The sequence below is a fragment of the Ciceribacter thiooxidans genome (assembly GCF_014126615.1).
Lineage (GTDB): Bacteria > Pseudomonadota > Alphaproteobacteria > Rhizobiales > Rhizobiaceae > Allorhizobium > Allorhizobium thiooxidans.
Genome location: NZ_CP059897.1, coordinates 1,259,130 through 1,374,472, shown reverse-complemented (window position 1 = coordinate 1,374,472; position 115,343 = coordinate 1,259,130). Strand labels below are relative to the sequence as shown.

Below are 115,343 nucleotides of genomic sequence, written 5' to 3'. Positions count from 1 at the left end.
CGCGTGATCTCCGCCACCATCGACCACTTCCCGGATGGTGAGAAATCCTTCGTCGAAATTCCGTTCGAGGTCGGGTCGGACGTCGAACGGATCGAGGTGAGCTATCACTTTCCCTTCGGTGGTGGTGGCAGCGTCATCGACCTCGGTGTTGCCCGCAACGGCCTCATGCGCGGCTGGACGGGCGCCGAACGCGGCCACATCACGCTGGAGGAGGATCGGGCGACGCCGGGATACGAGCCGGGGCCGCTTGCGGGTGCCTGGCATGTCGTGCTGGGCATCGTGAAGATCGGACCGAACTGCAAGGTCGACGTGGAGATCCGCCTGGTCGGCCGCCGGCGGCGCTGGCTCGTCGGGGAATTGCATAGCCATTCGGAGCACTCCGACGGCGGCGTGACCGTGCTCGACGCGATCCACCGTGCACGCGCCTCCTCTCTCGACTTCCTGGCGATCACCGACCACAACACCGTCACACAGAATGATATCCGGCCGGACGATCCCGGCATTCTCGTCATTCCGGCGATGGAACTTACCTCCTACTGGGGTCACACGAACTTTCTCGGCCTTCCGCGTCCGGTCGTGGACTGGCGCTGCCGTTCGCCCCGTGACGTTGCCGAGAAGATGGTCGAGGCGCGCGCCAACGGAGCGACCATCGTCATCAACCACCCTTTCCAGAATTCGGCCGGTGGGCGCTGGCAATCGGGTTTCGACGTTGCCTTCGACGCGCTCGAAATCTGGAACGGCAACTGGTCGGTGATGAACGAACAGGGCCTCGCCTTCTGGCAGGAATTGCTAACCTCCGGCCGGCGCGTTCCGGCGACCGGCGGCAGCGACTTTCATCTGAAGAACCGCAGGCGTCACGGGCGGCCGGCCAACCGGCTCTGCGTGGAGGGGATGTCCGTGTCCGACATCCTCGCCGCCGTGCGGGCGGGCCGTAACGTGGTCGCCTTTGCGCCCGATGAGACGATGGCAAAACCTTCCACGGACGATATGCCGGACTTCGGTTCGCAGGTTGCTGCCGGGCGGGAGATTTCCGTGACCTTCACCGGCCTCTCGGTGGGCGACGAAATCCGTCGAGTGACCGAGGCCGGTGTCGTGGAGGTGGTGCCGGCCGGTGACGGTCCGACGCTCCGCCTCGACCAGCGGTTTTCCGGGCGCTTCGTGCGTTACGAGGTCTGGCATGATAAGGAACCGAGACTTTTCACCAATCCGTTCTATGGAGAATAATGCGTGCCCCTGGAAAGACGACCGGAACGCAAGATCGGCATCAAGGATGTGTCGCGGGAGGCCGGCGTCGCACTCAGCACGGTTTCCCATGTCCTGAACGGTACCGCACCGATTTCGCAGGAGGTGCGCGTGCGGGTGCTGGAAGTGGCGCGGAAGCTCGGCTACCTCGCGAAGCGCCAGCGCAAGGGCGCCATCGCCTCGCTCAGTTCGCTCTATCTCGCGGTTCCGCCCGGCAACCTGCCGCACAACGACATCAATCTCGTGTCATGGACGCTGCTGACGGCGCTTTCGCGGGAATGCGAGCGGCGCGGCATCCGTATCGTCGCTCATAATGGCGCGCCACAGCTCAACGCCGCCGAGATTCTTGCGGGCGCGCGCGCCGCGGAAGCGGAAGCGATTGCCGTCGTTTTCGACGACAATCCGAAACTGCTGAAGGGGCTTGCCGGCAGCGACATCGCCGTCGTTCTCCTGAACGGCGAGGATCCGACGATGAGCATCGACACGGTCGCTCCGGCCAACCGCTACGGTGCCCGGCTCGCGACGGAATGGCTGCTTTCAAAAGGCCACCGACGGATACTGCACCTGACCTGGCGCGGTCGCAGCACGATCATGCGCCGGCTCGACGGCTTTCATGACGCCTATCTCCAACATGAGTTGCCGGTCGATCTCGGAGAGGTTCTCTATGCGAAGGGCTATGAACCTGAGCATGCACGTGAGGCCCTGCGCACCTTCGTGGCCGAGCGGGGTGGTCTTGACGGATTTACCGCCGTCTTCTGTGCCGCCGACAATCTCGCGATCGGTGCGCTCACCGAACTTCAGGCGCTCGGCTTCCGCATCCCGGCCGAAATCGCCGTCGTCGGCTTCGACGGTGTGGCGCCGGGCGATCTTACGCAGCCATCGCTGACGACGGTCAGGGTGCCGCTCGACGCCCTGGCAGCAGCGACCGTCCAGACGCTAGAGCAGAGGCTGTCGGGCGCGGGGCGCGACCAGCCGGCGGCGAGGATCGAACTCGGCTGTCGCTTGATCGAGCGCGAGAGTGGCGGCTCGGCTTTATCGAGTCTGTGAAAATATTTTTAAGCTTGATTTTTGGATGTCGATACATGATCGTCCGAAATACGGCGATATCGCGAGGAAACAGAGGGATCGCGGCTCCGTTTGCTGAACTGGGAGGTTGGCATGTTTTTCAACGAAAATATTTTCGCGCCTTCTCTTGGCGTATTGATGGCAACGTGCCTCGCGGGGTCGGCCTTCGCATTCCAGGAGTCGCCAATGCTGGCCGAGCAGGTGAAGGCGGGCAAGCTGCCTCCGGTCGAGCAGCGTCTCCCGGAAAAGCCCACGGTTCTGCAGGCTGCAGAAGTCGGCAAGTACGGCGGTAACTGGCAGCGCGCCTACAAAGGGCCGGGCGACCGCTGGGGGCCGACGAAGCTGATGGAGGAGCGCGTCGTCAAGTGGTCGCAGAAGCCGGGCGGGCCGCTGGAACTCGTGCCGGGTTATATTTCATCCTATTCGGTCAGCGCGGATTCGCGCGAATTCACCTTCACCCTGCTCAAGGGTCTCAAGTGGTCAGACGGTGAGCCCGTCACCACCGAGGACGTCCGCTTCTGGTATGAAGACGTCTTCATGAACAAGGACCTTCTCGCTTCGATAGACCAGACGCTGGCGCCGGGCGGCAAGCCGATGCAGCTCGAGATCGTCGACGAGCAGACCTTCAAGGTGAAGTTCGAGGAACCCTATGTCTATTTTCTCGAGATTCTGGCGAAGGACTCCACCGGCGATCCGAGTCTCGACCGTCCGAGCTTCCTATTTCCGAAGCATTATCTGAAGCAATTCAACAACAAGTATGCCTCCGAGGACGAGCTGACGGCGGCAGCCTTGAAGTTCGGCGTCGAGAAATGGACGGATCTCTGGGGCTCGAAGGGCGCCGCGACGGCCTGGTGGCAAAACCCGGATCTGCCGGTGATCACCGCGTGGAAAATCGAGAAGCCCGCCCCAGGCGACGTCGTCACCATGGTGCGCAACCCCTACTACTATGCCGTCGACCAGGCCGGTAACCAGCTGCCCTATATCGATCGCATCTCGCACAAGCTGTTCAGCGATCAGGAAGCCTTCAACCTGATGATCGTCCAGGGGCAGATCGACATGCAGATGCGCTATGTCGAGCCGCAGGACTTCACCTTCTACAAGGAGAACGAGGCGAAGGGCGGCTACAAGGTCCACCGCTGGACGCAGGCGCAGACGTGGTCGCTCGTGCCGAACCTCAACGTCAAGGACGAGGTGTTGCGCGGCCTGTTCGAAACCTCCGATTTCCGCGAGGCGCTGAGCGTCGCAATCGACCGCGAGACAGTGAACGAACTGATCTTTTCGGGCCTTGCGGAAGCGCGCCAGGCCTCGCCCGTGTCCGGGTCGCCGAACTTCGATCCGGAACTGGAAACGCACTGGGCCGAATACGATCCGGACAAGGCGAACGCGCTTCTCGACGGGGTTGGCCTCGACAAGCGCGACGATGAAGGTTTCCGTCTCCGTCCCGACGGCAAACGTTTGTCGATCGTGGTGGAGATAGAGCATTCGAACGGCCCGAAGACCATGGAAGTCGTCGCGGCGAACTACAAGGATATCGGCGTCGAGCTGCTGCCGCGGATCATCGACCGTACCCAGTGGGACGCTGATCGCGACAACAACGAGTTCCAGATGCAATGGTATCCGTTCGATCGCCTGTCTGTCGTCGCGGCCGACCCGCGCATCATGATGGGCAACGATTCCTACGCCCACCAGTACTACATCTGGTACACGACCAAAGGGGCTTCCGGCATCGAGCCGCCGGCGGACCATCCGATCCGCACGCTCTTTGCCGATTGGGACAAGGCCGCCAAGGCTGCCGACCGCAAGGAGGCGGATGCAGCGCTGAACGATCTGATCAAGACCTTCGTCACACAAGGCTGGGTCATTGGTGTCGTCGGAGAATTGCCGGCCATCTCGGTGGTGAAGGACAACTTCAAGAACTTCCCCGACGACCTGATCGAGGATGACATCACCCGCGGCATCGGTCTCGGTGCCACGCAGCAGATGTGGATGGCGCAGTAGCCGTCCGGTCGCGGGAGATCATGGCAAGCCGCCGGCGTTGACACGCCGGCGGTCTCTCTCCCGCCGTTGAGAGGCCCGGTTTCCGCTCAACACCCGGAGAGTGGTCACGGGGCGGAGCTATCGGGAACAGGAGGTTGGCGTCGTGCTCAAATACATCGTCGCGCGCTCGATGTGGGCGATCCCCACATTGATCTTCGTCTCGTTCATCTCGTTCGTGATCATCCAGCTGCCGCCGGGTGACTTCGTGACGGCCTATGCCGCCCAGCTCCGAAACAGCGGCGACTTCATCAGTGAAACCGAAGAAGCGCTGATGCGGGCCCGGTACGGGCTTAACGACCCGCTGCTGGTCCAATACTGGCGATGGATTTCCAACATCGTCCTTCATGGCGACTTCGGACGTTCGCTCGAATGGAATGCGGCCGTCGGCGATCTCATCTGGGAACGCCTCGGTCTCACGCTGCTCATCTCCACGCTCAGCATGGTCTTCACCTGGCTGATCGCCATTCCCGTCGGCGTCTATTCCGCGACGCGTCAGTATTCGGTGTTCGACTACGTGTTCACCGTCTTCGGCTTTCTCGGCAAGGGCATTCCGGATTTCCTGTTGGCGCTGGTTCTCATGTGGATGACCTATATCTGGCTGAATCTCGACGTCGGCGGGCTCGTATCCCCGCAGTTCGAAGGACAGCCCTGGGACCTTCCTAAGATCGTCAACATGCTCTCGCATATCTGGATCCCGTTGCTCGTCCTGGCGACGGGCGGGGCGGCGGGGCTGATCCGCGTCATGCGGGCGAACATGCTGGACGAGCTGCGCAAGCCCTATGTGGAAACCGCCTATGCGCAGGGTTTCGGCGAGCGCACGGTCGTATGGCGCTACCCGGTCCGTATCGCCCTCAATCCGTTCATCTCCACCGTCGGCTGGGCACTGCCGGCCCTCTTTTCCGGCGACGTGATCACGGCTGTGGTGCTCAACCTGCCGACGACCGGTCCACTTCTCCTGCAGGCGCTCAAGATGCAGGACATGTATCTGGCCGGCAGTTTCATCCTGATCCTGAGCGTCTTTACAGTCATTGGCACGCTGCTCTCCGACATTCTGCTGGCGCTGTCCGATCCGCGCATCCGGTTCTCATGAGGCGCAAATGACCGATACCGGCACCTATCCCACGACAGACATACTCATCGAGTCTCCGCCCCTTGCGGCTGTGGACGAGGTCAAGGCCGACGCGAGCTATACCGCCAAGCCCTGGATGCTCGTCTGGTGGCGTTTCCGCCAGCACAGGCTCGCAGTCGTCTCGCTCGTCTTCATGCTCTGCCTCGGCTTTCTGGCAGTCTTTGCCGACTTCATGTCGCCTTACGTGCCGAACACGATCAATCGCATCAATACCTTCACGCCGCCGAGCGTGGTTCGCGTCCTGCATGAAGGGCGCTTGCAGCGCCCCTTCGTCTATGCGCTGAAACGGTCCCGCGACCCGGAGACGGCGCGGGTGATCTACGCGGAGGATCGAAGCAAGGTCCTGCCGATCCGCTTCTTCGTTGAAGGGGAGCCCTATCGGTTCCTCGGCCTCCTCGAGACGAAGCTGCATTTCTTTGGGATCGACGACCGTCGGCAGAAGATCAATCTGCTCGGAACGGATTCCCTCGGACGCGACCTCTTCAGTCGCCTTCTCTATGGTGCCCGCGTGACGCTTTCCGCCGGGCTGATCGGCGTCGCCTTCTCCTTTGTCCTCGGTCTCGCGCTCGGTGCCGTCTCCGGTTATTACGGCGGGTGGATCGATGCAGCGATCCAGCGGCTGATGGAATTCATCCGGTCGATCCCGACCATTCCGCTGTGGATGGGGCTCGCCGCCGCGCTGCCGATCAGCTGGGATCCTCTGTTCGTCTACGTGCTGATCACCATCATCCTGTCGCTGATCGGCTGGACACATCTCGCGAGGGTCGTGCGCGGCCGTTTCCTGTCGCTGAAATCAGAAGACTACGTCATGGCGGCCCGGCTCGCGGGCGCCTCGGAGTATCGCATCGTCACTCGGCACATGCTCCCGGCCATGACCAGCTACATCATCGCGGCCGTCACGCTCGCCATCCCGGAGATGATCCTCGGCGAGACGGCGCTCAGCTTTCTCGGCCTCGGACTTCGTCCACCGGTGGTCAGCTGGGGCGTGCTGCTGCAGGACGCCCAGAACCTGCGCACCATTTCGCTCGCGCCGTGGCTTCTCGCGCCGGGTGCAGCGGTCGTTCTCGTGGTGCTCGCCTTCAATTTCATCGGCGACGGCCTGCGTGACGCGGCCGATCCCTATGGTCATTGACGGAGGACGACGATGTCACAGCCTTCGAACACCCTTCAAAATGCGATGCCGCCGGGCCGCCTCCTTCAACTCGACGAGGTTGCGGTGCATTTCCCGACCCGGGACGGTGTCGTCAGGGCGGTCAACGGCGTTTCCTACCACGTCGACAAGGGTGAGGTGCTCGGCATCGTCGGAGAGAGCGGTTCCGGCAAGTCGGTGACTGCGCGTTCGATCATGCGGCTGACCGCGGCCAATGCGGTCGACGCCGGCGGCAGTGTCCGGTTCCGCCGCAAGGACGGCAGCGAGGTGCTGATTTCCGCCGAGCATCGCCAGAGCCGGACCATGCGCACCCTGCGTGGCGGCGAAATCGGCATGGTCTTCCAGGAGCCGATGACGGCGCTGTCGCCCGTGCACACGATCGGAACGCAGATCATGCGCACCGTCATGCTGCATCGCAAAGTATCGAAGGCGGAAGCCAGGGCACGGGCGATCGAGCTGCTCACAAAGGTGCAGATGCCGCGCCCGCACGACATCATCGATCGCTATCCGCACCATCTGTCGGGCGGCATGCGCCAGCGGGCGATGATCGCGCTGGCGCTTGCCTGCGATCCGACCCTGCTGATCGCCGACGAGCCGACCACGGCGCTCGATGTCACCACAGAAGCCCAGATCCTGCACCTACTGAAATCCCTCCAGCAGGAGCTCGGCATGGCGATCGTCTTCATCACCCACAATTTCGGCGTGGTGGCGGATATCGCCGACCGTGTCGCAGTGATGTATCTCGGCCGGGTGATCGAGACGGGCACCGTCGACGAGATCTTCTACGAGCCGAAGCATCCCTATACCCAGGCTCTGCTGCGTTCGATCCCGCGGCTCGGCGGGGAGAAGACGCGGCGCCTGCGCACGATCCGGGGTTCGGTTCCGGACCCCTACAGCGTGCCGCAGGGTTGCTCCTTCCATCCGCGTTGCGATCATGCGGTCGCGGGCCGCTGCGATGTCCTCGTGCCGGCCGAGGCAAGATTTCCGAGTGGGCAGGTGGCGCGCTGCCATCTTGCCGGCGAGGTTCTTCCGGAGGCCGCCGAATGACGTTCCAACCCACTCAAGCACTCTCGATGAATGACGAGGTCCTGATCTCCGTCCGCGGTGCGAAGAAGCACTTCCCGGTGTTCGGCGGCTGGCGGCATCGCGAGATCGCGACCGTCAAGGCGGTCGACGACATCTCCTTCGACATCCGCAAGGGCGAGACCTTCGGTCTGGTCGGGGAGAGCGGCTCCGGCAAGTCGTCGATCGCCCGGCTCATCCTCAGGGCCTATGATCTCACCGGCGGCGAGATCCTCTTCCGGCGCGAGAACGGGGAGGTCGTCGATATCACCAGCCTCTCCGATCGCGACCTGAGGCAGATCCGGCGCGAGATGCAGATGATCTTCCAGGACCCCTATTCCTCGCTCGATCCGCGAATGACGCTGCTCGATCTCGTCGGCGAGCCCCTTGTGATCCATGGCGTCGGCACGCGGGCGGAAATCGCCGACCGGGTTGCGGAACTGCTCCAACTCGTCGGCCTTCGTCCCGAATACGCCTCACGCTACCCGCACGCCTTTTCCGGCGGCCAGCGCCAGAGGATCGGGATTGCCCGGGCGCTCGCGCTGCAGCCGCGGTTCATCGCCGCGGACGAGGCCGTCTCGGCGCTCGACGTGTCGGTCGCGGCGCAGAACATCAACCTGATGCAGGACCTGCAGGAGCAGTTCGGTCTCACCTACCTGTTCATCACCCACGATCTCGGCATGGTCGAGCATATATCCGACCGTGTGGGCGTCATGTATCTCGGCCGCCTGATGGAGGTCGGCGAGACCGATGCCCTGTTCGCAAAGCCATTGCATCCCTATACCGAAGCCTTGCTTGCGGCCGTTCCGCAACCGGACCCACGCGGCAACCGCACGCGCAAGCGCGTGCCCCTTAAGGGCGAGATCGCCGATGCGATGAACGTTCCGTCCGGTTGCCCGTTCCACCCGCGATGTGCCTATGCCGATGAGCGTTGCCGCATGGAAATTCCCGAGCTCCGGACCGTGCTGCCGGGTCGGCAGGCGCGCTGCCACCACGCCGAAAACCTCGAACTCACCGGGGTGCCCGCGGCATGAATGTTCTCTCCACCATGCCTGTCGCGCTCACGGGATCGGCCGAGGACTCTGATCTCGCACTCGCCGAGCGACATTGCCCTCTCTTGAGGCTCGACGACCGAGAACCGTTCCGTCCACTCGCGGCCGGCTACGCCGTCTATCGGGGTGAGATGCAGTCCGTTTCCTCCAAATTCACGATCCGGCCGGTTGCGGACTGCGTGATCGAGTATGCGATCTGGTACGACTGGGATATCCAGCACCTTTACGATCTGGAGCATGTCTGGGTGCATGTCGATGCGGCCGGGCGGGCGGTGAAGGTGGAGGCCTCGCGCCACGGCGCCCGGCGCACGATGACGCGGCCGGACGGTTCATTGCCCGTCGAGGGGCCGCGGCCGGTCCTCTATCTCGAACCGGGAAAGCACGCGCATTGGGCGGACCCCGGCGAGATGCGGGCGAAAGCCGGCCTGCTGATCGAGGGTATGTGCGGCGCCTTTGTCGGCGCGCAGGGCGTCCATCGGTCGAACCGGTTCTCCGACCGCGGACTGATCGCCGCGTCTCCGTTCCAAAACCGGCTCGCTACGCTGAAGCTGAAGCGCATGCGGTTCACGCCCGCCTGGCAATTCGGCTGCGACAGCGATGCCGGCGAGGGGTTGGCACTGGTGCCCTGGTCGCGGCTGAAGGCGTGGATTCCCGGGAGGGTCTCGTCGCTTGTTACAGCGCTGCCGGCGACTGTCCCCCATCTTGCCGCCGTCTTCCTCGACTGCGGCGACACGCTGGTAGACGAGTCGACAGAGGAGAAAATACCGGGGACGGAAGTCGTGCTGAAGGCTGCGCTCATTCCGGGAGCCGGCGAGGTGGTCGAGCAGCTTTCTCGCAGCGGTTACCGGCTCGCTCTGGTCGCTGACGGGCCGCGTGCGACCTTCGAGAATGTTCTCGGTGCATACGGTCTGTGGGAGCGCTTCGAAGCCCACGTCATTTCCGGCGACGTTGGCGAATTGAAGCCCTCGGAGAAGATGTTCTCCGCGGCAATGACGGCACTCGGCCTTACCGACGCGGAGCGGGTACGCAGTGTCATGGTCGGCAACAATCTCGAACGGGACGTTCTCGGCGCCAACCGCTTCGGCATGATGAGTGTGTTTCTCTCCTGGTCGACACGGCGCAGTCACGTGCCGCGTCTGCGCCGCGAGCGCCCGCTCTTCACCATCTCGCACATCTGGAAGCTGCCGGAGCTGCTCGAACGGATCGAGCTCAGCTTGCCGGAGCTGGCGTCGTGCCCCGAGGTATCGTCATGACGGCGCCGCGATTTGCCGAAACCGCATCTGCTGCCACGGGCTTTGCCGTCGCTCCGGGTGAGACCGTCACGGCCTGGGCCATGTCGCCGGTCGAGGCTCGTCTCTATCCCGGCGAGCCGGCGCTTGCCGAGGATCGGGTCAGCTACCGTTTCGTCAACGGCTTCGTCGATGTCGGCGACCTGCCATGCCGGGTGGCGTTGTGGCGGGAGCTCAAGTCCCGCCGCGTAGCCTTCCGGCACCAATTCGAGATCGACGGGCTCTACCTACCCGGTTTCAACCGGCGGGTGGAGTTCTCCGGGTTCTGGCATCGCCCGACGCGGCTTGCGCGCTGGCTGAAGACTGAACTCGTGCCGGCACATGCCGGAGACTATGTATTCCGGCTTGCCACTTGCGGCGGCGTGCGGATCTGGGTGGACGGCGTCCAGTGCGCGGTGTTCGAACCCTTCCGCCGCAACAGAGAATCCGAAACCGAAATCCGGTTGCCGTTGAAGGCCGGCGGCTCGGAGGTGGTCGTGCTCACTGAGGAACTCGCCGAGCGCGACGCGCTCTGGTATTTCGAGCTGACCTCGCTTGGCCCCGACATGCTTACGGCACACCTTCCCGTCGCGATCTCCGGCGCGACGGTCGGGCTGTTGAAGGACCTCGCGGCGGAGGTGCGGCCGGAGCCGCTGCATGTACGCGACGGTCGGCTGCGGCTCAGGGTGGAGCGGCCGGCAATCGTTGACGTCACCGTGCGCGGCCGCATCCAGCCGAGCGTCCATATGAGCGACAAGCCGCCGCTTCTCGACGTTCAGGGTCTTCTGAAGGCGGGGTCGACCACCGTCGAGTTGCCCGGAGCCGATGGGCTTGCCGATGGATATCATCCGCTCGAACTCACCTTCTCCGTCGGGGACAACAGGGTCTCGCGACACATCGCGTTCGCGACCTTCACCGCGCCGTTCCGCGATCTTTCGGGCCGGCCGCTGGCAGAACGCAAGGCACTGGCGCTCGACTACGCCGCCGCCAAGGGCGAGATGCGGATAGGCCGTGCGATTGCCATCCTGGCGACCGGGCGGTCGACGGATGCCACGGTTCAGGCAATCATCGCCGACATGCTGGCCACCATCGACGAACGCCGGGACTGCTCCGATTTCGTGATGGTGCCGCTGCTCTGGCTCTATGCGGATTATCGTGACGATCTGCCCGAGGCGACGCGTCACGAGATCCGGCGGGCGGTTCTCGACTACCGCTACTGGGTCGACGAGCCGGGCAACGACGTCATGTGGTTCTGGAGCGAGAACCACGTCCTCTGCTTCCATGTCTCGCAATATCTGGCCGGCCGTCTGCTGCCGGAGGAGACCTTCAGCTGCTCCGGGCGCAGGGGCAGCGAACAGGCCCGCCTCGGCGAGGAACGGCTTTCGAAATGGTTCGATTCCGTCGAACGCCACGGGCTAGCGGAATGGAACTCCGCCGCCTATTACCCGATCGATTTCATCGGCCTGCTGGCGCTGGAGCACCTCGGGGAGGGTGCGATCAAGGCGCGTGCGCGGGCGTTGCTCGACCGGCTGATGCTGATGATCGGGCTGCACACGCTGGCCGGTGTGCCGGCCGGCACCATGGGGCGTGCCTACGACAAGGAACTGCGCGCCGGGCCGCTGACCGAACTCGCTCCTTTCGCCACCGTCGCCTTCGGGAAGGGTTGGCTGAACGACGGCGTGGCGGCGCTACCGATGTTCTGCTCCGGTGGCTACGAGCCGCCCGCAGCGGCCTGCGCGGTGGTCGAGCCAGAGCCCGACAAGGCGCTGACGGCGCATTACGTTCAGGGGCACGATGAGGCGGCGCGGCTGGCGCTGTACAAGACGGCCGCGGTGCAGTTGTCGTCGATGGTCGACGGCAAGCCCGGCGGTCGCGGACATCAGCAGCATGTCGTCGACCTGCGCTTCGCCGCCGACCCCTTTGCCCGTGCCTGGATCAACCATCCCGGCGAGGACGACCCTTGGGGCAGCCAGCGGCCGTCCTACTGGGCGGGCAACGGCTCGCTGCCGCGCGTGGCGCAGTACGAGAACGTCGCGATGCTCCTCTTCGACCTCGGCGAAAACGCCCGCCAGCCCTTCACCCATGCCTATGTTCAGACGGATGCCTTCGATGCGGTCGAGCGCTTCGGCAACTGGATCGTGCTCAGAGCCGGGCGGGGTTTTGCCGGGCTCTCGGCGACAAGGCCGATCGAGGCCGTCACTACGGGTCCCGGCGCCGGCATCGAGTTCCGCGCCGAAGGCCTCCATTGCGGCTGGGTGGCGCTGGTCGGGGAAGGCTCCAGCCCGGCGGACTTCGCCGCCTTCCAGGATCACCTTGCCGGCGTCTCCATGTCGCTCGACGCGACCGGGCAGCTTGTTTTCGATCGGCCGGGCAGCGCCACGCTCGCCCTTGATCGGGAGCACGGGCTGACCGTCGGCGGCAAGTCTTGCGACTTCCCCAACCGCAGCCTCGACCCCGCCATCCGGCATTTCGACGCCTATTCCTTCTGACCGTCTTCTCTTGTGACAGGATCGCCGATGTTGATCGAGCCCGAGCTACTTTCCGAGACACTCTCCCGCGTTGCACTGGGCCTTGCCCGCCTCAAGGGCATCAACGAGACCGTCGCCGCGCCCGATGGTGCTTACCAGTTGCAGTTCGATGAATGGGACTGGGAGGTTGGTGTCGGCATCTATGGGCTGATCCGCCATGCCGAGGCGGTTGGCGACCGCTCGCTGATCGAGGCGATCGCGCGGTGGTACGACTGGCAGATCGGCCGCGGGCTGCCGCCGCGCCAGGTCAATTCCTCTTCTCCGATGCTGCCGCTCAGCGTGCTGATCGACCATGTCGATCGTCCGGACTGGGAGGCGCTGGTCCGGGACTGGGCCGACTGGCTGATGACGAAGCTCGCGCGCACCGAGGACGACGGATTCCAGCACGTCGTGAAGGAGCGGATGAATGACGGCGAACTCTGGGACGACACGCTGTTCATGACGTGTCTCTTTCTCGCCCGCGCTGGTCAGCGTTTCGGCCGGCAGGACTGGATTGAGGAAGCCTTCTACCAGTTTCTCGTGCACGAGCGCTATCTCGCCGATCCGGTGACGGGTCTCTGGTATCATGGCTGGACCTTCAACGGCCGGCACAATTTCGCCAAGGCGTTCTGGGCGCGGGGCAATTCCTGGATCACCGTGGCGATCCCGGAACTCTTCAGTCTCGTCTCCCACGTGCCGGACCATTTGCGGCGGCACCTCACTTTCGTGCTGCGCTCGCAGGTGAGGACGCTTGCCGCCCACCAGCGCGACAACGGCATGTTCTGCACGCTGGTTTGCGATCCGGGTTCGCCGGAGGAGACGTCTGCAACGGCGGCGATCGCCTACGGCATCCTGCGCGGCATCGATCTCGGCCTGCTGGATGCAGGATTGAAGCCGGTCGCGGACAAGGCGCTCGAAGCGGTTCTGGCGCGGATCGACGACAGCGGGATTGTGCTTGAAGTCTCCGACGGTACGCCGATGGGTCATACGCTGGACTTCTACCGGCAGATCCCCAATGTCCCGGCGCCTTACGGCCAGGCGCTCGTCATGCTGCTTCTTGTTCGGGCGATTGCGGAACGGAGCGGGCCAGAAGTCTCGGGCGCGGAAAGCCGGCGCACCGCAAGGCGATAAGGCGGGGAGCGTGGTTGCCGCCGCCCATCGTCCGAGCAAGCGGCGTTGTCACTGGTGTTCATTCTCTACGGCCTGCGAGCCGGCTGAGCGATAACCTCTCGATCCAATCGGTACATCACAGCGTGATTTTCCTATTGACTCCATTTGGAACGTTCCATATACAAATTGGAACGATCCAATTTTGTTCGGGAGGACGGAGATGCGCTGGGCGCTGATCGGGGCGAGTACCATCGCTGCACAGTACATGATCCGGGCTTTGAGGGCCGAGGGCGGCGAGATTGTCCGCGTGGTGAGTTCCTCGGCAGAACGCGGCGCCGCCTTTGTCGCGGCCCATGATATTCCTCTCTCGGGTAGCAGCGTCGAGGAGGCGCTCGCCGATCCGGGTATCGAGGCCGTCTACATCTCCACGACGAATGAAAAGCACCTGCCTCAGGCCTTGGCTGCGATTGCGGCCGGCAAGCACGTCCTCTGCGAAAAGCCGCTGGCGATGTCCCTTGCCGATGCCGTCTCGATGGTGCGTGCGGCGGAGAAGCGGGGCGCGGTCTTCGCCACCAATCATCATCTTCGTTGCTCGGGCAGCCACCGCGCCGTCCAGTCCCTGATCCGGGACGGGCGCATCGGGCGGGTACTGTCGCTGCGACTCCATCACGCTGTGCATCTGCCGGAAAGCCTGCAGGGCTGGCGCATCAATTCTCCTGCCGCCGGCGGCGGCGTCATCCCGGACATCACCGTGCATGATGCGGATGTCGTCCGCTTCCTCACCGGCGAGGACCCGAAGACGGTGGTCGCGCAGATGGCCGCGTCCGGCCTCGGGCAGGGTGTCGAGGATTCGGTCATGTCCGTCTGGTCGATGCCGTCCGGCATCATGGTGATGAGCCATGAAAGCTTCACTCACCCGTTCGCCGGGACCGGCCTCGAGGTGCACGGCACCGAAGGTTCGATCTTCGCAAGAGGCGTGATGACGCAGAACCCGGTCGGCGCGATCGAACTCGTCACCGCGGCCGGCCGCGAGGCGGTCCCCTATGATTCCCACGATCTTTACGGCGAAGCGGTGCGGCGCTTCCATGCGGCTGCCGCAGGCCGTGGTGAACCCGCCGCGAACGGCTGGGACGGTGCCAAGTCGCTTGCGGTCGCGCTCGCCGTTCGCGAGGCCGCGCTGACCGGCGCCGCCGTCGATATCGACTATGGAGGTGCCAAGTGAGCAAGCTCGTTTCGGCATCCGAAGCCGTCGCACGCATTCCCGACGGCGCGGTGGTCACGGTCTCGTCCTCCTCCGCCCTAGGCTGCCCCGATCTCGTTCTGGAAGCGCTCGGAAAACGTTTCGACGACGAAGGCCATCCGCGCGGCCTGACCATGCTGCACCCGATCGCCGCCGGCGACATGTACGGGGTCAAGGGCATCGACCACATCGCCAAGGACGGCCTCATCAGCCGCGTTCTCGCCGGCTCCTATCCGTCCGGCCCTTCGAACCTGCCGATGCCCGAGATCTGGAAGATGATCGTTGAGGACCGCATCGAGGCCTACAATGTGCCTTCCGGCATCATGTTCGACATGCACCGCGAGGCAGCCGCTCGCCGACCGGGCGTCCTCACCCGCATCGGTCTCGATACCTTCGTCGATCCGCGGCGTGAAGGTTGTGCCATGAATGCGAAAGCCGCCGCCCGGCCGATCGTCACGCGGGTGGAGTTTGCCGGCGAGACCTGGCTGCATTTTCCGAACATCGTGCCGGACGTCTGCATCCTGCGGGCGACGACGGCAGACGAGCGCGGCAACCTCACCTATGAACACGAGGGGGCCTATCTCGGCGGACTGGAACAGGCGATTGCCGTGCGCAATCACGGTGGCGTCGTGATCGCGCAGGTGCAGCGCATGACGGCTGCCGGCAGCCTCAGGCCGCACGACGTGCGGGTGCCGGGTCACCTCGTCGACCTCGTGGTCATCGATCCGGACCAAAAGCAGACCTGCGAGACGCCCTACGATCCGGCGATCTCCGGCCAGATCATGCGGCCGTGGTCGAGCTTCAAGCTCGCCGGGCACGGCGTCGAGAAGGTGATTGCGCGCCGGGCCGCACTCGAGTTGAAACGCGGCATGACGGCCAATCTCGGCTTCGGCATTAGCGCGCAGGTGCCGCGTATCCTGCTTGAGGAAGGCCATCCCGATGCGGTCACCTGGGCAATCGAGCAGGGCGCCGTCGGAGGCATGCCGCTCACCGACTTCGCCTTCGGCTGCGCCTCCAACGCCGACGGTTTCGTGCCCTCGCCGCAGCAGTTCATCTATTTCCAGGGCGGCGGTTTCGACGTGTCCTTCCTCTCCTTCCTGGAAGTCGATGTCGAGGGCAATGTCAACGTCTCGAAGCTCGGCAAGAAGCCCTATCTCACGGCTGGTTGCGGCGGCTTCGTCGATATCACCGCGCAGGCGCGCAAGATCGTCTTCTCCGGCTGGTTCGAGGCGGGTGCGGAGGTGCAGCTCACCGGAGAGGGCATCCGCGTCGCCAAGCCGGGTAAGTTCACCAAGATGGTGGAGAAGGTCGAGCATGTGACCTTCTCCGGCCGTCGCGCGCGCGCCGAGGGACAGGACGTGCTCTATGTCACCGAGCGTTGCGTCATGCGGCTCACCGACCATGGCCTCGTCGCTACTGAAATCATGCCCGGCATCGAGCCGGAGCGGGACATTGTCACGGCCTCTCAAGGGCGGGTCAAGGTTGCAGCCGACGCGGCGACGATCGACCGGAGACTGCTGTCCGAGGCGCCGATGGGGTGGACGCCATGAGCAGGGTTCATCTCGAGATACACGACCGGCTCGCCGAGATCCGGATCGACAATCCGGCCAAGCTCAACGCGTTCACCCTCGCGATGTTGACGGAACTCGCAGAACATCTCGAAACCGTCGAGCGCCGGGCGGACATCGCCTGCCTGATGGTGACGGCGGAAGGCGAGCGGGCCTTCTGCGCCGGCGCCGACATCAATGCCTGGGGCGAGCTTTCGCCGGCGGAGTTCGCCCGTCACTGGGTTCGCGACGGACACCGGATCTTCGACCGGCTTGCCCGGTTCTCAAGACCCGTGATCGGCGTGATTTCCGGCCACGCCTTTGGCGGCGGGCTGGAGCTTGCGGCCGCATGCGACATCCGGGTCATGGCGCCGAAGGCAACGCTTGCGCTTCCCGAGGCCCATGTCGGCATCGTGCCCGGCTGGTCCGGTACGCAGCGGCTCGCGCGTCTCTTGCCGGAATCTGTCCTGAAGGAAATGGTCCTGTTTGGACGGCGCATCAGTGCCGAGCGCGCCTTGCAGCTCGGTTTCGTCGCGGAGATTGCGGATGATCCTCGCCATGCGGCCGTCGAGATCGCGGCAAAGGTCGCAGAGCTCTCGCCGCGGGCCGTCGAGGTCGCCAAGTTCATGATCCATGCCGGCTGCGGCGAGGATCAGGCGGCGATGATCGAGGCGCTCGGAAGCGCTGCGATTGCGGCCAGCGCCGACCGCAACGAAGGTGTTGCGGCCTTCCGCGACAAACGCAAACCGGCTTTTTCGGGACAGTGACCATGAGCGACATGACCATGACCGCCGCCGTCGAGGCAACCTTGCCGGAAGCCGCCTTCGAGGGCCGGCACCTGATCGACGGCATCTGGAAAGGGAGCCAAGACGGCGAGACCTTCGACCGGACCTCGCCCTCGCACGGAATTCTCGTCAGCCGCTCCGCCCGCGCCGGGCAAGCAGAAACGGAAGCCGCGATCGGCGCAGCGCGTAGGGCCTTCGACGACGGGCGGTGGAGCCGAGTTTCCGGCAAACAACGCGCGATGCTCCTCCTGAACGTCGCGGACCTGATCGAAGGCAATGTCGAGCGGATGGCGCTTCTCGAAACGCTCGAAAGCGGAAAGCCGATCAGTCAGGCGCGCGGCGAGATAGCCGGTGCGGCCGATCTCTGGCGCTATGCGGCGTCCCTTGCCCGCACGATGCATGGCGAGAGTCACAATTCGCTCGGCGAAGATATGCTTGCCATGGTGCTGAAGGAGCCGATTGGCGTCGTTTCGATCATCACGCCGTGGAACTTCCCCTTCTGGATCCTGAGCCAGAAGCTGCCGTTTGCGCTCGCGGCAGGCTGCACATGCGTCATCAAGCCGTCGGAGATGACGCCGTCGACGACGGTCATCCTCGGCGAACTTTTGCTAGAAGCCGGTTTGCCGGCGGGCGTCGTCAATATCGTGCTCGGCTTTGGGCAGCCCGTCGGCGCGTTGATGGCGGAGCATCCGGATGTTGACATGGTAAGCTTTACCGGCTCGACCGCGGTCGGCAAGGCGATTGCGGCGGCCGCCTCTGCGACACTCAAGAAGGTGGCGCTGGAGCTCGGCGGCAAGAACCCGCAGGTCGTGTTCCCGGATGCGGATCTCGAAAGCGCCGCCGATGCGATCACCTTCGGCGTCTATTTCAACGCCGGCGAGTGCTGCAATTCCGGCAGCCGCATCATCGTCCATGAGGACATCGCCGAGATGCTCGTCGAGAAGGTCGTGGCGCTTTCGAAGAAGGTCGCCTTCGGCGATCCGCTCAACCCCGAAACGCAGATTGGCGCCATCATCTCACAGGCGCACCAGGAAAAGATCGCCGGCTATGTGAAGGATGCCCTGGCGGCGGGAGCAAGGGTTGAGCTCGGAGGCGCGCCGGTTTCCCATCCCGGTCTGCCGGGCCGGTTCTTCGCGCCGACCGTGGTTACCGGCGTGACCGCGGATATGGCGATTGCGCGCGAGGAGGTGTTCGGGCCGGTGCTCTCAGTGCTCACCTTCAGCACGCTGGAGGACGCGATCGCGCTTACCAACGATGCCGCCTACGGGCTGTCCGCCGGCGTCTGGAGCGAGAATGTCCATACCTGCCTTGCCTTCGCGCGCCGCGCCGAGGCCGGCACGGTCTGGACCAACACCTGGATGGACGGTTTTCCCGAAGTTACCTTCGGCGGCTACAAGCAGAGTGGCCAGGGTCGCGAAAACGGCCGCTACGGTCTCGAGGAATTCCTCGAGATCAAGTCGGTCGTCATGCGGGTCGGGCGCACGCGGGCGAATTGGGTGAGGACGTAAGGACACTCCGATGACCGTCGAACGCGCCCGGAACCACCATCGAGTCGGAGATCTGCGGTCAGCTGAGGATCACCTGCAGGTTATCGATCTCCGCGCCATCGATCCGTTTGAGGAGCAGGCGCCCGAGGCATTCGCCCGCGGCGGTGAGGTCCTCATAGATCGCCTCGACGCCCGGCTGGATGTCGGAGAGGAGACGGGACGTCTGCTTGGCGACGATGTCGTATTCACCTCCGAGCGTCCAGCCGCCGTCGGAGAGCCCGGTGATCGCAGCCATGGCGGAGACTTCGCCGGGACAGATCAGGGCGTCGGGAGGATCGGGCTGTTGCAGCCGCGTCCGGAAATAGTCCCGCACCATGCCGGCGGTGGAATCGAGCGTGATGCCCTCGGCGAGTTCGTAGGCGATACCCGCCTCGCGCACCGCCGTCATGAAGCCGTGCAACATGTGCTGGCTGAAGGTGAGATGTTTCGGCGGCAGGATGATCGTCAGCTTGTGGCGACCCTTGGCGATCAGGCGGCGAGCGGCCTCGTAGGCGAAGGCGTAGTTGTCGTAGTCGACGAACGGGTGCGGGGTGGTGAATTCGGTCCTGCCGTGACTGACGAAGGGAAAGTCCTTTTCGATCAGCAGCCGTACGCGGGGATCGAGAACCTCGGTTCGGGTGAAGATGATGCCGTCTGCGAGATTGTTGCGCACGATGTGCTCGACGGCTTCTACATTGGAGCTATCGAGGAAGTTGGGCATCACGATCAGATGGTAGGGCGTGCCCTTCAGCGCCTTGGTCACACCGTAAAGCAGGGAAGTTCCAAAACCGAGGATTTCCTCATGCTGGTCGAGGAGGACGCCGATGACATTGGTCTTGCCGGTCTTCAGTCGCTGCGCCGCACGGTCCGGCATGTAGCCCATGCGGTCGGCGATCTCGCGCACGCGTTCTCGCGTCGTACTGCTGATCAGCGGGTCGTCGGCGAGCGCCCGCGACACGGTGGTGACTGCAAGGTTCGCCGCTTCGGCGATCGTCTTCAGCGTGGCTTTGCCGGTCGCAGCCCTGCGGGTCTGGCTTTTGGCGTTCTCGATCTTGATCTTGGGCACTCTGACTGTTCTTCGCACGATGAAAGACGAACGAGCGTAACCTCCGGAAGCCTCGCCGGCAAGAATTCGCAGGCGAAATTTAAAACGATTTCATTTTTGTCTGTGGACGACGGCGCCGTAAAGGCTGTCGCTGCTTCTACAGTAAGGAGCGCGCGGAGGAGCGGACGTGACGATGCGAAAGGGTTCTTGACTCTGTCGAAGTTGTAACGTTTCAAATTATTGCGCACCGACCGGTGCCTGAATATTCCCGATGTCACGAGCAGGGCTCGACGGCGCCGGGACCGCGGGAGGGAGACCCGCCAACTTGCCAAAGAGGAGGATCGAATGAGCAAGTTTCTGACGACGACCGCAATTGCACTGACGATGATGGCCGGTGTCGCTCGCGCCACCGATGTGGAGGTGTTGCACTGGTGGACCTCGGGTGGCGAGGCGGCCGCTCTCAACGTACTGAAGGAAGATCTCGCCAGCAAGGGCATCGGCTGGGTCGACATGCCGGTGGCCGGTGGCGGCGGTGAAGCGGCGATGACGGCGCTTCGTGCCCGCGTGACGGCCGGCGACCCGCCGACGGCCGTGCAGATGCTCGGCTTCGACATTCTCGACTGGGCCGAACAGGGCGCGCTCGGCAATCTCGACGAAGTGGCGAGCGCGGAAGGCTGGGACAAGGTCATCCCGGAAGCGCTGCAGAAGTTCTCGAAGTACGACGGACACTGGATCGCGGCCCCGGTCAACGTCCATTCGACCAACTGGGTCTGGATCAACAAGGCAGCGCTCGATGCCGCTGGCGGCAAGGCACCGGAAAGCTGGGATGAACTGGTCGCCGTGCTCGACAAGATGAAGGCGAACGGCATCACCCCGCTCGCCCATGGTGGACAGCCCTGGCAGGATGCGACCATCTTCGACGGCGTCGTGCTCTCGAAGGGCACCGATTTCTACAAGAAGGCCTTCGTCGACCTCGACGAGGGGACGCTCAGCGGCGCCGACATGGCGGATGCCTTCGACCGGCTGATGAAGCTCAGGACCTATGTCGACGACAACTTCTCCGGCCGCGACTGGAACCTCGCTTCCGCCATGGTGATCGACGGCAAGGCCGGCATGCAGATGATGGGCGACTGGGCCAAGGGCGAGTTCCTGAAGGCCGGCAAGAAGCCGGGTGCCGATTTTGTCTGCATCCGCTTCCCCGGGACGCAAGGGTCGGTCACCTTCAACTCCGACCAGTTCGCCATGTTCAACGTGTCGGGTGACGACAAGGTCAAGGCGCAGATGGAGATGGCTTCTTCGATCGAGAGCCCGAAATTCCAGTCCGCCTTCAATGTGGTCAAGGGATCCGTTCCGGCCCGTACCGACGTTCCGGACACCGATTTCGACGATTGCGGCAAGAAGGGCATGAAGGATCTGGCGGAGGCGAGCTCCGGCGGTACCCTGTTCGGCTCGATGGCGCACGGCCATGCCGCGCCCGCAGCGGTCAAGAACGCCGTCTACGACGTCGTCACCAAGGCCTTCAACGGTGGCTACAAGGACGGCGCGGAGGCCGCCAAGGCGCTCGCCGAGGCGGTTGCGGCGACGAAGTAACCGCAGATGCCGGGCGGCGACTTGCCGCCGCCCGGTCATTCGCCGGCGAGGCAGACAGGCCGCGCCCGGCACGATCGACAGGCACAGGGAGGAGATCCATGACAAGCTCAACGCGGGCCGATATGCGCACGCGCCTGCAGGACTGGCTGCCGAAGGTGGTGCTCGCACCCTCCCTCGCGGTGACGCTCGTCTTCGTCTACGGCTTCATCCTGTTCACCATCTTCCTATCCTTTACCGGATCGAAGATGCTGCCGCTCTATACCTTCGTGGGGCTCAGCAACTACACGCGGCTCTGGGCGCTCGAGAACTGGCACATCGCGATCGTCAATATCGCGATCTTCGCAAGCCTCTACATCGTCATCTGCACGGCACTCGGCCTCGGCCTCGCGATCTTCCTCGACCAGAAGATCCGCGGCGAGGGGTTCTTGAGGCCGATCTACCTCTATCCGATGGCACTCTCTTTCATCGTCACCGGCACGGCATGGAAATGGTTCCTCGATCCCGGCATCGGGCTGGAGCGGATCATGCGGCTCTGGGGCTGGGAGAGCTTCACCTTCACCTGGATCAAGGACAACGATATGGCGATCTACACGATCGTGATCGCAGCGGTCTGGCAGACCAGCGGATTCGTCATGGCGATGTTCCTCGCCGGGCTTCGCGGGATCGACAACGAGATCCTGAAGGCTGCCCAGATCGATGGCGCGTCCAGCCTGCAGCTCTATCGCCGCATCGTCATCCCGCTCCTGAGGCCCGCCTTCCTTTCGGCCTTCGTCATTTTGAGCCATCTGGCGATCAAGTCCTATGACCTCGTCATCGCGCTGACCGGGGGTGGCCCCGGTCGGGCGACCGAAATGCCGGCGACCTTCATGTATTCCTATACGTTCACCCGCAACCAGATGGGCGTCGGCGCGGCCTCCGCGGTTGTCATGCTGATGACGATCGCCGCGATCATGGTTCCCTATCTCTATGCCGAGCTGAAGGAGAAGAACTGATGTCTGCCGTCAGCCAGGACACTGCGGTCAGGACCGGCCGCGTCGCCCGCACCTTCATCTACCTCGTGTTGCTGCTCTTTGCGCTCTTCTACCTGTTGCCGCTCTACGTCATGGGCATCAACTCACTGAAGCCACTGCCGGAAATCACCGGCGGCAACATGATGGCGCTGCCGCAGACCTGGACGCTGGAGGCCTGGAAATCCGCGTGGTCGACCGCCCAGATCGGCGTGTCGCCGACCGGCCTCAGGCCCTATTTCCTGAATTCCATCCTGATGGTGGTCCCGGCGGTTGCGATCTCCACCATGGTCGGAGCGCTGAACGGCTACGTACTCACGAAATGGCGCTTCAGATACGACACGATCATCTTCGGACTGATGCTGTTCTCCTGCTTCATCCCGTTCCAGATCGTGCTGATCCCGATGGCACTCGTGCTCGGCAAGCTCGGCCTCGCCGGATCGGTGCCGGGTCTCGTCCTCGTCCACGTGGTCTACGGCATCGGGTTCACGACGCTCTACTACCGCAATTATTACGCCGCTTTCCCGACGGAACTCGTCAAGGCGGCCCAGATCGACGGGGCGGGCTTCTTCCGCATCTTCTGGCGCATCCTGCTTCCGGTTTCCGGGCCGATCACTGTGGTTTCCGTGATCTGGCAGTTTACCAACATCTGGAACGACTTCCTGTTCGGCGTTTCCTTCGGTGGCACCAGCCAGCCGATGACCGCGGCGCTCAACAACTTGGTGCAGTCGTCGACCGGCGTGAAGGAATACAACGTCCACTTCGCCGGTGCGATCATCGCCGCTCTTCCCACCCTCTTCGTCTACATCGTCGCCGGCCGATATTTCGTGCGCGGGCTGATGGCGGGCTCAGTCAAAGGATAAGAACATGGGCTTTCTCGACATCAACAACGTCACCAAGTCCTACGGACAGCTCGAGGTGCTCCATCGCGTCGACATCTCGGTCGAGGAGGGCGAGTTCCTCGTACTGGTCGGACCGTCCGGCTGCGGGAAGTCCACGCTCCTCGGCATGATCGCCGGCCTTGAAAACATCTCCTCCGGTGAAATCGCGATCAAAGGCCGTGTCGTCAACGGCGTGCATCCCTCAAAGCGCAACATCGCGATGGTATTCCAGTCCTACGCACTCTATCCCAACATGACAGTCGGGCAGAACATCACCTTCGGGCTGGAGATGCACGGCGTGCCGAAGCCCGAGCGGGAGAAGGCGCTCAGCGAAGTCGCCAAGCTTCTGCAGATCGACCATCTCGTCGACCGCAAGCCGGGGCAGCTCTCCGGCGGTCAGCGGCAGCGCGTCGCCATGGGTCGGGCGCTGGTACGTGACCCCGACGTCTTCCTGTTCGACGAGCCGCTCTCCAATCTCGACGCCAAGCTGCGCGTCGACATGCGCACCGAGATCAAGAAGCTGCACGAGAAACTGAAGACGACGATCGTCTACGTCACGCACGACCAGATCGAGGCGATGACGCTCTCGACGCGGATCGCGGTGATGAACAAGGGCTATATCCAGCAGCTCGGAACGCCGAAGGAGATCTACGACACACCCGCGAACGTCTTCGTCGCGACCTTCATGGGAAGCCCGGCAATGAACGTGCTTCCGGCCCGCGTCACCGTCCGTGACGGCCTGCCCCACGCGGCTGTGAAGGACGGCGAGGGCGGCGAGCAACATCTGCGTTTCAGCCAGCAGAACCTGGCCGCATGGGACGGCAGGGAAATCCTCCTCGGCATCCGGCCGGAAGCGATCACCGACCCGGAGGGTGCCGACCGCAAGTCGAAGAACATCGTAGGGCTCAAGAACCGGGTCGTCGTCACCGAGCCCGCCGGCTCCGACACCTTCGTCACCATGACCCTCGGGGCCAAGGACGTGATTGGCCGCATGCGCGCCGATACCGACGTTCATGCCGGCCAGGCCTTCGACTTTGCCGTCAACATGGAAAAGGCCGTCGCCTTCGACCCGAAGACGGAAGAACGCATCCGGCCATGAACGCTCGCAACGCTGTCCCCGACATCGCACCTGATATCGTCATCGTCGGCTCCGGCATGGGCGGCGCCAGTCTCGCGGCCGCCTTGGCAACAAGCGGCCGGCGGATCCTCATCATCGAAAAGGGGGAATGGCTGACACCGTCAACGGCCGACCGCGATCCGGAGGCAATCTTCGGCAAGGCGCGGTTCCGGCCGAAGGAAGAGTGGCTGGACGGGGAGGGGCGCCCCTTCAATCCGGGAAACTATTACTATGTCGGGGGCAATTCGAAGTTCTACGGCGCCGTTCTCATCCGCTATCGCCGTGAGGACTTCACGCCGCTCCGCCACATGGGCGGGACGACGCCGGGCTGGCCGATCGGCTACGACGAACTCGAACCCTTCTACCAGCAGGCGGAGACGATCTTTCAGGTGCGGGGCACGCTCGGTGAGGATCCGACGGAGCCCACCCATTCCGGCAGCTACGTCCATCCACCGGTTCCCGACGAACCGGCGATCGCCGATCTTCGCCGGCGGCTCGGCCGGGTTGGCATGCATCCGGCCTCGCTGCCGCTAGGGGTCGACATCGAGCGCTGGCTTGCGGGTGGGCGCACCACTTGGGACGCCTTCCCCGACACCTGCGGCGGCAAGATGGACGCCGAAACGGCCTGCCTGTCGAAGGCTCTAGCGCATCCGAACGTCACGCTGCTGACGGGGTGCGAGGCAAGGCGCCTGCTTGCGTCCGAAGATGGCCGTATCAGGGGAATCGAGGTCGAGGCGCGTGGCGAACGCAGAGTGATCACGGCGCCGCTCGTGGTGCTTGCGGCGGGCGCGGTCCGCTCAGCGGCGCTCCTTTTGGCATCCGCCGACCGCCGCCATCCGAACGGGCTTGCGAACTCTTCCGACCAGGTCGGGCGCAACTTCATGAACCATAATTGCTCGGCGGTGCTGGCGCTCAATCCGCTCCACCGCAATCCGTCGGTCTACCAGAAGACCCTGCTGGTCAACGATTTCTATCTCACCGGCGGTCCGAAGGGCGAGCCCCTCGGCAACATCCAGTTGCTCGGTAAGATCACCGGTCCGATTCTTGCGGCCAGTTCGTCCCTGCCGCGGCCGCTCGCGCACTGGATCGCTGCGCGGTCGATCGATCTCTATGCGATGTCGGAGGATCTGCCCAATCCCGAAAGCCGCGTGACGCTGAGGGACGGGCAAATCGTGCTCGACTGGAAACGCTCGAACTGGGACGCGCATCTGGCGCTCGTCGCACGTCTCAAGGCGCTCCTTCGCAAAGCCGGCTATCCGGTGGTTCTGTCGCGCGCCTTCGACCGGCGCACGCCGTCCCATCAGTGCGGCACGGTGCGCATGGGAGCCGATCCACGAACGAGTGTCGTCGACAGCTATGGCCGCAGCCACGATCACGGCAACCTCTTCGTCGTCGACGCCTCGATTCTGCCGACCTCGGCGGCCGTCAATCCGGCGCTGACGATCGCCGCCCTTGCGCTCAGGGCTGCAAGGCACATCACCGAAACGGAGTTCCATCAGTGACACGGCTCGCTCTCATCACCGGCGGACAGCAGGGCATCGGGCTCGGCATTGCCGAGGCGCTGGTCGGCGCCGGCTACCGCGTGGCCCTGGTATCGCGCTTGGAGCCGGAGGCCCCGCAGGTCGGGGCCGCGCTTGAGAAGCTCGGGGACAGGGCGTGCTATTTTCGTCACGACCTGCAGGAAATCGACGGCGTCCGCACCGTGCTCGACGCGGTCGAAGGGGAAATGGGACCGGTGACGACACTGGTCTCGAATGCCGGCGTGCCGGCGAAGGTGCGCGGCGATATGCTCCATCTTTCTCCAGAGAGCTTCGATTTTGTTCTCGGCGTCAATCTGCGTGGCGCCTTCTTCTTCGCCCAGGAGGTGGCTCGCCGCATGGTGGACAGGCCCTCCGACGTCTATCGCTCGCTGATCTTCGTTACCTCTGTCAGCGCGACGATGGCCTCGATCGAGCGGGCTGAGTACTGCATCTCGAAGGCCGGGGCGGCGATGATGGCGGAGCTCTTCGCCGTTCGACTGGCGCCGCACGGCATCGGCGTGTTCGAGCTTCGGCCCGGCATCATTGCAACCGAGATGACCGCCGGCGTGAAGGACAAGTACACCGCCCGGATCGAAGGGGGGCTCGTGCCGGCGCAGCGCTGGGGACAGCCGGAAGACATTGGTCGCGTGGTGGTTCCGATGGCCGAGGGAAACCTCGCCTTCGCCAGCGGCGCCGTCGTCCCCGTCGACGGCGGCCTTTCGATCCCGCGCCTTTAGGAGCATCGCATGAAGACGTCCTATGATTTCATCGTCGTCGGGGGAGGCTCGGCCGGTTCGGTGCTCGCCGCGCGGCTCTCGGAGAACCGGCATACACGTGTCCTCTTGCTCGAGGCCGGTGGGCGCGACTGGCATCCCTTCTATCACCTGCCGGCGGGCTTTGCCAAAATGACCAAGGGCATCGGCAGCTGGGGCTGGCAGACAGTACCGCAGCGGCACATGAAGGACATGGCGATCCGTTACACCCAGGCAAAAGTGCTCGGCGGCGGCTCGACCATTAACGCGCAGATCTATACCCGCGGCAATGCGCTCGACTATGACGGCTGGCGGCAGGCGGGCTGCGAGGGGTGGGCCTACGAGGACGTGCTTCCCTATTTCCGCAAGGCCGAGGACAACGATACCTACGACAACCGCTATCACGGCAAGGGCGGGCCATTGGGCGTGAGCAAACCGGCGGCGCCGTTGCCGATCTGCGAGGCCTATTTCAGAGCAGCCGGTGAGCTCGGCATTCCCTTCAACCCCGACATGACCGGGGAAAAGCAGGACGGCGTCGGCTACTACCAGCTCACCCAGCGCAACGTCCGCCGGTCCTCCGCCTCGATCGCCTATCTCAATCCGGTGCGGGGTCGCAAGAACCTGACGATCCGGACTGGAGCGCAGGTTCTGAGGATCGTCGTCCAGAACGGGCGCGCCGTCGGCGTGGAGCTCGCTGGCGAGGGTGTCGTTCGCGCTGAGCGCGATGTCATACTCTCGTCCGGTGCGATCGGCAGCCCGCGGCTGTTGATGCTCTCCGGCATCGGGCCAGCCGACCATCTGAAATCCATTGGCGTGCCCGTCGTCCTCGACCAGCCCGGCGTCGGCTCCAACCTCCAGGATCACCTCGACCTCTTCGTGATTGCCGAGTGCACTGGCCCGCACACCTACGATCGCTACGCCAAGCCGCATCTCTCGGTGCTGGCCGGGCTTCAGTACATCCTCTCGCGGACCGGGCCGGTGGCGTCCAGCCTCTTCGAGACCGGCGGTTTCTGGTATGCCGACCCTGAGGCGCGCTCGCCGGACATCCAGTTCCATCTCGGCCTCGGCTCCGGCATTGAGGCAGGTGTGGCGGTTATGGAAAACGGCGGCGTGACGCTCAACTCCGCCTATTTGCGGCCGCGCTCCCGCGGCACGGTGCGACTTGCCTCGGCCGATCCGCTCGCCGCGCCGCTCATCGATCCGAATTATTGGGAGGATCCTTACGACCGCGAAATGTCGATCCGCGGCCTGAAGCTCGCCCGTGAGATCATGCGGCAGGATGCCCTGAAGCCCTTCGTCAAGGCCGAGCGTCTGCCGGGCCCGGACGTCTCGACCGACGAGGACTATTTCAACTACGCTTGCGCGCACGCCAAGACCGATCATCATCCCGCCGGCACCTGCCGCATGGGCTCCGATCCCGCCGCCGTCGTCGATCCGCGCCTCAGGTTCAACGGTATCGACGGCCTGCGCGTGGTCGACGCCTCGATCATGCCCGCCGTCGTCTCGTCGAACACCAACGCGCCGACGATCATGATTGCCGAAAAGGCCGCCGACATGATCCGCGCCGACCATGGAGCGTAAGATGATCCGTCATATCGTGCTCGTCCGGTTCCGCGCGGATGTCGATGAACCAACGATCGACGCCCTCTTCGAGGAGCTTCACGCCATAGAAGGAAAGATCAACGGCCTACTTTCCATCACCTCCGGGCGCAGCGAAAGCCCGGAAAAGATCGAGCGGGGCTACAGGCACGGCTTCGTCGCCGATTTCGCCGACTGGCAGGCGCTTGAAGCCTATCAGGCCCATCCCGATCATCAGCGCCTCGGCGCCCGGCTGATTGCCCATGCGGAGGGCGGTCTCGACGGGATTCTCGTCTTCGACCTGCCGGTTCAAAACTGAAGGACATCGCCATGATACGTTTGCCCACCGAGGATTGCCGGATAGAGGACTACACGCTCACCGGCACGCCGCTCACGCCACGCGCGCCTTCCCGCCCGTTGACCCGCACCGCCTTCGCCGCGGCGCATGTCGTGTCGGACCCGCTTCGCGAGCGCAATCCCTGGGACACGCGGCCCGCGGTCGATTGGGAGGCGACGCTCGCCTTCCGCGAGGGCCTCTGGAACCAGGGGCTCGGGCTTGCCGAAGCCATGGATACCGCCCAGCGCGGCATGGGCGTCGACTGGCAGACGGCGCGAGAGCTGATCGAGCGTACCATGGCCTCGGCACGCTCGCATCCGATGAAGCCGCGGGTCGCTTGCGGCGCGGGCACCGATCACGCGGCCCGACAGGATCTGCGTGATGCGGGCGCAATCCTCGCGGCCTACGAACATCAGGTGGAGGCGATCGAAACCGCCGGCGGACAGTTGATCCTGATGGCCTCACGCGCCTTCCCGGCAATTGGGGCTGGACCCGAAATCTACCGCTCGGTCTATCGCAAGCTGATCGACGGGGCGGCAGCGCCCGTCATCCTGCACTGGCTGGGTGACATGTTCGATCCGGCGCTCAAGGGCTATTGGGGCAGCGAGGACGTCGCGGTTGCGAGCGACTCCGTCCTTGCGCTGATTGCCGAAAACCCGGCCAAGGTCGACGGCATCAAGATCTCCCTGCTCGACCGGGCGCACGAGGAGGCCTTCCGCACCCGACTGCCCGAGGGCGTCCGGCTCTATACCGGCGACGATTTCAACTATGCCGACCTGATTGCCGGCGACGGCAAGCATTACTCCCATGCGCTGCTTGGAATTTTCGCGGCGATCGCGCCGGCGGCCTCGCAGGCCCTCGATGCGCTGGCCGGCGGCGACCTTCAGACCTACCATCGCCTGCTGGCACCGACGGTGCCCTTGAGCCGCGAGATCTTTCGCGCACCGACGCGCTTCTACAAGGCGGGCATCGCCTTCCTCGCCTGGCTCAACGGCTACCAGAAGCACTTCATCATGCCGGCCGGTTTCCAGTCGAGCCGCGACATTGTCCACTACAGCGCGGTCTTCCGCCTCGCCGACCAGGCAAACCTGCTTGCCGACCCCGAGCTTGCCGTGAGAAGGATGCGTCTTCTGCTGGAGATCAACGGAGTCGAATGAGCGGCAATGGAGCGTAGGCCGACAATCGTGGATGTGGCGCGCGTTGCGGGCGTGTCGAAGTCGACCGTCAGCCTCGTGCTGCAGAACAGTTCGCTGGTCAAGGAGGAAACGCGTCGCACGGTTCGCGAGGCCATGGACCGGATCGGCTATGTCTACAATCGCGCCGCCGCCAACCTGCGCACCTCGAATGTCGGCCTGATCGGCCTCGTCATCAACGACCTTCGCAACCCGTTCTTCACCGAGTTCGCGACTTCCCTGCAGATGGCGCTGTCGGCCCGCGGTTATGCGACCGTGCTCGCCAACACCGACGAGGACCCGCGCATCCAGGCGCAGGTGGTCGCGGCGATGATCGAGCACGGCGTGTCGGCGCTCGTCGTCTCGCCGGCTTACGACGACGACGCTTCGACCTTCGAGGCGATCGCACGGGCCGGCATCCCGACCATGCAGGTGCTGCGCAAAGTCAATCCGCATGTCGACCGCTTTCCGTTTGCGGCGCCCGACTACAGGAACGGAAGCCTGCTCGCAACCCGGCACCTACTCGGCTTCTCGCCACGACGGATCGCCTTCATCGGCGGTCTTCCCGACCGGGCAGTGACACAGGAGCGGATGGCCGGCTATCTACAGGCGCTGGACGAGGCCGGCATGGAACCCTTCATCGTCTCGGGGCGCGCGAGCCGCGCCTTCGGGCGCGAGGCCGCCGGCTCGCTGACGCGCGACCACCCGGACGTCGATGCGGCGATCTGCTTCAACGACCTCGTCGCGCTCGGCATGATGTCGGGCTTCGCCCAGATCGGCAGGGCTGTCGGGCGTTCGTTTCGTATCGTCGGCTTCGACGATATCGAGGAGTCCAGCCAGGTCTATCCGACGCTGTCGACCGTCCGCTGCGGGATCGCCGACTTCGGCCGGCAGATCGCCGAAACGGTGCTCGCATGGCTGGAGGAGAACCGTCCCCCTCAGCCGGAGCGCCTGACCGCGGTCGATCTCGTCATCCGGGAAAGCAGCGGAAGGAAATGATGCCCTTCCGGTCTACTGGTTGATTTCGGGTTCGACGAGTTTCGCCAGCTTGCGCAGGCATTCCTGCCAGCCGAGATAGCAGGCTTCGGGCGGGATGACATCCGGGATGCCCTGTTGCTCGATATGCATCTCCGTTCCGACGGAGACGCTTCTGAGAGCGATCGTGGTGGTCATCTCGCCCGGCAGGTTGGGATCATCGAAGCTGTCGGTGTAGACGAGGCGTTCGCCCGGCACGACCTTCGTGTATGTGCCACCGAAGGAATGGCTGCCCCCGGTCGTGAAATTGCGGAAGGACATCCGGTGCTTGCCGCCTTCCCGCGCGTCGAGCTCGTGGACGGTGCAGGTGAACCCGTTGGGCGGGAGCCAGCTTGCCACTGCGTCGGGTTCGACGAAGGCCCTGAAGACCTTCTTTGGCGAGGCGGTGAGGACGCGGTGCAGATTGACGGTACCTGGCATGATTGTTTCCTTTCTGGTCGAACGGGTGGAAGCGGTTCGGCTCCGCCAGCGCGGTCGCCATTGACCTGGCGCATTTCGGGCGGGCTCAGGCTTGCAGCGGGCCAACCGGGCGATAGGTGTTGATGAGCACGCCCGAGGATGCGGGTTTCGAGCTGACGAGAGCAAGCGCACGCGCATCCGCCCCGTCTGGGACGATGCGCTTGCCGCGGCCGAGCAGGATGGGGAAAACGAACAGCAGGACCTCGTCGACCAGGTCGCTTTCCAGCAACACGGACGGCAGCGTCGAACTTCCCCAGAGGATCAGGTCGGGGCCGTCCTCCGATTTGGCTCGCCGAACACCTTCCGCGATATCCGCTCCGAGGTCCTCGACCGGTCCCCAGGTGAGGCTGTCCGGCCTGTGCGTCGCGACGTACTTGGTCGCGGCATTCAGGCCATCTGCCAATGGACCTGTCTGCTTCGGCCAGAATGGGGCCCAGATGTCATAGGTCCGGCGCCCGAGAAGCAGGTCGAAGGGGCGGCCGTGGAGAGCGGAAATGGTTTCCCTGACTTCCGGAGAGGAATGCAGCATAGCCCATCCACCATGGTCGAAATTGCCGTCCCGGTCTTCGCCGGGGCCTCCCGGGGCCTGCACGACCCCGTCGATCGAAATCTGTTCGAGGATTCTCAGTTTTCTCATGGACTTTCCTCCCTGTTTTTCGCCTCTATTGCCTGCACGCGAATGCTCGGCGGCATTTGTGAACGGCAAGGCCGGATGGAATCAGGAGTGCCGGAGGTGAAGGCGCCGGCCATCGAAGCGCCAGCCCAGCACGAACCTTGTTCCGGGCCCGTGAACGGCGGCGACAAGAAGGCCGGCGATGAACGTGAAATGGTTGACGAAGAAACCGAACTCCATTGGATTGCCTTCCCAGCGCGACGGTCCGTGGAAAGCAAAGGTCAGGAACAGCACGTAGATCACGGCCAGTGTGGCAGCTTCGGAATAGAAGGCACCGGTGAAGAAGGCCAGCGCGAGCCCCAGTTCGAAGAACGCAGCTACCCACGCGAAGAGGAGCGGGAGCGGAAAGCTGATCGACGCGATATAGCCTGCCGTTGCGCCCATGTCCGCGAACTTCATGGCGGTTGCGAGGAGGAAGGTGCCGCCGAAGAGCAGGCGAGCGACGAGAATTGCGAGTGTCTTTGTCATCTCATCCGATCCCTCTGTTGGTTGCAGGAATGCGTGGTAAACGTCATCTTGCTCGTGGATATTCGAGCTGCATCGCCACCACGTCGGTCGTGGGTTCGCCGTAGCGTGCTGCAATTGCCTCGAGCGACCGGTCCAACGCGGTGGCAGGTCGCTGGTCGGGGAACATTGTGACGTAACGCCCCTCCGGCCAATCTTTCGTTACCCGATCCGGCACGATGCGAATGCCGTTGGCAGTCAGCACGGAGGGCGCCGTGTCGGCCAAGGTCGTGACCATCGACCGATAGGTCCGGGACCAGGCATCTGCCACGAGCGCAAGTGAAACTTCGTCCATGCCGGACCTGAGGCGGATGCCGAGCTCCTCGTGATTCCATAAGGCGATGCGGTTGGTCAGTACCGTCGCCGCGAACGGACGTGTCACCTTGAAGGCGTCGCTCGCGTGTCGCAGGTCCCACTGGCCGAGTCCAAGGTCCTGCGCCACTGCATCGGCCTTGGGCCGTCCGGCGATCGCCTCGATTAGCGTCAGCGTCATCGGCATCGAGGCGCTGATGCCGGTCGTAGTCGCCACGTTTCCGTCCGCGACCACACGACGGTTCGCAACGTATCGTGTCGTCGGGCTGCGCTTCAGCAATTCGCGCAGGTAATACCAGTGGGTCGTGGCTCGCTTGCCGTCGAGCAGCCCGGCGGCAGCAACCACCTTGGCGCCGGCGCAGACGCCGATGATCCTTGAGCCCTTTTCGGCCTGGCTCCTGATCCACGCGAGAGCCGCAGGATCGTCGTCGCGGCTCATCGCCGGCACGATCACGTAGTCGGCTCCCTCGGAGTGCGCGGCATCGAATTCGGCAACGGTCATATCCGGTTCGACCTCGAGTGCCGGATAGAGCTGCACCGGACCGGGGCCGGTCGCCAGCATCACGACGTCGGCTACGTTGGCTCGACGCAGTATGCCCGCCGGCATGACATAGTCGGTGGTTTCCGTGGCGTCGTTGATGCCGATCACCGCAATGAGCGGGCGCTCGCGCCCGGACGGTCTCAGCGCCGCCGTCACGGCGTCGGTTTCCGCTTGCGGCACGGGGGGCGCCTTCGCCGCTGTCGCAGGGGGCAGGCTGAATATCCATCCGCCGAAACCCGCCGTGGCCAGAACGACAAGAACAACACCCCAAAGCAAGATGGTTCTAGACATCGCAGTCTGCTCCAACGCCAGAATGCACCGCCTCGACGCCGCCGGCAAGCGGGAGCTTCGATGACCTCCGAACGGTAGCAAGGAACGTCTGTGGCAGAAATGACAAAAGTCTGCTAATTTCTGCCAATGCATCACGTGGCCTTCATCGTGTATCCGGGCTTTGAACTGCTTGACGTCTCCGGACCGGCTTCGGCCTTGAACAGCGCCAATCGCGCCTTAGGGCAGCGGGGCAGATCGGCCTTCTACAAGATCTTACCGGTCTCGGCCGGGGGAGGTCCGGTCGAAAGCAGCAGTGGCATTGCCATGGATACCGTCGCGATCGGAAACCTCCAGTCTGGACATGTTCAGACGGTCCTTATCGCGGGTGCGGAGCGCGACCCGCTTCTCGAGGTCATGAGAGATCCCGTGTTGAGGGCGGCCATTCCCGATCTCGTCGCCAGCACCGAGCGCTTTGGTTCGGTCTGCACCGGGGGTTTCGTGCTGGCCGCGCTCGGTCTGCTCGATGGGCGAAGGGTTGCGACCCACTGGGATTCCTGCGAGCCGTTCGCCAAAATCTTCCCTGAGGTGATCGTCGACGCGGACGCCCTCTATGTCGTCGATGGCCGTCTCTGGACGTCGGCCGGGGTGACCACCGGCATCGACATGGCGCTGGCGATGATCGCGCACGACCTCGACGCGACGATTGCCGGGGAGGTGGCAAAGCGGCTGGTCCTCTACGCCCGTCGTCCCGGCTACCAGTCGCAGTTCAGTCCGGTACTGCAGGCGCAGGTAAAGGGCGATAGCCCCTTCGCCGACCTGATCGGATGGATGCAAGCAAATCTCGCCGAGCCGCTGGACGTCCCTTCTCTCGCCGCACGCGCCGGCCTCACCGAGCGCACCTTCCATCGCAAGTTCGTGGCCGCGACCGGCGAGACGCCTGCCCGGTTTGTCGAGACCGCGCGCCTCGACGCCGCACGCATGCTGCTGTCCCGCGGGCTTTCTCTAAAATCTGTTGCGGCGCAGGTTGGCCTCTTTCCGACCGCCCGGCTGACGGAAGCTTTCGAGCGGCGCTTCGGTATTGCGCCGCGGCTTTTTCGCGACATGCACGAAGAATGGTAGGCCGCGATCCGCGCTGCACCGCTGCGGCCGTTCCGACGGACGTTCTTATCGCCGGGTGTTGGCGAAGCCTGCGAGGCGCGCATATCCGCGAACGACGGCCTCCCGCTCATCATGGGATGCGACGTCGTCGATATCCTCGAACCCCTCAGGCGCACGTGCCTCGACCATGTCGATGACGCCTTCCGGGCCACCCTGGCGGTTGGCAAGAACGATCTCGGACGTCTTCGGCCTGCGTTCGGCGTCGTAGCCGGCGAGAGCCTCTTCCGCCGATGCCGCCGAGGAAAGGTGATCCGAGAGGCTGCGTGCGTCGAGGATTGCCTGGCTCGCGCCGTTGGAACCGACGGGATACATCGGATGGGCGGCGTCGCCCAGCAGCGTGACGAGTCCGAAGGACCATCGCTGCAGCGGTTCGCGGTCGCAGTTCGGATATTCGTAGAAGTTGCCGGTTGCCGGGATAATTGCGGCCGGATCGACGAAATCGAGATGAAACCGGTCGCGAACGAACGGAAGCACTTCGGCGAGAACACCGGGGCGGCTCCAGTCCTCGGCCCGTAGAGGGCGTGCTCCGCTGTCGCCGGTCTTGGCCATCACCGCCCAGTTGGTCAGGCGCAGGTCATCCCGGCCGGGAACCGTTGCGATCGGATAGAAGACGAACTTGGCCACGTTTCCGCCGGCGATCGCCATGGTCCGGCCGTTGCGCCAAGCCGGCCACAAGGTGCAGCCGCGCCAGAGCATGATGCCGCTCCAAACCGGCGAACCCTCCTCCGGATAGAGCTGGGATCGGACGGCTGAATGAAGGCCGTCGGCGCCCACCAAAACGTCCCCCGAAACGGACGACGAGGCACCGTCGTGGCCGCAGATCTGGACGGTTACCCCTCCGTGCGACTGCGTGAAGCCGGTTACGCGGCAGGCCGTGTGAACCGCCTCTCTTCCGAGCCGCACGACGACAGCCTTGTAGATCAAGCTCAGCAGCTTTCCACGATGAATGCTGATCTGAGGATAGTCATAACCTGCCTCCATCCCACGCAGTTCACGCCATATGACCTGGCCGAAACGGTTCGCATAGATCAGTTCATGCGTGCGGATACCTTGTGCGTCGAGGTCGGAGAGCAGGCCGAGCCCTGTCAGCTCCTTGACGGCGTGGGGTAGCATGTTGATCCCGACCCCGAGCTCGCGGATGCTTTCTGCGCGCTCGAAGATTTCGACCTCGATGCCGGCCTTGTGGAGGAAGAGGGCGGTCGTGAGGCCACCGATGCCGCCGCCCGCGATCAGAACCTTCATTGTCCAACTCGCTGCTTCTAACGGTTCGAAGCAGGGTATCGAGGGAGAAGCCGGCCGCAAATGACAGAAGGCGCCGGATTCCTGCCAACGGCGGCGGCGCTTCGACCGTCGCCGGAACTGAACCTCCGCCGCCGGAGTTTGGAAGAAGCGTCGACGATCCTGTGAACCGGACTCTTGTGATGCTCTCTGTTCTCTCCGTGCTGGTGCTGCTTCTGATGGCCGTAAACTTGGGCCTCGCCCTTGCCCATGCGCTCGAGTTTCCCGGAAAGCTCAGACTGGGTGAGCCGGCCTATCGCGCGGTACAGGCGATCTACTATCCCGGATTTACGATCGGCGGTCTGGTGGGAGAAGTCGGCGGCATGCTTCTCCTGATCGTCCTTCTGGTCATGACGCCGGCAGGCACCGTGCGCTTCTGGTGGGAGGGCGCCGCACTCGGTCTGCTGGTGGCGGGGCATTCCGTCTACTGGGTCGCCACGCACCCCGTGAACGCCTTCTGGCTGAAGGACTCCAAGCTTGCGACGCCGGGGCGACTGTTCTTCGGCCTTCTCTCCGCCCCCGGCGGAGACTGGCGGCGAAAGCGTAGCATCTGGGAATGGTCGCATGTCGTGCGGGCGGTATTCTTCGCGCTCGGCTTCCTGTCCATGGCGCTCGCCCTGATGCGCTAGCGTTTGAGCAGCTTGAAACTGTGATTTCTGTCCGGTCGCGGGCCGGCAGCACTTGTACGTATGCTTATTTTCATGGAGAAATTCAGACGCTTACCATCGAAACGACATCGTGTGGGGACTGACTGAATGTTCAACGATCCGGACCGCTTCCTGCGGCAGCTTTTCGACCGAGCGGTCGAGGTCGCAGACCCGATGCGTTCGCTCAAGGCATTTCTGCCGCCGAAACCCGAGGGGCGGGTGATCGTGGTCGGCGCCGGCAAGGCGAGCGCGCGGATGGCAGAGGCCGTCGAGGCGGAATGGGGCCCTTGCGAAGGCCTGGTCATTACCCGCTATGGTTATAGCAGACCCTGTCGTGGGATCGAGATCGTCGAGGCCGCCCATCCGGTGCCTGACGAAGCCGGACTCGTGGCGACGCGCCGCATGCTGGACCTGCTCGCGACGGCAAAGGAGGGCGATTTCGTCCTGGCGCTGATTTCCGGCGGTGCTTCCGCGCTGCTCGTACAGCCAGCCGAAGGCGTCTCGCTCGCCGACAAGCAGGCGGTGAATGCGGCGCTCCTCGCCTCTGGCGCGCCGATCGACCGGATGAACACCGTGCGCAAGCACCTGAGCCGGGTAAAGGGCGGCCAGCTCGCCGCCGCCGCCTATCCGGCGCGGATGCTGGCGCTCATGATCTCCGATGTGCCGGGCGACGATCCGGCGTTCATCGGCTCGGGTCCGACGGTCGGTGAACGCTCGACCCGTGAAGACGCGCTCGAGGTCCTTCGGCGATGGAAGATCGAGGTTCCGGCGAGCGTGCGGGAGGCCCTCGATCGTCCGAGCGGCGTCGTGCCGCCGGGGGACCAGAGGCTCTCCAGGGTGGAGAACATCATCTATGCGGCGCCGCGGCAGTCCCTGAATGCGGCGGCAGCGCTCGCCGAACAAGCCGGCTGCGTCGTCCGCATGCTGGGTGACAGTCTCGAAGGCGAGGCGCGCGAGGTGGCCGCTGCGCAGGCAGAACAGGCGCTTGCCATAAAGGCGGGGATGAAGCCCGGTGATCCTTCGGTACTGTTGCTTTCCGGGGGAGAACTCACTGTGACGCGGCGAGGCAAAGGAGTCGGCGGTCCGAACGCCGAGTTCTGCCTGGCGCTTGCGCTGGCGCTGCAAGGTGCCGAGGGGATCCACGCGATCGCCTGCGATACCGACGGCGTCGACGGCGCGGCAGAGGTGGCAGGCGCGGTCGTCTGTCCCGATACGCTTCAGCGCGCAACGAAGCTCGGCGTCGATGCTTCCGGGGCTCTTGCGGAGAACGACGCTCACGGCTTTTTCGGCGCTATCGGTCATCAGGTGGTGACCGGGCCGACACTGACCAATGTCAACGATTTCCGGGCGATCCTGATCCGCGGCTGATACGAGATATTAGCCGCGCATGGCCCTCGGCGGGACGCCGAATTCCCGCTTGAAGGCGGTCGAAAAATTCGCCGGGCTCGAATAACCGGCAAGATGGGCGGCGCGGGCGATCTGAATGCCTTCGCTCTCGATGGCGTGCCGCGCCTGCCTGAGCTTCGTCGTGCGCACGAAGCTGGCTGCGCCGACGGTGCGCCCCCGACGGATCAGGCGGTGCAGCGTGTTGATGCTGATCGATAGATGGGCGGCGATCTCCTCGGCGGACGGCAATCGGCCCGCGCAGTCGCGAATATAGTCTTCCGCTTCCGCGAGCTTTCTTTCTTCCGATGCTCTCAGCGCCGCGACCGGCGCTCCGGCGCTCGCCTTGCCGCCGGCGATGAGCTTGAAGCACTCGTGGATGACGGCGAGAGTCTGGGCTTCAAGGAAGAGATGGCGGAGGCACGCCTCTTCCTCGGGGGGCGACATGATCTGGTTTGCCAGCTTCAGGAGGGCGGGCGCCGGTTGCCATGACAACAGCTCGAACTCGGACTGGGCAAAGCGCTCGACCGCGCCGGCGGTACGGTCCGCAAACATGTCGCCGGACGCCAGCCATTCCGGTTCGATCCTGATCTTCAGCTTGCGGATGTGGTTGCCGGCGCTGGTATGATTGCGGAAGCGTTCCTCCCGGCGATTGGCGAGCATGCATGCTGCCGGGATCCAGCGCGAGGAGGGCGAGACCTGCTGCGGGGAGGGCAGGCGCCGGTTGCCGATCTCGGCATCGACCTTTCCCTCGAAGAAGAACTTGATCGACATGTGCGGCCCTATCTCGGTTTCGGCGGTCAAGTCGCAGAGACTGACGACGTCCGAGACGTGCACGCTCAGCCCTTGTCGGAGTTCGATGTCGCAGAACCGGCCGCGCATCAGAGAAGAATCGGTTCCGGGGTCGTTCTCGACCAGCGAGACGGTCCGGTTCTGCCGCCGCAGGCGATCGATGAAGTCGCCGGTCCGGATGATCTCGCCCATGGCGCCCTCCTGCGTGGATGCCCCTTCGAATTCGCAAAAGAAATTCCGCGGTGCGCAAAAGACCTCGGCATTGGTCGGCACAAGTCCTTGCTATATAGAAAACATGAGTAAAGCAATCATGTTAAATTGACATTCGCGGAGGCCTTGTGAGAGTTCGGGTTGTGCATTGGGGGTTCAGGGGATCGGTGAGCATGCTGGCGGTCCTGGCCGCGTTTTCCGCGGTGGCTCAGGATTCGACCGTTCTCGAGGAAATCGTGGTCACCCAGGAAGGCGACCAAGCCGACAGAAGGGGCAACACGTTCGTCGCCAAGAGCGCGCGCACGGCGACAAAGACGGGGACGCCCCTCATCAAGACGCCCCAGGCAGTCTCCGTGGTGACGAAGACGCAGTTCGAACAGCAGGGTGCTGCGACGGCGGCACAGGCGCTGCGCTACACGCCGGGCGTCACGCCCGACATCCGCAACAACGACCGCTACGACATCGTGCCCGTGCGCGGCATGGGCATGGCCAACTACCAGAACTTCATCGGCTATCTCGACGGCCTGCGCATGCAGCGCGGCATTTCATTCTCCCAGCCGACCGTCGATCTTTTCGATGTCGAGCGTATCGACGTCGTGCGGGGGCCGTCCTCGGTGCTCTACGGGCAGATGGCGCCGGGCGGCTTCGTCAATCTCGTGTCCAAGCATCCGACGGAGGAACCTTACCGCGAGGCCGGGATGACGGTCGGGACGGACCGATATGTCAAGGGAACAATCGACCTCGGCGGGCCGGTCGCCGGAAGCGATATCCTCTTTTACCGGCTGGCGGCCTCCGGCCGCTACAATGAGACCAATCTCGACGACGTGACCTCGAAGCGGTTCTCGGTGTCTCCCTCTCTGCTGATCAAGCCGGAGGAAGGCACCAGCCTCACTCTCCTGTTCAACTATACAGACGATCCGGCCAGCGCCTATCCGGCCGGCCTGCCGGCGGCCGGTACCGCCTATGCGAACGGCAGCTATCCGGACATTCCCTATGACTTCAACGTGGGCGATCCGGATTTCGACAGCTTCGAGCGCCGCACGACGCGCCTCGGCTACGAGTTCGAGCATGACCTCAACGACTATCTGACCTTCCGGCAGAACCTGCGCTACATGCATGTCGAGAGCGAACATATCGGTCTCAGCGGGCGCTCGATGACCGGAACGACGATCACCCGGCTCGCCTCGCATCTTCAGGAAGAGGTCGATGCCTTCGTCGTCGACAATCAGTTCCAGGCCGATTTCGACACCGGACCGCTGGCCCACACGCTGCTTTTCGGCCTCGACTATCAGTATGCCGACGCCGACCGCCTGATGGGGACCGGGCCGGCGCCGTCGATCGACTACCTCGACCCGGTCTATGGCGCGGCAATCGCCCTCCCGGCCTTGACCTCCGACACCCGTCAGCTGACGAGTCAGACCGGCCTCTACGCGCAGGACCAGATCGAGTTCGGCAAGCTCAACGTGACGTTCGGCGGACGCTACGACAGCTACGACATAGAGACCGACACGACCACACTCGCGACCGATGTCACCACCTCGACGGAGCAGGACGACCACGCCTTCACCGGCAGGGTCGGAGCGGCCTATCTCTTCGATTCCGGCATCGCACCCTATGTGAGCTACGCAACCTCGTTCGAACCGCCGACCGGGCTCGGCTACAGCGCAGCCGGCGGCGTCGCGCTCGATCCCGTCGAAGGCCGGCAGATCGAAGCCGGCGTCAAGTACCAACCGGAAGGCTCGGACAGCTATCTCGCCGCCTCGGTTTACCACCTTGTCCAGTCCAACATGACGACCTCGGATGCCGCCCATCCCGGCTATTACCTCCAGGTGGCCGAGGTGACGACGACGGGCGTGGAGCTCGAGGCCAAGCTGGCATTCGACGCCGGCTGGGATGTCACCGCAGCCTATACCCACATGGATGCCGAAATGACCGAAAATGCGACCGCGGCCTATGTCGGCAACCGGCCCTATGCGGTGCCGGAGGATGCTGCCGCGCTCTGGGTTCATTACAGCGTTCAGGACGGAGCGTTCGAAGGCCTCGGGCTCGGTGCAGGCGTGCGTTATGTCGGGTCGACTTACGGCGACGAGGCCAACAGCTTCAAGGTCTCGGCCTTTACGCTCTTCGACGCGGCGCTCGACTATGATTTCGGACGCCGCAATCCCGACCTTGCGGGGCTGAGCCTGAATGTCACTGCGAGCAACATCTTCAACAAGGAATACGTGTCGAGCTGCAGTTCGACCACCGCCTGCTTCTACGGCAGCACCCGCACCGTCTACGCCACGCTGAAATATAAGTGGTGAGCGGCGAGCAAGAACGAGAATGGAGAGCAGAATGCCGAAGATCTCGGACCAGCAGATCCGCCAGTACGTCATCGATTGCGGCACGCGCCAGACGCCGCTCCTCAGACGGTTGCGGGCGCAGACGCTCGCCCTTGCCGAAGGGCACATGATGACCACTCCCGCCGCCGGTCAGCTGCTCGCACTCCTGGCGCGAAGCATAGGAGCCCGACGCGTGCTCGAAATCGGTACCTTCACCGGCTACAGCGCCCTGTGTGTCGCGGACGTACTGCCGGAGGACGGCGTCCTCGTCGCCTGCGACGCCAGCGAGGAATGGACGGCGATCGCGAGATCCTACTGGGAAGAGGCCGGTCTCGCCGATCGGATCGACCTGCGTCTCGGGGATGCCACCCGCACCTTGGAGGGGATCCTGGCGGAGGAAGGTGGGGCCGGTTTCGACTTTGCCTTCATCGATGCCGACAAGGAAAGCTACGACACCTATTACGAGCTGTGCCTGAAGCTCGTGCGGCCGGGTGGCCTGATCTGCTTCGACAATATGTTCTGGGGGCGTTCCGTGGCCGACCCCGAGGACATGCGCCCGGAAACTGTAGCGCTGCGCAACCTCAACCTCAGAATTCAGTCCGACGACCGGGTGGACATGTCGCTCGTGCCGCTCGGCGACGGCATGACCTTCATCCGTCCGCGGGCGCGCGCCGGCGAACGGGTGACGGCCGCTGGCGTTGCTGCCTGAAGGGCGCCGAGATGACCGGACTGAGACATGCTGTCATACGGCTGGGGGCGGTCCACCACCTGGTCGGGATGCTGGCAGCCATGCTCTTCACGCTGTTGTCGGCTCTCGCCGCAGAGGCCGAGATCATCACGACCGACCTCAAGGGTCGCGAGGTCCATCTGCGGGAGCCCGCCCGCAGGCTGGCTGTCGACGATGCGCGCACCATCATCGCCCTCTCCTTCACGGGGACGGAGGCTCCGGCACTCGTCGCTGCCTGGCCGCACGACGTGGCTCGGATCGGCGAAGATCTCTACCAGGCCTATCGCGCGCGCTTTCCGCAGATCGACGGGCTGCCGCAGATTGCGAGCAACCAGCAGAACCTCTCCGTGGAGGAGATCGCCGCGGCGGAGCCGGATCTGGTGGTGCTCTCGCTCTATTCGCACGTGACGCCCGAGCAGGTCACGCAGATCGAAATGCTCGGCATTCCCGTCGCCTATGTCGACTTCACACTCGATCCGCTCGCCCATACCGGGGAGAGCATTCGACTGCTCGGGCGACTGACGGGAAACGAGGCGGCGGCCGACGCCTTTGCCGACTTCCGCGATGGGGAGATCGCCGGGCTGGTGGCGCGCGTAGACGAGGTCGCCGCGGCCGGATCGCCGACCGTCTTCATGGAGACGCATGCTTCGACGACCGAGGCCTGCTGCAATTCGCCGGGAACGGAAAACTTCGGCAGGATACTCGCCCTCCTCAAGGCGCGGAATATCGGCGATATCCTGAAGGGACGCCCGTTCGGGCAGGTGAGCACGGAACACGTGATCTCTTCCGGCCCGGAGGTCTACATCGCGACCGGTGGCCCCTACATGGAGAAACGCAACGGCCTGCTGATCGGCCCTTCCTATGACGCCGAAACGACCGAGGCCTCGCTTTTGCGGCTTCTCTCACGGCCCGGCTTTTCAAGCCTGCCGGCGGTCGCATCCGGCCGCGTCCACGGCATGTCGTCGCAACTGCTGGCGCCCGGCTTCGACCTCCTGGCGATGCAGCTGATGGCGGCGTGGTGTTACCCGCAGGCCTTCACAGATTTCGACGCGGGACAGGCTCTCGAAGAGCTGAATGCCCGCACCGCCGTGCCGCTCGAAGGCATCTACTGGACGAAGTGATCCGCCGGACGCCACCGCGTTCGTCGGCAGAAAACCGAGCTACAGGAGTCCACCATGGTCCATCCGTCGACCTTGAATGACATACTGCCCGAAGATCGGGCCTTCCCGGCGAACCGGCCGTCTTATGTGCTCCGGTCCGGCGACGAGACCCTGCTTGCCTATGGCGTCGCGCGGGAGCTGCCGGGCGGTACCATCTCCGATCTCGCCAGCCGCGTCCGGCGCCATTTCGAAGAGCACCCGACCGGTCCCGATATCCTGGTCGGCGCCATTCCCTATGCCCGCGAGGCCTCCGCCTATCTCCTCCGTCCGGAAAAAGCGCTCCGGGTCATGGGGCGCCACGAGCTCGGCGTGCCCGGTGGTTACGTCGCGTCGCAGGGTTTTGGCATGCAGGTCACGGCGGAACCGCCGGCAGAGGTCTTCTCGATGGCCGTCGGGCGCGGTCTGGAGCGGCTGTGCGAGGATGGCGGCAGCCTGCGCAAGATCGTCCTGTCACGCAGCGTCAGGCTCACCGTCGGCAGCGACATCTCCATTCCCGCCCTCATCGCGAGGCTCTCCGTGGACGATGCCGTCGTGACATTCGCGACGCCGTTGCCGCCGCGGGAGGCAAGCTCGCGCTTCCTCGTGGGCGCGACGCCGGAACTCCTGGTGGAACGACGGGGACCACGCGTCTTCTCCCATCCGCTCGCCGGTTCCGCGCGGCGCAGCCCCGACGGTGCGCGGGACCGGGAGGCGGCGGAGGCGCTCTTGCGTTCCGGGAAGGATCGCCGCGAGCATGCGCTGGTGGTCGAGCAGATCATGGATGTGCTGTCGCCGCTCTGCACAGACCTTGCCGCGCCGGACGGCGTAACGCTGAAGGCCACGCGCAGCATGTGGCATCTCGGCACACGGATCAAAGGAACACTCAAGGATATCGGAACGTCGAGCATCGAGCTTGCGGCGCTCCTGCACCCGACGCCGGCGGTTTGCGGCATGCCGCGTAGCGAGGCTGACGCGGCCATCCGCGACCTCGAGGGCTATGACCGCGGCTTCTATGCCGGTGCCGTCGGCTGGTGCGATTCCTCCGGCGACGGCCGTTGGTACGTTTCGATCCGCTGCGCCGAGATCGAGGGCCGGCACGCCCGCCTCTATGCCGGCGCGGGGATCGTGCCGGGCTCGACACCGGAGGGCGAGCTTGCCGAGACCGTACACAAGTTCTCCGCCATGCTGGAAGCGTTCGGCCTTTCCTCCGCGCAGATCGGAGAGGCCTGAGATGCAGCCGCTTCGACAGACCTGGCCGCAACACCTCGCCGACCTCTACCGGGAAAGGGGCTACTGGCGCGGCGAAACCCTGTTCGGCGTGCTCAGAAGGACAGCGACCGCCTATCCGGACAACTTCGCTGTCGTCGGTACCGATGGACGCTGGACCTACCGCGAACTGCATGAGCGAGCCGAACGGATTGCCCGCGGGCTGCTCTCTGTGGGCCTCACGCCCGGAGACCGCGTGGTGGTGCAGCTGCCGAACTGCACGGCCTTTCTTTCCGTCGTCTTCGGCCTCTTCCGCGCCGGCTTGATCCCGGTATTTTCGCTGCCGGCACACCGGGAGACGGAGATCGTTCACTTCCTCCACCGGGCCGAAGCGGTCGGCTACATCGTCGCAGACCGTCATGGCGGCTTTGACTACCGTGCGCTCGCCCGCAAGGTGAAGCAGGAGGTGCCGGTGCTCCGCCATGTCATTGTGGTCGGAGAAGCGGAGGAATTCCCGAGCCTCGATGACCTCCCGGCTGGCGACGCGCCACTTCCGGCGGACGCCGCGCCCGAAAGCGTAGCGTTCCTGCAGATTTCGGGCGGAAGCACCGGGCTCTCCAAGCTCATTCCGCGCACGCACGACGACTATGTCTACAGTTTCCGGGCGAGTGCCGAGATCTGCGGGATGACGCCCGACACCGTCTACATGGCCAGCCTGCCGGTCGCCCACAATTTCCCGATGAGTTCGCCGGGCGTCTTCGGCGCCCTCCATGCCGGTGCGCGCATCGTCATGTGCCCGTCGCCCAGTCCAGAGGCCGCCTTTGCGTGGATCGAGCGGGAGCGGGTGACAATGACCGGCCTGGTGCCGCCGCTGGCGTTGCTCTGGATGCAGGCGGCGGGGCGGACGACCTCGGACATCTCGAGCCTCGCCGTCCTGCAGGTCGGCGGCGCCAAATTCGCGCCCGAGGCCGCCCGGCGGGTTACTGCGACGCTTCGATGCAGGCTACAGCAGGTCTTCGGCATGGCAGAGGGTCTCGTCAATTATACCCGACTCGACGACCCGGAGGATCTGGTGACGGAAACCCAGGGGCGGCCGATCAGTCCGGACGACGAGATCCTGATCGTCGACGACATGGGACAACCGGTGCCTCCGGGCGAGCGGGGCCTGCTTCTCACCCGCGGACCCTATACGATCCGCGCCTACCACAATGACCCTGCCGCCAATCAACGGGCGTTCACCGAAGATGGTTACTACAGAACCGGCGACATCGTGCGTATGACGCCCGAGGGATACCTGGTCGTCGAAGGCCGCGCCGGCGACCACATCAACCGCGCCGGCGAGAAGATCTCCGCCGAGGAGATCGAGGATCATCTGCTTGCCCATCCGGGGGTGTTCGACGCGGCGGTGGTGGCAATCCCCGATCCCTATCTCGGCGAGCGCAGTTGCGCCTTCGTCATTCCGGACGGGCCGAAGCCCGGTATCGCCGAGCTCAAGGCCTTCGTACGGGGCCGCGGGCTCGCGGAATTCAAAGTGCCGGACCAGGTCGTCTTTGCCGAAAGTTTCGAGACAACGGCTGTCGGAAAAGTGAGCCGCAAGGTGCTGCGCCAGCAGCTGCGGGACGCACTTCTGCGGCGCGAGAAAGAGGAGGCGTAAAATGGGACTGCCGAGGATTGCGACCTACGACCTGCCCCGCGATGACGAGCTTCCGACCGCGCGCGCACCGTGGCGGCTCGAACCGAAGCGTGCCGCGCTGTTGATCCACGACATGCAGAACTACTTCATCAGCGCCTTTGCCGCCAATGCAGCGCCGATCGCGCCGGCGATCGAGAACATCCGGGCACTCGGGCGCGCCTGCCGTGCCAATGGCATTCCGGTCTTCTACACGGCGCAGAACGGCGATCAGGACCGGCGTGACCGAGGGCTTCAGGCCGATCTCTGGGGACCCGGCATGACCAGCGCGCCGGAGCATCAGCACATCGACGCGCGCCTGGCCCCCGAGGAGGGGGACGTGGTTCTGGTCAAGCACCGCTACAGCGCCTTCCAGCACAGCAATCTCGCCCATCTGATGCGCGTTCGGAGCAGGGACCAGTTGCTCATCTGCGGCGTCTACGCCCATATCGGCTGCACGCTGACCGCTGCCGATGCTTTCCAGCAGGACATAGAGCCCTTCCTCGTCGCCGATTGCCTCGCGGATTTCTCCCGCGAGAAGCACGACATGGCGCTCGCCTATGCCGCGGGCACGTTCGCGGTTCCTGTCGTTCTCTCCCATGTCCTTCAAGAGATCGGAGGAGCGTGAGCGATGACGGACTTCACGATCGAAATGCTTCGCCGGGAGATCGCGCGGATGATCCATGTCGACCCTTCCGAGATCGGCGACAGCGACAATCTCATGGATCTCGGCCTCGATTCCATGAGGGCGATGGCACTCGTCCTCTCCTGGGAACAGCAAGGCCTCAAGCTCGACTTCTCCGAGCTCGCGAGGGACGTCACGCTTGGCGCCTGGTGGGCCGTCGTCGCACGGCAGCAGAACATGGAAAGGACCTGAGCCATGGCTTCCTCCGCTGGAACGGCGCGCTCCGATTTCTCCGCCGCCGCGAGAATCCTCCCGCTCGGCGAGGCGCAGCGCGGACTGTGGTTCGCGCAGGCACTCGACCCGGAGAATCCCGTCTTCAACACCGGCCAGGTGATGGAGATCTGCGGTGCGCTCGATGTCGAGCGGTTTACCCGTGCTGTCGGGAAGGTCTTTGCGGAAGCCGACAGCCTGTCGCTTCGCATTCTCGACGACAACCGGCAGGTCCGCGATCCCGGCGCGGAGCCGCCGCTTTCGATCGTCGACCTGTCGCAAGACGACGATCCCGCCGCCGTCGCCCGCGCCGACATTCGGCGCGACATGGAAACGCCGCTTGATCTCGCCCAGCAGAGCCCGACCCTCTTCCGGCTCTACCGGCTCGGCGAAAACCGCTTCTGGTGGTACGTGCGGCTTCACCACGTGATCGCCGACGGCTTTGCGACCCACCTTATTCTGTCGCGGACGGGAGAACTCTATAATCGCGGCGCGGCGGACACCGGGCCGGCGCTGTCTCCACTCAAGATCGCGCTCGAACAGGACCAGCTCTACCGGAATTCGCAGCAGTATACTGAGGACCGCACCTTCTGGAACGATGCGCTGAAGGACATGCCGGCCGTGGCGGGGATCAAACCGAGGCCAGCCCTGACCGCCCGCAGCTATCATCATGAGGTCGAGGCTGTTCCGGTCGCGCTGGCCGAACGGCTTCGCGATCTCTCGATCGCATTGAAAACGGGCTGGAGCGACATCGTGGCCGCCCTGGTCGCAGCCTATTACGCCCGCTTCGTCGGGCAGCAGGACGTGACCGTCGGCGTGGCCTTCATGGGACGTTTCGGCTCGCCGGCGGCGCGCGTGCCGCTCATGCTGATGAACATCCTGCCGGTGCGCCTGAGGATCGACGAGGACCAGCGCTTCGGTGACTGGCTCGGCGCGGCAGCGGCAACGCTCGCGGTGGCGCGTCGCCACGGACGCTATCGCCATGAGCACATCCGTCGCGATCTCGATCTCGGCGGTGGTCAGCGGCGGCTGTTCGGGCCGCTGGTCAACGTCCTGCCCTACGAGGAGGATCTGAAACTGGAGGGCACCGCAGTCGCGACCGAGCGGCTCGGGACCGGTCCCGTCGACGACATCACCTTCTCGTTCCGCGGGGATCCGATGCGGGAGAACCTGACGGTCGAGATCGACGCCAATCCGGACCTCTACGGCCTGGCGGAGGTCCGTGCGCATGCGGAACGCTTCCTGCATTTTCTCGACCGGTCGGTCGCGGCGGCGCTCGCCGACGGCACGCTTGGCGATGTCCCGACGGTCACGGATTCCGAAGCCGCATGGCTGATCGGAACGCTCAACGACACCGCTCACGCGGTGACACCGGCGACGCTCGTGGAGGTGATCGAGAAGGCCTTCGCCGACCACGCCGGGCGCGAGGCCGTTCGCTTCGACGGCGAAAGCCTGAGCTACGCCGAGCTGGACCGCCGCTCGGCGGCGCTCGCCCGGCAGCTGATCGCGGCCGGCGCCGGTCGCGACCGACGCGTCGCCGTGGCGCTGCCGCGCTCGACGGAGCTTTTGATCGGACTTGTCGCCATCTTGCGGAGCGGTGCCGCCTACATGCCCGTCGATCTCTCCCATCCGGCCGAGCGGATCGAACGCATGCTTGCCCGCGGCACGCCGATTCTGGCACTCGCGCCCGACGGCATGCTGATCGGGGACCTGCCGGTGCTTGCCCCTTCCGCCTGGGAAACCGAAACATCGGCTGGCGCGCTTCCGACCGTCGCTCCCGGCGACGCGGCCTATGTGATCTTCACCTCTGGCTCGACCGGTGAGCCCAAGGGGGTGCTCGTCGAACACCGCGCCATCGTCAACCGGCTGGAATGGATGAAGACCCATTACGGCTTTTCGGCTGACGACATCATCCTGCAGAAGACCCCGATGACCTTCGACGTCTCGGTCTGGGAATTCTTCCTCTCCTTCTTTGCGGGCGGGACCCTGGTGATGGCGCCGCCGGAGGCGCAAAGGGATCCCGAATGGCTGGCGCGCCTCATCCGGGAGAACAGCGTGACGACTGCGCACTTCGTTCCGTCGATGCTCTCGGCCTTCGTGTCGGAGCCGAAGGCGCGGGGTCTTTCGCTGCGGCGCGTCTTTGCAAGCGGCGAGGAACTGACGGCCGATCTGCGGGACCGCTTCCATCGCGAGATCTCCGCCGAACTTCACAATCTCTACGGCCCGACCGAGGCCGCGGTCGACGTCAGCTACTGGACGGCGTCTCCTGACGATGGTTCCAATCCCGTTCCGATCGGCTTGCCCGTCTGGAACACTCGTCTTTACGTCCTCGACGGACGCCTGAGGCCGGTGCCGCCGGGGGTGGCAGGACGGCTCTATATCGCCGGCGTGCAGCTTGCCCGCGAATATGTCGGGCGGCACGATCTCACCGCCGAACGCTTTGTGGCGGACCCTTTCCACAAAGGCGAGCGTATGTACGACACGGGCGACCTTGCGCGGCTGCGGCCGGACGGCGCGATCGATTATCTCGGCAGGCTGGACAACCAGATCAAGCTGCGCGGTCTCAGGATCGAACTCGGCGAGATAGAGGCTGCTATCCTTTCCCATCCGCACGTTACCCAGTCCGTCGTGATCCTGCATCAGGCGGGGCCGGAGAAACGGATCGTTGGCTATTATGTCGCCTCAGCCGGCGTCGGTGAACCGGCGCTGCGACGGCATCTGGATGGCCTCCTTCCGGACTACATGATCCCCGCGCAGTTGATCCGGCTCGACGCCATGCCGCTGTCCTCGAACGGCAAGCTTGACCGCAAGGCCCTGCCGTCGCCGCGGTTTTCGACGGGGACGGGAGAGCCGCCCCTGCCGGGCACGGAACAGATCCTCGCTGATCTGTTCACCAGCCTCCTGGGACCCGTTGAACCGATCAGCCGCGACGACGACTTTTTTGCCGTCGGCGGCCATTCGCTGCTGGCGGTACGCCTCGTGCAACAGCTCGGCCGCCTCGTCGGTCGCGATATCGGGCTCGGGACCTTGTTTCGCCACCCGACGGTGAAGCGGCTTGCCGCCCATCTCGACGGCGAGGCGAGGGCGGAGGACAACGGCTTGCAGCCGATGATCAGGCTGAATGCCACTGACAATGATGCGCCGCCGCTCTTCATGATCCACCCGGCCGGCGGCATTGCCTGGTGCTACGGCGGCTATGCGCGCGCTCTCGCCGGCGAGCGTGCGGTCTGGGGCATCCAGGCCGACGCGATCGATTCCGGCCGTCCCGGCCCCGAGAGCCTGCAGACCATGGCGCTCCAATACGCCCGGCGCATAGGCGAGATAGCCGGCGCCCGGCCGGTGCATCTCTGCGGCTGGTCGGTGGGAGGCATCATCGCGCATGCGGTTGCAAATGCACTCTTCCGATCGGGCCACTCCGTCGGCTGCCTCGCCATGCTGGATTCCTATCCGGCCGACTGCTGGCGCAACGAGCCGGACCCCGGCCCGGACGCCGGACTGAAGGCACTTCTCGCTATTTCAGGCCATGATCCCGACCGGCTTCTCGACCTGCCGATGACGCGGGATGCGGTCAGGGATTTCCTCCGCCATGCGGAAAGCCCGTTCGCAGCGCTGCCGGAGGCGGCCTTCGAGGGCATCATGCGGGTGGTGGGCGGCAACAATCGCCTTGTACGCGAGCATGTCCACGAGACCTATCCCGGCACGATTCTGCATGTAGCCGCAGTGCCCTCCGCTACGAAGTTGTTGTCGCCGGCGGACTGGGGACCCTATGCGGAGGGCGTGAACGAATATCAGGTGCCGTTCATCCACGCCGAATTGACGGCGCCGCCGGCGGTGGACGTGATCGCACCGCTTCTCGCAGCGGAAATGGCGGCCCGGGAGGATCAAGGATGCAACTGACGGGTCTGGCAGGCAAGGCGGCTTTCGTCACGGGAGCGGCTGGCGGCATCGGTCGTGCCGTGGTCGACGGACTGGTGGCATCCGGAGTGCGGGTCTTTGCGACCGACAGGCAGGCGGAACCGGACTGGGGTGCCGCGGAAGGCCCGGTGCGGGGTACGGCGCTCGACGTCAGCGACGAGGTCGCCGTGCAGCGCGTCATTGCCGCGGCGGACGCGGACATGGGTGGCTTCGACTTCGGCGTAAACGTCGCCGGCATCCTGGATACGACGCCCATCGTGGATCTTCCAGGTGACGTCTGGCGCCGCGTCTTCGACGTCAATTGCCACGGCACCTTCTTCGTCTGCCGGACGCTTGCCGCCCGCATGGCGCGACGCGGGCACGGTGCCATCGTCATCGTCGGTTCGAATGCGGCCGGCATTCCACGGAAGAACATGGCGGCCTATGCCGCCTCGAAGGCGGCGGCGACCATGTTCGTGCGCTGCCTCGGTCTGGAGGTGGCCGGGCATGGCGTTCGCTGCAACATCGTTGCACCCGGCTCGACACTGACGCCGATGCAGACGGGCATGTGGACCATGCCTGCCGCAGAAGAACGGGTGATCGAGGGTGACCTTGCGAGTTACCGAACGGGCATTCCGCTGAAGAAACTCGCCATGCCGGAGGACATCGCTAACGCCGTGATCTTCCTTCTCTCGGACCAGGCGGGGCATATCACGATGGCCGATCTCTACGTGGACGGAGGCGCGACCCTGCGTGGCTGACAACAAGACAAGGCGTTTTCATGCGTTCGATCGTGCCCGGCCGCCCGGCGGCAGCCTGATGGTTCCGGATTGCGAGCGCTTCCCGCTGCCCGGCGCCGACGGTCGAAGGCACGAGATCTTCGTCCATGTGCCGGCGGTGGAGGTTCCGCCCGGCGGCTTTCCCGTCCTCTACCTGCTGGATGCGAATGCCGATTTCCTGCTCGTTGTGGAGACACTGCGGCGCCTCGCACGTCGACCGAACGCGAGCGGTATCCATCCGATGGTGGTGGTCGGCATCGGCTATCCGGATGGCCCGGGCTACGATCTCGACCGTCGCTACGAGGACTTCACCCGTGGCCCGCCCGAAATCTCCGATGCCGGATGGCAGGCGAGTACCTGTTATGGCGGCCAGGCGGCTTTCATCGATTTCGTCGAGAGCCGGTTGAAGCCCTTCATCAGAACGAGATTTCCGGTCCGCGCGGATTTCTCCGCGCTGCTCGGCCATTCGCTCGCCGGGTATCTCGTCCTCGACTGGCTCTGTCAGTGGCCGCAGGCGTTCCGGGCGTTCCTGGCGGTCAGTCCCTCCATCTGGTGGGGGCGTGAAGCGATGCTCCGGCGGCTCGCCGGACGGCGCGACACCTTCGACGGCTGCAGTCGCGCCTATCTGACAGTTGGCCAGTGGGAGGAAGAACCGGCTCCGTGGCAGGCAAATCTCGCCGCAAACGCGTCCTACGCTTCGCTCCGCCGTCGCCGCGCCATGATCGGCAATGTGAAGGCATTCTCGGAGCATTTCGCGGAAGCCTGTGGCGGCGGGGTGACTGTGCGCTGCGATATCGAGGCGGATGGCGAGCATTCGAGCTCACTCGTCACCTGCCTGCCGCGCGCCTTGCGCTTTGCCTTCTTCGACGGCGATTGAGGGGTTGTTCGCAAGGCAGTCTGGTGTCCGCCGAACCGGCGCGGGGAAGGGAGGGCAGGTGGCAGGAGCGTACGCCGAGGGAGACTGCGCCGTGCCGTCTGAGACCTCGCTTCGTCCGCGCAGCGTACAACTCCGATGGATGCGGATGGTTGACGTGGAAGCGCTGCGCCTGGAACAGTGGTTCGCTCTCCTCGACCCGTCGGAGCAAGCCCGGGCAATGCGCTTCCGTAATCGGGCGGACCAAGCCGCCTATGTCGCGGCCCATGCGCTGCTCCGCCATATGCTGAGCGAGGCGCTCGGCGGGGACCCGAGGGCCTGGGCATTCGAGACCGGCCCGTTCGGCAAACCTGCCCTTGCGGCCTCCCATCTCCGACTGCGACCTCACTTCAACATCTCGCACACCCGCCGTCTGGTCGCCTGCGCAATCGCGGGCGTTCCGGTCGGCGTCGACGTCGAGGCAGGCGACGGTGAGCCGTCATCGGCCATCGCCGAACGCTTTGCGCCGGGCGAACGGGCGATGCTTGGAAGGGCTGCGGGTGATGGATACCGTGCGATGTTTTTCCGGCTCTGGACGCTCAAGGAAGCCTATTTCAAGGCGACCGGCGAGGGATTGTCGGGACGGCTGGACAGGCCCGCATTTCAGATTGCCTCGCGGAAGGCTCTCTTCGAACGGCCGGAGGATGCCGGACCCTGGCAGATTTTCGAGTTCGCGCCTGGCGAGGCTCATCGGCTTGCGCTCGTGGTGCAGCGCCGGGGCAATACCCCCGTCAGCGTTGTCGCGGCGGCAACGGATCCCGCCGGCCTTTGCTGAGCCGGCGGGAACTCGAATGCAGTTCTCACGTTGCCTTGCGCCTGCGCTCAGGCAGGGACGGTCAACCCCTTCTGGCTTGCGGGCTTGGCCATGCAGCGCTCGAACCACGCCATCACCGCAGGAAAGCGATCGTATTCCAGCACCTCGCGGCCGCCGTAGTAGAAATCGGCGCACCAGATCCAGGGGAAGGTGGTGATATCGGCGATCGTGTAATCGTTGCCCATCAGATATTGCCGGTCCTTGAGGCGGCCCTCCAGGACGCCGAGCAGCCGCTTGCTTTCGTCGCGGTAGCGTTCGACAGGGTAGGAGTTGTTCGTGACCTTGTCGGCGGCGAACTTGTGGAAATGCCCGAACTGGCCGAACATCGGGCCGACGCCCCCCATCTGGAACATCACCCAGCAGAGCGTTTCGTAGCGCTCCCGCGCCGTCGCGGGGATCAGCCGGCCCGTCTTCTCGGCGAGGTAGATGAGGATTGCACCGGACTCGAAAAGGCCGATCGGCTGTCCGTCCGGACCATTGGGATCGATCATCGCCGGAATGCGCCCGTTCGGGTTCAGCGAGGTAAATTCCGGGCTCTTCTGCTCGTTCTCGGAAAAGCTCACCTTGTGCGCCTCGTAAGGAAGACCGAGCTCTTCGAGAGCAATCGAGACCTTCACGCCGTTCGGCGTCGCAACCGAATAGAGCTGGATGATGTCCGGCTCGGCCGGCGGCCATTTCTGCGTGATGGGGAAGCTGGAGAGATCTGCCATGGAATGCGCCTCTTTCTTCGAATTCTTGGAAGGGCCCGAATGCCGGGCGAGCGATGATCCCCTTGGAAGACCGGAGTGCGAATGGCCGCCCCGGGGGATGCATGCACTCGTCTAGCAGAGGGATCGGTCCGCAAGATAGAGCAGCGGGGACACAGCGCGAGGAGAACTTCTCCTCGCAACACGAGGCGAGATTTCTATCAGGCCGAGATCTCGGCTTCGACCTCGATTACGTTTTTTGCTCGCCCTTTAGGACGGACTGTGCAAGGCTATGATGGAATTCTATCATTCTTCGGGGGTGCCGATGAAGCGGCCGACGATTGCGGATGTCGCTCAGGCGGCGGGGGTCAGCGTCGCGACCGTCGACCGCGTACTCAATGCCCGGCTGCCGGTTCGGGAAGAAACGTCACGACGGGTTTATGCCGCCGCCGAAAAGATAGGGTTTCACGCGACCAACGTCATCCGGCAGCGCATGCTGGCGGATCTTCCCGTTTATAATCTCGGCTTCATCCTTCGGAAGGAGCGGCACGCCTTCTACCAGGTTTTCGCAGAGAAGCTGGAGGGCGCAGCGCTTGCCATGAAGGACCGACGGCTCAACGTTCAGGTACAGTATGCACGGTCGGGGGAGCCGGCCGAGCTTGCCGACCTGCTGCTCGGCATGAAGGGTAAGGTGCACGCCGTCGGCGCCACGGGGCCGGACCACCATGACGTCACGTCGGCCGTCACCCTCTTGCGAACGAGCGGAATTCCGACCTTTTCCCTGCTTTCGGATTTCGCCCCGGGCGTGCGGGAGGCTTATCTCGGTGCAAACAACATGAAGGTCGGCCGGACCGCGGCCTGGATGATCTCCAAGCTGTCGCACACGCCCGGCAAGGTGCTGCTGCTCCTCGGCGGCCATCGCTTCCATGGCCACTCGCTGCGCGAGACCGGGTTTCGCGCCTATATGCGGGAATACGCGCCGGACTTCGAGGTCATGGATGCCCTGATCACGCTGGAGACGAGGCGTCTCACCTATGAACTGGTGATGGATACCGTTTCGAAACACCACGACCTTGTCGGCATCTATTGCATCGGCGGCGGAATGGAAGGTGTGATCGAGGCCCTGCGGGAGGGGAACAAAAGCGAGAAGATCGTCTGCTTGGTGAACGAGCTGACGCCGGAATCGCGGCAAGCGCTTCTGGAGCGACGCATCTCCGGCGTCTTCCAGACGCCTCTGCCGGAGCTTTGTGCCGACCTCATCGCGACGATGGTCCATACGATAGAGCACGGAATGGCGGAGACGCCGGGGCAACGTTTTCTGCCTGCCCATCTCTGGGTTCCTGAGAGTCTTTGATGAAATGATAGAAGCTATCAGACCGGCATGATTCCTTTCTATCACGGTTGATGGGTTCCCGACGTCGCGCCGCGTTGACGGCCGCCCGGAGGTGAGAAATTGTCCTCACCGGCGGAGACGGGAAGGCGTCCTGCCGGGACAAACGACATCCTGACATCGTCGGCGACGGAAGTTCCATGGACCTCCGCCGGCGGCTACGCGCGCCTTCCTGAAACGTGGACCGAGGACAAGGAGGCAACCATGCGCATCGCGCTCGACCCATTCATGCATCGACATCTGAGCCTCGAGGCGCTTCCGGCCAAAGTCCGGGAGCTCGGCTACGAATGGATCGAACTGTCGCCCCGAGCGGACTTTCTCGAATGGTTCAAGGCGCCGCGGGTGTTTCCTGAGCGCATCCGTTCGTTCAAGAAGGCGCTCGCCGCCGAAAACGTAAAGATCGCCTCGCTGCTGCCGATGTACCGCTGGGCCTCGAACGACGAGACTGAGCGCAAGGCGGCGGTGAAGCACTGGAAGCGGGCGATCGAGATCTCGGTGGAGCTGGAAGTCGACACGATGAACTCGGAGTTCGGCCGTGGACCGCATCCCGACAAGGGCTCGTGCTACTGCTGCCATACCGGTTCGATGATCGAGGCTTGCGAGGATGCCTGGTGGCGCTCGATGGAAGAGCTCCTGCCGATCTTCGAGCGCGAGGGGATCAACCTGCATGTCGAGCCGCATCCGGAAGACTGGTGCGAGACGCTGCAGCCGGCGCTCGACATCATCCGGACGGTCAATTCGAAGCACGTCAGGTTCCTCTACTGCGCGCCGCATACCTTCTATTTCGGCGACGATACCAAGGCGATGCTGCGCGAGGCGAAGGACGTGCTCGCCCATGTTCATGTCGGCGACACCTTCAACCACAAGGCCTCGTCCGGTCTTCGCTACATCGTCAACCCGCCGGGCTCGACCGCCCGCGTGCACCAGCACCTGAACATCGGCCAGGGCGAGGTGCCGTGGGACGATTTCTTCGGAACGCTCGCCGAAATCGGCTTCGACGGCATCATGACGGCCTGCGTCTTCGCCTGGGAGGATCGCGCCGACGAGAGCGGCACCTTCATGTGCACCGAAATGAACAACTACATCGCAAAATTCAGGAAGTGAGGCTTTCTTCATGACAGTCAGAATTGGTGTCATCGGTATCGGCGCCATCGGCCGCGACCATGCCCGCCGGATCAGTCAGGTGCTGAGCGGCGCCAGGATCGTCGCGCTCAGCGACGTCAACAGGCTATCGGCGGAAGCCGTGAAAAAGGACATCGCGCCAGATGCGACGGTCTTCGAAACGGGCGAAGAACTGATCACCTCGCCCGAGGTGGACGCTGTGCTCGTGACCTCCTGGGGTGCGACCCACGAACAGTACGTGCTAGCCGCGATCACCGCGGGAAAGCCGTGTTTCTGCGAGAAGCCGCTTGCCACGACGGCGGAGGGGGCAAAGCGGATCGTCGAGGCTGAGGTCGCGCGCGGCAAGCGCCTCGTGCAGGTCGGCTTCATGCGTCGCTATGATGCCGGCTATGTCGCGCTCAAGAAGGCCGTCGACCACTCTATCGGCGCGCCAATTATGGTCCATGCGGCCCATCGAAACCCGTCGGTGCCGGAGCAATACGTCACGGAGATGGCGATCCATGACACGATGATCCACGAGATCGACGTGCTGCGCTGGCTGCTCGATGACGACTACATATCGGCCCGCGTTATCTTCCCGCGTTCGGCGGCCCGCAGCCACGCCAAGCTTCGCGACCCGCAGATCGTCATCCTGGAAACGGCCAAGGGCACGATCATCGACGTCGAGATTTTCGTGAACTGCCACTATGGTTACGACATTCGCTGCGAGGTCGTCGGTGAGGACGGCGCCGCCAGCCTGCCGGAACCGATGGCCGTCCAGATGCGTCTCGACGCCAGGCTGCAGAACAGGATCCTGACCGACTGGAAGGACCGCTTCATCGAGAGCTACGATGTCGAGCTCCAGGACTTCATCCACGCCGCAGCCAGGGGCACGGCCGCCGGCCCGAACGCCTGGGACGGCTACGTGGCGGCGATCACCTCCGATGCCTGCGTCGCCGCGCAGGAAAAGGAAGGCGAAATCGTGCCGATCAATCTGCCCGCGCGTCCGGCGCTCTATAACTGAGGTCTTCCATGCGTTTTGCCATCAACCACATCACCGCGCCGAAGCTGTCGCTCGAACAATTCTTCGCCGCCGCCCGCTTGCTCGACCTCACCGAGGTGGAGATTCGCAACGACCTGCCCGACGTCGTCGGCAGCGTGCGACCCGGGGCGGTGAAGGCGGCGGCGGAAAAGGCGGGCGTCACCATCATATCGATCAATGCGCTCTATCCGTTCAACGTCTGGTCCGGTGACCTGCCGAAACGGGCGGTGACGCTTGCCGATTACGCTGCGGCCTCGGGCGCAAAGGCGCTCGTCATGTGCCCGCTCAACGACGGAACCAAGGTTGGCTTCGACGATCTGGTTGCCGCGCTGAAGGCGATGAAGCCGATCCTTGCGGAGCGGCACCTGACCGGTTTCGTCGAACCGCTTGGCTTCCCGGTCTCGTCGCTGCGCACCAAGAAGGAGGCCCTGCGCGCCATCGATGCGGCGGCAGGCGGTGACGTCTACAAGCTCGTGCATGACACCTTCCACCACCATCTCGCCGGCGAAACCGAGTTCTTTGCCGACAGGACCGGATTGGTGCACATTTCCGGTGTTGCCGATCCCGCGGTTGCCGTCGCCGATATGCTCGACGCGCACCGCGTGCTCATCGACGGTGGCGACCGTCTGGAGAACATCGTGCAAATCAGGGCGCTGAATGCCGCCGGATACAAGGGGCCCTACAGTTTTGAACCCTTCGCCGAAGAAATCCACGATCTCGTCGATCCTGTTTCGGCCGTGAAGGAAAGTATCGCTCACATCAACGCGGCGGTCTGACGCGCAATTGTTTTCCCACGCGACTCGCGGGAGACCGCGGGTTGCCTTCTGTCGATTCCATGCCGCCTCAGGCGTATCCGGCGCCCTCGGGCCTCACGGTCCTGCCCCGGCCATAGTCGCGGAGGAAAGCAGAGCGGGCGGGCTCGCCGCGGACGCTTTTCGGGTCGATCGCCTGCAGCGGCAGGGCGCCGTCGGCATAGGTACCCGTGTCGGGAGTGCAGATCTCGGGAGCGGAGGCCCAGGCGTCGGGTGTCTCGGCCAGCAGCTGCCGGATGGCCTTCAAAATCGCAAGCATGATCGAACCTCCCGTATTTTCTCGCCGATAACGGCGACGCAGTGATTCCGGTTTCATGGTAGCCGACGAAATATTGACCGATCGTTAACCATGATTGGGGGCAGAACGTGGCGACGGCACCGCCGTCGGTTGTTGCGGCGGCGATCGTTAGCGACTGCGGTTAACGCTTTGTTAACCATGTCGGAGGTAGGCAAGGCTAACCAATCATTAACGCAGATGACCAAAGTGCTAACAGACGCCCGTTCGATCCGCATCAAGGGCCGCTCCTTCCTGGCGGTCGTGCTTTCGCCCGATCTCCCGCTCGACGACTGGCTGAAAAGGCTCGACGATCTGGCCGCGCGCTCGGCCGGCTTCTTTCTCGGCCGGCCGGTGGTGCTGGACGTCACCGAGCTGGCGATCAACCGCACCGAATTGAAGGAGCTGCTCGGTGAGCTTGGTCACCGGAATGTGAGCATCATGGGGATCGAGGGCGGGCGCCCGTCGCTCGTCGAGCCCGGAATGCCGCCGATCCTGAAGGGTGGCCGGCCGGCTTCCGATTTCGAAGTGGCGGTCAGCGAGACGGTGACGGAGAAGCGGGGGGAAACCCCACCGCCTGAGCCCGCGGCGATCCGTCAGGCATTGCAGTCGCTCATCATCCGCGAGCCTGTGCGCTCCGGTCAGTCAGTGGTCTTCACCGAGGGCGACGTGACGGTCATCGGCTCGGTCGCCTCCGGCGCCGAGGTGATTGCGGGCGGCTCGATCCACATTTACGGCGCGCTTCGCGGAAGAGCCCTCGCCGGCTCCGTCGGCAATGCCTCGGCCCGCATCTTCTGCCGCAAGCTGGAAGCGGAGCTGGTGGCGATCGACGGCGTCTACAAGATGGCGGAAGACATGCCGGCCAACCTCCGCGGACAGCCCGTCCAGTGGTGGCTGGAAGGCGATTCGATCATGGCAGAGAAACTTAGCTGAGCCGCAACCGGCCGAAAACAGGAGAGCAAGATGGGGAAGGTAGTCGTCGTCACATCAGGCAAGGGCGGGGTCGGCAAGACCACCTCGACGGCCGCGCTGGGTGCTGCGCTCGCGCAGCGCAACGAAAAGGTCGTCGTCGTCGATTTCGACGTCGGCCTTCGCAATCTCGACCTCGTCATGGGTGCGGAACGCCGCGTGGTCTACGACCTAATCAACGTCATCCAGGGCGACGCGAAGCTGCCGCAGGCGCTGATCCGCGACAAGCGGCTCGAGACGCTCTACCTGCTGCCGGCCTCCCAGACCCGCGACAAGGACAATCTGACGGCAGAAGGCGTCGAACAGGTGATCGGCGAACTGAAGCGCTATTTCGACTGGGTCATCTGCGACAGTCCGGCCGGCATCGAACGCGGCGCGACGCTTGCGATGCGCCATGCCGACATGGCCGTGGTCGTCACCAACCCGGAAGTCTCGTCGGTGCGCGATTCCGACCGGATCATTGGTCTTCTCGACGCCAAGACGGCGAAGGCCGAACGCGGCGAGCGCGTCGAAAAGCACCTGTTGCTCACCCGCTACGACGGCACGCGCGCCCAGCGCGGCGACATGCTCAAGGTGGATGACGTGCTGGAAATCCTCTCGATCCCGCTTCTCGGCATCATTCCGGAGAGCATGGATGTCCTGCGGGCTTCCAACATCGGCGCGCCGGTCACGCTGGCGGATACTCGGAGCGGGGCGGCGCAGGCCTATTTCGGTGCAGCTCGCCGGTTGGCCGGCGAGGTCTTGCCGGTCGAAATCCCCGGCGAAAAGCGCGGCATCCTCGGCAAGATCTTCGCACGGAGGGCGGCATGAGCATATTCAGTCTTTTCCGCAAGCAGAAGTCGGCGCCGATGGCGCGCGAGCGGCTGCAGGTCCTGCTCGCCCACGAACGCGCTTCGATGGGATCGGATCTGGTTGCCGTGTTGCGAGAGGAAATTCTCGCCGTGATCGCCCGGCATGTGCAGGTCGACGGCGACAAGGTGCAGGTCAAGATGGATCGCGATGAGCACGTTTCCATCCTCGAAATCGAGGTGGAAATCCCGATCGACGCCGCGCGCCTTGCCGCGTAACCGGATCATGCGGGCGGGCTGGAACGGCGCGCCCGCATAACGCCTATTCTACTGCTTCGCGGATCTTCGGCTCCATGTCGGGTGTGATCGTCGCCGCGCGTGCAGGAAGGGGCTTGTCCCCGCGACTTCCGTTGCTGTCGATATCGTCGATCAGACGGTTCATTTCTTCGATCTCCTGCATCTGGGACGCGATGATCTGGTCGGCGAGGCGACGCACGCGTGGGTCGCTGATCGTTGCCTTGCGGGCATCGTTGATGGCGATCGAGTGGTGGGGGATCATCGCCTTCATGAAGGTCGTGTCATCCACCAGGCTCTGGTTGCGGTTGATGTAGAAGAGGACGACGGCGGCGATACTCGCGATCACGACAATGGTGATTTTGACGCCTCTGCCACTGTACATCGACCACATGAAGCCCAGCATGATGACAGCCATGACGCAGCCCATGAGCAGCGATGCGAGAAACCGGTTCAGGCTGAACAGGGCGTGGTCATAGCTGTAGACGAGCTGGTACATCAGAAAGAACATGATGATCGTCGAGACCGCGATCATCCCAGCAAACCGGCCCCAGCCCATACCCATCGAATGACGCTCATGATCCATGGTTCACCCTCTCTTCTTCGACATTGACATCGCAGTAGAACGATGGCGGGCGGGAATTGGTCCAGATGTCGGAGGAAGAGAGTTCCCGGCGCGTCAATCGGTTGTTCGGCCGGAGCGGTCTTTCGGCTATAGTCCCAGCATCATCAGCACTGCCCGGAACGCGGTGATCTTGAAAATGCGTGTATTATGAAACGCCGCGAAGCGCCAACCATACTCGGTCCTCGTCGCCACGAGCGTCTGCAGCGATTTTCGCGACTTCGGGGCCTTCTTTTGCCATCGCAGCATGCTGTTTCCAGTACAGTGGACAAGGGCGACATCGTTGTTGATCGGCCTGACATCGACGTTTTCGACAATCAGCCGTGATCCTTTGAGATGCGTGTCGAAGAGGTTCTGGTGACTCCTGGCCACCGCATCGCGACCGCGAAGCCGTTCTCCGTTGAAGGTCACGTAATCGCAATCGCGCGTGAATACGTCTGCGTAGGCTGCTCCGTCGCCGGCGTTCCAGGCGCGTGCCATATCGTTGATGAGACCTCGGATGGCGGCCATGTCGCGCGCCGCGAGCTGCGGTGGCGAGCCAGCAGCGACCGTGCTATCTTCACTCATGTTCTATATATCTCACAAACTAAGATAATTAGTATGTAAGATAAAATTCACGGGAGATCAAGCGCGATCATGCAGGCCAATGCGATCTTGCGAGACCTCAGTGCGAGTACGATCTTTCTTCACCAGGCCATAGCCGATCACCTCGGGCTGAACATAACCGATCACAAGTGCCTCGATTTCCTGCAACGGCGCGGCCCTTTGACGGCAGGTCAGCTCGCCGATCTCAGCGGTCTGACGACCGGAGCGATCACCGGTGTCGTCGACCGTCTGGAAAAGAAGGGCTTCGTCCGACGTACTCCCGACCCCTCGGATCGGCGGAAGACTGTCATCGTTGTCGAGCCCGGCCGTATGCCGGAGATAGTCGATCTTTTCCGTATGCTCGGTGATCGCACCGACGCCATCATGCGAACCTATTCTCCGCAGGAACAGGACGTCATTATTGACTTCCTCGAGAATGCCTCTCGGCTGGTCGATGAATTCGTCCAGGAGTTGAAGAGGCGTGATCCACCGAAATGATTGCGCCCGTCTGGCGCGCGGCCTGCTGCGCGATCAAACGGGTCGCGGGCCTGTCCGGCCGCCAATATGCTCGGGTGTCCGTTTCAGCCTTTCGCGATGATGGCCATGAACTTTTCGCCGTAGCGAGCGAATTTCGTCGCTCCGACCCCCGAGATCGAGAGCATTTCTTGCTCCGTCCTCGGACGGACGGTGGCGAAGGAAATGAGCGTCGTATCCGGAAACACGACATAAGGAGCGACACCCAGGGACTTTGAGATCGCCAGCCGCTCGGCGCGCAACGCTTGGAACAGCTTCTCGTCCTCGTCAGTCAATCTGGCTCTCGTTGCCGCCACGACCGGTTTGCCTCGTTCCCGTTTGCGGACGGTGTCAATGGCGTCCCGGCGGAGGATCACCGCCACTTCCTTTTTGAAAACACGATGAGCCGTCGCCTCAAGCTTCAGTGCGCCATATTCGTCGTGGGCAACCCGGATGTAGCCGAGAGCGAGGAGTTGTCTGAAAATCGATTGCCATGCGGGGGCAGGAAGCTCTTTGCCGACGCCGAAGACGGCCAGCTCGTCATGCCCGAACTTCCTCGTCCGTTCCGTGTCCTTTCCAAGGAGGACGTCGATCACGTGTGCGGTCCCGAAGCGCTCTCCTGTGCGATAGACGGCGGCCAATGCCTTGATCGACTGTTCGCTGCCATCCCAGGTCTCGACGGGATTGTTGCATGTGTCGCAGTTGCCGCATCGGTCAGGGGCCGCCTCGCCGAAATGGGAAAGGATCGCCTTGCGTCGGCATCCGGCGGTTTCGCAAATTCCGAGGAGCGCGCTCAGTTTCGCCCGTTCGACGCGCTTTATTTCGTCTGACGCATCACCCTCGTCGATCATCCGTTGACGTTGGACGATGTCCTGCATGCCGTAGATCATGAAGGCTTCCGAGGGGAGGCCATCGCGACCGGCGCGTCCGGTTTCCTGGTAGTAGCCCTCGACGGACGAGGGCAGGTCGAGATGGGCGACGTAGCGGACGTTCGGCTTGTTGATACCCATCCCGAATGCGACGGTTGCGACCAGGCAAAGGTCTTCTTCCATCCGGAATGCGTCCTGGTTCTCCGCTTTGACGGCCGGGTCCATACCTGCATGATACGGCCTCGCCTTGATGCCGTGCTCGTTGAGCCAGGCGGCGGTTTCTTCGACTTTGCGCCGCGAGAGGCAATAGACGATGCCGCTGGAACCATCGTGGCGCCTCAGAAAACGAAGGAGCTGGGTCCGGGCGTTGTCCCGCTCTGCGATGTGGTAGGTAATGTTAGGCCGATCGAAGCTGTCTGCGAAGACGGCGGCGTCGTCGAGTTGGAGCTGGCGGATGATATCGTCACGCGTGTGAGGGTCGGCCGTGGCCGTGAGGGCAATGCGCGGGACACCGGGATAGAGTTCCTTGAGTTTCCCGAGTCCGAGATAGTCCTTGCGGAAGTTGTGGCCCCAGCTGCTGACGCAGTGGCATTCGTCTATCGCGATCAGCGAGATCGGTACCGCTCCGAAGAGGCCGGCGAAGCCGGGAAGGACCACACGCTCAGGGGTCACGTAGATCAGCTTTATTTCTCCGGCACGCAGCCGCGCCCTGACGGCGCGCGATTCCTCCTCGGACTGCTGGGACCAGAGGCATTCGGCCGCGATCCCGAGTGCCTTCAGTTCTTCGACCTGGTCTCTCATCAGCGCCACCAGCGGCGAGACGACGACGGTCACGCCGGGCAGGCAAACGCCGGGAAGCTGGAAGCACAACGACTTGCCCTTGCCGGTCGGGAAGAGCACGAGTGCGTCCTTCCCTGCCATGACGTGGCGGATGACATCTGCCTGCTTTCCACGAAACTCCGGATAACCCCAGACTCGCCGAAGGACGTCGACAGGATTTTCAGTCTGGACGGCGTCGAAAAGGGTCGTCGTGGCTGAACGTTGGTTCGATGCGTACATGGCGTATTACTTGTCCATCCGGCTTGTTGTTGCCCTTTTGATGCCCCGCGCTCCGTGGCGAGGTCGTGGCTGGACGGAACCCGTTGCGGGACGTCTATCACGATTCGTCTGGATGCCGCAGTGAACGGGCGGTCGGCAGGGCGGCCTACCGGTGGCCGCGGTGACGCCGCCATTCTGAGTGCATTGTATGATGCCCACGCGCGCGACGTCTTGAAATCCTGTAGAGAAGCAGGTGAGGTGGGTGAAACCAGGTCGAGGGCGCTGATGGCGAGCGATACGTGGATAATTGCGGTGGGAAACGGGGATGCGTGAGGCCACTCCGACGTCTTTCGTCAGTGCAAAGATGGTCGCCGAGCGAGCAGGGGTCTCGCGCTCGGCGGTCTCGCGCACGTTTACCGACGGCGCCAGCGTATCCGAGGAGACACGCCGGAAGGTTCTTGAGGCCGCGGATGCGCTCGGATACCACGTCAATCATCTTGCCCGGCAGTTGCGGGAACGCAGCAACATCGTCTGCCTCATCGTTTCCGATGTGACGACACCCATCCGCGCAGGTATGCTGGACATTCTCACCCGTAAACTCCAGGCGGTCGGCAAGATCACGGTGGTCCTCAATACGGAGGCTGACGAGGCGAGCGTCGGTCGGGCGATGAAGCTCACGCTCCACTATCGCGCCGACGCGACCGTCGTTCTTTCCGGGACGCCGTCATCGTCGTTGGTGCAGACGGCGCTCGCCAACGGACAGGAAGTGATCCTGATCAACCGCGACGACCGTTTGAACGGCAGCGAAAATGTCGGGGTCGACAACGCGATCGCTGCGAGGGAAGCGTTGTTTCTGCTGCGTCGGGCCGGATGCGAGCGCATCGCTGTCGTGACATCGAGCGCCAGGACGCCGAGCCTTCTAGCGCGAGAGCGCCACTTCGTCGAGGCCGGCCTGCAGGAAGGTATCGCAATCGCGGTGGTCGAGGCAGGCCCCACGACCTATCAATCCGGCTTCGATGCCGCCCGACGTCTGTTCGCCCGGTCCAATCCGCCCGACGGTGTCTTTTGTGTCACTGACCTTCTCGCGCTCGGGTTTATGGATGCAGCGCGGCATGAATTCGGTTTGCGAATCCCGCAGAACCTCTGCGTGATCGGGTTTGACAATATCGAGCAGGCGGGCTGGGAGTCCTATCAGTTGACCACCTTCGATCAACCGCTCGAAAAAATCGCGTCTCATGTGGTCGGCCTCCTGGTTGGAAGCGAGCCGAGTGGGCGGGGCGGTGGCCGCGAGGCGGCCGTTTTCGAGCCGCCTGCCATCTGGAGAAAGTCCGTCAGGCCGCTGCCTGCCTGAACGGCCGAAGCATTGCACATGTGTGCAACGTATTTCTGTCATCAAACCTTTGCTTTCTCCGTATAGGCCTCTGTTGCCTTGGGCAGGCATTGTTGCAATAGTGTGCAACAATGCCCTCCGGTCACGTCGCCGAATTCGATCGGGCTGGTGATGCTTGCGGTGCTTCCCGCTCCTCCATCAGAGGCGGGAAGCGTTCTGGGAGGTGGTGGACGGTAGCCGGTCCATGTTCGCCAGTCGACCGCCGGTCGTCTCCCATACCCTGGCCGGCGCCAAGCGCCGCGTGCCTTTGCCCGGCCGAAACACTAGGGAGATGATGATGAAGCGTCGCGCTTTTTTGATATCTACAGCCGGCTCCGTGGCCGGCATGATGCTCCTGCCGCGTATGTCGTTTGCGGCCGAAGGCCAGATCGACTGGTACACCGCTTCCGACAGCAACATCCTCGATTTCTGGACGAACACTATAAAGCCCGCTTTTGAAGCGGCGCATTCCGGCGTCAAGCTCAATCTGGTGGACGCGGGCGACAATGCCGGCATTCAATCGATTGCCGAGCGCGCGATCGCGGCGATGCAGACGAATGCCGACCCCCAGGCCGACTATTTCGAACACGCCGATCCGCGCCTGCCCAAAGGTGCGATCGAAGCCGGCCTCTATGTGAACATGAAGGATGCCGGCCTTTCCAATTACGCCAAGGTCAACCCGCTCGCGATCGACAGTGACTACAGCTTGCCTTATCGCGGTTCGCAGGTCCTGCTGGCTTACGATACGACAAAGCTGCCGCCGGCGGATGTGCCGAAGACCTGGGATGAGCTGGTAACCTGGATCAAGGCCAATCCCGGCCAGTTCGTCTATAACCGTCCCGACAAGGGCGGCTCCGGTGGCAATTTCGTGCGTCGCGCAATCCATCAGGTCAACGGTCTCGATCCGAAGGCCTTCACCGTCGGCAACTATACGGAAGCCTTCGGCAACGAGGCGCTCGGCAAGGCCTGGGACCTCCTGAAGGACATCGCGCCTGCTCTCTACGACGGCGGCGCCTATTCCTCCGGCAATACGCAGTCGATCCAGCTTCTCGCACAGGGGGTCGTGACCATGACTCCGGTGTGGTCGGATCAGGTTCTTCAGGCGATCAGCGAGGGCGTCCTGCCCGAGACGACGGGCATGGTTCAGCTCCGGGACCTCGCCTTATGTGGCGGCTTCTCGCGTGCCGTCGTGCTGAGCAATGGCAAGAACCGTGACGCGGCCCTCAAGCTTGCCGACTTCATCCTGACCGAAGACATTCAGAGCGCCATCCTGACCGAGCTCGGCGGCTTTCCTGGTGTGAGCTGGGACTATGTCTCGGCCGAGCTGCGCGAAAAATTCGCCGACATCATTCCAACCACGATCCCGACTTTCCCTGCCGGCGCCTGGGAAGCGGCCGTCAACGACGGTTGGTACCGGAACGTCGCGCCGAACATCGACCGGAAGTCGTGAGCGCTCCGGTGGCCTCATCGGTACGGATCGCTGCAGGAGAAGGCAGGAGGCCGGTCGGCCTCCTGCTCGTCGCCGTCCCCGTCTTTCTCGTTGGCTGGCTGGTCATCTGGCCGATCGTGAGCGCTATTCTGCGCACCGTCTGGCGGCCGCAAGGCGACGGTGGGATGGGGTTCGATCTCTCCACCTATGCCTTCTTCTTCAGTGACGCCTACAGCCTCAACAATCTCTACCTGACGCTGTGGACCACCGGCGTCTGCGCCGTCCTGCTGCTGATCGTCTGCCTTCCGATTGCGCTTTACCTGCGTTTCGCCAACGGGAAGATCGCCGTCTATGTGCAGGCACTGGCGATCCTTCCGATGTTCGTGCCGTCGATCATTCTCGCCTATGCCTTCATTCGCGTTCTCGGTCCCAACGGGATGGTCGACCTACTGCTCAATGCCGTCGGCCTGCCGAAAATCCGAACACCCTATCTCACACCCTGGGGACCGGTGATCGGCCTCGTGTGGGACAACATTCCGCTGACGGTCGTCATCCTGCTCGCCGGACTGGGCTCCGTCAGCAACATGGCCGTGGAGGCGGCGCGCGACGTCGGGGCCAATCGCCTGCAGGTGTTCTGGCACATCGTTCTGCCGCAGATTTCCAATTCCGTTCTCGTCGCCCTGTCCTTCTCGGTGCTCGGTATCTTCTCGGCTTTCACGCTGCCGTACCTACTCGGACCAGCGTCCCCCGAGATGATGGGCCCTTTCATGCAAAGGACATTCCGCGACGTCAATGATCCGATCGCCGCCATCACGCAGGCGGTGATTACCTTCTGCTTCTGTATCGCCTTCGGGCTTTTTTACGTGCGGTCTGTCGCCCGCAACCGGGGAAGGTGAGTGCGTATGTCGAGGTCTTCTTCCATCTGGCGTCCAAACGACCCGACCGGCATGCTGCTGGCTTTTCTTCTCACGGTCGTCGTGGTGATTCCGCTCCTCGTCGTCGGCGTTTGGGCCTTCACCGAAGTTTGGCGTTTTCCGAGCGTCGTGCCGCAACAGTTCGGCTTGCGGTTCTGGCAGCAGACGCTCAACCGCGCAGACGTGTGGAATGCCCTTCGACTGAGCCTCGAGCTGTCGACGTTCGTCACGCTTGCTTCGGCGGTGATTTGTCTGCCTGCAGCCTATGCCTTCGCGCGAATGCGCTTTCCAGGGCGCGATCTGCTGTTTTTCTCGTTCCTCGCGGGCCATGCGTTTCCCAAGTTCGGGTTGTTGGTCGCGATTGCGGCCATCTTCCTTCAGCTCCACCTGATTGGCACGTTCTGGGGTGTGGCCCTGATCCAGCTGGTGAGCACACTGATGTTCATGATCTGGATACCCGTCGCGGCTTTTCAGGCGGTGGACAGGCGCATGGAGGAAGCAGCCCGCGACGTCGGCGCCGGGCCGTTGCGGGTCTTCTGGTCGATCACCTTGCCGCAGGCGGCGCCCACGATTGCGGCAGCACTTCTCCTGACCTTCGTCAGCACCTTTTACGAGACTGAAGGGGCGTGGCTGATCGGGGCACCCGGCATTCGCACAATGCCGGTCCTGATGATCAGCTTCATCAACAACCAGATGGTCATCCAGTACGGCGCAGTGCTCTCGGTCATGCTCTGGGTCCCGTCATTCATTGCTCTCATGTTCGCGCGCCGCGTCATCGGCGGCGCGTCCTTCGCCCGCGGCTTCGGCGGTTGAGAAACTCGGATTTCAGGAACCAGCACATGGCTCTACTTAGTATCCACGGCGTATCGAAGGTCTTTCCGGGCGGGACGGTCGCCGTTGACGATTTCTCTCTCGAGGTGGCCGCCGGCGAGCTCGTCTGCCTTCTCGGGCCTTCCGGTTCGGGCAAGTCCACGGTTCTTCGCATGATCGGCGGATTCGAGCAGCCCACCGCAGGCATGGTCTCGATCGACGGTGAAGAGGTCACCTATGTTCCGCCGAACCGGCGTCCGACCGGCATGGTCTTCCAGAGCCATGCTCTATGGACCCATATGAATGTTTACAGGAATCTTGCTTTCGGCCTCAAGCTGCGGGGCCTTACGGCAAGTGAGATCAGGGACAGGGTCGAAGCCGTCCTCGAACTGGTCGGCCTCGCCGGCTACGGCGGCCGCATGACGAACCAGCTATCCGGCGGCCAGCAGCAACGCGTCGCGCTGGCGCGATCGCTGGTGCTCGAACCCAAGATACTCTTGCTCGACGAGCCTTTTGCCAGTCTCGACCAGCATCTGCGCGAGCGACTGCGTGAGGAGGTGCGCGACATTCAGCAGCGGCTGAGGATCACAACGCTTTTCGTCACCCACGGACAGGACGAGGCACTTTCCATGGCCGACAGGATCGTCGTGATGCGAAACGGCCGCACCGAACAGGCCGATCGGCCGGAGGTCATCTACCGCGACCCGCAGACTCCGTTCGTCGCCGGCTTCATTGGCACGATGAATTTCGTCGAGGGCGTCGTCGAGAAGGGGCGGTTCATGCATGACGATCTCAGCGTTCCGGTTCCGGTGAGCGACGGAAGGGCCACGCTCGCCATACGCCCGGAGGCACTCGGTCTCATCGCCTGTGATTCCGGGCCGGCAAGCGTCCATCGTGTCACCGATTTCGGCACGCATGGCCTCGTCGATCTCCTGCTTGCCGACGGCACGCGGCTCAAGGCCATGGTGCCGGAGCCGGGCCATTTCGGGGCCGGGCAGAGCGTGGATCTTCGGCCCCGTGCCTTTGCACTCTTCCGTGACGATCGCCAACTCTACCGGACATCAGCCGATGCGTGATCCCCTCTATCTTGAGTCCGATGGCCATCGCACGTGGCTGAAATGGCATCGCGCGCGACGCATGATTTCGGATCCGGAGTTCACCGCGACGCGTATCCTCGAGGCTATGCGCCTCGGCGCGAGCGTCGAGGTCGATCTGGTCGTCCACGCCGACCGAGGTTGCGCAATCCTGCATGACCTGCACCTCGATCGCGGTACGACAGGCTCCGGCCTTGTGGGGGAGACGTCCGCGGATGAACTGCGCCGACTGCACCTGCGCGGCAATGACGGAACACCGATTGGCGACCGGGTCATGCTGCTCGAGGACTTGTGCAATCTGCTCGAAGAGAACCCGGCACACCCCGAGGCTCTCCTGCAGCTCGATTTCAAGGAGGACCTCTCCCGCCTCGATAAGCTTACGATCGAGAACTTTGCTGCCGCGGTCGGGCCGGTGGCCGATCGGATGATCCTCTCGGGCGGTGATGCCGGGGCAATCGCTGCACTGGCCGCCGCTGTCCCGTCGCTCGGAACGGGTTATGACCCGACGTACCCGGGTGTTCTGGACGCCTTGAGGACGCCGGATGACTTCACGGCGTTTGTTGCAAGCGCGCTGCGGACCGCACCGACGGCGACAATCATCTATCTCGACTACGAACTTGTTCTCGCCGCAGACAGCAAGGGTGTCGATATCGTCGGCGCGATCCATGCCGACGGTCGGCGGGTAGATGCCTGGACCATCCGGAACGTGTGCGCCGACACCGTCGCCGACACCCGTCGTCTTCTGGCGCTACGGGTGGATCAGATCACCACGGATGATCCCGAAGGACTGGCAGGAGCTATGACATGAACGCCGTCGACACCAATACCGTTCTGGACGACATGGTAGAGGCCGCCCGTCGCGCAGGCAGCCTGACCCTCGATTATTTCAACCGGCGCGAGACGCTCGACATCGGCGTGAAGGGCCCCGGCGATTTCGTCAGCGAGGCGGATGAGCAATCAGAGACGCTGATCCGGCAGCATCTCCTGTCGCGCTATCCCGACTGGAGCCTGAGCGGAGAGGAGTTTCCGCCTGTCGAAGGTGTCAACTTGACCTATCGCTTCCTGGTCGATCCGATCGACGGAACGACGAACTTTCTCAGCGGATTGGACTATACCATCACGATCGCGCTGAGACAGGGCGACAAGACGGTCTGCGGCCTCGTCTACAATCCCGTTACGAACGAGATGTTCACGGCTGTCGCGGGCGGCGGTGCCTATCTCAATGGCCGGCAGTTGCGCATGCGTGACAACCGGAATGTCGCGCAGATGGTCGTAGGGACCGGCTTGCCGACGCCGAACCTGTCGCTGCATCCGGGCGCCTATAGTCGACTTGACGCGATCCGCGCGCCCATCGGGGCGGTGCGGGTGGTCGGCAGTGCCGCGAATTCCTGCGCCTATGTCGCCTGCGGCAGGCTGACCGGGTATTTCGAGCAGACCGGATTTACTGACACGGCGGCGGGCATCCTGTTGGTTCAGGAAGCGGGTGGTCTGGTAACGGATTGGTGGGGGAGGGGCCCCGAGCATTACGAACGATCGGGCATAATGATCGTCGCGAACGAATCCACCCATGCCTATCTTCTCGGTCATCTGCAGCAGGTCCCCCAGCCGCCCGCCTGATCGGTTCCGCGAAACAAGAAGAACTTTCGGCTGCAACGGCGGGGTGATGTTCCCGTCTCGCGAGTGTTGCTCGTTTCTGCCAAATTCTTGCCTGATCCTGCCGGGAACGAAATTATCTCACAACGTCCGTGATCCGTTTGATATACTCGTTGGTCGGCGTTGGCGGTTCGATGGAGGCCATTCTGTTGGGAAGCGAGACGATTCAGGCCGGGACGGCTGCAACGCGTCTGCGGATACTCGACGTCCTGTCGCGGTTGCCGTGGGACGGCGTCAGTTGCCAGCATGAGATACCGGGATTGACACTCTATCGGATCGTCGAGTGCACCGGGCCCTTCTCGACCGTTTACGAACCCAGCCTGTCGCTGATCATCAAGGGGAGCAAACGCCTCAGTGTCGGCGACGAGCGGCTCGTATACGACGAATCGTGCTTCTTCCTGACCACGATTGGGCTGCCGATGACCGGCCAGATCTGCGAGGTGAGCAAGACGGAGCCTTACGTCGCCGCCAAGCTGCGCCTGGATCTGGAGGTGCTTCGGCGTCTGATCACCAACCATGATCTCTATCCGACGAACACCTCCGATCGAGAGCGCGACCGCGGCATCGTGGTGGGCAGGGCCACACCGGAACTCTTCGATGCACTCTGGCGGCTGATTTCCCTGGTCGACTCTCCGAACGACGTGCCATTCATGGCGGACCATATTCAAAGTGAGATCCTCTACCGCCTCCTCACGGGTGAGCAGGGAGAGCGGCTCCGGCGCTTTGCGCTGGCCGGAACGAACAGCAACCGCGTGGCAAAGGCGGTGGCCTGGCTGAAGGAAAACTACGCCATGCCGCTTCGCGTCGAGGCACTGGCGGAGATGGCGAACATGGGCGTCTCCACGCTGCATCATCATTTCCGCGCGGTGACTGCCATGAGCCCGCTGCAGTTCCAGAAACATTTGCGGCTGCACCATGCGCGCGAACTGATGTTGTCCGGTTCGCTCGATGCGGCGAGCGCGGCACTCAGGGTCGGCTACGAGAGCCCGACACAGTTCAGCCGGGAATATCGCCGCATGTTCGGCCATCCGCCACTGCGCGACGTCAAAGCCATCCTCAATTCTGAGGGCGTGACCCGGCGCGGGGCGGTCGGATAGCACATCTAGAGCCAGAGTCGGGCGCCGCCCGATGTTTGCTGACGTGTAATGCAGCCACATCCGGCCGACAGCATTGGGCAATAATCGGGCAGGATCCTGCCTACCGAAATTCAGCACGGTCTTATAAGCTCGAGGAGATGACAAACGTCAAGGAGCGCCCGCCCGGTGAGACCGTGGCCGGTGCTCTGCGACCATGTCGAAACGCGAGGAGAACACTATGGTGACTTTGACGATCAACGGCAACGAGCATGACCTCGATGCCGAACCGGACATGCCGCTTCTGTGGGCGATCCGCGACCTCGTCGGACTGACGGGAACGAAATTCGGCTGCGGCATGGCGCAATGCGGTGCCTGCACGGTGCTCATGGACGGCACGCCCGTGCGCTCCTGCCAGACAGCCGTTGGCGACGTCGGCAGTGCGAAGATAACGACGATCGAGGGGCTCTCGGGCAAGGTAGCCGAGACGGTGCAAGCCGTCTGGGCTGATCTCGACGTACCGCAATGTGGCTACTGTCAGTCGGGCCAGATCATGTCAGCGACCGATCTTCTGACCAGCAATGCGAAGCCCACCGATGACGACATCGACGCCGCCATGACCGGCAATCTCTGTCGTTGCGCCACCTATCACCGAATCCGTGCCGGCATTCACGAAGCCGCCAAGCGTCTGGAGGCCTGAACGATGATCCCGAAACTGATGCAGAACCTCACGCTTCCCGTGGCGAAGATGCAGGCTTCGCGCCGGCAGTTCATGCTCGGCGCACTGGCGTCGGGCGGCGGTATCGCCGTCGGCTATCAGATCATTGCAGCCTCGCCTGTAATTGCCGCCGAGACTGCTGCGGAGGACGGCAATGCGGCCGTCTTCACGCCGTATCTGACGATCGATGGCGACGGCAAGGTCGTCGTGCTGTCATCCCAGTTCGAGATGGGACAGGGCTCGTATAACGGGCTTGCGACGCTCGTCGCCGAGGAACTCGACGCCGACTGGTCGTCCATCGATGTTCGCGGCGTGGCAGGCAATGTGAAGGCCTACGGCAACATCGCCTTCGGCGGCGCGATCCAGGGAACGGGCGGCTCCACATCCATGGTCACCTCGTGGGAGCGCTACCGGAAGGCCGGCGCGACGGCGCGCGCCATGCTGGTGGCGGCCGCAGCGTCCGAATGGGGTGTTTCGCCCGAGGAGATCACGGTCGCAAACGGCGTGCTCGCGCATCCCTCCGGGAAGTCCGCCGGCTTCGGCGCCTTTGCCGCCAAGGCGGCAACCATGCCGGTGCCGACCGACGTGGAACTCAAGCAGCCGGATGACTGGAAGCTGATCGGCAATGCCAAGCTGAAGCGCTTCGACAGTGCCCGGAAAGCGAACGGAACCGAACAGTACACGATCGACGTCAAGCTGCCGGGCATGCTGACGGCGGTGATGATCCACCCGCCGATGTTCGGGGCCAAGGTGAAGTCCTTCGACGCGACCGCAGCGCGTTCCGTGAAGGGTGTCGTGGACGTCGTCGAGACGCCGCGTGGTGTGGCCGTCGTCGCAGAACATATGTGGGCGGCGATAAAGGGCAGGGAAGCGGTCAAGGTGGTCTGGGACGACACGACGGCCGAAAAGCGCAGCAGCTCCGAGATCATGGCGATGTACAGGGGCCTCGCGGACAAGGCGCCGGTGGCTGTCGCGCGCAATGACGGTGACGCGGAGGCGGGCTTTGCGGGTGCGGCCAAGGTCATCGAGGCGACCTTCGAGTTTCCCTATCTGGCACACGCCGCGATGGAACCGCTCAACGCGGTGGCGCGCAGGGCCGAGGATGGAACGCTGGAGATATGGGGCGGGCACCAGTTCCCCGACGTCTATCAGATGCTTGCCAGCCAGATCGTCGGCACGACACCGGACAAGGTGAAACTGCACGTCATGAAGAGCGGAGGCAGTTTTGGCCGGCGCGCAGTCTTCGACGGCGACGTGGTCGTCGAGTCCGTTTACGTCGCCAAGGCACTCGGCTTCCGGGCCCCGGTCAAGGTTCAGTGGACCCGAGAGGATGACATGCGCGCCGGCCGTTATCGCCCGGCATACGTGCACAAGCTCAAGGCCGGGATCGACGGTGACGGCAAGCTTGTCGCCTGGAGCGATCACGTGGTCGGACAATCGATCATGGCCAAGACCGCTTTCGAGGGAATGGTTCAAAACGGGGTCGATCCGACCTCGGTGGAAGGGGCGAGCAACCTGCCCTATGCCATTTCCAACCAGACGGTCGGCCTGACGACGACGGAGGTCGGCGTGCCCGTCCTCTGGTGGCGTTCCGTGGGCTCGACCCACACTGCGTTCGCGGCGGAAGCCTTCATCGACGAAGTCGCCGAGGCGGCGGGCCGCGATCCGGTGGAGTATCGCCTCTCGATGCTCGATCCGCAGTCGCGTCACGCGGTTGTCCTCAGACTGGCGGCAGAGAAGGCAGAATGGACGAAGCCGCTTGCGGACGGGCACTTCCGTGGTGTCGCGGTGGCCGAAAGCTTCGGGTCGGTCGTTGCGCAGATCGCGGAGGTCTCGACCGACGGCAGCGGCAGTATCAAGGTCGAGCGTGTCGTCGCCGCGGTCGATTGCGGTCTGGCGGTCAATCCGGATCAGGTCCGCGCCCAGGTCGAGGGCGGCATAGGGTTCGGTCTGGGCGCCATTCTCGGCGAGGAAATCACCCTGACCGCCGGCAAGGTCGATCAGGGCAACTTCGACATGTACTCGCCGCTCAGGATTGACGCGATGCCCGTGGTGGAGGTCCATATCCTCGCCTCCGCCAATCCGCCGTCCGGGATCGGCGAGCCGGGTGTCCCTCCCGTCGGTCCGGCGGTCGCCAATGCCGTCTACAAGGCGCTCGGCAAGCGGATCCGCCTCATGCCGTTTGCCAAGACGCTCAATGCATGATCCCGACATCCTCGGCCGTGCGAGCGGCCGGGGATGATGCCCCGCCAGTTGTCGCTCGGATCTGATCGGGCCAGACGACTTGGATTTCTGGTCCGCGGTTCTGATTCGATCAATGCGTTCGAGTCTTTGACAAACTTTGCCAAAATCAGTTATGGTGCCTTCAAATGGAGGTGCCGATGGCCACGATGAATGTATCTCTTCCAGACCCGATGAAGGATTGGGTGGAGGCGCAGGCTAGGACCGGACGATATTCCAATGCCAGCGACTACGTGCGCGACCTGATCCGACGCGACCAGATGCGCAACGACAAGATTGCCGCCATGCAAAGCATCGTCGATGCCGGGCTCCGAAGTGGTGTTGGCATACGCTCAAAGGACGAACTCTTTGCTGAGGCGATGACTCGTGCCGGCGAGTCATGAGTGTTGGTCTTTCAGTTGAAGCGGAAGAGGACATTATCGCGATTGCCGAGCAAGGTGTCCGTATGTTCGGAGCAGGCCAAGCAAAGCGCTACCACGATGAACTTTTCGCACTACTTGGTCTGTTAGCTGCCAATCCACGCATCGCGCGCGAACGGGATGAGATCAATCCACCCGTTAGAATTCATCCCTTCAAAGCGCATCTCGTTGTCTACCGAATCGAAGACGATGAAACAATTTCTGTAATACGAGTTCGCCACGAGCATGAAGATTGGGCAAGTAATTGAATTTACTGCACCGCAGACATGGACGGCGGCGATTGGTGTGCCTCAGGTTCAGATCGGTTCAAGAGCGCTCACAGTTCCATCATGCCTACAGGCAGCTTTGAGACCCCGAACAAAAGTCTGTCTTGAGCGAACAAAACATGACGTTTTCAAAATCACTGACGCTCGCGTTCCTCAACTGAAATGGTCGAGCGCGCCACGCTTGCCGGCGCAAATGCGTGGGTCCGAGAGGACTGTGATCTCCGCAGCTAAGTCAGGATGACAAACCGCGACAGTCAATGCGCGTTCATCAGGCGCGCAGCACCTGCGATTGTGCCGGCGATCGTGACTGCGCGTATGACCTCGATCTGACGCAAGGTGAGCCCGGCTCTGACACCGGTTAGCGCGTCCGTTTCCGCTCGCGAGCGGATGGCGCCGCCGCTGCTATCCTTCATTGTTCCTCCCGACATGCGACACGCGCCAAGCACGGTCCATCCGTGCGACCTCAACGCATCTGCAATGAAAGCACTATTTTGCGGGCATGTACAAAGTCGGGTCCGGTCGGTTCTGATGGAAACGCATTTTCGCGGCACGCTTGGTGAATGCACTGAGATCGCCGCAAAATGCCTCTTAGGTTAAGGGAGCGCGGCGTTTGCCGAGCAACTGCCGCGCTGCGACCGGGGCGACGAGGAGTATGCCGATGATGGTTGCGGTCAAGTCGGGTGCCACGAGCAGGATTGCCGAAAAGACGAGAGCGATCCGTTCGAACCAGTAAAGCGGCGCGAAGAGCCAATTGGAGACTGCCGCCGCAAGCACGACGATACCGAGGACGGTGCCGCCGAAGGCGAGGAAGAAATCCGGCCAGGTGAAGCCGTCGGTCACGAGCAGCAGCGCCGGCTGGAAGGCGAAGACAAAGGGGACGAGCGCCTTGCCCATGCTTAGCCGGAAGGCGGTGTTGCCCGCCTTGAAGGCATTGGCTCCGGCGATGCCCGCCCCCGCATATGCGGCCATCGCCACGGGCGGGGTCACGTCCGCCAGCACCCCGTAATAGAAGACGAAGAAATGCGCGACCAATTGCTGCACACCGAGAAGGCCGAGAATCGGGGCGGCGACTGCGACCATGATGATGTAGTTGGCGGTGGTCGGTATGCCGCACCCCATGAGGATACACACGACCGCCGTCAGCATGAGTGTGAAGAGCAGGGTCAGCGTCGGAACCGTCATCACCTCGAAGGGCAGATAGGCGAGTGTCGCGTGCACCGAAGCGGCCCAGTCCTGGGCAACGCTGGTCACCATATAGGCGATCTTGAAACCGACACCGGTCAGCGTCACCACGCCGATCACCACGCCGACGAGTGCTGCGGCGGCGGTAACAGAGAGTGACTGCCGTGCGCCGAGGACGAAGCCTTCCCACACACCATGAGCAGTGCCGCGCAGGCCCTTGGCGAGCCCGCCGTCACGGACCTCCTGGACCACCAGGACGAGGACGCAGGTGGTGATCGACCAGAAGGCGGCAGCAAACGGTGTCCGGCCGGACAGCAGCACCGTGATCAGGACGATGAGAGGCACCACTTTGAGCCAGCCTTCCTTCAACACCTTCCAGGCGTTTGGCAGCTCGGACGCAGAAAGGCCGCGCAGCCCGAGGCGCCGGGCTTCGAGGTGCACCTGCACAAGAACACCGAAAAAGTGCATGAAGGCGGGAACGAGGGCTGCCGTCAGGATTGTCGTGAGCGGGAGGCCAAGATATTCGATCATCAGGAACGCGACGGCGCCCATGACCGGCGGCGTGATCTGGCCGCCGGTCGAGGCGGCGGCTTCAACGGCCGCCGCGAAATGGCGCGGATAGCCGATCCGGATCATCGCCGGAATGGTGAGCGCACCGGTTGTGACCGTGTTGGCGATGGACGATCCGGAGATCGACCCCAGCAGCGCGGAGGAGACGACCGACACCTTTGCCGGCCCACCGGCATAGCGACCGGCGAGCGCCGAGGCCACGTCGATGAAGAGCTGCCCGAGGCCGATACGTGTCGCCATGACGCCAAACAGGACGAAATGGAAGACGTAGGTCGCGATGACCCCGAGCGCCGTGCCGTAAATACCCTGCGAGGTGAGGTAGAGATGATTGACGATGTTCGACCAGCTTGCGCCCGGATGCACGAGTATGCCGGGCATGGACTTGCCGAAATAGGCGTAGGCGATGAAGAGGATCGCGATGACCGGGAGCGGCCAGCCCATCGATCGGCGAACCGCCTCCAGCAGCACGACGATCAGGATCGTGCCCATGACGATGTCGATGGGCAGCGGATTGCCGACCCGGAAGGCCAGTTCACTATATATCCAGGGAACATAAAGGGCCGCCAGAAGGCCTGCGATGCCGAGGATCCAGTCTGCCACCGGGAGACCGAAAGGCGCAGTGACGCCCGGCCTGATCTCCTTCTTTCCGAATGCCGAGAAGCTTAGAAAGACGACGAGCAGCGTGACACCGAGGTGAAGACCGCGATGAACCGTTGCCTGCGGTATGCCGAACCCCGCGGTGTAGTAGTGATAACACGAGAGCAGAAACAGGATCGCAGCGGCGATGATCGTCAGCGGCCAAGCGAGCACACGGAAGCGAAGCTCCGGATCGTAGGTCTCTTCAATCGCCTGCAACTCGTCGGCTGTCAGATGCCGCACATCGTCGGTCGCATCCGGTCTGTCCTTGTTTGCGATCATGGAAGCTGTCCCCTCGGAAACCGCGGGCCGCGCACGGTGTGCGCGGCCCCGTCACATTGCTGTGCTGAAGATACGAGGCCCGTGCCTTACTTTACGAGTCCGGCTTCCTTGTAGAACTTCTCCGCGCCCGGGTGCAGCGGAATGCCGACGCCCTTGAGGGCATTCTCCTTGACGATAGCCTTGCCCTTGGCGTGCCCGGCGTCGAGCTGCTTGCGCGTATTGTCGTTCCAGAGTGCCTTGGTGATGCCGTAGACCAGGTCTTCCGGCTGATCGGCGCTGGTGATCCATTGTGCGCCGACGGCAAGGGTCTTCACGTCGTCCGGGTTGCCCTCATAGGTTCCGCCCGGCACGGTGTCGCTTGCGAAGAAGGTGTACTTCTCGCAGATGGACGGCGCATCCTCGCAGGAGATCGGCACCAGCTTCACGTCATGCTGGCTGGCGAGTTCGGCGATCGCCCCTGCCGGATAGCCGCCCACGAAGAAGAATGCATCCATGGCGCCGTCGCGCATGCGGTCCGCCGCCTGGTCCGGTTTCAGGAACTCGGCCGAGATGTCCGATTCGGAGAGGCCGTAACCTTCGAGAATGAGGCGCGCGTCGACGAGCGTGCCGGAGCCCGGTTCATCGAGCGAGACGCGCTTTCCCTTTAGGTCGGCCACGGTCTTGATGCCCGAGCCGGCGCTGGCGACGAGGTGGATGCTTTCCGGATAGAGGTTGGCGATTGCCCGGAGTTTCTCGACCGGAGGCTTGCCTTCCCAGATGCCCGTGCCGCTATAGGCCCAGGTGGCGACGTCCGACTGGGCGAACCCTGATTCGAGCGAGCCACCGGCGATCGCGTTGATGTTGGCGACGGAGCCGTTGGACGAGAGCGCCGATGCAACGAGACCGGGAACGCCGCAGGCGCCACCCTCCTCGCAGGGACGCGAACCGGGCGGGTTGGAGATGGCGTTCGCGAGCAGGCCGCCGATCGGATAGTAGGTGCCGGCGGTGCCGCCCGTGCCGATGCGGAAGAAGGCCATCTGCTGCGCTGCCGCCGTGGCGGCAAGACCCAGCGCCAGGACGGCGCCTACGAGAATGTTGACGTGTTTCATGGTCGTTTCTTCCCTCCTTCAATCGTTATAGTCGCTTGCGCGAGCTTAGGGGGCCTTGCAGTGTGGCGCAAGGCGGAGTTGCCCGGCGATAGACACTCTCGTGTCAATCGGCTTCGGCGGGCGGCACCTAGTCCGCCCGGTTGCCGTCGGCGTCGAAGATATGCAAGCGATCTTTCGGGAACTCCGCGCGGACGCTCGACCCGGCGCCGAGAACCGAGCGGTCGGTCGTGAAGATCTTGAAGGGCAGGCCATGCAGCGAGAGGTGCATAATGATGCCGAAGCCGGTGGGTTCGACGAGATCCAGATCGGCCTGCATGGGCCCGATCGGGGAGATGACGACATGCTCGGGACGAATGCCGAGGGTCACTTCGGCGCCGGTTTCCAGTCCCGCTCTCGGCTCGACGGCAACGGGTGAACCATTGGCGAGAATAACGGTCGCGTTGTTGCCGCCGCTCATATAGCGACCCTTCATGAAGTTCATCCCCGGGGAACCGATGAAGCCTGCAACGAAAAGATTGGCTGGGCGGTCGTAAAGATCAAGTGGCGAGCCCACCTGCTGGACGATGCCGCCATGCATGGCGACGATGCGGTCGGCAAGCGTCATGGCCTCGATCTGGTCATGGGTTACGTAGATCGAAGTGGCACCAAGTTCGCCGTGCAGTTTCTTGATCTCAGCGCGCATCTGTTCGCGCAGACGAGCGTCGAGGTTGGAGAGCGGTTCGTCAAATAGGAAGGCCTTCGGCTGGCGAACGATCGCTCGGCCCATGGCGACACGCTGGCGCTGTCCGCCCGAGAGCGCCTTCGGGCGGCGTGCGAGCAGGGGATCGAGGCCGAGCTTGGCGGCGGCGTCCGCGACGACGCGCGTGATCTTTTCCTTTGCCGTCTTCCGCAGCCTCAGACTGTAGCTCATGTTCTCGGCGACCGTCATGTGCGGATAGAGCGCATAGGACTGGAACACCATGGCGATGTCGCGGTCCTTCGGCGCCAGCTCGTTCACCCGCTTCTCCGCAATGCGGATCTCCCCCGCAGTCACCTCTTCGAGGCCCGCGATCATCCGCAGGAGCGTGGACTTTCCGCAGCCGGAAGGGCCGACGAGGACGACGAACTCGCCATTCCGGATCGAGAGGTCCACACCGTGCAGGACGGGGAAGTGACCGTAACTCTTGCGGACGCCGGATATATCGATGGAAGCCATGGGGAACCCTTTCAGCCTTTGACCGCGCCGGCCGTCAGGCCCTGCACGAGGTAGCGCTGGATGAGGAGGAAGAAGAGGCAGGCAGGGATGAGGGCAAGCACACCCGCTGCCATCATTTGCCCGAAGTCGACGGAGAACTTCGAGACGAAGGACAGGAGCCCGACCGGGAAGGTCGCCGCGTCGTTGCCGGAGATCAGCATCAGCGCAAAGAGAAGTTCGCTCCATGCAGCGGTGAAGACGAAGCCCAGTGTCGCCGCGATGCCGGGAAGCGTCAGAGGCAGGATGATCTGCCGGAAGGCGACGAACTGGGTGGCGCCGTCGATCATGGCTGCTTCTTCAAGATCCTTCGGGATCCCGTCGAAGAAGGACTGCATCAGGAAGGTCGCGAATGGAACGTTGAAAGCAGAGTAGACGATCACGAGACCGGTGAGGCTGTTGGTCAGCCCGAGCGGCGAGAGCATCTTGAAGATCGGCGCGACCAGCATGACCAGCGGAAACATCTGGGTGAGCAGCATCAGCGCCACGATCCAGTATTTGGCCCGGAAGGAAAACCGGGACAGCGCGTAGCCGGACAGCGAAGCGAGTACGGTGACGACGGCGGCGGTCGAGCCCGCCACGATCAGGCTGTTTTTGAAGAAGGTCGGGAAGGCGCTGTGGGCGATGACGAAGGTGAAGTGTTCGAGGGTCGTTTCCGACGGCCACATGCGCACGCCCTCACTGTAGAGCAGCCGGTTGGGTGTCACCGATACTTTCAAGAGCCAGAAGAGCGGGAAGAGCGCGACGGCGATATAGGCGAGGATTGCGAGACGATGGGCGACTGTGAGGAGAATGCGGGATGGCCTCATGGTCTCAGCCCTTGTTCAGGAGCGACTGGCGAAGCAGCACGATCAGCATGGAATAGGCAAGCAGCAGCACGAGCAGCACCAGCGCAATCGCCGAGGCATAGCCGAAGTCGAGCCGCTTGAAGGCCTGGGTGAAGATGTAGGAGGCGACGATCTGGGTCCGGTCGGCCGGCCCGCCATTGGTCATGACGATGATGAGGTCGGCGAAATTCGAGACCCACACGGTACGCAGCAGGACCGTGATGGCGATGGTTGGGGCGAGGAAGGGCAAGGTGATCGAAAGGAAACGCTGGACCGGGCCAGCGCCGTCGATGGAGGCGGCCTCGTAAAGGTCGCGCGGGATCGCCTGCAGCGCGGCAAGAAGCGTGATGGCGAAGAAGGGGATGCCCCACCACACATTCGCTGCGATCGGTCCCCACATGGCAAGCGCGGGATCGGCGAGGATATTGTTGGGCTCGGCAAGAAGGCCGAGCGCATAAAGCCAGTGGGGCAGGGGGCCGATCACCGGATTGAACAGCCACGCCCAGTTGAGCCCGGCGAGAAAGCTCGGCACGGCCCAGGGCAGGAAGACCAGCGCCTGCGCCAGGCCTCGGCCGTAGAAGGGCTTGTCGAGGAGCAGGGCGAGGATCAGGCCGAAGACGAATTGCAGGGCAACGGACGCGCCCGTCCACCAGAGCGTATTCTTCAGTGCCCGGTAGAAGTCCTGGTCGCGGCCGAGCGCGCGGAAATGGTCAAGGCCAACGAAGCCACCCGAAAACGGGTTGAGCAGCTGGATGTCTCGGAACGCATAGGAGATGCCGAGCGCCAGCGGCACCAGCATGACGGCGACGATCAGGACAAGCGCCGGCGCGCTGTAGAGGTAGGGTTCCGACGCATCGGCCAATCGCTTGGTCAGCGATCTCCGGTCATCGGCGCGGGCAGGCGAGGTCATCGGCGGCATTCCGTTGGACGATCTGGCTCAGGTCCGGGCGGAGAACTGATGCTCCGCCCGGAGGAAGGTGCGCTACTGCTTGGCGAGATGCTTCTGCTGCGCCTTCGTCAGGTAGTCGGCCCACTGGTCCGCCAGTTCCTGCGGCGTGATGTCGCCGAGGAGCGCCTGCTGCGAGGTCTTGATCACCAGAGAGTCCTTGAAGAAGGCGAACTCTTCGAGATGCGTCGGCATGACGGTCGGCACCGCATCCTTGTCGGAAAGCTCCTCGAACCACCCCTTGAACTGCGGGCTCGAGTAGAAGGGGTCGTTTTCGGCGGACTTGAGCGCCGGCAGAGCGCCGGTCCGCTTGTTCCACTCGATGTTGCCTTCCTTGCCTTCGAGTGTCGCAATCAGTTTCCAGGCGAGATCCTTGTTTTCGCTCGCTGACATCATCGACCATCCGGCATAGCCGATGGTCGGGAAGGTCTTGCCGTCCGGTCCCTTCGGCATCGTCATGACGCCGTAGTCATCGGCATTCATGTGCTGGCCGATCGCGATGAGGGCGTCGGGATCCTGGTCGAGGAAGGCGCAGGTGCCGCTGTAGAAGCCGGCGACGATTTCGTTGAAGCCCCAGTTGACGCTATCCTTCGGCGCGTAGCCGTTCTTGTAGAGGTCGATGAGCCAGGTGAGGCCCTTGACCCAGCCTTCGGAGTTGAAGGTGGATGTGCCGTCTTCGGTGAAAAAGGCGTTGTCACCCGCCATGGAGGCGCCGAACATCACCCAGCCGTTCAGGCCGCCCGGTCCACCACGAAGGCAGTAGCCGTACTTGCCTGGCAGGGCGGAGACCTTTTTTGCGGCTTCGGCGAACTCGTCCATGGTCTTCGGCGGTTCAGACACACCGGCCTCGGAGAGCAGCTTCTTGTTGTAGAACATGGCACGCAGATAGAAGCCGTAGGGCAGCATGTAGGCGGTGTCCTTGACGTCACGGCCGAGCTCGAGGGCGCGGTCGGAGAGGTCGGCAGTCTGGTCCCATTCCTTCAGGTAGGGTTCAAGGCTCTCGATCATGCCGTTATTGGCATAGAGCGAGAGCCAGGTGTCCGGCATTTCCATGACGTCCGGGATTTCTCCGGCCGAAACCATGGTGGCGAATTTCTGGAAGGCCTCTCCCCAGGGAAGCGAAATGATTTCCACCTTGGTGCCGGGGTTGGCGGCTTCGAACTTCGAAACGACGGACTTCAAGGTGTCGGTACGTTCCGGACTGGTGATGACCTCCACGAGCTTCAGCGTGGTGTCGGCAAGGGCCGTACCCGCCATCAGGGCGCTCATCAGGGCAGCTGTCAGAAGTGTCTTCATGGTCATTCCCCCTCTTTTTCTTGGGTTGATGGGCAATTCAGGTCTTGCGAGCGGCGTTGATCGCCGTTTCAAGGTCCCTCCACAGGGCCTCTGTTCCTTCGAGGCCGACATGGAGACGCACGGACCGCGGGTTCATGCCAAAGACATGGGCGGAATTCGGCTGGGCTTTCTGCTGCAGCACGACCTCACCCGGGACGATCAGGCTTTCGTGGCCGCCCCAGCTGACGCCGAGCTTGAAGAGCTCGAGACGGTCGGCGAAGGCGCGGATGTCGACACCCTCGCGGAACACGAAGGAGAAGAGGCCCGAGGTGCCGGAAAGCCCCGGCGGCAACTGATTGGCAAGGCCCGGATGGTTGACTTGCTCGACCTCGGGAAGCGCCTTCAATCGCCTGGCGATCTCCAGACCGGCTGTCTCATGTGCCTTCATGCGGATGGGGAGCGTCCGGAGCCCGCGGATCAGCAGCCACGCGTCGAAGGGAGACATCTTGCCGCCGAGATAGGGGAGGCTCTCGCTGCGGATGCGGTCGACGAGCGCCTTCGAACCGGTTACGACCCCGGCGACGACGTCGCTGTGGCCGCCCAGATATTTGGAGGCCGAGTGCAGCACGAGATCGACGCCGAGCGAGAGCGGGCGTTGGAAGACGGGGCTCGCCCAGCTGTTGTCGATGACGGTCAGGACGCCGTGTCTCCTGGCGATCGCCGCGAGTGCGGCGACGTCATGGGTCTCCATGATCCAGCTGGTCGGGCTCTCCATATAGAAGAGCTTCGCCCCCGGCAGTGCCTCGTCGACTGCCTCTTCGTCTGTGCCGTCGACATAGGTGACCTCGATCTTCATGCGTTTCAGGAGCGTTCCGAAGAGGCGAAAGGCATCCGGGTAGAGATGCTTGACCGCGACGATGCGGTCGCCCGGTTCCACGAAGGTGAGGACCGTGGAGGAGATCGCTGCCATTCCGCTTCCGAAGCCCAGCGCATCCTCGCCGCCTTCGAGCTTCGCGAGCATTTCTTCGAAGTGGCGAACCGTCGGGTTGAGCCCGCGCGAATAGACCGGGCGGTTCTTCTCGCCGCGATAGGTCGCGACCATCTCGTCGACGGTTTCGAAGGTAAAGAGCGAGGTCTGGACGATCGGTGGCACGACGGCTTCGAAAGCGTTGCTGTCGTCGTGGGCGACGACCAGGGAGGCGTGTTCGAACGGATCCAAGCCGTTGATCATTTGGACATTTCCTTGATGTCTTCCTCGACGACGTCGAGGATCTTCAGCGTTTCGCGCCGTGCGGCCTCGGTGTCCTGAGCGACGATCGCGTTGAACAGCGTGCGGTGATAGGGGAAGGATCTCCGGGCGAAGTCCGGCCGGTCGAAGGGCTCTTCCCAGAAACGTTCGAAGGCTTCGCGCATCTGTTCGAGCAACTGGCGGAACAGCGGATTGTGGGTCGCGTCGTAGATCGCGAGATGGAAGGCGAGGTCCTCCTCGCCCGCGGTTCCCTTCAGGAGATGGACCCGTTCCATTTCATCGAGCTTGGCTTCCATGTTGACGAGATCGTCTGCCGTGCGGCGCCGGGCCGCCACCATGCAGGCCTCGCACTCGATACCGCGCCGTACCTCGAGCGTTTGCAGGAGTGCATCGCGCACGTTCGCCGTTTCGACCGAGAGCGGCATGTGGATGGTGGCCGATGTGATCGGCTTCAGGAGATAGGTGCCGCTGCCCTTGCGGGTCTCCATGACGCCGAGCGCCTGGAAATGGCGGATCACCTCACGGATCGTTGAGCGGCCAACGCCGAGGGCCGCCATGAGCTCGCGCTCCGCGGGAAGGCGGGCACCGGCGGCAAGCCGCGCCTGATCGATGTAGCGGGCGAGCGATTCCGTCACCTGCCGGGCGCGGTCCATCGGCGGAAGGGGAGCTATCAGCGGCTTGGCATTCGGCGTCGTCATCGATGTCGGCTTCAAATTGGTCTGACATCATAGCATTCTCGTTTCCAGCGCAAGGAGTCAAGGCCTGAAAGCGGCAGGAGAGAAGCGTGTTCCGGCAGAAAAGCGGAGCTTCGTCCCGGCTTTTCTGCCCAGCACGTCATGAGGCTTGATTGGCTGGATCCCTTCTCATACCTCGTTGGAAGGGTGAGGCCGCGCCAGCGCCGCTTTGCAGCCCCGAGCTCCCGAGGAAGGGCGGCCTGGCAACGCGCAAATGGTCTACAAGGGTGCTGAGATGCCGTCGTTTGGTGGCCCCGGAGGGGCGGCGCTCTTGCACCAGTCGATTCCGCTCAGGGCGACGGTTGTGTCAGTCGGAGCCCTGCTTGGGGCAGAAGATCGGTGCGTTCTCCTGGCATCGACAGCGCCTGCGCGAGCCGCACAAACCGACGATGCCTTGCCTGGTCTGGAGCCGGCAACCTGGACAGATCGATCACTTCAATCATCCCTTCTGCCGCCAGCTCTTTCACCGTCGCGTTCTGTCTGTCGACAGCCCCGATGCGCGGACGGGATCCGGCAAGACGGCTCGACAGAGCCAGCGCACGATCATCCTTTGCGTTGAGTAGGATTATTGGGTGTGCGAGGCGCCCGATCGTCCGGACCTGTCGTCCGAAGAGATCGATCTCTATATCTGGCGCCGCGAGCACGACCTGGTCTATCCGGCCAAGTACATCATCTCTGTTCGTGAGCTTAAGTTGACGCAGTGCTTCGAGGACAAGCCACGCTCCGGTGCTATGCCCGAACAGCGTAATACCGCCTTTCTTGCCGTTTTTGCCAAGGCGGATGAGAAGATTCGTAAGATCGTCGCGAGCGTACAGTGCGGCGTCCTTGTCGGCGATATAGCCGGTAATCGTGCCTTCGGACGGCCAGCTGAAAAGAACGGGTGTCTCTTTGAGTTTGCCTTCTATTGCGACTTTCGAGATTTGGAAAAGCGACTCCTGGAATGTGTAATTGTAGCCGTGCACGTAGACGACTGTTTTGCGGTGCTGGAGGGCATCTATGTCGGATAAACCCTTGCGATCTTTCACAAGGTATTTTTCGCTGCCGGCGAAGGTGACCGATTGCCTCTGGCCATGCCGTTCGTTCCGGATTGCGACCATGGCGACGGTGAAGCGTTCGAACCGCAGCTTCGGCGATCGTTTTGAAGAATAGCCGGGGCTAGCGGCACTTCTCTGCCTGTCCGTCGCCGTGACGATTGTTGCGCTTGGATACCAGTCCGGGATGCCCGGCTGCGGTACCAGAACCCTGTCGTGGGGTCGAGCAGAACATGCTGCGACGCCAAGAAGGAGCCAAACGAGCGCCAGCCGCTGCCAAGGGCGATAGTGGTTTGGGGCCATGATCTCCGGCGTCCGGGCGCGTCTATTTCAGCTGAAGCGGAAAGAAATCGGTCGAACCTCGTCGATGTCAGTCGTCATTGCTTCAATCGGCGAGTCGCAGCCGGACGGACGTCACTCAGGAGTTGAGAGGCGATGGCGGTAAACCACCAGAATACCGTTCGAATGGTCATCGCAGCGACGGTCTTCAACTCGTAGGGATAGCCCAAGAGGATCCAGACACCAAGTCCTGTGAATACCAGCAGGGTTGCCGTCGCGATCGCGAATGCGAGTGTCGAAGCCCATCTGCGGTGCAGGATGAAGGCTGCCCCGGCGGCCACGTAAGCGAAACCTGCGGCAAAGTTGAAATACAGCACGAACGGCACGATCCGTTCAGTCGGCTCTGCGGCACTTTGGAGCAAGAGTATATTGTTCCCACCCGAAATGAGTGTCGCGACTCCGAACAACACGGCGAATACGCCGATCGTGGGATGAAAGAAGGTCGAGATACGTGCAGATGGCATGGCATTCGCTCCTCGTCGAGATCAGAATTTTCGCTCACCTTTGCAGGGTGAATTTCGTCTGGCCGGCCGCGAGCCCGGCATAACCATGTTGTGTCCGAACTAGTTTTACGCATTGCTCTGGAAGAAGACCGCCGGGCTTCAGACAAATCCCTTCTGGCGTCGCCCGCCAGGTTGGAGACAGATCCAGGGGGCCGCCGGTCATCTTGCTCGTCCCGTTGCGGTAGAGCACGAGTGTCCCGACGCGGCTGCCGGTGGTCATCGTCCAGGGGCGTCCATCCGTAATCTTATAGGCAGGGGACGGCTCCTCCGCCCGGCCCTGCGTGATCAAGGCAGACGATGTCACGAAGAGTGCAAGGAGGCCTAACCGCAATAGTGACTGTGCGTCTGTCGTGCCCGAGCGGCATGTTGGTTCTCGCGTCTTCATTCGTCTGCTCCTATGGCTACTCTGTGCAACAGCCGCTACGCGTCGAATGACGGCGGCAAACCTGGTGTCAGTCGAAGCCGCGGCCCTCTCCAGCCTCCTCATGGGTCACACCGTCCCTGATGTGGTAGATGCGCTTGAAGGTCGGAATGATCTTCTCGTCGTGGGTGACGACGATGATGGCGGTGCCGAACCTGACGGCCATGTCGTTCAGGATGCGGATGACGCTCAGGGCACGCACGCTGTCGAGCGGTGCTGTCGGTTCGTCGGCGAGAATGACCGGCGGGCGGTTGATCAGCCCGCGCGCGATCGCAACGCGTTGCTGCTCACCGCCCGAGAGCTGGGATGGCATTGCGGCCGCGCGATGCTCGACGTCCAGAGCTTTCAGGAGTTCGCGCGCGCGTTGGCGCGATTCACCGTTCGAAACTCCCGCCAGCATCGGTAGCAGGGCCACGTTGTCGGTCACGTCGAGAAACGGGATGAGGTAGGGTGCCTGGAAGACGAAACCGATCTTGTCGCGTCTCAGAGCACGCAGGTCGCGGATTTTCCAGCCGTCGTCATAGATCACCTTCTCACCGAGGATCATGCGCCCGCCGCTCGGGTCGATCACCGCGCCGAGAGCTTTGAGGAGCGTGGTCTTGCCTGATCCGGATGGGCCGACAAGGCCGACCACCTCGCCGGGAGCGACCTTCATGTTGACGTTCTTGAGGGCGTCAACTGCGGTGTCGCCGCTGCCATACCGCTTCCGGAGCTCTTCGATCAAGATTCCGCCTGCTGCCATCTCAACCTCCGATCGCTTCGGCGGGGTCGACCTTCAGGGCCATCCTGATGGCGACGATGCTGGCGAGAGCGCAGATGACGACGACGGCCACGAGCCCCGTCGCCGTATCCTTGGAGAGAAGCAGGACGAACTTCGGAAACAGCGGAGCGGCGAAAGTCGCCGTGATCTTGCCGACGACAAAGCCGATCAAACCGAGCACGATCGCCTGTTGCAGGATCATCGCCGCGATCGTCCGGTTGCGCGTGCCGATGAGCTTCAGCACGGCGATCTCGCGTATCTTGTCCATCGTCAGCGTGTAGATGATGAAGGCGACGATCGCCGCGCTGACAACCGCCAGGATTGCGAGGAACATGCCGATCTGCTTGGACGAGGTGGCGATCAGCTTGCCGATCAGGATCTCTTCCATCTGCGCACGCGTATAGACCGTCAGCCGCTTCCATCTCGCAATGTCTGCTGCAATCTGATCCGCGTCGTATCCGGGCTTGATGCGCACCAGAACGGCGTTCACGTACGGGTTGGTGTTTTGCGATGCAATGACGGCGTCCAGCAGGCCCGGCACACCGGGTCGGTTGAATTCAGGGTTCTCGCTCGTGCGCCGGCGCTGGCGGACGATGGAGTCGTTGTCCTTGAGAAACTGCGCTTCCTGTGCATCCTTCAGCGGGATGAACACCATCGGGTCACCGCTCGACGAAACGGCGCGGCGGGTGAGGCCCACAACCTTGTAATGGTTCCGCCGGATGGAAATGGTGTCTCCGAGTGCAAATCCAGTGGCGGCATCCGCCACGGCTTCATAGTGACCCCTTGTGATCTGGCGCCCCGCGATGAGAAATGGTGGCCAACCGGGCGTCGCAACATTGCCCGGCGCAATGCCGACCACCATCGCGCGGACGTCGGTGTTTCCCTTTCGGACCTGCATCGTCAGGTAGGTGACGTTGGCGGCCCTCGCGACGCCGGGCGTCGCAAGGATCATTCGGTAGATGTCGTCATTGATGCTGGAGGATTCGGCGTAAGGCCCGAGCGTGTTCTGCTGTACGACCCACATGTCTGCACCACTGTTGTCGAGCAGAACCTTGCCGTCCTCGACCATGCCCCGGTAGACGCCGGCCATCGTGAAGGTGACGCCGATGAGGAGACCGAGCCCGATCCCGGTGAAGACGAACTTGCCCCATGAGTGAAGGATGTCGCGGCCCGCAAGACTGATCATTTGAGCAGCTCCGCGGGCTTGTCGACGATCCGGATGCGGCTCGTGCCGGTCAGCCGCGAGGCGCTGTGAACGACAATCACGTCACCGGCCTGCAGACCACCCGTGATCTGGACCGTCCCATCGAGATCCGCGACGCCGACCTGGACAGGAGCAAATTGGATATCTCCGTCATCGATCCTCCAGACGCCAGTCCTGCCGTCGACATTCTGGAGAGCGGCATTGGGGATGGCAGGGCTAGAGGGGAGTGCGGGCAGGGCAATCGTCACCTCGGCAAGTTCGCCGATAGGAGGAAGGGGATCGGGAAGCGTGCCGAATTCGACTTTGGCGAGATTTTCCTCGGTGACGGGGTCTGCGAGCACTTCGACGCGAGACACTTGTCCTACGATGGCCGTTCCGCCATGGGAGCGAAGAGCGATCTGGGCCGGCAGCGCCTTGCGCAGGCCCTTGGCTGCAATCTGGTCGAACCGGGCATTGATCCAGAGGTTCTTCGGATCAATCATTTCGATGACTGCCTGGCCGGCGACCACGGTCGTGCCCGATTCAGCGTTGCGAGCGACGACCACGCCGTCGACCGGGGCGAGCAGAATCAGGGTGTCGCGTTGCTTGACGAGGCCGTCGCGGTCGGCGCGGTTACGTCGCAAGTCTTGCTCTGCAACCGCGAGGTTCGACTGTGCGGCCGAAAGAGCGGCAAGCGCGACCTGGCTGTCCTGCTTTCTTGTTTCCACTGCGGCTTTGCTGACGGTCTGGCTCTTCCAGAGTGTGTCATAGCGCGCCGCCTGCAGATCCGCGTATTCCTTGCGCGCAAGAGCATCTTCGACCTGCGCTTCAGCTGCCTTTATCGATGCTTCGGCTCGGCTTATCGCCGCGTCGAGCGAGGCGATGCGATCATTGATATCCACCGGATCCATTTCGGCGAGAGGCTGACCTGCGCTTACGGTATCGCCGACGTCCACGTGCACCGAGCCGACGCGTGCAGCGATGGTCGGTCCGATCTTGTAGGAAAAACGCGCTTCGACCGTGCCGATGCCGAAAAGCGCAGGCGAGATCGACCGGTTCTCGACGACGGCGGTCCTCACTGAAACGGGGGCCAGTGGGCCGGATCGAAGGACCACGTAGCCGAACAGGGCGACAATCGGAAACGCAACGGCCAGGAGCATCAGGCTGCGGCGTTGAACGGAGGGGAGCTTCATCGTGCTGCCTCCGTCGCGGCCAGTGTCTGGGAGAACTTCTGCATGTGAACGGCGATCATTTCGTCACCTCGATTGCGCGCCGGTAGAGCGCGAAGACACCCGGAGCGCTCTCGCGGATGAACTCGACATTCCCGGCGAGCAGGGACTGCATCACGAGTCCCTGGATCGTGCCGATGAAGAGCGTGGCTGCGGCTCTCTCGTCGAGTGATGCGGGCAACTCGCCACATTCCTTCCCTTGCACGAGGAGGCGACGAAGGCGCTCCCCGTATCGCTGGATCAGTGTCTGCGCCATTCGCTTAGCCAGGGTCTGCTCGCCCCGCTGCAGTTCACCGAACAGCATTCGAGGGACGCCGGGGTGATCCGTGATGAAGGCGATGTGCGTCATGAAGGCCGCCTCCAGGGCAGCGAGTGGAGATGCCGCCGCCGACGTCGAAGCGTCGATCCGGGCGAGCAGGCGGTCTGAAACCCACTCCATGACCGCCTCGAGAATGGCGTCCTTAGAGGGGAAATGCCTGAACAGCGCACCCTGCGTCACGCCCATCCGCTTGGCGATCGCGCCGGTCGTGATGTCGCTCGGATTCTGCTCCGCGGCGAGCTCGACGACGGTTTCGACCGTCACCTCGCGTCGTTCCTCGGCGGAAAGGTAAGCTGGACGAGAGATCATACGCGGCTCCAAAAGATAGTAATCGATTACTATCTAATTGCGCGACTCCATTTGCGCAAGGGTTTGGATTGAATTTCTTGAAAGAACCAGCTGAGCCCCGAGCGATTTGCGCAGCAGCTAGCTTTCCGTCGCCGCCTGTCGGCGCAGCGAAAGTTTCGGAGACAGCGCAACGATCCGCTCACTCGTCGTGCCGGCATCGCCAAGGGCACGTAACGCAAGGTTCGCCGCCGTTCGGCCGATCTCCCGGCGCGGCGAGTAGGAGGTCGCGATGGCCGCGGGCAGGGCATCTGTCAGTTCCAGCCCGTTGAAGCCGGCCAGCAGGATCGTTTCGGGAACGGAGATCTTCCGCTCGATACAGGCAAAGAGGCCGCCCGCTGCCATGTCGTCGTTAGAGTAGTAGATGCAATCGAGCTCCCCTGGATCCGCGAGCAGGTCAATCGTCAGGCGTTTTCCCAGAACCGCCGAGGAGACCTGCTCGCCCACCCTTACCGAGATGAATCTCAGCCCGGCTTCTGCCAGTGCGCGCTCGAACCCTGCCTTGCGGCGGCTCGCACGCTGGTCCCTGTCCAGCCTGCTGCCGACATAGCCGAATTTGCGGCGCCCTTCCTGAAGAAGTGCCCGCCCCATCTCCTCGCCTGCGGCTGTGTGCGAAAGGCCGACGCAATAGTCGATCGGCGTACCGTCGATATCCATGATCTGTATGACGGGAACCTCGGCCTGCTTCAAAAGCTTGACTGTCTCCTCCGGCTGGTCGAGACCGGTGACGATCATTGCCGCCGGGCGCCAGGAGAGCATGTTGCGAATGACCTCGCGTTCCTTGCCGGGGTCATAGTCGGTCAAACCGAAGACGGCCTGCATGCCCGTTCCCTCGAGCGTCTCGCTGATGCCAGAGAGTACTTCAGGAAAGACGATGTTTGACATGCTGGGCACCACCACACCGATCAGGTTGGTCCGCCTGGAGGACAGGGAGAGCGCCAGCCGGTTGCCGACATAGCCGACCCGTTCGGCCGCCTGCCTGACCTTGCTGATTGTATCCTTGGAAACGTCGCCCGCCCCCTGAGTGCGCGCGAGGCGGTCATCTTGGAAACGCCGGCTGCCGCGGCAACGTCTTCGAGAATTGGTTTTCGCATGTAGTCTGGATTCCCGTCGGTCGCCGCACCGACCTCTCGCTGATGGAAACGTCGCGTTCCGCTACGTAAACGGAGCCGCGTTGACAAGAGAGACTTGCTCGCCCTAGGTTGTCGGTATCGATACCGGTACCGATACCGGCGCCCGGAGGCAAGTGCAAGGGAGGGCGACGCTGCGGTGGCGGATGACGGAACCGGCGATGCACACGGGGAGGGGAGCCTGACATGCATGTTCTCGTGATCGGCGCCGCCGGAATGATCGGGCGTAAGCTGGTGGAACACCTTGCCGGGTCACCCTCCGTGCTCGGCGATGGCATCGCACGCCTCACGCTTGCCGACGCGGTTACACCCGCAGTTCCCGAAACCCTTCGTTCGATCACCACCGCGCTGACCATCGATCTTGCAGACGGCGACCCCGCGACGAGACTGATCGAGGGCCGTCCCGACGTCATCTTCCATCTTGCTGCAATCGTCTCCGGTGAAGCGGAGGCCGATTTCGACAAGGGTTATGCGGTCAATCTCGACGGAACACGCGCACTGTTCGAGGCGATCCGGCGTGAGGGGCAAAGGGAACCCTATCGTCCACGGGTTCTCTTCGCATCCTCGATCGCCGTCTTCGGTGCACCGTTTCCCGAAGTCATCGGACCCGATTTCTTCACGACGCCGCTCACCAGCTACGGGACGCAAAAGGCAATCGCCGAACTGCTGCTTGCCGACTATTCCCGGCGCGCGATATTCGACGGTGTCGGCATACGCCTGCCGACCATATGCGTTCGCCCGGGCGCGCCGAACAAGGCGGCATCCGGCTTCTTCTCCAACATCCTGCGCGAGCCGCTTGCGGGCAAGGAAGCAGTGCTGCCGGTCAGCGAGGATGTCCGTCACTGGTTTGCGAGCCCCCGCTCGGCAGTCGGCTTCTTCATCCATGCCGCGACGATGGACACCAGCATCATCGGCCCGCGCCGCAATCTCACCATGCCGGGGCTTTCGGCAACCGTCGGCGAGGAGATCGAGGCTTTGCGGCGGGTCGCCGGCGACAGGGCCGCTTCCTTGATCCGCCGCGAGCCGGACCCGCTGATTGCCGGGATCGTCGCCGGCTGGCCGACGAATTTCGACGCGGGCCGCGCGATGAAGCTCGGCTTTCGGGCGGAAAATACATTCGAGGAGATCATACGCATCCACATCGAGGACGAACTCGCGGGCGTATTGCCGTGACCATGGTATGCCGGGCGTTGTCGCGCCGGCATTGACAGCATGCCGGCCATTCCGGTGGCGCAGGAGTTGAGGAGCTCCGCGCCAAACGAGGAGGGGCAGGAAAGACAGGAATCTGACCGACTGCACTCTGGGAGGAGACGCATGGCCAATGTTCAGTTTGCCGAGGTACGCAAGTCCTTCGGCGCCTTTCCCGTCATCAAGGGCGTGAGCATCGACATCGAGGACGGCGAGTTCGTCATCCTCGTCGGCCCGTCCGGTTGCGGAAAATCGACCCTTCTGCGAATGCTTGCCGGACTGGAGAATATTTCCGGCGGCGAGATCCGTATTGGCGGGCGCACGGTCAACAACCTGCCGCCGAAGGAACGCGACATCGCCATGGTGTTCCAGAACTACGCGCTCTATCCGCACATGACGGTCGCCAAGAATATGGCGTTTTCGCTGATGCTGAACGCTGCGCCGAAGGAGGAGATCGACCGGCGCGTCAACTACGCGGCCGGGATTCTCGGCCTGACGAACCTGCTCGATCGCTATCCCCGCCAGCTCTCCGGCGGCCAGCGCCAGCGCGTTGCCATGGGCCGTGCGATCGTGCGGGACCCGCAGGTCTTCCTGTTCGACGAGCCATTGTCGAACCTCGACGCCAAGCTGCGGGTCGCCATGCGTGCCGAAATCAAGGAACTGCACCATCGCCTCAAGACGACGACGGTCTACGTCACGCACGACCAGATCGAGGCGATGACCATGGCCGACAAGATCGTCGTGATGCATGACGGGCGCGTCGAACAGATCGGCTCCCCGCTCGAGCTCTACGACTATCCGGACAATCTCTTTGTCGCCGGCTTCATCGGCTCGCCCGCCATGAACATGATCAAGGGCAAGCTCGATCCGGAGAACCCGCAGGCCTTCGTTGCGAGCGACGGCACGCGCCTTCCCTTGCCGAAGCCCTTCGCCCAGGCGGTCGGCCGCAGCCTCGTCTACGGCCTGCGCCCGGAATACATCCAACTCGGAGGAGAGGGCCTGAAGGCCGAGGTCGTCGTCACCGAACCGACCGGCTACGAAACACAGATCATCGCCAATTTCGGCGGCGGGGAGATCACCTGCATTTTCCGCGAACGCATCGACGTGCAGCCGGGTGAGCCGATCGGCATCACCATCGATCCGGCACATGTCCATCTCTTCGACGAGGAGACAGGCCTGCGGCTCGTCGGATGAGCCGGAATGACCATGCCCGCGGAGAGGAGCTGCGGACACGGCGTGAAGCATGAAGCCGCGACATGCGCCGACGGGACAGGCGGTGTCGCGCGACCAGCGTCCCGTACTTGGAGGAGGAGCATTCATGACGATCAAGAGAAGAACATTCCTTGCCGGCACTGCCGGCCTCATTGGTGCCGGCGGTCTTCCGGTGTTCGGAGCCCGACCGGTTCTTGCGGCGGAACCCACCTATACGCCGGAGGCGGGTGCCAGCCTGCGTCTGCTGCGCTGGGCGCCCTTCGTGCAGGGTGATGAGGAGGCCTGGCTTGCCAACACGAAGAAATTCACCGAAGCGACTGGCGTCGAAGTTCGCATCGACAAGGAAAGCTGGGAAGACATCCGTCCGAAGGCGGCCGTCGCCGCCAATGTCGGCTCGGGTCCCGACCTTGTGATGTGCTGGTTTGACGACGCCCATCAGTATCCGGACAAGCTCGTGGACCTCACCGAACTCGGCACCTATCTCGACGGCAAGTACGGTGGTTTCTACGATGGCCTGAAGGGTTACGCGATGCGCGACGGCAAGTTCATCGCCATGCCACTCACGGCGATCGGCAATGCCGTCGTCTACCGCGACAGCCACATGAAGGCAGCGGGCTTCAGCGAGTTCCCGAAGGATACGGCAGGGTTTCTCGAACTCTGCAAGGCGATGAAGGCCAAGGGAACGCCGGCCGGCTTCCCGCACGGAAAGGCGGTCGGTGACGGCAACAACTATGCGCACTGGCTGCTCTGGAGCCACGGCGGCAAGATGGTGGACGAGAGCAGCAATGTGACGATCAACTCGCCGGAAACGCTCGCGGCGCTCAACTACGCCAAGGAGCTCTACGCGACCTTCATTCCGGGCACGGAGAGCTGGCTCGACATCAACAACAATCGAGCCTTCCTCGCCGGTCAGGTCTCGCTGACGGCCAACGGTGTGTCGGTCTATTACGCGGCGAAGAAGGACCCGAACCTCGCCGAGATCGCCGAGGACATGCGCAGCACCAACTTCCCCGTCGGGCCGGTGGGCAAGAGCGTGGAGCTGCACCAGACGAGCTCGCTGCTCGTCTTCAACCACACGAAATATCCGGAAGCTGCCAAGGCCTACATCAAATTCATGATGGAAGCCGACCAGATGAACGCCTGGATCAAGGGCTCCAGTGCCTATTGCTGCCAGCCGCTGAAGGCGTTTGCCGACAACCCGGTCTGGACGGAAAACCCGATCCATGCGCCCTACGCCAAGGCTTCCGAGACTTTGCGACCGAACGGCTATGCCGGCCCGCTCGGCTATGCGTCGGCCGCGGTCATGGCCGACTATGTCCTGGTCGACATGTTTGCCTCGGCCGTCACAGGTGCGGCCACGCCGGAAGAAGCCATGGCGCAGGCCGAGAAGCGGGCCAACCGCTACTACCGCGTCTGAGTGTTCGTCGCTGGGGAGCGCGGAAAAGGTCCGCGCTCCCGCATCCCGATCCATTTCTGGAGTGAAACACCGATGACGATGACGACAACGGATCCCGGTCCTCCGCAGCGCTCGCTTTTGTCGCGGCTCGGCAATAATCGGGATGTGCTCGGCTTCCTGTTCATGCTGCCGGCCGCGGTCTTCCTGCTTTGTTTCCTCACCTACCCGCTGGGGCTCGGCGTATGGCTCGGTTTCACCGATACGAGGATCGGCAGGGAAGGAATCTTCATCGGCCTCGAAAACTACGAGTTTCTCTGGGACGACAGTGTCTTCTGGCTCTCGGTCTTCAATACCGTTCTCTACACTGTCGTCGCATCGGTGCTGAAGTTCGCGCTCGGCCTGTGGCTCGCCCTGCTCCTCAACGAGCATCTGCCGTTCAAGTCGTTCTTCCGCGCGATCGTGCTGCTTCCCTGGGTGGTGCCGACGGTCCTGTCGGCGCTGGCGTTCTGGTGGATCTACGATTCCCAGTTCTCGATCATTTCCTGGTCGCTCATCAATCTCGGGCTCATCGACCAGCCGATCAACTTCCTCGGCGATCCGACCAATGCCCGGATTTCCGTCATTGCGGCCAATGTCTGGCGCGGCATCCCCTTTGTGGCGATTTCGCTCCTTGCGGGCCTGCAGACGATCCCGGCCTCCCTGCAGGAGGCGGCCTCGCTTGACGGGGCCAGCAGCTGGCAGCGTTTCCGGTATGTGACGCTGCCAATGCTGACACCGATCATCGCGGTGGTCATGACGTTCTCGGTTCTCTTCACCTTCACCGACTTCCAGCTGATCTACGTCCTGACCAAGGGCGGGCCGGTCAATGCCACGCATCTGATGGCCACGCTCTCCTTCCAGCGTGCGATCCCCGGCGGGCAACTGGGAGAGGGGGCGGCGATCGCCGTCGCCATGATCCCGTTCCTGCTGGCCGCCATCATGTTCTCCTTCTTCGGGCTGCAGCGCCGCAAATGGCAGCAGGGCGGAGGTGACTGACCATGGAGCCGACCATGAACAGCAAACCCAGCGTTCACGATGCCGTCCTGACCGACGACAGCCAGGGCATGTCCTATCTGAGCAGCCTGCCGCGGCGGGTCATGACGATCTATCTGCCGCTCGCCGTCTTCATCTTCGTCCTGCTCTTCCCCTTCTACTGGATGGCGATCACGGCGGTGAAGCCGAATTCCCAGCTGACGGACTACAACAATTACAGCCCCTTCTGGGTGGTCGGTGCGACCCTCGATCACATCAAGTATCTGCTCTTCGAAACCTCCTATCCGGGATGGCTCTGGAACACGATGCTGGTGGCGGTCGCCTCGACAGCGCTGTCGCTGTTCGCCGCGGTTCTCGGCGCCTACGCGATCGAGCGCATTCGCTTCACCGGCTCGCGCTCAGTCGGGTTGATGATCTTCCTTGCCTATCTCGTGCCGCCGTCGATCCTGTTCATCCCGCTCGCCTTCATCGTCTTCAAGATCGGCATCTACGATACGCGCATGGCGCTGATCTTCACCTATCCGACCTTCCTCATCCCCTTCTGCACCTGGCTGTTGATGGGTTACTTCCGCTCGATTCCCTTCGAACTCGAAGAGAGTGCGCTGGTCGACGGGGCGAGCCGCCTGCAAATTCTCACCAGGATCATCCTGCCGCTCGCGGTACCGGGACTGATCTCGGCCGGCATCTTCGCCTTCACGCTGTCGTGGAACGAGTTTATTTATGCGCTCACGTTCATCCAGTCGTCGGAAAACAAGACCGTGCCGGTCGGCGTGCTGACGGAGTTGGTGCGCGGCGATATCTTCGAATGGGGATCACTGATGGCAGGCGCGCTCTTCGGCTCGCTGCCGGTGGTCATTCTCTATTCCTTCTTCGTCGACTACTACGTCTCGTCGATGACCGGAGCGGTGAAGGAATGACCGCACAACCCGGTTAGGCACGCTTCGCGCGCCGCCTCCTGCCGTCACCTTCGGCGTTGCCGGCAGCAAACTGTAAGGCCGGTGCCGGGCGGCCGATATGGTATCCCTGTATGAGGGCAATACCGAGGTCCCGTGCCAGCGTACCCTGATCCTCCGTTTCGACGCCCTCGATCAGGATGCCGGAACCGCGGTTGCGGATGAGCGTTACCATGTCTTCAAGCATGGCTCGACCGTCGGCGGTATCCGCTGCGTGGAGGAAGGACCGGTCGATCTTGACGGTGTGGAAGTCCACTGCGCGGAGCCAGGAAAGGCCCGCATGTCCCGTTCCGAAGTCGTCCAGCCACAATCTTACCCCGAGCGCCTTGAGCTCGGCGATGCTGGCGGTGACATAGGAGTGCAGCTCCATCGCCAGCCCCTCGGTGATTTCAAGGGCGAGGCGATCGCCCGAAACGCCGCTTCGGGCGAGGATTTCGGCGACCGAGGCGGCGAAGCCCGGCGCCCGCAACTGGACCGGTGAAACATTGACGCTCACAAGTTCCACTTTGTTCGGCGCCAGCATCTCCTCGCAGGCCGTGCGGATTGCCCACAGACCGAGATCATGGATGGCCCCCGTCCGCTCCGCGATCGGAATGAAGGAGCTCGGCAGGATCGGCGTACCGTTCAGGCCGTTCAGCCGCATCAGTGCCTCGGCGGCAACCATCTTGCCGGTGTCTACGTCTCTGATCGGCTGGTAGACCAGCGACACGAGATTGCGGCCGATGGCGATGTTCAGGAGGGCGGAGATGCCTTCGCTTTCGTCACTGATCAGCGGATCGTCGGGATTGAAGATCTTCGCGCAATGTCGCCCGCTTGCCTTGGCCCCGTAAAGGGCGCGGTCCGCCTCGCGGACCAGCATCTCCAGCTTCGTTGCGATGGTCGAGCCGGTGAACGTTGCGCCGACGCTCGCGGTAACGACCTCGATGCCGTCCGGGCGTTGGTCGTGCTCGATTGCCAACTCTTCGACCGTTCCGCAGATCGCCTTTGAAAGCTCCTCGACGTCTGCAACGCTGTTCGTGCGGAGGATCGCGATGAATTCCTCGCCGCCGAACCGCCCGACCGTTCCCCCAACGGGCTCGACCAGGCCGCGCAGAGCGTCCGCCACCAGGCAGAGACTGCGGTCGCCGCTCTGGTGACCATAGCGGTCGTTGTACATCTTGAAGAAATCGACGTCGATCAGCAGGACGGCGAAGTCGTCGCCATAGACCCGCCACATGTTCCAGTGCTTGCGCAATTGCAGATCGACGGCTCGCCGGTTGTCGAGCCCGGTGAGCGGATCGGTGTAGGAGAGCTTTAGCAGCGCCTCGCCACGCTCTGCGGCCGATTTGTGCTGGATACGCGCTTCGAGCGCGTTGACGAAGACGTTGTAGCGCTCCTGGTTGAGTTTCCAGTTCACGTAGGAGGTGAAGACAAAGCAGGAGACATAGAAGAGTGCAAACGCGAAGGCATAAGCGCCTTCGGGCCGGAAGCTTGCGAGCGATACGAGGAAGGCGAGGAGGATGGCTCCGGACGCTGTGAGTGAGAGGCTGAAGCGGAAGCTGAAGAACAGATTCTCGCCCATCATGAAGATCGCACCGAAGATCATGTAGTAGGAGATCGCTTCGCTGTGGGTCGTCATGAGCGCCGGATACATCCAGCCGACGTAGCCGAGTACCACGGCGCTGGCGCAGGTGCGGTCAAGCCATTCGGTTGCCACGTTCATCAACCGCTGTATTTCGAAGAGCGCGAGCGCGCCGACCCCGATGGCCATGCGGGCCGCGATCGTGTACTCGGCGACGTCCGGGATCAGGATGATGTCGGGGATGGCGAAGGCGAGATAGACGATAACCGCCACCCAGAACCCCTGCCTGACGGCGGTTCGGCGGCCCTCCTCGTCCTGTCGGCGGTAGAGTTGCCGCAGTTCCGCCTCGGGCGGAAGACTGGGGGTCTCATGCCGCTCTTCGTCGATTCCGCCAGTCCAGGTGTGCCTCATGCCCCTTCTCACAGTCTCCTGCCGCTCGGCAGATCATGACCGCGCAGCTGCGCATAATCGCGTGCAATATGTCTTAATCACATTCCAATGCAAGGTGACAGGCGATCTTCTTCAAGTCATCACTACAGAGTAAAAGGTGTTCGTGAAAATTAAGTTAAATTGAATTTTTGTGCCAAAATGCTACATTTCTTTACCCTGCCTTTTTATGATTTCTCGCACTGTACAAGTTGTAGCAAATCAGGTCATTCTCCCGCACGTAGTTAAACAATTGTTAAGGAGCGGGGCCTGCATGAGTCAGTTGAAAGTAGTGTTCGACGGCGAAAGCCTTATCACACCCGACGCGATCGCTGGAGGAACAGCGGCGGGAGACTATGAGCACTTCGACGAACAACTCGTGACCGGTCGCGGCGAAATCGCCGTGATGCTGGAGCTCGCAAGGCAGCGCTCCGAGAGGGCAGACGATCCGCGCGCCATCATCGACTACGTTGCAGGCGCGCTTCACGATATTCGTTCCCGACTCCATCCGACCGTCTGGAAGGCACTCGTACCGGTGGTGCAGCGCCACCCGATATCGGCGTTCTTCCTCGAGGACCCGTTTACCCGCTGGTCTTTCGAGAAGCCGCGCGGATATTCGGGCGACGCGCATCTTCTGGATTTCATCTATGGTCATCCGGATGCCGAAGCCGAGATCGCCGCGGCAACGCCGACCGGCAAGGCTCTCTATGATTATACGAAGGACGCCTCGTCGTCGGTCGCCGTCCGCGAGCGCCGCGATCTGCTGACAAAATATGTCGATCAGGTTGCCGATGCACGGGGACCGGAGACCGAGATCCTGACCATCGCCTCAGGGCATCTGAGGGAAGCGGATCGGTCCGTCGCGCTACGCGAGCAGCGGCTGAAGCGCTGGATCGCCCTTGACCAGGATCCGCTGAGTGTCGGGTCTGTCGCCCGTGATTTCCAGGGAACTTCTGTCGAGGCCGTCAACGGTTCGGTCCGAAGCATTCTGAACGGCAAGCAGAAGCTCGGACGGTTCGATTTCATCTATGCAGCCGGCCTCTACGACTACCTCGCGGAAAACGTGGCAGTGAAACTGACGCAGAAATGCCTCGAGATGCTGAAGCCCGGCGGGCTCTTCCTATTTGCCAATTTCGCCGAGGGTATCCGCGTCGAAGGTTACATGGAAACCTTCATGAACTGGGAACTCCTCTGGCGCAACGAAGCGGACATGTGGCGCATCGTCAACGCCAGCATCGACCGCAACACGGTCGAGCCGCAGGTCTGGTTCGGCGAAAACCGAAACATCGTTTACGGCACGCTGCAGCTCCGCACGTGAGGACATCCGAAACCCCGGTTCGAAGGCTCCGGGGGTTCGACGCCATAAGCCAGAACCCGAGTTAGAAGTCGGCGACCTTACCCCACGAGCTCTTTCCGAACCGGTCTGGATGATAGGGTCTCGGGTCGACGATCGGCTCGTCGCCAGTCATGATGTCGGCGATCAGATGGCCGGCGCCGGGGCCGATCCCAAAGCCATGGCCGCTGAACCCGGCCGCAAGGACGAAGCCGGGAAGCCCCGTCACTTCGCCGATCGCGGGCACGCCGTCCGGTGTACTGTCGATGTAGCCCGCCCAGGTTGCCGTAACTGGGCGGCCGTCGAGAGCCGGCAGCAGTTCGATCGCCCGCTTATGGGTGAGGCGGATCGTGCCCTCGTCAACGGCCGGGTCGAGGATGCGCATCCTTTCCATCGGCGTCGGCCGGTCGAGACGCCACCGTGCGAGGCTCTCATGGCCCGACCGGACGCCCTCCAGCCCTCCGGGAGCGAGGCTCTTCCACCGCCGCAGGAACATTGGCAGAAATTGCGGAGCGAAACGAAGCTGCTGGGCGGTTGGGTCGACCCGACCACGGCCGCTGATTGCAAGCGTATGGCCGCCGTTGCCGCGGCGGGTAACCGAGATCGCGGCGGTGTGCAGAGCGTCCGGTATCGTGCCCTCGCCGGGGCCGACCGAGAGGATAGACGAACGGATCGATGCCTGCGGAAAACGGAACCCGAGCTGGCGGCAGAAGGCCGATGCCCAGGCGCCGCCGGCAAGAACGGCAAGCTTGGTGCGGATCGTCCCGCGTTCGGTAACGACGGCGCTCAGCCGGCCGCCTTCCGTTTCGATGCCGCGCGCGGCACAGGACTGGTGCACCGTGCCGCCGAGTTTCAGGATTGCGTGGGCGACGGCCGGTGCGGCGCTCGCCGGATTGGCGATGCCGTCGCTCGGCGAGAAGACACCGCCTTTCCAGACCCTTCCGGTCGTCTCGGCCCTGGACGTCGCGGCAGCCTGGTCGAGCATGTGGGTGGTGACGCCGACGGTGCGGGCGAAATCGCGCCAGCGTGCCCAGCCTGACAGCTCCTCCTCGTTGTTGCTGAGATAGAGGAGGCCGCAGCGGCGGAAGCCGGTGTCCTCACCGGTTTCGGCCGCAAACTCTTCCCAGAGGTCGAGACTTTTCGTTGCCATGGGGAGCTCGCGGGCGTCGCGGTTCTGCTGGCGGCACCAGCCCCAGTTTCGGCTCGATTGCTCGGCGCCGACACGACCCTTCTCGAGGATAGCAACCTTCAATCCGCGTTTGGCGAGATGGTAGGCCGCAAAGACGCCGACGATTCCCGCGCCGATCACCACCGCATCGGCGGCTTCCGGCAGGTCTGGCGTCGTCTCGATCAGCATCAGGGGTGCGGGCATGATCATCTCTCCTTTTCCTCGCGAGAATAGCGCTGGAATTCCGGAGCCGTTGCCGCATATCGGCGGTCCGCAGCAGAAGATTCCGTTCTTTCATGGGCCGGCGGATCATTGTGCCTCGGGCGGTGGCGCCAAACGGAATAGACGCGCCAGGACAAAGTGTTAATGTGATTTCGAGGATGTCGCAGCATAAAATGCTACCGTCCGACAGGTCCCATACGCCGGAGGAAGTGCCATGAAACTCGACCGTATCGACATCAAGATTCTTCACGAGCTGCAGAAGAACGGTCGCATCACCAATGTCGAGCTGGCCGAACTCGTCCATCTCTCACCAAGCCCGTGCCTCATGCGCGTGAAGAAGCTGCAGCAGGAGGGCTATATCGAGGGCTATTCAGCCCAGATCAATCTCGCAAAACTCGGCCAGACGCTGACCGTCTTCACCGAGATTACGCTGAAGAACCATCGCCAGATCGACTTTGCCCGCTTCCTCGCGGCGGCAGAAAAGGTCGATCAGATCATCGAGTGCCATCTGGTGTCCGGCGGCTACGACTATCTCCTGAAATTCGTGACGGCAGGCATTGGTGAATACCAGACGATCATGGAACGGCTGACCGATCTCGATATCGGTATCGACAAGTACTTCAGCTTCGTCGTTTTGAAGTCGCCGATCGTCAAGGCGCACCTGCCGCTGACGAGCCTCTTCCCCGTTTGACACCCCAGGGCCCGGTCGGCCCTGGACGGCCGCACCGTCAGGCGTGGCTGTAGGCCTTGACCTGCTCCGGATCGAGATTGAGGTTGTCGAGCCAGGTCGGGTCGAGTTTCGGCACCGACGAGAACAGCAGGCTGGAATAGGGATGGGTCGGCGCCTTGGCCTGCGCGGGGGTCAATTCCTCGACCTTCTTGCCGTCATACATCACGACGATCCTGTCGCAGATCGCCTCGACGACGGAGAGGTCGTGGCTGATGAAGACGTAGGAGAGCGACAATTCCCTCTGCAACTCCTTCAGGAGGTCGATGATTGCGGCGGCGACCACAGTGTCGAGCGCCGAGGTGATCTCGTCGCAGAGGATGAGCTTCGGCTCGGCGGCGAGGGCGCGTGCGAAGTTGACGCGCTGTTTCTGTCCGCCCGAAAGCTCGGCCGGCCGGCGATGGCGCAAGGCCCTGGGCAGGTGCACCATGTCGAGAAGTTCGTCGATCCGCGCGTCGCGGGCCTTGCCCTTCATGCCGTGGTAGAAGGTCAGGGGGCGCCCTAGGATATCCTCGATGGACTTCGCCGGATTGAGCGCGGTATCGGCATACTGGAAGACGATCTGTAGTTCCCGCACCTGGTCGCGGGTGCGCTGGCGGCTCGACGGAGCGAGTTCGTGGCCGTCGAAGGTCATCGTTCCGGCGGAGACGGGCAGGATGCCGGCAATGGCGCGGGCCAGCGTCGATTTTCCGCAGCCCGATTCCCCGATGATGCCGAGATTGCGGCCCTTTTCGACGCAGAGGCTCACCCCACTGACCGCGCGCACGAGCGGCAGCCCGTCGGCCTGCATCGGACCGTAGCCTGCAATCAAGTTGTCGATCTTGAGGAGTGGCGCCTGCCCTTGCTCGATAACGGCAGCGTCATCACGGGGCTTCGGTTCGAAGGCCGCGAGGAGCTCGCGCGTATAGGGATGCGTTGCACGGTGGAGGATGTCATCCGTCGAGCCGGTTTCCTGAACCTCGCCGCCGCGCAGTACCATGATGCGGTCGGCGATTTGTGCGACGACTGCGAGATCGTGCGAGACGTAAACGCCAGCGATCCCGCCGGCCTTCATCGCAGACTTGAAAGCCTTTAGCACTTCGATCTGCGTCGTTACGTCGAGCGCGGTCGTCGGTTCGTCGAAGATGATGAGCTTCGGATCGCCGATCATCGCCATCGCGGCAGCGAGCCGCTGCAACTGCCCGCCGGAAACCTGGTGCGGGTAGCGCTCACCGATATGGTCGGGGTCGGGAAGCGACAGCGCTCGGAAGAGCTCGATCGCCTTGCTCCTGGCTTCTGCGGGCGACATCAATCCGTGGATCTTCGTCACTTCGATCACCTGGTCGATGATGCGGATCGCCGGGTTGAAGGCGGCCGCGGCCGATTGCGGTACATAGGCGACCTCCGTGCCGCGCACGGACGTAAGTTCGCGTTCACTGAGCTTCGCCATGTCCTTTCCGTCGACGACGACGCTGCCGCCGGATATCCGGCACCCGGTCCGCGCGTGCCCGAGCAGCGTGAGGGCGATCGTGGTCTTACCCGATCCGCTTTCGCCGATGAGCGCAAGGATCTCGCCGGGGGCGATGTCGAGGCTGACGCCCTTGATGATTTCGACGCACCGACCGGAGTCGGTCCTGGCCTCGACCTTGAGATCACGGACTTCGACAAGGTTGTTCATTCAGGCGCTCCTGTCGCGGATCTTTTGGGGGAGGTTGTCGATCAGGAGATTGACGCTGATCGTCAGGCTGGCGATGGCAAGGCTCGGGACGATGACCGCCGGCGCGCCGAAAGGCAGCCCGCCGATATTCTCGTGAACGAGCGCGCCCCAGTCCGCATAGGGCGGCTGCACGCCAAGCCCCAGGAAGGAGAGGCCGGAAAGCAGCAGCACGATGAAGACGAAACGCAGGCCGAGGTCGGCGAGTACCGGCCCGAGGATGTTGGGCAGGATTTCCGAGCGGATCAGATAGAGGGTTCCTTCGCCGCGGGTGCGGGCGACGGTGACGTAGTCCATCGTATTGATGTTGACGGCGAGCGCGCGGGCGAAGCGATAGGCGCCCGGCGTGTAGATGACCGCGAGCGTGATGATCAGGACCGTGAGCGAGGAGCCGACGGCCGCGACGATGACGAGGCCCGAGAGCTTGCCGGGGATGGAGTTCAACGCGTCGAGGAAGCGGCTCAGTGCCGCATCGAACCAGCCGCCCGTCACCGCGGCCGTCATGCCGAGGACGACCCCGCTGAAGCACGCGATGGAGACGGCGGCAAGCGAAATTCCGACCGTGTAGCGGGCGCCCATCAACGCACGCGAGACCATGTCTCGTCCGAGATAGTCGGAGCCGAGCCAGAGCTTGCTGCTGATCGGCCCAAAGAAGTCCTCGTCGACGATCTCGCCGACGGGGTGGGGGATGATATGCGGTGCAACGATCGCGATGACGCCCCAGAAGGCGATAACCGACAGGCCGATCATGCCGACCCAGTTGAAGCGGTAGCCGAATTTTCTCGACAGCATGGCGGGCAGGGTCATGGTCAGCGCAGCCTCGGATTTGCAAGAATGGCAATGATGTCGGCAAGCGTGATCAAGAGCAGGTAGCCGAAACAGAAGATCATCGCGCAGGACTGGATGAGCGGCAGGTCGCGGGTTTCGACGCCGTCGACCATCAGCTTGGCGACGCCCGGATAGTTGAAGATCGTTTCGACGATGATGACGCCGCCGACGAGGTAGGAGAGGGACAGTGCGATCGCATTGACGATCGGGCCGACCGCATTCGGCAAGGCATGGCGCAGGACCATGCGGGGCCGTGATGCGCCCTTAAGGAGCGCGGCCTCGACATAGGGGGTGTCGATTGTCTCGATCACGGCGGCGCGCGTCATGCGGATCATCTGTGCCGAGACCACGAAGGTCAGCGTGATGACCGGCATGGCGTAAATCTTCAGCATCTGCCCGATGGATGTGACATCGCTGGCGATCGAAAGTGCGGGAAGCCATTTGAGATAGACCGAGAAGATGAGAACGGCCGCCGTCGCAATCATGAATTCCGGGACGGAAATTACGCCGATGGTGCCGACCGTGACGATGCGATCATAAAGCGATCCCCTGTACATCGCGGCCGTGATGCCGAGCGTCAGCGCAAGTGGTACGGCGATTAGAGTGGTTACGCCGGCGAGCCGCATCGTGTTGACGAAGCGCCCGCCAATCAACTCGGCCACCGCAATATTATTGACATAGGAAGTGCCCAGGTCTCCGGTCGCGAGCCCCACCAGCCAGCGCATGAAGCGGACGAACGCCGGCTCGTCGAGATGCATGGCGGTCCGCAAGCCCGCCACCGCTTCCGGTGTCGCAGCCTGGCCGAGCAGGATCGTCGCGGTGTCGCCGGGAAGCATCGCCGTGGCGAAAAAGACCGCGAAGGAGACGATCAGCAGTGTCAGTGCCGCGATCAGAAGGCGCGCTCCGACGAGATTGAGTACATATGGGCTCATGAGAGGGCCCCTCTTCGGTTGAGCATCGATACGGCAGGCGATGCGATGCACGGGCCCGTGAAGATTACGGGCAAAAGACTGACACGTCATCGGTGACGATGGCGGGAAGGCGACGGACGCCTTCCCGGTTTTCAGCGGTTATCAGGCTTCGAGCCAGACATATTCGGCGAAGGCGTAGCCCATCTGGCCGCCGAGCGGATTGGCCTCGAGGCCCTTCAGCTTGCCGGAGATCGCGTCGACGTTCGAGATGTAGACGGGGATCACCGTGCCGGCTTCCTCGGCGACCATGACCTGCATCTCGCCATAGATTGTCTTGCGCTGGGTTTCGTCCAGCGAGCCGCGGGCCTCGACCAGCATCTTGTCGAATTTCTCCGACTTGTAGTGGCTTTCGTTCCAGGGCGCATCGGAGGCGTAGAGCAGCGAGAAGAGGATGTCCGCCGTCGGGCGCGGGTTGATGTTGCCGAAATGGACCGGCGCCTTGAGCCAATAGTTCGACCAATAGCCGTCGGAAGGCACGCGCTGGATGTCGAACTTCATACCGATCTCGCTGCCGGCCTGCTGGACGAGGGTGGCCATGTCGACCGAGGCCGTGGCGGCATCCGATGCGACGATCGGAATGGACTGGCCGAGGAGACCGGACTTCTCGAAGTGGAACTTGGCCTTCTCGGGGTCGTAGGCTTTGGCCTTGAGTTCGGCATTGTGGTAGATGTTTGCGGCGGAGATCGGTTGATCGTTCGCCACCTCGGCGAGCCCGCGCAGGACCGACTTCTTGATCTGCTCCCGGTTGACCAGGTATTTCATGCCCTGGATGAAATCCGCCTTGCTGCCCGGTTCCATGTCGAGGCGGATGTTGAGGTCGGTGTAGTTGCCCGAGGTCGTCTGGGACAACACGAAGCCCGGCTGGCTTTCGACGAGTTTCATCGAACGCGGTGTGATCGATGCCGCAAGATGAACGTCACCCGAGAGAAGCGCGTTGACGCGAGCGGTGTCGTCGCTGATGGCGAAATACTCGAAGGAGTCGATGTTGGCCCCGCCGGCCTTGAAGTAGTCCGGGTTCTTCACGAAGACGGACTTCACGCCCGGCTGGAAGGTCTCGACCTTGAATGCCCCGGTGCCGATACCCTTGGAGAAGTCGGTGGTGCCGTCCTGCACGATCATGAAGTGATGCATGGCCAGGATCGTCGGCAGGTCGGCGTTCGGATTGGCGAGCGTGATCTCGACGGTCAGCGGGTCCACGGCCTTAATGCCGGTGATCTGCTTGGCGATCGAATTGACCTTCGAGCCGACGTCCGGATCAAGGTGCCGCTTCAGCGAGAAGACGACGTCGGCGGAAGACAGCGTCTTGCCGTCGTGGAATGTCACGCCCGAGCGCAGCTTGACCGTCCAGACCTTTGCATCTGCCGTCTTGATGCTTTCGGCGAGCTCCATCTGGGTGATGCCGTCCTTGTCGAGGAAGGTCAGGCGGTTGTAGAGGGCGCAGCAACGGACATAGTCCGTCGACAGCGACGCCTTGGCCGGGTCGAGCGTGTCGGCGGTCGATGCCGACCATCCGGCTGCCTTCAGATGGCCGCCCTTCGTCGGCGTGGCGGCGACAACATTGGATGCGTGGCCGAGGACGAGGCCGCCGGCCGAGAGCGCAACGCCGCCGGCGAGCATCATGTGAAGAAGTTCGCGGCGTGTCGCGCCGCGACGGATGGCGTCTTCGACCATCGCGTCGTCATTTCCGGTCCAGTTGATAATCTTGTCGCTCATGTCATTTCCCCTTTTTTTGTCGGTTGAGGGCTGCCCGTCTTTCGCAGGTTCACCCGTGGCGTTTAGGACAGGTCATTTTCGGGCGGTTGCCACGGCCTCCGCGAGGTCGGCCATGGACGTGAAGTGATAGTCGGGCGTGGTGAATTCGGCCGGCTCGACGGTGCCGCCGTAGCCCTTCTGGGCGTGGCGCCGTTCGATCCAGCAATTGGTTATGCCGAGCTTCCGGGAAATCCCGATGTCGTGGTACTGGCTCTGGGCGACATGCAGGATGTCCGCCTTCGAGGCACCTTCCGAAGCGACGAAACCGAACACCTGTTCGAAGAAGGCCGGATCCGGTTTCTCGGTCCCCGTGTCGTCGGCGGTGAAGGCGGCATGGAAGGGATTGCCGAGTTCGACCGCAAAATGGTCGAAAGCCCAGCGCCGCGCATTCGTCATCGCGACCAGCCGATAGTCACGCGCAAGGCGGGCAAGCGCCTCGGCGCTGTCGGGAAACGCTTTCCAGCTTCTGGCGGAATCACGCAGTCGCTCGCCGTAGCGACGCTCGGCCGGAAGCCCGAGCGTCGGCGCGATCGCGAGATAGACTCGGACCAGATCGTCGGGAAAGAGATCGGCGCCGTCCGAGTAGCGGGCTTGCCTGTAGAGTGCCAAGGCTTCCTCGCCATCGATGGTCACGCCGGCTTCCATGGCGATCCCGGCCAGGCAATCCTTGAGACCCGCCTCGAAGTCGATGAGGGTGCCGACCACGTCGAAGGTCATGTACGTGAAATCAGGCAGTTGCTTGCTCAAGTCCGTTTCCCCAGTTGCGCCGCGCGCCGTTCGCGCTTGCGGCAGATTATTCCGTTCCCGATTTGGGCGACTGTCTCGCCTTCATTTCGAGCCCGCCGTTCGGTTCCGCGAGCCTTTTCGTTTATCAAGTGTGGCATTCGCACCGCACCGATTCCGCCGAAAAGACACAGCGGCGCGGCACAAAATTGCGAATCTGCCGACCCCCGCGACATTTGGGGGCAGGGCTCCCCCGGAGCGCTCAGCCCTTCAGGACGCGGCGCACATCCGGATCCTCGAGTGTCTGGTCCAGCGTCACGGCCGTGCGTTCGAGGATCGCGTCGATGTCCGTATCGGTGCAGCAGAGCGGCGGGGCATAGCCGAGGACGCCGTTTGCGAAGGCGCGGATGACGAGTCCGTTCTCCCACGCACGGTCGAATATACGCCGCGCCGCCTGCGCTTCGGCGGGCAGCGGTGTCTTGTTCTTCTTGTCGACGACCAGCTCGACCGCGGCGAGCATGCCGCGACCCCGAACCTCGCCGACCAGAGGGTGGTCCTTCAGAGCCTCGAGGCCGGCCATCAGCCGGGCACCGGCCTTTCTGCCGTTTTCGAGGAGGCCGTTCTCGTAGAGTTTCAACACTTCCAGGCCGACGGCGGCGCTGACCGGATGGGCCGAATAGGTATAGCCGTGGCCGACTGCCGAGGCGCCGGCGCCGTCGGCGATCGCCTGGTAGACATGGTCCGCCATGAACACGGCACCCATCGGGACGTAACCGGAGGTGAGACCCTTGGCGGTGGTGATGAAGTCGGGAACGACGCCTTCGTCGCTGCAGGCGAAAAGAGGCCCCGTCCGGCCGAAGCCTGTGATCACCTCGTCGGCGATGAAGAGGATTCCGAGTTCCCGGCAGAGATCGCCCATCGCCTTCAGCCAGCCGCGGGGCGGCACGATGACGCCGCCGGAGCCCTGGATCGGCTCGGCATAGAAGGCGGCGACCCGTTCCGGTCCGATCTCCTCGACCTTCGCCCGCAACGCCGCAAGGGAAGCGGCGATGACGGCTTGCGGATCCTCGCCGACGGGGTTCCGGTAAGGATAAGGGGATGGAATTTTGTGCTGCCAGTCGAAGGGAATGCCGAAGCCGGCATGGAACGCCGGCAGCGCCGTGAGCCCGGCGCCGACGGTGGAGGAGCCGTGATAACCCATCTCGATCGAGATGAACTGGTCGCGCCGGGGTTCGCCGCGCGCGGTCCAGTAATAGCGGACGAAGCGGATCGTACTGTCGACGGCATCCGATCCGCCGAGGGTGAAATAGACATGGTCGAGATCGCCCGGCGCGCGCTCGGCCAGTTCGGAGGCGAGACGGATCGCCGGCTCGGAGCCCAACCCGAAATAGGCGGTCGCGTAGGGAAGTTCGCGCATCTGGCGGGCAGCCGCCTCGACGATGCTGTCGTGCCCATACCCGGCATTGACGCACCAGAGTCCGGCGAAGCCATCGACCAGTTGCCGGCCGCTCGCATCGGTCACCGTCGCACCCCTGGCAGAGGCGAGCACGCGCACACCCTGTTGCTCGTGGCCGCGATAGGAGGCGACCGGATGGATGAGGTGAGCGCGATCGAGTTCGATGAGGGAATTGCTGTACATGATCTTCTCCGGATCAGCCGAGGGCCTGGTTGGCGAGGGCAAAGGTGATGACCGCAGACTTGGCACGGTCCTCGACGGGGCGGGCCATGGTGATGCCGCCGCCGACATGGGCGAGACCCTGCGCGGCAAGCCATTCGGCGAGCCCGGCTTCGGCGCCGGTGTCGACCCGCAGGAAGCGGCCCGGCCGTTTCACTATGAAATGTGAGACGAGGGTCTTTGCATCCTGAAGCGTCGACGCGACGACGGGGCCGATCACTTCGCCTCGACCGAAGGACCGCAATGCGGCGAACGCTTCGACCTGCCCGTTGCGACGAAGGACCGCAAACTCGCCAATCGTGGCGAGATAGACGATCAGTTGTTCCCGGTCGGCTCCACAGGCGGCACGATCAAGGGCAATGATCGCCGTCAGGTCCGCCGAGGAGGCGGGTTCGACGCCCGCAGGCGCCGGCATCTCGCCGGCGATGCCCTGGTGCTGCAGAATGGTTCCGGTCTGGCGGAAGCCGAGCTTTTCATAGAGTGGCAATCCTTCCGTCGTCGCGACGAGTCGCAGCGGAAGGTTGCCGGCGAGCCGGAATGCCGCATCCATGAGCTTGCGCCCGAGACCCTGGCCACGCATCGCCTCGTCGACAATCACCATGTTGATGGTGGCGGCATCGGTCTTGAATGCGGTGGCGAACACCGTGCCGACGACCTGTCCATCGCCGTCGATGGCGGCGACGCCGTCGCTCAGTGAAAGCGCCAGTCGCCAGTCTTCGAGGCGGTGTGGCCATCCGGCCTGTCGGGAGAGGCGCAAGGCGCCCTCGAGGTGCTGCTCTCCGAAGCGCTCCAACTGTGTCTGCAATGTTCGCATGGGCGGATCCTTCATGTCTTGCCCATAGTGTCGAGGCTTCGGGGCCGGCAGATCGTCCGAAGGCGGTCCTGGCCCCGACATCTTCCGCCGTAGCACCAGTGGCTCGCCGCATCTTATGCTGCGGTTGGCTGGATAGGGATCCAAGAGGCACGCAGGCGTCGCGCCGACGGAGTATGAACAGGAAACTTGCGTCGGAAGGCGACATCCAATTGTGCGCTGTTGAAAGTTGCATTCCGTTGTGGAATATCGGCAGTGACTGAATAAAGAATGGCTGCTGCTCAGCGGTCGCATTGCACAGCTCGACGCCGGGGGATGAATGCCGACATTCACAGCGGGTATGCGGGCGGTGCGGGAATCAACCTCAGCCAAAACCGGTTTCCAAGATGGCACCCGCCGCTCGCCGGCGAACTCGCGTGTCCGTGGCTTGCAGGCCTCGAGTGCTCTCTGCGGCGCCTCTGCTCTTGCAAGCCTTTTGTTTCCCTTTGCAGGCGCGTTGCTGGCAGGCTCCGACGCCGCCTGGGCCGCGTGCGCGCCCGGTGCCACGGCCGCTTGCAGTGCCCCCGGCGGTGCTGGTTACACTGATCGCAGCGGTGACGGGGGTGCCGGCAACGGCGATGGCGGCGGGGCAAGCGTCCTGGTCGGCCCCGACACGGTGGTCTTCCCGGGCAGTCCCGGCACGAACGGTGCCGGGGGAGCGGGAGCTTCTGGCGACAACGCGGGCGGCGCCGGTGGTTCTGCGGGTTTCTCGAACGGTTCCGGGACGATCTCGATCGTCGGGGACTTGAGTGGATCAAATGGCGGGACCGGGCCCGACGGCTTCAATTTTGCGTCGGGTGGCGGCGGCGGCGGCACCGGCGTCTACTTCGGCGGCACCAGCCTCTCCCTGAGTTCGGGCGTTACCGTGGCCGGCGGGAACGGCGGCGCAGGGGGTGACGGAACGTCTGGCCCCTCCGCCAACGGCGGCGGGGGTGGTGGTGGCGGCTCCGGCATAGCGATCTACGGCGCCGGGACTCAATTCACTAATAGTGGGGGCAGCGTCGTCGGCGGCAACGGCGGTGCGGGCGGTGGCGGCGGTTTTGCCGGCGGCGGCGGCGGCGGCGGGGACGGCCTGCTGATGCTCGGGGTCGGGACGATCGTCACCAACATCGGGACGATCACGGGCGGCATCGGCGGAGCGGGCGCAGTCGGACTCAGTTCGACGAGTTCTGCCGGCGCGAGCGGCGCTGGGGTCAATATGGCCGGCTCCGGCGGTATCCTGCTCAACGCCGGTACGATCACCGGCGGTGCCGGTACCGGCGATGGGGCGGCCGGGGTCGGCGTTACCACTTACGACGGAAATATCATCACCAATGCCGGAACCATTGCCGGCGGGCTTAATAGTGATGGGGTCACACGTGCTGCCGCCATCCGCTTCGGTGGTAGCAATAATGTGCTGGATCTCCTGACCGGTTCGGCCTTTCTGGGCGATCTCGAGCTGACCTCGGGTGCTTCTGCCACGATCGCTGCACAGAATACGGGCCTGACACTCGGCAACGATGTGAGTCTCGCAAGCGGGTCCTCGGTGACGTTCAGTGCCGGCGTGGCGGCCCTGTCCGTATCGGGCGTCATCTCCGGCAGCGGCGATCTCACCAAGACCGGGGCGGGCGTGTTGACCCTGAACGGCGTAAATACATATACCGGCCTGACGACCGTCAGCGACGGCAAGCTCGTGATTGGTGATGCTAGCCATCCCGGAGCGACCATCGCAGGCGCCGTGACAGTCCTCAATGGCGCGACCCTCGGCGGGTCGGGAACGGTCGGAACCACGACGATGGCCACCGGAGGTGTCATTGCGCCGGGCAATTCCGTTGGCACGCTGACGGTGAGCGGCGATCTCTCCCTCTCGTCGGGATCGATCCTCGATTATGAACTCGGCAGCCCCGGAACATCTGCGGCAAGCCCGGGAACGAGCGATCGCATCGACGTGACCGGCGACCTGACGCTGGACGGCACGCTTGACCTTTCCCAGAGTGGCAATGCCGCAGACGGGACGGCCGGCTTCGGGTACTACCGCCTGATCACCTATGGCGGGACACTGACCGA

At 63.4% G+C, this 115,343-nt stretch carries 104 protein-coding genes (2 of these 104 cut by a window edge); 66 read left to right on the top strand and 38 right to left on the bottom strand.

The window, feature by feature from the left end:
• The 14 genes from H4I97_RS24440 to H4I97_RS24375 all read left to right on the top strand — a co-directional run.
• Positions 1–1,224, top strand: partial view of a CehA/McbA family metallohydrolase gene (locus H4I97_RS24440; protein ID WP_182308270.1) — the 3' portion only. It extends 15 nt beyond the left edge of the window; only the last 1,224 of its 1,239 coding nucleotides appear in the window; its start codon lies beyond the left edge, outside the window; it ends in the stop codon at positions 1,222–1,224.
• Between the two features lie 3 nt (positions 1,225–1,227).
• The gene (locus H4I97_RS24435; RefSeq protein ID WP_378143946.1) at positions 1,228–2,289 is read left to right on the top strand and encodes a LacI family DNA-binding transcriptional regulator; all 1,062 of its coding nucleotides are present in this window, start codon (positions 1,228–1,230) and stop codon (positions 2,287–2,289) included.
• 204 nt (positions 2,290–2,493) lie between these two features.
• Positions 2,494–4,305 (top strand): ABC transporter substrate-binding protein, encoded by a 1,812-nt coding sequence (locus H4I97_RS24430; RefSeq protein WP_244658854.1) that lies wholly within the window; start codon positions 2,494–2,496, stop codon positions 4,303–4,305.
• 142 nt (positions 4,306–4,447) lie between these two features.
• Entirely contained in the window at positions 4,448–5,434 is a 987-nt protein-coding gene (locus H4I97_RS24425) for an ABC transporter permease (protein WP_182308268.1), read from the top strand.
• 115 nt (positions 5,435–5,549) lie between these two features.
• Positions 5,550–6,605, top strand: coding sequence for an ABC transporter permease (locus H4I97_RS24420; RefSeq protein ID WP_244658919.1), 1,056 nt, complete (start codon positions 5,550–5,552; stop codon positions 6,603–6,605).
• 12 nt (positions 6,606–6,617) lie between these two features.
• Complete coding sequence (locus H4I97_RS24415) at positions 6,618–7,670, top strand: ABC transporter ATP-binding protein (protein WP_244658853.1); 1,053 nt, start codon at positions 6,618–6,620, stop codon at positions 7,668–7,670.
• A complete protein-coding gene (locus H4I97_RS24410; RefSeq protein WP_244658852.1) occupies positions 7,667–8,719 on the top strand; it encodes an ABC transporter ATP-binding protein in 1,053 nt (350 codons plus the stop codon). Before H4I97_RS24415 ends, H4I97_RS24410 begins: the two co-directional genes overlap by 4 nt.
• Positions 8,716–9,990 carry an HAD family hydrolase gene (locus tag H4I97_RS24405; protein WP_182308266.1) on the top strand — a complete coding sequence of 425 codons (1,275 nt, stop codon included), beginning with the start codon at positions 8,716–8,718 and terminating at the stop codon, positions 9,988–9,990. Before H4I97_RS24410 ends, H4I97_RS24405 begins: the two co-directional genes overlap by 4 nt.
• On the top strand, positions 9,987–12,494 hold the full coding sequence (locus H4I97_RS24400) for a PA14 domain-containing protein (protein ID WP_244658851.1): 2,508 nt from the start codon (positions 9,987–9,989) through the stop codon (positions 12,492–12,494). The genes H4I97_RS24405 and H4I97_RS24400 overlap by 4 nt, the downstream gene beginning before the upstream one ends.
• A gap of 27 nt (positions 12,495–12,521) precedes the next feature.
• Positions 12,522–13,643 carry a beta-galactosidase BglB gene (gene bglB, locus H4I97_RS24395; protein ID WP_182308265.1) on the top strand — a complete coding sequence of 374 codons (1,122 nt, stop codon included), beginning with the start codon at positions 12,522–12,524 and terminating at the stop codon, positions 13,641–13,643.
• Positions 13,644–13,842: 199 nt separating this feature from the next.
• On the top strand, positions 13,843–14,844 hold the full coding sequence (locus tag H4I97_RS24390) for a Gfo/Idh/MocA family protein (protein ID WP_182308264.1): 1,002 nt from the start codon (positions 13,843–13,845) through the stop codon (positions 14,842–14,844).
• The gene (locus H4I97_RS24385) at positions 14,841–16,412 is read left to right on the top strand and encodes an acyl CoA:acetate/3-ketoacid CoA transferase (RefSeq protein WP_182308263.1); all 1,572 of its coding nucleotides are present in this window, start codon (positions 14,841–14,843) and stop codon (positions 16,410–16,412) included. The genes H4I97_RS24390 and H4I97_RS24385 overlap by 4 nt, the downstream gene beginning before the upstream one ends.
• Complete coding sequence (locus H4I97_RS24380) at positions 16,409–17,176, top strand: enoyl-CoA hydratase/isomerase family protein (protein ID WP_182308262.1); 768 nt, start codon at positions 16,409–16,411, stop codon at positions 17,174–17,176. The genes H4I97_RS24385 and H4I97_RS24380 overlap by 4 nt, the downstream gene beginning before the upstream one ends.
• Before the next feature lie 11 nt (positions 17,177–17,187).
• On the top strand, positions 17,188–18,702 hold the full coding sequence (locus tag H4I97_RS24375; protein WP_378144432.1) for an aldehyde dehydrogenase family protein: 1,515 nt from the start codon (positions 17,188–17,190) through the stop codon (positions 18,700–18,702).
• Positions 18,703–18,760: 58 nt separating this feature from the next.
• Here the strand turns inward: H4I97_RS24375 and H4I97_RS24370 are convergent, their stop codons facing one another.
• Positions 18,761–19,786, bottom strand: coding sequence for a LacI family transcriptional regulator (locus H4I97_RS24370; protein ID WP_182308260.1), 1,026 nt, complete (start codon positions 19,784–19,786; stop codon positions 18,761–18,763).
• 324 nt (positions 19,787–20,110) lie between these two features.
• Between H4I97_RS24370 and H4I97_RS24365 the strand changes: the two genes are divergently transcribed.
• The 10 genes from H4I97_RS24365 (at position 20,111) to H4I97_RS24320 (ending at position 30,718) form a co-directional block, all read left to right on the top strand.
• Complete coding sequence (locus H4I97_RS24365) at positions 20,111–21,355, top strand: ABC transporter substrate-binding protein (RefSeq protein ID WP_182308259.1); 1,245 nt, start codon at positions 20,111–20,113, stop codon at positions 21,353–21,355.
• Between the two features lie 98 nt (positions 21,356–21,453).
• Positions 21,454–22,347, top strand: coding sequence for a carbohydrate ABC transporter permease (locus tag H4I97_RS24360; RefSeq protein ID WP_182308258.1), 894 nt, complete (start codon positions 21,454–21,456; stop codon positions 22,345–22,347).
• The gene (locus H4I97_RS24355; protein ID WP_182308257.1) at positions 22,347–23,225 is read left to right on the top strand and encodes a carbohydrate ABC transporter permease; all 879 of its coding nucleotides are present in this window, start codon (positions 22,347–22,349) and stop codon (positions 23,223–23,225) included. The genes H4I97_RS24360 and H4I97_RS24355 overlap by 1 nt, the downstream gene beginning before the upstream one ends.
• 4 nt (positions 23,226–23,229) lie before the next feature.
• A complete protein-coding gene (locus tag H4I97_RS24350) occupies positions 23,230–24,342 on the top strand; it encodes an ABC transporter ATP-binding protein (protein WP_182308256.1) in 1,113 nt (370 codons plus the stop codon).
• Positions 24,339–25,862, top strand: coding sequence for an FAD-dependent oxidoreductase (locus H4I97_RS24345; protein ID WP_182308255.1), 1,524 nt, complete (start codon positions 24,339–24,341; stop codon positions 25,860–25,862). Before H4I97_RS24350 ends, H4I97_RS24345 begins: the two co-directional genes overlap by 4 nt.
• The gene (locus H4I97_RS24340) at positions 25,859–26,617 is read left to right on the top strand and encodes a 3-ketoacyl-ACP reductase (RefSeq protein ID WP_182308254.1); all 759 of its coding nucleotides are present in this window, start codon (positions 25,859–25,861) and stop codon (positions 26,615–26,617) included. Before H4I97_RS24345 ends, H4I97_RS24340 begins: the two co-directional genes overlap by 4 nt.
• 9 nt (positions 26,618–26,626) lie before the next feature.
• Positions 26,627–28,213, top strand: coding sequence for a GMC family oxidoreductase (locus H4I97_RS24335; RefSeq protein WP_182308253.1), 1,587 nt, complete (start codon positions 26,627–26,629; stop codon positions 28,211–28,213).
• A 1-nt stretch (position 28,214) separates the two neighbouring features.
• The gene (locus H4I97_RS24330; RefSeq protein ID WP_182308252.1) at positions 28,215–28,529 is read left to right on the top strand and encodes a Dabb family protein; all 315 of its coding nucleotides are present in this window, start codon (positions 28,215–28,217) and stop codon (positions 28,527–28,529) included.
• 5 nt (positions 28,530–28,534) lie between these two features.
• Positions 28,535–29,704, top strand: coding sequence for a dihydrodipicolinate synthase family protein (locus tag H4I97_RS24325; protein ID WP_182309060.1), 1,170 nt, complete (start codon positions 28,535–28,537; stop codon positions 29,702–29,704).
• 6 nt (positions 29,705–29,710) lie between these two features.
• On the top strand, positions 29,711–30,718 hold the full coding sequence (locus H4I97_RS24320) for a LacI family DNA-binding transcriptional regulator (protein ID WP_182308251.1): 1,008 nt from the start codon (positions 29,711–29,713) through the stop codon (positions 30,716–30,718).
• Positions 30,719–30,730: 12 nt separating this feature from the next.
• On the opposite strand, the gene H4I97_RS24315 is transcribed toward H4I97_RS24320, so the two are convergent.
• The 4 genes from H4I97_RS24315 to H4I97_RS24300 form a co-directional block, all read right to left on the bottom strand.
• Positions 30,731–31,174: an SRPBCC family protein gene (locus H4I97_RS24315; RefSeq protein WP_182308250.1), complete on the bottom strand. Its 444-nt coding sequence runs from the start codon at positions 31,172–31,174 to the stop codon at positions 30,731–30,733.
• Positions 31,175–31,259: 85 nt separating this feature from the next.
• Entirely contained in the window at positions 31,260–31,850 is a 591-nt protein-coding gene (locus H4I97_RS24310) for a dihydrofolate reductase family protein (RefSeq protein WP_182308249.1), read from the bottom strand.
• A gap of 81 nt (positions 31,851–31,931) precedes the next feature.
• Positions 31,932–32,354: a DoxX family protein gene (locus H4I97_RS24305; RefSeq protein ID WP_182308248.1), complete on the bottom strand. Its 423-nt coding sequence runs from the start codon at positions 32,352–32,354 to the stop codon at positions 31,932–31,934.
• A 43-nt stretch (positions 32,355–32,397) separates the two neighbouring features.
• Positions 32,398–33,534 carry a DJ-1/PfpI family protein gene (locus tag H4I97_RS24300; RefSeq protein WP_182308247.1) on the bottom strand — a complete coding sequence of 379 codons (1,137 nt, stop codon included), beginning with the start codon at positions 33,532–33,534 and terminating at the stop codon, positions 32,398–32,400.
• 126 nt (positions 33,535–33,660) lie between these two features.
• On the opposite strand from H4I97_RS24300, the gene H4I97_RS24295 reads away from it, so the two are divergent.
• Entirely contained in the window at positions 33,661–34,632 is a 972-nt protein-coding gene (locus H4I97_RS24295; RefSeq protein WP_182308246.1) for a GlxA family transcriptional regulator, read from the top strand.
• Positions 34,633–34,677: 45 nt separating this feature from the next.
• Here H4I97_RS24295 and H4I97_RS24290 read toward each other — a convergent pair whose 3' ends face one another.
• A complete protein-coding gene (locus tag H4I97_RS24290) occupies positions 34,678–35,913 on the bottom strand; it encodes a flavin-dependent oxidoreductase (protein WP_182308245.1) in 1,236 nt (411 codons plus the stop codon).
• Positions 35,914–36,092: 179 nt separating this feature from the next.
• Here H4I97_RS24290 and H4I97_RS24285 point away from each other — a divergent pair, with 179 nt between their 5' ends.
• Complete coding sequence (locus tag H4I97_RS24285) at positions 36,093–36,578, top strand: DUF1772 domain-containing protein (protein ID WP_182308244.1); 486 nt, start codon at positions 36,093–36,095, stop codon at positions 36,576–36,578.
• 126 nt (positions 36,579–36,704) lie between these two features.
• Complete coding sequence (locus tag H4I97_RS24280; protein WP_182308243.1) at positions 36,705–37,964, top strand: glycerate kinase type-2 family protein; 1,260 nt, start codon at positions 36,705–36,707, stop codon at positions 37,962–37,964.
• 9 nt (positions 37,965–37,973) lie between these two features.
• Here the strand turns inward: H4I97_RS24280 and H4I97_RS24275 are convergent, their stop codons facing one another.
• Positions 37,974–38,963, bottom strand: a complete 990-nt coding sequence (locus H4I97_RS24275) for a helix-turn-helix domain-containing protein (protein ID WP_182308242.1) — start codon at positions 38,961–38,963, stop codon at positions 37,974–37,976.
• A 191-nt stretch (positions 38,964–39,154) separates the two neighbouring features.
• Here H4I97_RS24275 and H4I97_RS24270 point away from each other — a divergent pair, with 191 nt between their 5' ends.
• From H4I97_RS24270 to H4I97_RS24220, 11 genes are all read left to right on the top strand, one after another.
• Positions 39,155–41,284 carry a TonB-dependent siderophore receptor gene (locus tag H4I97_RS24270; protein ID WP_182308241.1) on the top strand — a complete coding sequence of 710 codons (2,130 nt, stop codon included), beginning with the start codon at positions 39,155–39,157 and terminating at the stop codon, positions 41,282–41,284.
• 31 nt (positions 41,285–41,315) lie between these two features.
• Positions 41,316–42,011: an O-methyltransferase gene (locus H4I97_RS24265; RefSeq protein ID WP_378143930.1), complete on the top strand. Its 696-nt coding sequence runs from the start codon at positions 41,316–41,318 to the stop codon at positions 42,009–42,011.
• Positions 42,012–42,022: 11 nt separating this feature from the next.
• Positions 42,023–43,150 (top strand): ABC transporter substrate-binding protein, encoded by a 1,128-nt coding sequence (locus tag H4I97_RS24260; RefSeq protein WP_182308239.1) that lies wholly within the window; start codon positions 42,023–42,025, stop codon positions 43,148–43,150.
• 54 nt (positions 43,151–43,204) lie between these two features.
• Positions 43,205–44,398, top strand: a complete 1,194-nt coding sequence (locus H4I97_RS24255; protein WP_182308238.1) for an isochorismate synthase — start codon at positions 43,205–43,207, stop codon at positions 44,396–44,398.
• A 1-nt stretch (position 44,399) separates the two neighbouring features.
• Positions 44,400–46,028 (top strand): (2,3-dihydroxybenzoyl)adenylate synthase, encoded by a 1,629-nt coding sequence (locus tag H4I97_RS24250; RefSeq protein WP_182308237.1) that lies wholly within the window; start codon positions 44,400–44,402, stop codon positions 46,026–46,028.
• A gap of 1 nt (position 46,029) precedes the next feature.
• A complete protein-coding gene (locus H4I97_RS24245; protein WP_182308236.1) occupies positions 46,030–46,671 on the top strand; it encodes an isochorismatase family protein in 642 nt (213 codons plus the stop codon).
• Positions 46,672–46,674: 3 nt separating this feature from the next.
• A complete protein-coding gene (locus tag H4I97_RS24240; protein ID WP_182308235.1) occupies positions 46,675–46,920 on the top strand; it encodes a phosphopantetheine-binding protein in 246 nt (81 codons plus the stop codon).
• A gap of 3 nt (positions 46,921–46,923) precedes the next feature.
• The gene (locus H4I97_RS24235; RefSeq protein WP_182308234.1) at positions 46,924–50,835 is read left to right on the top strand and encodes a non-ribosomal peptide synthetase; all 3,912 of its coding nucleotides are present in this window, start codon (positions 46,924–46,926) and stop codon (positions 50,833–50,835) included.
• Positions 50,826–51,593 (top strand): 2,3-dihydro-2,3-dihydroxybenzoate dehydrogenase, encoded by a 768-nt coding sequence (locus tag H4I97_RS24230; protein ID WP_182308233.1) that lies wholly within the window; start codon positions 50,826–50,828, stop codon positions 51,591–51,593. The genes H4I97_RS24235 and H4I97_RS24230 overlap by 10 nt, the downstream gene beginning before the upstream one ends.
• On the top strand, positions 51,586–52,488 hold the full coding sequence (locus H4I97_RS24225; RefSeq protein WP_182308232.1) for an alpha/beta hydrolase: 903 nt from the start codon (positions 51,586–51,588) through the stop codon (positions 52,486–52,488). The genes H4I97_RS24230 and H4I97_RS24225 overlap by 8 nt, the downstream gene beginning before the upstream one ends.
• Positions 52,489–52,579: 91 nt before the next feature.
• Complete coding sequence (locus tag H4I97_RS24220; protein ID WP_182308231.1) at positions 52,580–53,299, top strand: 4'-phosphopantetheinyl transferase family protein; 720 nt, start codon at positions 52,580–52,582, stop codon at positions 53,297–53,299.
• Positions 53,300–53,346: 47 nt separating this feature from the next.
• Here H4I97_RS24220 and H4I97_RS24215 read toward each other — a convergent pair whose 3' ends face one another.
• On the bottom strand, positions 53,347–54,048 hold the full coding sequence (locus H4I97_RS24215) for a glutathione binding-like protein (RefSeq protein ID WP_182308230.1): 702 nt from the start codon (positions 54,046–54,048) through the stop codon (positions 53,347–53,349).
• 301 nt (positions 54,049–54,349) lie between these two features.
• Here H4I97_RS24215 and H4I97_RS24210 point away from each other — a divergent pair, with 301 nt between their 5' ends.
• From H4I97_RS24210 to H4I97_RS24195, 4 genes are all read left to right on the top strand, one after another.
• A complete protein-coding gene (locus H4I97_RS24210) occupies positions 54,350–55,378 on the top strand; it encodes a LacI family DNA-binding transcriptional regulator (RefSeq protein ID WP_182308229.1) in 1,029 nt (342 codons plus the stop codon).
• 240 nt (positions 55,379–55,618) lie between these two features.
• The gene (locus H4I97_RS24205) at positions 55,619–56,518 is read left to right on the top strand and encodes a sugar phosphate isomerase/epimerase family protein (RefSeq protein ID WP_182308228.1); all 900 of its coding nucleotides are present in this window, start codon (positions 55,619–55,621) and stop codon (positions 56,516–56,518) included.
• Between the two features lie 10 nt (positions 56,519–56,528).
• The gene (locus tag H4I97_RS24200; RefSeq protein ID WP_182308227.1) at positions 56,529–57,539 is read left to right on the top strand and encodes a Gfo/Idh/MocA family protein; all 1,011 of its coding nucleotides are present in this window, start codon (positions 56,529–56,531) and stop codon (positions 57,537–57,539) included.
• An 8-nt stretch (positions 57,540–57,547) separates the two neighbouring features.
• Positions 57,548–58,333, top strand: coding sequence for a TIM barrel protein (locus H4I97_RS24195; protein ID WP_182308226.1), 786 nt, complete (start codon positions 57,548–57,550; stop codon positions 58,331–58,333).
• A gap of 67 nt (positions 58,334–58,400) precedes the next feature.
• Here H4I97_RS24195 and H4I97_RS24190 read toward each other — a convergent pair whose 3' ends face one another.
• Positions 58,401–58,628 carry a hypothetical protein gene (locus H4I97_RS24190; protein ID WP_182308225.1) on the bottom strand — a complete coding sequence of 76 codons (228 nt, stop codon included), beginning with the start codon at positions 58,626–58,628 and terminating at the stop codon, positions 58,401–58,403.
• A gap of 216 nt (positions 58,629–58,844) precedes the next feature.
• Here H4I97_RS24190 and minC point away from each other — a divergent pair, with 216 nt between their 5' ends.
• The 3 genes from minC to minE are packed head-to-tail and all read left to right on the top strand — an operon-like array spanning position 58,845 to position 60,679.
• Positions 58,845–59,576: a septum site-determining protein MinC gene (minC, locus tag H4I97_RS24185; RefSeq protein ID WP_182308224.1), complete on the top strand. Its 732-nt coding sequence runs from the start codon at positions 58,845–58,847 to the stop codon at positions 59,574–59,576.
• A gap of 30 nt (positions 59,577–59,606) precedes the next feature.
• Positions 59,607–60,422: a septum site-determining protein MinD gene (minD, locus tag H4I97_RS24180; protein ID WP_182308223.1), complete on the top strand. Its 816-nt coding sequence runs from the start codon at positions 59,607–59,609 to the stop codon at positions 60,420–60,422.
• Positions 60,419–60,679 (top strand): cell division topological specificity factor MinE, encoded by a 261-nt coding sequence (minE, locus tag H4I97_RS24175; protein WP_182308222.1) that lies wholly within the window; start codon positions 60,419–60,421, stop codon positions 60,677–60,679. The genes minD and minE overlap by 4 nt, the downstream gene beginning before the upstream one ends.
• A 43-nt stretch (positions 60,680–60,722) precedes the next feature.
• Here the strand turns inward: minE and H4I97_RS24170 are convergent, their stop codons facing one another.
• Together H4I97_RS24170 and H4I97_RS24165 are read right to left on the bottom strand one after the other, a co-directional pair.
• A complete protein-coding gene (locus H4I97_RS24170) occupies positions 60,723–61,280 on the bottom strand; it encodes a DUF305 domain-containing protein (RefSeq protein ID WP_182308221.1) in 558 nt (185 codons plus the stop codon).
• A 126-nt stretch (positions 61,281–61,406) separates the two neighbouring features.
• On the bottom strand, positions 61,407–61,883 hold the full coding sequence (locus H4I97_RS24165; protein WP_182308220.1) for an SgcJ/EcaC family oxidoreductase: 477 nt from the start codon (positions 61,881–61,883) through the stop codon (positions 61,407–61,409).
• A gap of 69 nt (positions 61,884–61,952) precedes the next feature.
• Here H4I97_RS24165 and H4I97_RS24160 point away from each other — a divergent pair, with 69 nt between their 5' ends.
• Positions 61,953–62,399 carry a MarR family winged helix-turn-helix transcriptional regulator gene (locus H4I97_RS24160; protein ID WP_182308219.1) on the top strand — a complete coding sequence of 149 codons (447 nt, stop codon included), beginning with the start codon at positions 61,953–61,955 and terminating at the stop codon, positions 62,397–62,399.
• An 83-nt stretch (positions 62,400–62,482) separates the two neighbouring features.
• Here the strand turns inward: H4I97_RS24160 and recQ are convergent, their stop codons facing one another.
• Positions 62,483–64,342 (bottom strand): DNA helicase RecQ, encoded by a 1,860-nt coding sequence (gene recQ, locus H4I97_RS24155; RefSeq protein WP_182308218.1) that lies wholly within the window; start codon positions 64,340–64,342, stop codon positions 62,483–62,485.
• A 304-nt stretch (positions 64,343–64,646) separates the two neighbouring features.
• Between recQ and H4I97_RS24150 the strand changes: the two genes are divergently transcribed.
• The 12 genes from H4I97_RS24150 to H4I97_RS24095 all read left to right on the top strand — a co-directional run bounded on the left by H4I97_RS24150 (position 64,647) and on the right by H4I97_RS24095 (position 76,289).
• Positions 64,647–65,672, top strand: coding sequence for a LacI family DNA-binding transcriptional regulator (locus H4I97_RS24150; RefSeq protein ID WP_182308217.1), 1,026 nt, complete (start codon positions 64,647–64,649; stop codon positions 65,670–65,672).
• Positions 65,673–65,988: 316 nt separating this feature from the next.
• Complete coding sequence (locus H4I97_RS24145; RefSeq protein ID WP_182308216.1) at positions 65,989–67,140, top strand: extracellular solute-binding protein; 1,152 nt, start codon at positions 65,989–65,991, stop codon at positions 67,138–67,140.
• Between the two features lie 8 nt (positions 67,141–67,148).
• A complete protein-coding gene (locus tag H4I97_RS24140; protein WP_244658850.1) occupies positions 67,149–68,015 on the top strand; it encodes an ABC transporter permease in 867 nt (288 codons plus the stop codon).
• A gap of 6 nt (positions 68,016–68,021) precedes the next feature.
• Positions 68,022–68,846, top strand: a complete 825-nt coding sequence (locus H4I97_RS24135; protein WP_182308214.1) for an ABC transporter permease — start codon at positions 68,022–68,024, stop codon at positions 68,844–68,846.
• Between the two features lie 26 nt (positions 68,847–68,872).
• Positions 68,873–69,919 (top strand): ABC transporter ATP-binding protein, encoded by a 1,047-nt coding sequence (locus tag H4I97_RS24130; protein ID WP_182308213.1) that lies wholly within the window; start codon positions 68,873–68,875, stop codon positions 69,917–69,919.
• Positions 69,912–70,745: a glycerophosphodiester phosphodiesterase gene (locus H4I97_RS24125; protein WP_182308212.1), complete on the top strand. Its 834-nt coding sequence runs from the start codon at positions 69,912–69,914 to the stop codon at positions 70,743–70,745. Before H4I97_RS24130 ends, H4I97_RS24125 begins: the two co-directional genes overlap by 8 nt.
• Positions 70,742–71,554 (top strand): inositol monophosphatase family protein, encoded by an 813-nt coding sequence (locus H4I97_RS24120; protein WP_182308211.1) that lies wholly within the window; start codon positions 70,742–70,744, stop codon positions 71,552–71,554. The genes H4I97_RS24125 and H4I97_RS24120 overlap by 4 nt, the downstream gene beginning before the upstream one ends.
• Before the next feature lie 170 nt (positions 71,555–71,724).
• Positions 71,725–72,687, top strand: coding sequence for an AraC family transcriptional regulator (locus H4I97_RS24115; protein WP_182308210.1), 963 nt, complete (start codon positions 71,725–71,727; stop codon positions 72,685–72,687).
• Positions 72,688–72,904: 217 nt separating this feature from the next.
• Positions 72,905–73,363, top strand: coding sequence for a (2Fe-2S)-binding protein (locus H4I97_RS24110; RefSeq protein WP_182308209.1), 459 nt, complete (start codon positions 72,905–72,907; stop codon positions 73,361–73,363).
• Positions 73,364–73,366: 3 nt separating this feature from the next.
• A complete protein-coding gene (locus H4I97_RS24105) occupies positions 73,367–75,586 on the top strand; it encodes a xanthine dehydrogenase family protein molybdopterin-binding subunit (RefSeq protein ID WP_182308208.1) in 2,220 nt (739 codons plus the stop codon).
• A gap of 176 nt (positions 75,587–75,762) precedes the next feature.
• The gene (locus H4I97_RS24100; RefSeq protein ID WP_182308207.1) at positions 75,763–76,005 is read left to right on the top strand and encodes a type II toxin-antitoxin system ParD family antitoxin; all 243 of its coding nucleotides are present in this window, start codon (positions 75,763–75,765) and stop codon (positions 76,003–76,005) included.
• Positions 76,002–76,289 carry a type II toxin-antitoxin system RelE/ParE family toxin gene (locus tag H4I97_RS24095; protein ID WP_182308206.1) on the top strand — a complete coding sequence of 96 codons (288 nt, stop codon included), beginning with the start codon at positions 76,002–76,004 and terminating at the stop codon, positions 76,287–76,289. The genes H4I97_RS24100 and H4I97_RS24095 overlap by 4 nt, the downstream gene beginning before the upstream one ends.
• 272 nt (positions 76,290–76,561) lie before the next feature.
• On the opposite strand, the gene H4I97_RS24090 is transcribed toward H4I97_RS24095, so the two are convergent.
• The 17 genes from H4I97_RS24090 to H4I97_RS24745 form a co-directional block, all read right to left on the bottom strand.
• On the bottom strand, positions 76,562–76,720 hold the full coding sequence (locus H4I97_RS24090) for a hypothetical protein (RefSeq protein WP_182309068.1): 159 nt from the start codon (positions 76,718–76,720) through the stop codon (positions 76,562–76,564).
• A 175-nt stretch (positions 76,721–76,895) separates the two neighbouring features.
• The gene (locus tag H4I97_RS24085) at positions 76,896–78,977 is read right to left on the bottom strand and encodes a TRAP transporter permease (RefSeq protein ID WP_182308205.1); all 2,082 of its coding nucleotides are present in this window, start codon (positions 78,975–78,977) and stop codon (positions 76,896–76,898) included.
• Between the two features lie 86 nt (positions 78,978–79,063).
• Positions 79,064–80,065 (bottom strand): TAXI family TRAP transporter solute-binding subunit, encoded by a 1,002-nt coding sequence (locus H4I97_RS24080; RefSeq protein ID WP_182308204.1) that lies wholly within the window; start codon positions 80,063–80,065, stop codon positions 79,064–79,066.
• 127 nt (positions 80,066–80,192) lie between these two features.
• The gene (locus H4I97_RS24075) at positions 80,193–81,260 is read right to left on the bottom strand and encodes an ABC transporter ATP-binding protein (RefSeq protein ID WP_182308203.1); all 1,068 of its coding nucleotides are present in this window, start codon (positions 81,258–81,260) and stop codon (positions 80,193–80,195) included.
• Between the two features lie 11 nt (positions 81,261–81,271).
• Positions 81,272–82,105: a carbohydrate ABC transporter permease gene (locus tag H4I97_RS24070; protein WP_182308202.1), complete on the bottom strand. Its 834-nt coding sequence runs from the start codon at positions 82,103–82,105 to the stop codon at positions 81,272–81,274.
• A 4-nt stretch (positions 82,106–82,109) separates the two neighbouring features.
• Complete coding sequence (locus H4I97_RS24065; protein ID WP_244658849.1) at positions 82,110–83,033, bottom strand: carbohydrate ABC transporter permease; 924 nt, start codon at positions 83,031–83,033, stop codon at positions 82,110–82,112.
• A gap of 72 nt (positions 83,034–83,105) precedes the next feature.
• Positions 83,106–84,365, bottom strand: coding sequence for an ABC transporter substrate-binding protein (locus H4I97_RS24060; RefSeq protein WP_182309059.1), 1,260 nt, complete (start codon positions 84,363–84,365; stop codon positions 83,106–83,108).
• Between the two features lie 37 nt (positions 84,366–84,402).
• Entirely contained in the window at positions 84,403–85,575 is a 1,173-nt protein-coding gene (locus H4I97_RS24055; protein WP_182308200.1) for a PLP-dependent transferase, read from the bottom strand.
• Positions 85,572–86,291 (bottom strand): FadR/GntR family transcriptional regulator, encoded by a 720-nt coding sequence (locus H4I97_RS24050; RefSeq protein WP_182308199.1) that lies wholly within the window; start codon positions 86,289–86,291, stop codon positions 85,572–85,574. Before H4I97_RS24050 ends, H4I97_RS24055 begins: the two co-directional genes overlap by 4 nt.
• Before the next feature lie 326 nt (positions 86,292–86,617).
• Positions 86,618–87,661 carry an alpha/beta hydrolase gene (locus H4I97_RS24045; RefSeq protein ID WP_182308198.1) on the bottom strand — a complete coding sequence of 348 codons (1,044 nt, stop codon included), beginning with the start codon at positions 87,659–87,661 and terminating at the stop codon, positions 86,618–86,620.
• A gap of 74 nt (positions 87,662–87,735) precedes the next feature.
• Entirely contained in the window at positions 87,736–88,161 is a 426-nt protein-coding gene (locus H4I97_RS24040; protein ID WP_182308197.1) for a hypothetical protein, read from the bottom strand.
• Between the two features lie 491 nt (positions 88,162–88,652).
• On the bottom strand, positions 88,653–89,363 hold the full coding sequence (locus H4I97_RS24035) for an ABC transporter ATP-binding protein (RefSeq protein ID WP_182308196.1): 711 nt from the start codon (positions 89,361–89,363) through the stop codon (positions 88,653–88,655).
• Between the two features lies 1 nt (position 89,364).
• Positions 89,365–90,567, bottom strand: a complete 1,203-nt coding sequence (locus H4I97_RS24030; protein WP_182308195.1) for an ABC transporter permease — start codon at positions 90,565–90,567, stop codon at positions 89,365–89,367.
• Complete coding sequence (locus tag H4I97_RS24025; protein WP_182308194.1) at positions 90,564–91,757, bottom strand: efflux RND transporter periplasmic adaptor subunit; 1,194 nt, start codon at positions 91,755–91,757, stop codon at positions 90,564–90,566. The genes H4I97_RS24030 and H4I97_RS24025 overlap by 4 nt, the downstream gene beginning before the upstream one ends.
• Before the next feature lie 55 nt (positions 91,758–91,812).
• Positions 91,813–92,421, bottom strand: coding sequence for a TetR/AcrR family transcriptional regulator (locus H4I97_RS24020; protein ID WP_182308193.1), 609 nt, complete (start codon positions 92,419–92,421; stop codon positions 91,813–91,815).
• 117 nt (positions 92,422–92,538) lie between these two features.
• Positions 92,539–93,342: a substrate-binding domain-containing protein gene (locus tag H4I97_RS24015; RefSeq protein ID WP_244658848.1), complete on the bottom strand. Its 804-nt coding sequence runs from the start codon at positions 93,340–93,342 to the stop codon at positions 92,539–92,541.
• 20 nt (positions 93,343–93,362) lie between these two features.
• Positions 93,363–93,551 (bottom strand): LacI family DNA-binding transcriptional regulator, encoded by a 189-nt coding sequence (locus H4I97_RS24745; RefSeq protein ID WP_244658847.1) that lies wholly within the window; start codon positions 93,549–93,551, stop codon positions 93,363–93,365.
• 222 nt (positions 93,552–93,773) lie between these two features.
• Between H4I97_RS24745 and denD the strand changes: the two genes are divergently transcribed.
• The 5 genes from denD to H4I97_RS23990 all read left to right on the top strand — a co-directional run bounded on the left by denD (position 93,774) and on the right by H4I97_RS23990 (position 99,332).
• Positions 93,774–94,760 (top strand): D-erythronate dehydrogenase, encoded by a 987-nt coding sequence (gene denD / locus H4I97_RS24010; protein WP_182308192.1) that lies wholly within the window; start codon positions 93,774–93,776, stop codon positions 94,758–94,760.
• Between the two features lie 141 nt (positions 94,761–94,901).
• Complete coding sequence (locus H4I97_RS24005) at positions 94,902–95,969, top strand: ABC transporter ATP-binding protein (protein ID WP_182308191.1); 1,068 nt, start codon at positions 94,902–94,904, stop codon at positions 95,967–95,969.
• Between the two features lie 124 nt (positions 95,970–96,093).
• Positions 96,094–97,404, top strand: coding sequence for an ABC transporter substrate-binding protein (locus H4I97_RS24000; RefSeq protein WP_182308190.1), 1,311 nt, complete (start codon positions 96,094–96,096; stop codon positions 97,402–97,404).
• Between the two features lie 78 nt (positions 97,405–97,482).
• A complete protein-coding gene (locus H4I97_RS23995) occupies positions 97,483–98,418 on the top strand; it encodes a carbohydrate ABC transporter permease (protein WP_378144429.1) in 936 nt (311 codons plus the stop codon).
• 14 nt (positions 98,419–98,432) lie between these two features.
• Positions 98,433–99,332 carry a carbohydrate ABC transporter permease gene (locus tag H4I97_RS23990; protein ID WP_182308188.1) on the top strand — a complete coding sequence of 300 codons (900 nt, stop codon included), beginning with the start codon at positions 98,433–98,435 and terminating at the stop codon, positions 99,330–99,332.
• A gap of 13 nt (positions 99,333–99,345) precedes the next feature.
• Here the strand turns inward: H4I97_RS23990 and H4I97_RS23985 are convergent, their stop codons facing one another.
• On the bottom strand, positions 99,346–101,340 hold the full coding sequence (locus H4I97_RS23985) for a putative bifunctional diguanylate cyclase/phosphodiesterase (RefSeq protein WP_182308187.1): 1,995 nt from the start codon (positions 101,338–101,340) through the stop codon (positions 99,346–99,348).
• 289 nt (positions 101,341–101,629) lie between these two features.
• Between H4I97_RS23985 and H4I97_RS23980 the strand changes: the two genes are divergently transcribed.
• Entirely contained in the window at positions 101,630–102,673 is a 1,044-nt protein-coding gene (locus tag H4I97_RS23980) for a class I SAM-dependent methyltransferase (protein ID WP_182308186.1), read from the top strand.
• 61 nt (positions 102,674–102,734) lie between these two features.
• On the opposite strand, the gene H4I97_RS23975 is transcribed toward H4I97_RS23980, so the two are convergent.
• Positions 102,735–104,060: an NAD(P)/FAD-dependent oxidoreductase gene (locus H4I97_RS23975; protein WP_182308185.1), complete on the bottom strand. Its 1,326-nt coding sequence runs from the start codon at positions 104,058–104,060 to the stop codon at positions 102,735–102,737.
• Positions 104,061–104,292: 232 nt separating this feature from the next.
• Here H4I97_RS23975 and H4I97_RS23970 point away from each other — a divergent pair, with 232 nt between their 5' ends.
• Positions 104,293–104,769 (top strand): Lrp/AsnC family transcriptional regulator, encoded by a 477-nt coding sequence (locus H4I97_RS23970; protein WP_129330400.1) that lies wholly within the window; start codon positions 104,293–104,295, stop codon positions 104,767–104,769.
• Positions 104,770–104,806: 37 nt separating this feature from the next.
• Here H4I97_RS23970 and H4I97_RS23965 read toward each other — a convergent pair whose 3' ends face one another.
• The 7 genes from H4I97_RS23965 to H4I97_RS23935 form a co-directional block, all read right to left on the bottom strand.
• Positions 104,807–106,462 (bottom strand): ABC transporter ATP-binding protein, encoded by a 1,656-nt coding sequence (locus H4I97_RS23965; protein ID WP_182308184.1) that lies wholly within the window; start codon positions 106,460–106,462, stop codon positions 104,807–104,809.
• The gene (locus H4I97_RS23960; RefSeq protein WP_182308183.1) at positions 106,463–107,305 is read right to left on the bottom strand and encodes an ABC transporter permease; all 843 of its coding nucleotides are present in this window, start codon (positions 107,303–107,305) and stop codon (positions 106,463–106,465) included. It abuts the gene before it with no gap.
• Between the two features lie 2 nt (positions 107,306–107,307).
• Positions 107,308–108,258, bottom strand: coding sequence for an ABC transporter permease (locus tag H4I97_RS23955; protein WP_182308182.1), 951 nt, complete (start codon positions 108,256–108,258; stop codon positions 107,308–107,310).
• A gap of 141 nt (positions 108,259–108,399) precedes the next feature.
• A complete protein-coding gene (locus H4I97_RS23950; protein WP_182308181.1) occupies positions 108,400–110,010 on the bottom strand; it encodes an ABC transporter substrate-binding protein in 1,611 nt (536 codons plus the stop codon).
• Between the two features lie 72 nt (positions 110,011–110,082).
• On the bottom strand, positions 110,083–110,796 hold the full coding sequence (locus H4I97_RS23945) for an HAD-IA family hydrolase (protein WP_182308180.1): 714 nt from the start codon (positions 110,794–110,796) through the stop codon (positions 110,083–110,085).
• A gap of 238 nt (positions 110,797–111,034) precedes the next feature.
• A complete protein-coding gene (locus H4I97_RS23940) occupies positions 111,035–112,411 on the bottom strand; it encodes an aspartate aminotransferase family protein (protein WP_182308179.1) in 1,377 nt (458 codons plus the stop codon).
• Between the two features lie 13 nt (positions 112,412–112,424).
• On the bottom strand, positions 112,425–113,261 hold the full coding sequence (locus H4I97_RS23935; protein ID WP_182308178.1) for a GNAT family N-acetyltransferase: 837 nt from the start codon (positions 113,259–113,261) through the stop codon (positions 112,425–112,427).
• Positions 113,262–113,754: 493 nt separating this feature from the next.
• Here H4I97_RS23935 and H4I97_RS24840 point away from each other — a divergent pair, with 493 nt between their 5' ends.
• On the top strand, positions 113,755–115,343 hold the 5' portion of the coding sequence (locus H4I97_RS24840) for a beta strand repeat-containing protein (RefSeq protein ID WP_210297109.1). The gene runs 1,237 nt beyond the window's last position; only the first 1,589 of its 2,826 coding nucleotides appear in the window; the start codon lies at positions 113,755–113,757; its stop codon lies beyond the right edge, outside the window.

Bases quoted from the DNA above. Each gene is read 5' to 3' on its own strand.
- H4I97_RS24375 (WP_378144432.1), top strand. From the start codon at position 17,188: ATGACCATGACCGCCGCCGTCGAGGCAACCTTGCCGGAAGCCGCCTTC.
- H4I97_RS24035 (WP_182308196.1), bottom strand. From the start codon at position 89,363: ATGGCAGCAGGCGGAATCTTGATCGAAGAGCTCCGGAAGCGGTATGGC.
- H4I97_RS24365 (WP_182308259.1), top strand. From the start codon at position 20,111: ATGAGCAAGTTTCTGACGACGACCGCAATTGCACTGACGATGATGGCC.
- H4I97_RS24005 (WP_182308191.1), top strand. From the start codon at position 94,902: ATGGCCAATGTTCAGTTTGCCGAGGTACGCAAGTCCTTCGGCGCCTTT.
- H4I97_RS23960 (WP_182308183.1), bottom strand. From the start codon at position 107,305: ATGACCCTGCCCGCCATGCTGTCGAGAAAATTCGGCTACCGCTTCAAC.
- H4I97_RS24280 (WP_182308243.1), top strand. From the start codon at position 36,705: ATGTTCAACGATCCGGACCGCTTCCTGCGGCAGCTTTTCGACCGAGCG.
- H4I97_RS24420 (WP_244658919.1), top strand. From the start codon at position 5,550: ATGCTCGTCTGGTGGCGTTTCCGCCAGCACAGGCTCGCAGTCGTCTCG.
- H4I97_RS24405 (WP_182308266.1), top strand. From the start codon at position 8,716: ATGAATGTTCTCTCCACCATGCCTGTCGCGCTCACGGGATCGGCCGAG.
- H4I97_RS24040 (WP_182308197.1), bottom strand. From the start codon at position 88,161: ATGCCATCTGCACGTATCTCGACCTTCTTTCATCCCACGATCGGCGTA.
- H4I97_RS24390 (WP_182308264.1), top strand. From the start codon at position 13,843: ATGCGCTGGGCGCTGATCGGGGCGAGTACCATCGCTGCACAGTACATG.
- H4I97_RS24065 (WP_244658849.1), bottom strand. From the start codon at position 83,033: ATGACCTCGCCTGCCCGCGCCGATGACCGGAGATCGCTGACCAAGCGA.
- H4I97_RS24265 (WP_378143930.1), top strand. From the start codon at position 41,316: ATGCCGAAGATCTCGGACCAGCAGATCCGCCAGTACGTCATCGATTGC.
- bglB (WP_182308265.1), top strand. From the start codon at position 12,522: ATGTTGATCGAGCCCGAGCTACTTTCCGAGACACTCTCCCGCGTTGCA.
- H4I97_RS24135 (WP_182308214.1), top strand. From the start codon at position 68,022: ATGTCGAGGTCTTCTTCCATCTGGCGTCCAAACGACCCGACCGGCATG.
- H4I97_RS24240 (WP_182308235.1), top strand. From the start codon at position 46,675: ATGACGGACTTCACGATCGAAATGCTTCGCCGGGAGATCGCGCGGATG.
- H4I97_RS24160 (WP_182308219.1), top strand. From the start codon at position 61,953: ATGCAGGCCAATGCGATCTTGCGAGACCTCAGTGCGAGTACGATCTTT.
- H4I97_RS24055 (WP_182308200.1), bottom strand. From the start codon at position 85,575: ATGATCAACGGCTTGGATCCGTTCGAACACGCCTCCCTGGTCGTCGCC.
- H4I97_RS24165 (WP_182308220.1), bottom strand. From the start codon at position 61,883: ATGAGTGAAGATAGCACGGTCGCTGCTGGCTCGCCACCGCAGCTCGCG.
- H4I97_RS24315 (WP_182308250.1), bottom strand. From the start codon at position 31,174: ATGCCAGGTACCGTCAATCTGCACCGCGTCCTCACCGCCTCGCCAAAG.
- H4I97_RS24415 (WP_244658853.1), top strand. From the start codon at position 6,618: ATGTCACAGCCTTCGAACACCCTTCAAAATGCGATGCCGCCGGGCCGC.
- H4I97_RS24105 (WP_182308208.1), top strand. From the start codon at position 73,367: ATGATCCCGAAACTGATGCAGAACCTCACGCTTCCCGTGGCGAAGATG.
- H4I97_RS24350 (WP_182308256.1), top strand. From the start codon at position 23,230: ATGGGCTTTCTCGACATCAACAACGTCACCAAGTCCTACGGACAGCTC.
- H4I97_RS24085 (WP_182308205.1), bottom strand. From the start codon at position 78,977: ATGATCGCAAACAAGGACAGACCGGATGCGACCGACGATGTGCGGCAT.
- H4I97_RS24260 (WP_182308239.1), top strand. From the start codon at position 42,023: ATGACCGGACTGAGACATGCTGTCATACGGCTGGGGGCGGTCCACCAC.
- H4I97_RS24330 (WP_182308252.1), top strand. From the start codon at position 28,215: ATGATCCGTCATATCGTGCTCGTCCGGTTCCGCGCGGATGTCGATGAA.
- H4I97_RS24120 (WP_182308211.1), top strand. From the start codon at position 70,742: ATGAACGCCGTCGACACCAATACCGTTCTGGACGACATGGTAGAGGCC.
- H4I97_RS24275 (WP_182308242.1), bottom strand. From the start codon at position 38,963: ATGGGCGAGATCATCCGGACCGGCGACTTCATCGATCGCCTGCGGCGG.
- H4I97_RS24020 (WP_182308193.1), bottom strand. From the start codon at position 92,421: ATGATCTCTCGTCCAGCTTACCTTTCCGCCGAGGAACGACGCGAGGTG.
- H4I97_RS23985 (WP_182308187.1), bottom strand. From the start codon at position 101,340: ATGAGGCACACCTGGACTGGCGGAATCGACGAAGAGCGGCATGAGACC.
- H4I97_RS24090 (WP_182309068.1), bottom strand. From the start codon at position 76,720: ATGAAGGATAGCAGCGGCGGCGCCATCCGCTCGCGAGCGGAAACGGAC.
- H4I97_RS23935 (WP_182308178.1), bottom strand. From the start codon at position 113,261: ATGCGAACATTGCAGACACAGTTGGAGCGCTTCGGAGAGCAGCACCTC.
- H4I97_RS24245 (WP_182308236.1), top strand. From the start codon at position 46,030: ATGGGACTGCCGAGGATTGCGACCTACGACCTGCCCCGCGATGACGAG.
- minD (WP_182308223.1), top strand. From the start codon at position 59,607: ATGGGGAAGGTAGTCGTCGTCACATCAGGCAAGGGCGGGGTCGGCAAG.
- H4I97_RS24200 (WP_182308227.1), top strand. From the start codon at position 56,529: ATGACAGTCAGAATTGGTGTCATCGGTATCGGCGCCATCGGCCGCGAC.
- H4I97_RS24100 (WP_182308207.1), top strand. From the start codon at position 75,763: ATGGCCACGATGAATGTATCTCTTCCAGACCCGATGAAGGATTGGGTG.
- H4I97_RS24045 (WP_182308198.1), bottom strand. From the start codon at position 87,661: ATGGCCCCAAACCACTATCGCCCTTGGCAGCGGCTGGCGCTCGTTTGG.
- H4I97_RS24360 (WP_182308258.1), top strand. From the start codon at position 21,454: ATGACAAGCTCAACGCGGGCCGATATGCGCACGCGCCTGCAGGACTGG.
- H4I97_RS24030 (WP_182308195.1), bottom strand. From the start codon at position 90,567: ATGATCAGTCTTGCGGGCCGCGACATCCTTCACTCATGGGGCAAGTTC.
- H4I97_RS24310 (WP_182308249.1), bottom strand. From the start codon at position 31,850: ATGAGAAAACTGAGAATCCTCGAACAGATTTCGATCGACGGGGTCGTG.
- H4I97_RS24050 (WP_182308199.1), bottom strand. From the start codon at position 86,291: ATGACGACGCCGAATGCCAAGCCGCTGATAGCTCCCCTTCCGCCGATG.
- H4I97_RS24295 (WP_182308246.1), top strand. From the start codon at position 33,661: ATGCATCACGTGGCCTTCATCGTGTATCCGGGCTTTGAACTGCTTGAC.
- H4I97_RS24300 (WP_182308247.1), bottom strand. From the start codon at position 33,534: ATGTCTAGAACCATCTTGCTTTGGGGTGTTGTTCTTGTCGTTCTGGCC.
- H4I97_RS23980 (WP_182308186.1), top strand. From the start codon at position 101,630: ATGAGTCAGTTGAAAGTAGTGTTCGACGGCGAAAGCCTTATCACACCC.
- minE (WP_182308222.1), top strand. From the start codon at position 60,419: ATGAGCATATTCAGTCTTTTCCGCAAGCAGAAGTCGGCGCCGATGGCG.
- H4I97_RS24080 (WP_182308204.1), bottom strand. From the start codon at position 80,065: ATGAAACACGTCAACATTCTCGTAGGCGCCGTCCTGGCGCTGGGTCTT.
- H4I97_RS24400 (WP_244658851.1), top strand. From the start codon at position 9,987: ATGACGGCGCCGCGATTTGCCGAAACCGCATCTGCTGCCACGGGCTTT.
- H4I97_RS24235 (WP_182308234.1), top strand. From the start codon at position 46,924: ATGGCTTCCTCCGCTGGAACGGCGCGCTCCGATTTCTCCGCCGCCGCG.
- H4I97_RS24290 (WP_182308245.1), bottom strand. From the start codon at position 35,913: ATGAAGGTTCTGATCGCGGGCGGCGGCATCGGTGGCCTCACGACCGCC.
- H4I97_RS24145 (WP_182308216.1), top strand. From the start codon at position 65,989: ATGAAGCGTCGCGCTTTTTTGATATCTACAGCCGGCTCCGTGGCCGGC.
- H4I97_RS24095 (WP_182308206.1), top strand. From the start codon at position 76,002: ATGAGTGTTGGTCTTTCAGTTGAAGCGGAAGAGGACATTATCGCGATT.
- H4I97_RS23990 (WP_182308188.1), top strand. From the start codon at position 98,433: ATGAACAGCAAACCCAGCGTTCACGATGCCGTCCTGACCGACGACAGC.
- H4I97_RS24015 (WP_244658848.1), bottom strand. From the start codon at position 93,342: ATGTCAAACATCGTCTTTCCTGAAGTACTCTCTGGCATCAGCGAGACG.
- H4I97_RS24430 (WP_244658854.1), top strand. From the start codon at position 2,494: ATGCTGGCCGAGCAGGTGAAGGCGGGCAAGCTGCCTCCGGTCGAGCAG.
- H4I97_RS24255 (WP_182308238.1), top strand. From the start codon at position 43,205: ATGGTCCATCCGTCGACCTTGAATGACATACTGCCCGAAGATCGGGCC.
- H4I97_RS23965 (WP_182308184.1), bottom strand. From the start codon at position 106,462: ATGAACAACCTTGTCGAAGTCCGTGATCTCAAGGTCGAGGCCAGGACC.
- H4I97_RS24355 (WP_182308257.1), top strand. From the start codon at position 22,347: ATGTCTGCCGTCAGCCAGGACACTGCGGTCAGGACCGGCCGCGTCGCC.
- H4I97_RS24410 (WP_244658852.1), top strand. From the start codon at position 7,667: ATGACGTTCCAACCCACTCAAGCACTCTCGATGAATGACGAGGTCCTG.
- H4I97_RS24215 (WP_182308230.1), bottom strand. From the start codon at position 54,048: ATGGCAGATCTCTCCAGCTTCCCCATCACGCAGAAATGGCCGCCGGCC.
- H4I97_RS24210 (WP_182308229.1), top strand. From the start codon at position 54,350: ATGAAGCGGCCGACGATTGCGGATGTCGCTCAGGCGGCGGGGGTCAGC.
- H4I97_RS24305 (WP_182308248.1), bottom strand. From the start codon at position 32,354: ATGACAAAGACACTCGCAATTCTCGTCGCTCGCCTGCTCTTCGGCGGC.
- H4I97_RS24320 (WP_182308251.1), top strand. From the start codon at position 29,711: ATGGAGCGTAGGCCGACAATCGTGGATGTGGCGCGCGTTGCGGGCGTG.
- H4I97_RS24060 (WP_182309059.1), bottom strand. From the start codon at position 84,365: ATGAAGACACTTCTGACAGCTGCCCTGATGAGCGCCCTGATGGCGGGT.
- H4I97_RS24130 (WP_182308213.1), top strand. From the start codon at position 68,873: ATGGCTCTACTTAGTATCCACGGCGTATCGAAGGTCTTTCCGGGCGGG.
- denD (WP_182308192.1), top strand. From the start codon at position 93,774: ATGCATGTTCTCGTGATCGGCGCCGCCGGAATGATCGGGCGTAAGCTG.
- H4I97_RS24205 (WP_182308228.1), top strand. From the start codon at position 55,619: ATGCGCATCGCGCTCGACCCATTCATGCATCGACATCTGAGCCTCGAG.
- H4I97_RS24335 (WP_182308253.1), top strand. From the start codon at position 26,627: ATGAAGACGTCCTATGATTTCATCGTCGTCGGGGGAGGCTCGGCCGGT.
- H4I97_RS24110 (WP_182308209.1), top strand. From the start codon at position 72,905: ATGGTGACTTTGACGATCAACGGCAACGAGCATGACCTCGATGCCGAA.
- H4I97_RS23975 (WP_182308185.1), bottom strand. From the start codon at position 104,060: ATGCCCGCACCCCTGATGCTGATCGAGACGACGCCAGACCTGCCGGAA.
- minC (WP_182308224.1), top strand. From the start codon at position 58,845: ATGACCAAAGTGCTAACAGACGCCCGTTCGATCCGCATCAAGGGCCGC.
- H4I97_RS24000 (WP_182308190.1), top strand. From the start codon at position 96,094: ATGACGATCAAGAGAAGAACATTCCTTGCCGGCACTGCCGGCCTCATT.
- H4I97_RS23950 (WP_182308181.1), bottom strand. From the start codon at position 110,010: ATGAGCGACAAGATTATCAACTGGACCGGAAATGACGACGCGATGGTC.
- H4I97_RS24195 (WP_182308226.1), top strand. From the start codon at position 57,548: ATGCGTTTTGCCATCAACCACATCACCGCGCCGAAGCTGTCGCTCGAA.
- H4I97_RS24115 (WP_182308210.1), top strand. From the start codon at position 71,725: ATGGAGGCCATTCTGTTGGGAAGCGAGACGATTCAGGCCGGGACGGCT.
- H4I97_RS24070 (WP_182308202.1), bottom strand. From the start codon at position 82,105: ATGAGGCCATCCCGCATTCTCCTCACAGTCGCCCATCGTCTCGCAATC.
- H4I97_RS24125 (WP_182308212.1), top strand. From the start codon at position 69,912: ATGCGTGATCCCCTCTATCTTGAGTCCGATGGCCATCGCACGTGGCTG.
- H4I97_RS23940 (WP_182308179.1), bottom strand. From the start codon at position 112,411: ATGTACAGCAATTCCCTCATCGAACTCGATCGCGCTCACCTCATCCAT.
- H4I97_RS24285 (WP_182308244.1), top strand. From the start codon at position 36,093: ATGCTCTCTGTTCTCTCCGTGCTGGTGCTGCTTCTGATGGCCGTAAAC.
- H4I97_RS24190 (WP_182308225.1), bottom strand. From the start codon at position 58,628: ATGCTTGCGATTTTGAAGGCCATCCGGCAGCTGCTGGCCGAGACACCC.
- H4I97_RS24075 (WP_182308203.1), bottom strand. From the start codon at position 81,260: ATGGCTTCCATCGATATATCCGGCGTCCGCAAGAGTTACGGTCACTTC.
- H4I97_RS24250 (WP_182308237.1), top strand. From the start codon at position 44,400: ATGCAGCCGCTTCGACAGACCTGGCCGCAACACCTCGCCGACCTCTAC.
- H4I97_RS24025 (WP_182308194.1), bottom strand. From the start codon at position 91,757: ATGAAGCTCCCCTCCGTTCAACGCCGCAGCCTGATGCTCCTGGCCGTT.
- H4I97_RS24380 (WP_182308262.1), top strand. From the start codon at position 16,409: ATGAGCAGGGTTCATCTCGAGATACACGACCGGCTCGCCGAGATCCGG.
- H4I97_RS24170 (WP_182308221.1), bottom strand. From the start codon at position 61,280: ATGGATCATGAGCGTCATTCGATGGGTATGGGCTGGGGCCGGTTTGCT.
- H4I97_RS24345 (WP_182308255.1), top strand. From the start codon at position 24,339: ATGAACGCTCGCAACGCTGTCCCCGACATCGCACCTGATATCGTCATC.
- H4I97_RS23955 (WP_182308182.1), bottom strand. From the start codon at position 108,258: ATGAGCCCATATGTACTCAATCTCGTCGGAGCGCGCCTTCTGATCGCG.
- H4I97_RS24745 (WP_244658847.1), bottom strand. From the start codon at position 93,551: ATGCGAAAACCAATTCTCGAAGACGTTGCCGCGGCAGCCGGCGTTTCC.
- H4I97_RS24150 (WP_182308217.1), top strand. From the start codon at position 64,647: ATGCGTGAGGCCACTCCGACGTCTTTCGTCAGTGCAAAGATGGTCGCC.
- recQ (WP_182308218.1), bottom strand. From the start codon at position 64,342: ATGTACGCATCGAACCAACGTTCAGCCACGACGACCCTTTTCGACGCC.
- H4I97_RS24230 (WP_182308233.1), top strand. From the start codon at position 50,826: ATGCAACTGACGGGTCTGGCAGGCAAGGCGGCTTTCGTCACGGGAGCG.
- H4I97_RS23995 (WP_378144429.1), top strand. From the start codon at position 97,483: ATGACGACAACGGATCCCGGTCCTCCGCAGCGCTCGCTTTTGTCGCGG.
- H4I97_RS23970 (WP_129330400.1), top strand. From the start codon at position 104,293: ATGAAACTCGACCGTATCGACATCAAGATTCTTCACGAGCTGCAGAAG.
- H4I97_RS24270 (WP_182308241.1), top strand. From the start codon at position 39,155: ATGCTGGCGGTCCTGGCCGCGTTTTCCGCGGTGGCTCAGGATTCGACC.